Annotated in this window: 111 protein-coding genes, 4 tRNA genes, 3 pseudogenes, 1 riboswitch and 1 other annotated feature (1 of these 120 running past the window's edge); of the genes and pseudogenes, 23 read left to right on the forward strand and 95 right to left on the reverse strand. The window is 49.0% G+C overall.

Annotation, left to right across the window (positions count from 1 at the left end):
* Positions 1-255: 255 nt before the first annotated feature.
* Both ASF12_RS27295 and ASF12_RS27300 read right to left on the reverse strand, forming a co-directional pair.
* Positions 256-720, reverse strand: a pseudogene (locus ASF12_RS27295) (response regulator transcription factor); the annotation flags it as partial.
* Positions 721-795: 75 nt separating this feature from the next.
* A complete protein-coding gene (locus ASF12_RS27300) occupies positions 796-1,146 on the reverse strand; it encodes a response regulator (RefSeq protein WP_056041514.1) in 351 nt (116 codons plus the stop codon).
* Between the two features lie 246 nt (positions 1,147-1,392).
* Between ASF12_RS27300 and ASF12_RS27305 the strand changes: the two genes are divergently transcribed.
* A complete protein-coding gene (locus ASF12_RS27305) occupies positions 1,393-2,562 on the forward strand; it encodes a pectin acetylesterase-family hydrolase (protein ID WP_081419088.1) in 1,170 nt (389 codons plus the stop codon).
* Between the two features lie 283 nt (positions 2,563-2,845).
* Entirely contained in the window at positions 2,846-3,970 is a 1,125-nt protein-coding gene (locus ASF12_RS27310) for an alpha/beta hydrolase (RefSeq protein ID WP_056041516.1), read from the forward strand.
* 52 nt (positions 3,971-4,022) lie between these two features.
* On the opposite strand, the gene ASF12_RS27315 is transcribed toward ASF12_RS27310, so the two are convergent.
* On the reverse strand, positions 4,023-4,370 hold the full coding sequence (locus ASF12_RS27315) for a TetR-like C-terminal domain-containing protein (protein ID WP_155973496.1): 348 nt from the start codon (positions 4,368-4,370) through the stop codon (positions 4,023-4,025).
* A 144-nt stretch (positions 4,371-4,514) separates the two neighbouring features.
* Between ASF12_RS27315 and ASF12_RS27320 the strand changes: the two are divergent.
* The 3 genes and pseudogenes from ASF12_RS27320 (at position 4,515) to ASF12_RS35960 (ending at position 7,095) form a co-directional block, all read left to right on the forward strand.
* Positions 4,515-5,811: pseudogene (locus ASF12_RS27320) on the forward strand (IS110 family transposase).
* A 396-nt stretch (positions 5,812-6,207) separates the two neighbouring features.
* Positions 6,208-6,420, forward strand: a pseudogene (locus ASF12_RS36235) (phage integrase SAM-like domain-containing protein); the annotation flags it as partial.
* Positions 6,421-6,534: 114 nt separating this feature from the next.
* Positions 6,535-7,095: a site-specific integrase gene (locus tag ASF12_RS35960; RefSeq protein WP_268795472.1), complete on the forward strand. Its 561-nt coding sequence runs from the start codon at positions 6,535-6,537 to the stop codon at positions 7,093-7,095.
* Between the two features lie 1,083 nt (positions 7,096-8,178).
* Here ASF12_RS35960 and ASF12_RS27335 read toward each other — a convergent pair.
* The 15 genes from ASF12_RS27335 to ASF12_RS27405 all read right to left on the reverse strand — a co-directional run bounded on the left by ASF12_RS27335 (position 8,179) and on the right by ASF12_RS27405 (position 17,219).
* Positions 8,179-8,475, reverse strand: coding sequence for a helix-turn-helix domain-containing protein (locus ASF12_RS27335; RefSeq protein ID WP_162241940.1), 297 nt, complete (start codon positions 8,473-8,475; stop codon positions 8,179-8,181).
* Positions 8,476-8,549: 74 nt separating this feature from the next.
* Positions 8,550-10,409, reverse strand: coding sequence for a phage tail tape measure protein (locus ASF12_RS27340; RefSeq protein ID WP_056041526.1), 1,860 nt, complete (start codon positions 10,407-10,409; stop codon positions 8,550-8,552).
* A 1-nt stretch (position 10,410) separates the two neighbouring features.
* Entirely contained in the window at positions 10,411-10,797 is a 387-nt protein-coding gene (locus ASF12_RS27345; RefSeq protein WP_056041528.1) for a hypothetical protein, read from the reverse strand.
* On the reverse strand, positions 10,794-11,291 hold the full coding sequence (locus tag ASF12_RS27350) for a hypothetical protein (protein ID WP_056041531.1): 498 nt from the start codon (positions 11,289-11,291) through the stop codon (positions 10,794-10,796). The genes ASF12_RS27345 and ASF12_RS27350 overlap by 4 nt, the downstream gene beginning before the upstream one ends.
* Complete coding sequence (locus ASF12_RS27355; RefSeq protein ID WP_056041533.1) at positions 11,291-11,887, reverse strand: hypothetical protein; 597 nt, start codon at positions 11,885-11,887, stop codon at positions 11,291-11,293. The genes ASF12_RS27350 and ASF12_RS27355 overlap by 1 nt, the downstream gene beginning before the upstream one ends.
* A gap of 3 nt (positions 11,888-11,890) precedes the next feature.
* Positions 11,891-12,520, reverse strand: a complete 630-nt coding sequence (locus ASF12_RS27360; protein ID WP_056041535.1) for a hypothetical protein — start codon at positions 12,518-12,520, stop codon at positions 11,891-11,893.
* Entirely contained in the window at positions 12,513-12,935 is a 423-nt protein-coding gene (locus ASF12_RS27365; RefSeq protein ID WP_056041537.1) for a hypothetical protein, read from the reverse strand. The genes ASF12_RS27360 and ASF12_RS27365 overlap by 8 nt, the downstream gene beginning before the upstream one ends.
* The gene (locus ASF12_RS27370) at positions 12,935-13,342 is read right to left on the reverse strand and encodes a cold-shock protein (protein WP_056041539.1); all 408 of its coding nucleotides are present in this window, start codon (positions 13,340-13,342) and stop codon (positions 12,935-12,937) included. Before ASF12_RS27370 ends, ASF12_RS27365 begins: the two co-directional genes overlap by 1 nt.
* Before the next feature lie 186 nt (positions 13,343-13,528).
* Positions 13,529-13,696 (reverse strand): hypothetical protein, encoded by a 168-nt coding sequence (locus tag ASF12_RS27375; RefSeq protein ID WP_155973498.1) that lies wholly within the window; start codon positions 13,694-13,696, stop codon positions 13,529-13,531.
* A gap of 137 nt (positions 13,697-13,833) precedes the next feature.
* Entirely contained in the window at positions 13,834-14,052 is a 219-nt protein-coding gene (locus tag ASF12_RS27380) for a hypothetical protein (RefSeq protein ID WP_056041543.1), read from the reverse strand.
* Positions 14,039-14,434 (reverse strand): hypothetical protein, encoded by a 396-nt coding sequence (locus ASF12_RS27385; RefSeq protein WP_056041545.1) that lies wholly within the window; start codon positions 14,432-14,434, stop codon positions 14,039-14,041. Before ASF12_RS27385 ends, ASF12_RS27380 begins: the two co-directional genes overlap by 14 nt.
* 99 nt (positions 14,435-14,533) lie before the next feature.
* Positions 14,534-14,755 (reverse strand): helix-turn-helix transcriptional regulator, encoded by a 222-nt coding sequence (locus ASF12_RS27390; protein WP_056041547.1) that lies wholly within the window; start codon positions 14,753-14,755, stop codon positions 14,534-14,536.
* Positions 14,756-14,855: 100 nt separating this feature from the next.
* Entirely contained in the window at positions 14,856-15,338 is a 483-nt protein-coding gene (locus ASF12_RS27395) for a hypothetical protein (protein ID WP_056041549.1), read from the reverse strand.
* 98 nt (positions 15,339-15,436) lie between these two features.
* A complete protein-coding gene (locus tag ASF12_RS27400) occupies positions 15,437-16,855 on the reverse strand; it encodes a TOTE conflict system archaeo-eukaryotic primase domain-containing protein (RefSeq protein WP_056041551.1) in 1,419 nt (472 codons plus the stop codon).
* A 67-nt stretch (positions 16,856-16,922) separates the two neighbouring features.
* The gene (locus ASF12_RS27405; protein ID WP_056041553.1) at positions 16,923-17,219 is read right to left on the reverse strand and encodes a hypothetical protein; all 297 of its coding nucleotides are present in this window, start codon (positions 17,217-17,219) and stop codon (positions 16,923-16,925) included.
* A 248-nt stretch (positions 17,220-17,467) separates the two neighbouring features.
* Between ASF12_RS27405 and ASF12_RS34765 the strand changes: the two genes are divergently transcribed.
* The gene (locus tag ASF12_RS34765; protein ID WP_155973500.1) at positions 17,468-17,770 is read left to right on the forward strand and encodes a hypothetical protein; all 303 of its coding nucleotides are present in this window, start codon (positions 17,468-17,470) and stop codon (positions 17,768-17,770) included.
* A 6-nt stretch (positions 17,771-17,776) separates the two neighbouring features.
* On the opposite strand, the gene ASF12_RS27410 is transcribed toward ASF12_RS34765, so the two are convergent.
* Both ASF12_RS27410 and ASF12_RS27420 read right to left on the reverse strand, forming a co-directional pair.
* Positions 17,777-18,133 carry a hypothetical protein gene (locus tag ASF12_RS27410; RefSeq protein ID WP_056041555.1) on the reverse strand — a complete coding sequence of 119 codons (357 nt, stop codon included), beginning with the start codon at positions 18,131-18,133 and terminating at the stop codon, positions 17,777-17,779.
* A 578-nt stretch (positions 18,134-18,711) separates the two neighbouring features.
* Complete coding sequence (locus ASF12_RS27420; RefSeq protein WP_056041559.1) at positions 18,712-18,945, reverse strand: hypothetical protein; 234 nt, start codon at positions 18,943-18,945, stop codon at positions 18,712-18,714.
* A 142-nt stretch (positions 18,946-19,087) separates the two neighbouring features.
* On the opposite strand from ASF12_RS27420, the gene ASF12_RS27425 reads away from it, so the two are divergent.
* The 4 genes from ASF12_RS27425 to ASF12_RS27440 all read left to right on the forward strand — a co-directional run bounded on the left by ASF12_RS27425 (position 19,088) and on the right by ASF12_RS27440 (position 22,114).
* A complete protein-coding gene (locus ASF12_RS27425; protein WP_056041561.1) occupies positions 19,088-19,324 on the forward strand; it encodes a helix-turn-helix domain-containing protein in 237 nt (78 codons plus the stop codon).
* 44 nt (positions 19,325-19,368) lie between these two features.
* On the forward strand, positions 19,369-19,992 hold the full coding sequence (locus tag ASF12_RS27430) for a hypothetical protein (protein WP_056041563.1): 624 nt from the start codon (positions 19,369-19,371) through the stop codon (positions 19,990-19,992).
* A gap of 214 nt (positions 19,993-20,206) precedes the next feature.
* Entirely contained in the window at positions 20,207-21,130 is a 924-nt protein-coding gene (locus ASF12_RS27435) for a tyrosine-type recombinase/integrase (RefSeq protein ID WP_056041565.1), read from the forward strand.
* The gene (locus ASF12_RS27440) at positions 21,131-22,114 is read left to right on the forward strand and encodes a tyrosine-type recombinase/integrase (RefSeq protein WP_056041567.1); all 984 of its coding nucleotides are present in this window, start codon (positions 21,131-21,133) and stop codon (positions 22,112-22,114) included.
* Positions 22,115-22,321: 207 nt separating this feature from the next.
* Here ASF12_RS27440 and ASF12_RS27445 read toward each other — a convergent pair whose 3' ends face one another.
* The 17 genes from ASF12_RS27445 to pyrR form a co-directional block, all read right to left on the reverse strand.
* Positions 22,322-22,933 carry a hypothetical protein gene (locus ASF12_RS27445; protein ID WP_056041569.1) on the reverse strand — a complete coding sequence of 204 codons (612 nt, stop codon included), beginning with the start codon at positions 22,931-22,933 and terminating at the stop codon, positions 22,322-22,324.
* Positions 22,934-23,062: 129 nt separating this feature from the next.
* Positions 23,063-24,064, reverse strand: coding sequence for a tyrosine-type recombinase/integrase (locus tag ASF12_RS27450; protein WP_063892674.1), 1,002 nt, complete (start codon positions 24,062-24,064; stop codon positions 23,063-23,065).
* Between the two features lie 144 nt (positions 24,065-24,208).
* Positions 24,209-24,294: transfer RNA gene (locus ASF12_RS27455), tRNA-Leu, on the reverse strand.
* Positions 24,295-24,315: 21 nt separating this feature from the next.
* Positions 24,316-24,392: transfer RNA gene (locus ASF12_RS27460), tRNA-Ile, on the reverse strand.
* 149 nt (positions 24,393-24,541) lie between these two features.
* Positions 24,542-24,706 (reverse strand): hypothetical protein, encoded by a 165-nt coding sequence (locus ASF12_RS35325; RefSeq protein ID WP_172455662.1) that lies wholly within the window; start codon positions 24,704-24,706, stop codon positions 24,542-24,544.
* 127 nt (positions 24,707-24,833) lie between these two features.
* Entirely contained in the window at positions 24,834-26,408 is a 1,575-nt protein-coding gene (locus tag ASF12_RS27465) for an ABC transporter substrate-binding protein (protein ID WP_235533303.1), read from the reverse strand.
* 6 nt (positions 26,409-26,414) lie between these two features.
* A complete protein-coding gene (locus tag ASF12_RS27470) occupies positions 26,415-27,299 on the reverse strand; it encodes an ABC transporter ATP-binding protein (RefSeq protein WP_056041571.1) in 885 nt (294 codons plus the stop codon).
* Between the two features lie 5 nt (positions 27,300-27,304).
* Positions 27,305-30,238, reverse strand: a complete 2,934-nt coding sequence (locus tag ASF12_RS27475; protein ID WP_056041573.1) for an ABC transporter permease — start codon at positions 30,236-30,238, stop codon at positions 27,305-27,307.
* A 3-nt stretch (positions 30,239-30,241) separates the two neighbouring features.
* Entirely contained in the window at positions 30,242-31,324 is a 1,083-nt protein-coding gene (locus ASF12_RS27480) for an efflux RND transporter periplasmic adaptor subunit (protein ID WP_056041575.1), read from the reverse strand.
* Positions 31,290-32,060, reverse strand: a complete 771-nt coding sequence (locus ASF12_RS27485) for an ABC transporter ATP-binding protein (RefSeq protein WP_081419090.1) — start codon at positions 32,058-32,060, stop codon at positions 31,290-31,292. Before ASF12_RS27485 ends, ASF12_RS27480 begins: the two co-directional genes overlap by 35 nt.
* A gap of 219 nt (positions 32,061-32,279) precedes the next feature.
* Positions 32,280-32,927, reverse strand: a complete 648-nt coding sequence (pyrE, locus tag ASF12_RS27490) for an orotate phosphoribosyltransferase (protein ID WP_056041577.1) — start codon at positions 32,925-32,927, stop codon at positions 32,280-32,282.
* A gap of 1 nt (position 32,928) precedes the next feature.
* The gene (gene pyrF / locus ASF12_RS27495) at positions 32,929-33,660 is read right to left on the reverse strand and encodes an orotidine-5'-phosphate decarboxylase (RefSeq protein ID WP_056041578.1); all 732 of its coding nucleotides are present in this window, start codon (positions 33,658-33,660) and stop codon (positions 32,929-32,931) included.
* Between the two features lie 134 nt (positions 33,661-33,794).
* On the reverse strand, positions 33,795-37,016 hold the full coding sequence (gene carB / locus ASF12_RS27500) for a carbamoyl-phosphate synthase large subunit (RefSeq protein ID WP_056041580.1): 3,222 nt from the start codon (positions 37,014-37,016) through the stop codon (positions 33,795-33,797).
* Entirely contained in the window at positions 37,003-38,154 is a 1,152-nt protein-coding gene (locus ASF12_RS27505) for a carbamoyl phosphate synthase small subunit (protein ID WP_056041582.1), read from the reverse strand. Before ASF12_RS27505 ends, carB begins: the two co-directional genes overlap by 14 nt.
* A 62-nt stretch (positions 38,155-38,216) precedes the next feature.
* Positions 38,217-39,506 (reverse strand): dihydroorotase, encoded by a 1,290-nt coding sequence (locus tag ASF12_RS27510; protein WP_056041584.1) that lies wholly within the window; start codon positions 39,504-39,506, stop codon positions 38,217-38,219.
* Between the two features lie 32 nt (positions 39,507-39,538).
* Positions 39,539-40,438, reverse strand: coding sequence for an aspartate carbamoyltransferase catalytic subunit (locus ASF12_RS27515; RefSeq protein WP_056041586.1), 900 nt, complete (start codon positions 40,436-40,438; stop codon positions 39,539-39,541).
* Complete coding sequence (gene pyrR / locus ASF12_RS27520) at positions 40,439-40,984, reverse strand: bifunctional pyr operon transcriptional regulator/uracil phosphoribosyltransferase PyrR (protein WP_442952562.1); 546 nt, start codon at positions 40,982-40,984, stop codon at positions 40,439-40,441.
* A 524-nt stretch (positions 40,985-41,508) separates the two neighbouring features.
* Here pyrR and ASF12_RS27525 point away from each other — a divergent pair.
* Genes ASF12_RS27525 through ASF12_RS27540 form a run of 4 tightly spaced genes read left to right on the forward strand, consistent with a single transcriptional unit; the run spans position 41,509 to position 45,627 of the window.
* Positions 41,509-43,029, forward strand: coding sequence for a spore germination protein (locus ASF12_RS27525; protein WP_056041592.1), 1,521 nt, complete (start codon positions 41,509-41,511; stop codon positions 43,027-43,029).
* Positions 43,030-43,044: 15 nt separating this feature from the next.
* Entirely contained in the window at positions 43,045-44,250 is a 1,206-nt protein-coding gene (locus ASF12_RS27530; RefSeq protein ID WP_056041594.1) for a Ger(x)C family spore germination protein, read from the forward strand.
* 4 nt (positions 44,251-44,254) lie between these two features.
* Positions 44,255-44,494 carry a hypothetical protein gene (locus ASF12_RS27535; RefSeq protein WP_056041597.1) on the forward strand — a complete coding sequence of 80 codons (240 nt, stop codon included), beginning with the start codon at positions 44,255-44,257 and terminating at the stop codon, positions 44,492-44,494.
* 23 nt (positions 44,495-44,517) lie between these two features.
* Positions 44,518-45,627, forward strand: a complete 1,110-nt coding sequence (locus ASF12_RS27540) for a GerAB/ArcD/ProY family transporter (RefSeq protein WP_056041599.1) — start codon at positions 44,518-44,520, stop codon at positions 45,625-45,627.
* A gap of 58 nt (positions 45,628-45,685) precedes the next feature.
* Here ASF12_RS27540 and ASF12_RS27545 read toward each other — a convergent pair whose 3' ends face one another.
* From ASF12_RS27545 to lspA, 3 genes are all read right to left on the reverse strand, one after another.
* Complete coding sequence (locus ASF12_RS27545; protein WP_056041601.1) at positions 45,686-46,921, reverse strand: LL-diaminopimelate aminotransferase; 1,236 nt, start codon at positions 46,919-46,921, stop codon at positions 45,686-45,688.
* Positions 46,922-47,047: 126 nt separating this feature from the next.
* The gene (locus tag ASF12_RS27550; protein WP_056041603.1) at positions 47,048-48,025 is read right to left on the reverse strand and encodes an RluA family pseudouridine synthase; all 978 of its coding nucleotides are present in this window, start codon (positions 48,023-48,025) and stop codon (positions 47,048-47,050) included.
* On the reverse strand, positions 48,006-48,530 hold the full coding sequence (gene lspA, locus ASF12_RS27555) for a signal peptidase II (protein ID WP_056041605.1): 525 nt from the start codon (positions 48,528-48,530) through the stop codon (positions 48,006-48,008). The genes ASF12_RS27550 and lspA overlap by 20 nt, the downstream gene beginning before the upstream one ends.
* 146 nt (positions 48,531-48,676) lie before the next feature.
* Between lspA and ASF12_RS27560 the strand changes: the two genes are divergently transcribed.
* Positions 48,677-49,393: a TraR/DksA C4-type zinc finger protein gene (locus tag ASF12_RS27560; protein ID WP_056041607.1), complete on the forward strand. Its 717-nt coding sequence runs from the start codon at positions 48,677-48,679 to the stop codon at positions 49,391-49,393.
* A gap of 124 nt (positions 49,394-49,517) precedes the next feature.
* Here ASF12_RS27560 and ASF12_RS27565 read toward each other — a convergent pair whose 3' ends face one another.
* The 33 genes from ASF12_RS27565 to ASF12_RS27725 all read right to left on the reverse strand — a co-directional run bounded on the left by ASF12_RS27565 (position 49,518) and on the right by ASF12_RS27725 (position 86,757).
* Positions 49,518-49,865 (reverse strand): DUF5665 domain-containing protein, encoded by a 348-nt coding sequence (locus ASF12_RS27565; RefSeq protein WP_099520895.1) that lies wholly within the window; start codon positions 49,863-49,865, stop codon positions 49,518-49,520.
* A gap of 144 nt (positions 49,866-50,009) precedes the next feature.
* A complete protein-coding gene (gene ileS / locus ASF12_RS27570; RefSeq protein WP_056041609.1) occupies positions 50,010-53,099 on the reverse strand; it encodes an isoleucine--tRNA ligase in 3,090 nt (1,029 codons plus the stop codon).
* A gap of 90 nt (positions 53,100-53,189) precedes the next feature.
* Positions 53,190-53,486 (reverse strand) — a binding site (T-box leader).
* Between the two features lie 68 nt (positions 53,487-53,554).
* Positions 53,555-54,052: a DivIVA domain-containing protein gene (locus tag ASF12_RS27575; RefSeq protein WP_046230429.1), complete on the reverse strand. Its 498-nt coding sequence runs from the start codon at positions 54,050-54,052 to the stop codon at positions 53,555-53,557.
* A gap of 87 nt (positions 54,053-54,139) precedes the next feature.
* Positions 54,140-54,928 carry a YlmH family RNA-binding protein gene (locus ASF12_RS27580; RefSeq protein ID WP_056041611.1) on the reverse strand — a complete coding sequence of 263 codons (789 nt, stop codon included), beginning with the start codon at positions 54,926-54,928 and terminating at the stop codon, positions 54,140-54,142.
* A gap of 27 nt (positions 54,929-54,955) precedes the next feature.
* On the reverse strand, positions 54,956-55,204 hold the full coding sequence (locus ASF12_RS27585) for a YggT family protein (protein ID WP_056042062.1): 249 nt from the start codon (positions 55,202-55,204) through the stop codon (positions 54,956-54,958).
* A 34-nt stretch (positions 55,205-55,238) separates the two neighbouring features.
* Positions 55,239-55,694 carry a cell division protein SepF gene (locus ASF12_RS27590; protein ID WP_046230426.1) on the reverse strand — a complete coding sequence of 152 codons (456 nt, stop codon included), beginning with the start codon at positions 55,692-55,694 and terminating at the stop codon, positions 55,239-55,241.
* A gap of 3 nt (positions 55,695-55,697) precedes the next feature.
* Positions 55,698-56,414 carry a YggS family pyridoxal phosphate-dependent enzyme gene (locus ASF12_RS27595; RefSeq protein WP_056041613.1) on the reverse strand — a complete coding sequence of 239 codons (717 nt, stop codon included), beginning with the start codon at positions 56,412-56,414 and terminating at the stop codon, positions 55,698-55,700.
* A gap of 5 nt (positions 56,415-56,419) precedes the next feature.
* Positions 56,420-57,274: a peptidoglycan editing factor PgeF gene (gene pgeF, locus ASF12_RS27600; RefSeq protein WP_056041615.1), complete on the reverse strand. Its 855-nt coding sequence runs from the start codon at positions 57,272-57,274 to the stop codon at positions 56,420-56,422.
* Positions 57,275-57,307: 33 nt separating this feature from the next.
* The gene (locus ASF12_RS27605) at positions 57,308-57,586 is read right to left on the reverse strand and encodes a YlmC/YmxH family sporulation protein (RefSeq protein ID WP_046230423.1); all 279 of its coding nucleotides are present in this window, start codon (positions 57,584-57,586) and stop codon (positions 57,308-57,310) included.
* A gap of 273 nt (positions 57,587-57,859) precedes the next feature.
* On the reverse strand, positions 57,860-58,642 hold the full coding sequence (gene sigG, locus ASF12_RS27610) for an RNA polymerase sporulation sigma factor SigG (RefSeq protein WP_056041617.1): 783 nt from the start codon (positions 58,640-58,642) through the stop codon (positions 57,860-57,862).
* A gap of 102 nt (positions 58,643-58,744) precedes the next feature.
* The gene (sigE, locus tag ASF12_RS27615; RefSeq protein ID WP_046230421.1) at positions 58,745-59,467 is read right to left on the reverse strand and encodes an RNA polymerase sporulation sigma factor SigE; all 723 of its coding nucleotides are present in this window, start codon (positions 59,465-59,467) and stop codon (positions 58,745-58,747) included.
* Positions 59,468-59,472: 5 nt separating this feature from the next.
* On the reverse strand, positions 59,473-60,477 hold the full coding sequence (spoIIGA, locus tag ASF12_RS27620) for a sigma-E processing peptidase SpoIIGA (RefSeq protein ID WP_235533304.1): 1,005 nt from the start codon (positions 60,475-60,477) through the stop codon (positions 59,473-59,475).
* Between the two features lie 356 nt (positions 60,478-60,833).
* The gene (ftsZ, locus tag ASF12_RS27625) at positions 60,834-61,967 is read right to left on the reverse strand and encodes a cell division protein FtsZ (protein ID WP_056041621.1); all 1,134 of its coding nucleotides are present in this window, start codon (positions 61,965-61,967) and stop codon (positions 60,834-60,836) included.
* A gap of 16 nt (positions 61,968-61,983) precedes the next feature.
* Positions 61,984-63,231, reverse strand: coding sequence for a cell division protein FtsA (gene ftsA / locus ASF12_RS27630; RefSeq protein ID WP_056041624.1), 1,248 nt, complete (start codon positions 63,229-63,231; stop codon positions 61,984-61,986).
* A 454-nt stretch (positions 63,232-63,685) separates the two neighbouring features.
* The gene (locus ASF12_RS27635; protein ID WP_056041626.1) at positions 63,686-64,435 is read right to left on the reverse strand and encodes a cell division protein FtsQ/DivIB; all 750 of its coding nucleotides are present in this window, start codon (positions 64,433-64,435) and stop codon (positions 63,686-63,688) included.
* Between the two features lie 84 nt (positions 64,436-64,519).
* On the reverse strand, positions 64,520-65,797 hold the full coding sequence (gene murA / locus ASF12_RS27640) for a UDP-N-acetylglucosamine 1-carboxyvinyltransferase (RefSeq protein WP_056041628.1): 1,278 nt from the start codon (positions 65,795-65,797) through the stop codon (positions 64,520-64,522).
* 15 nt (positions 65,798-65,812) lie between these two features.
* On the reverse strand, positions 65,813-66,718 hold the full coding sequence (murB, locus tag ASF12_RS27645) for a UDP-N-acetylmuramate dehydrogenase (RefSeq protein WP_056041630.1): 906 nt from the start codon (positions 66,716-66,718) through the stop codon (positions 65,813-65,815).
* Between the two features lie 170 nt (positions 66,719-66,888).
* Positions 66,889-67,986, reverse strand: a complete 1,098-nt coding sequence (gene spoVE, locus ASF12_RS27650) for a stage V sporulation protein E (protein WP_056041632.1) — start codon at positions 67,984-67,986, stop codon at positions 66,889-66,891.
* Between the two features lie 44 nt (positions 67,987-68,030).
* Positions 68,031-69,476 (reverse strand): UDP-N-acetylmuramoyl-L-alanine--D-glutamate ligase, encoded by a 1,446-nt coding sequence (gene murD, locus ASF12_RS27655; protein WP_056041633.1) that lies wholly within the window; start codon positions 69,474-69,476, stop codon positions 68,031-68,033.
* Between the two features lie 317 nt (positions 69,477-69,793).
* On the reverse strand, positions 69,794-70,756 hold the full coding sequence (gene mraY, locus ASF12_RS27660) for a phospho-N-acetylmuramoyl-pentapeptide-transferase (protein ID WP_056041635.1): 963 nt from the start codon (positions 70,754-70,756) through the stop codon (positions 69,794-69,796).
* A gap of 4 nt (positions 70,757-70,760) precedes the next feature.
* The gene (locus ASF12_RS27665) at positions 70,761-72,200 is read right to left on the reverse strand and encodes a UDP-N-acetylmuramoyl-tripeptide--D-alanyl-D-alanine ligase (RefSeq protein WP_056041638.1); all 1,440 of its coding nucleotides are present in this window, start codon (positions 72,198-72,200) and stop codon (positions 70,761-70,763) included.
* Positions 72,197-73,687, reverse strand: coding sequence for a UDP-N-acetylmuramoyl-L-alanyl-D-glutamate--2,6-diaminopimelate ligase (locus tag ASF12_RS27670; protein WP_056041640.1), 1,491 nt, complete (start codon positions 73,685-73,687; stop codon positions 72,197-72,199). Before ASF12_RS27670 ends, ASF12_RS27665 begins: the two co-directional genes overlap by 4 nt.
* A 99-nt stretch (positions 73,688-73,786) precedes the next feature.
* On the reverse strand, positions 73,787-75,730 hold the full coding sequence (locus ASF12_RS27675; RefSeq protein WP_056041642.1) for a stage V sporulation protein D: 1,944 nt from the start codon (positions 75,728-75,730) through the stop codon (positions 73,787-73,789).
* Between the two features lie 158 nt (positions 75,731-75,888).
* Positions 75,889-78,060 carry a penicillin-binding transpeptidase domain-containing protein gene (locus ASF12_RS27680; protein ID WP_235533305.1) on the reverse strand — a complete coding sequence of 724 codons (2,172 nt, stop codon included), beginning with the start codon at positions 78,058-78,060 and terminating at the stop codon, positions 75,889-75,891.
* A gap of 129 nt (positions 78,061-78,189) precedes the next feature.
* Positions 78,190-78,591: a cell division protein FtsL gene (gene ftsL2 / locus ASF12_RS27685; RefSeq protein ID WP_056041647.1), complete on the reverse strand. Its 402-nt coding sequence runs from the start codon at positions 78,589-78,591 to the stop codon at positions 78,190-78,192.
* A gap of 19 nt (positions 78,592-78,610) precedes the next feature.
* The gene (gene rsmH, locus ASF12_RS27690) at positions 78,611-79,561 is read right to left on the reverse strand and encodes a 16S rRNA (cytosine(1402)-N(4))-methyltransferase RsmH (RefSeq protein ID WP_056041648.1); all 951 of its coding nucleotides are present in this window, start codon (positions 79,559-79,561) and stop codon (positions 78,611-78,613) included.
* 76 nt (positions 79,562-79,637) lie between these two features.
* Positions 79,638-80,075 carry a division/cell wall cluster transcriptional repressor MraZ gene (mraZ, locus tag ASF12_RS27695; RefSeq protein WP_046230405.1) on the reverse strand — a complete coding sequence of 146 codons (438 nt, stop codon included), beginning with the start codon at positions 80,073-80,075 and terminating at the stop codon, positions 79,638-79,640.
* 189 nt (positions 80,076-80,264) lie between these two features.
* Positions 80,265-81,329 (reverse strand): DUF4349 domain-containing protein, encoded by a 1,065-nt coding sequence (locus tag ASF12_RS27700; RefSeq protein WP_056041651.1) that lies wholly within the window; start codon positions 81,327-81,329, stop codon positions 80,265-80,267.
* A 156-nt stretch (positions 81,330-81,485) separates the two neighbouring features.
* Positions 81,486-82,745, reverse strand: a complete 1,260-nt coding sequence (locus ASF12_RS27705) for an adenosylhomocysteinase (protein WP_046230404.1) — start codon at positions 82,743-82,745, stop codon at positions 81,486-81,488.
* 27 nt (positions 82,746-82,772) lie between these two features.
* Positions 82,773-84,413, reverse strand: coding sequence for a bacillithiol biosynthesis cysteine-adding enzyme BshC (gene bshC, locus ASF12_RS27710; protein ID WP_056041653.1), 1,641 nt, complete (start codon positions 84,411-84,413; stop codon positions 82,773-82,775).
* Between the two features lie 174 nt (positions 84,414-84,587).
* A complete protein-coding gene (locus tag ASF12_RS27715; protein ID WP_056041655.1) occupies positions 84,588-84,983 on the reverse strand; it encodes a DUF3397 domain-containing protein in 396 nt (131 codons plus the stop codon).
* A 13-nt stretch (positions 84,984-84,996) separates the two neighbouring features.
* Entirely contained in the window at positions 84,997-86,004 is a 1,008-nt protein-coding gene (locus ASF12_RS27720; protein ID WP_056041657.1) for a ketopantoate reductase family protein, read from the reverse strand.
* Between the two features lie 99 nt (positions 86,005-86,103).
* Entirely contained in the window at positions 86,104-86,757 is a 654-nt protein-coding gene (locus ASF12_RS27725) for an RsfA family transcriptional regulator (protein ID WP_056041660.1), read from the reverse strand.
* Positions 86,758-87,034: 277 nt separating this feature from the next.
* On the opposite strand from ASF12_RS27725, the gene ASF12_RS27730 reads away from it, so the two are divergent.
* Both ASF12_RS27730 and ASF12_RS27735 read left to right on the forward strand, forming a co-directional pair.
* Entirely contained in the window at positions 87,035-87,271 is a 237-nt protein-coding gene (locus ASF12_RS27730) for a DUF2626 domain-containing protein (protein ID WP_056041661.1), read from the forward strand.
* A 288-nt stretch (positions 87,272-87,559) separates the two neighbouring features.
* On the forward strand, positions 87,560-88,657 hold the full coding sequence (locus ASF12_RS27735) for a hypothetical protein (RefSeq protein ID WP_056041663.1): 1,098 nt from the start codon (positions 87,560-87,562) through the stop codon (positions 88,655-88,657).
* Here ASF12_RS27735 and ASF12_RS27740 read toward each other — a convergent pair.
* Positions 88,652-89,926 (reverse strand): extracellular solute-binding protein, encoded by a 1,275-nt coding sequence (locus ASF12_RS27740; protein ID WP_081419091.1) that lies wholly within the window; start codon positions 89,924-89,926, stop codon positions 88,652-88,654. The two genes, ASF12_RS27735 and ASF12_RS27740, sit on opposite strands and share 6 nt — an antisense overlap.
* Between ASF12_RS27740 and ASF12_RS27745 the strand changes: the two genes are divergently transcribed.
* On the forward strand, positions 89,901-90,308 hold the full coding sequence (locus ASF12_RS27745) for a hypothetical protein (protein WP_056041666.1): 408 nt from the start codon (positions 89,901-89,903) through the stop codon (positions 90,306-90,308). The genes ASF12_RS27740 and ASF12_RS27745 overlap by 26 nt on opposite strands.
* 48 nt (positions 90,309-90,356) lie before the next feature.
* On the opposite strand, the gene ASF12_RS27750 is transcribed toward ASF12_RS27745, so the two are convergent.
* Positions 90,357-91,688: a PhoH family protein gene (locus ASF12_RS27750; protein ID WP_056041668.1), complete on the reverse strand. Its 1,332-nt coding sequence runs from the start codon at positions 91,686-91,688 to the stop codon at positions 90,357-90,359.
* Positions 91,689-91,803: 115 nt separating this feature from the next.
* Between ASF12_RS27750 and ASF12_RS27755 the strand changes: the two genes are divergently transcribed.
* The gene (locus tag ASF12_RS27755; protein ID WP_081419092.1) at positions 91,804-92,427 is read left to right on the forward strand and encodes a YhcN/YlaJ family sporulation lipoprotein; all 624 of its coding nucleotides are present in this window, start codon (positions 91,804-91,806) and stop codon (positions 92,425-92,427) included.
* Positions 92,428-92,430: 3 nt separating this feature from the next.
* Here ASF12_RS27755 and ASF12_RS27760 read toward each other — a convergent pair whose 3' ends face one another.
* The 13 genes from ASF12_RS27760 to ASF12_RS27820 form a co-directional block, all read right to left on the reverse strand.
* Complete coding sequence (locus ASF12_RS27760) at positions 92,431-92,640, reverse strand: hypothetical protein (RefSeq protein WP_056041670.1); 210 nt, start codon at positions 92,638-92,640, stop codon at positions 92,431-92,433.
* Between the two features lie 81 nt (positions 92,641-92,721).
* Positions 92,722-93,780, reverse strand: a complete 1,059-nt coding sequence (locus ASF12_RS27765; protein ID WP_056041672.1) for an LCP family protein — start codon at positions 93,778-93,780, stop codon at positions 92,722-92,724.
* 130 nt (positions 93,781-93,910) lie between these two features.
* A complete protein-coding gene (locus ASF12_RS27770) occupies positions 93,911-94,234 on the reverse strand; it encodes a YlaH-like family protein (RefSeq protein WP_056041674.1) in 324 nt (107 codons plus the stop codon).
* Positions 94,235-94,266: 32 nt separating this feature from the next.
* Complete coding sequence (gene typA / locus ASF12_RS27775) at positions 94,267-96,108, reverse strand: translational GTPase TypA (RefSeq protein ID WP_056041676.1); 1,842 nt, start codon at positions 96,106-96,108, stop codon at positions 94,267-94,269.
* A 58-nt stretch (positions 96,109-96,166) separates the two neighbouring features.
* Positions 96,167-96,649, reverse strand: coding sequence for a hypothetical protein (locus ASF12_RS27780; RefSeq protein ID WP_046230390.1), 483 nt, complete (start codon positions 96,647-96,649; stop codon positions 96,167-96,169).
* A gap of 202 nt (positions 96,650-96,851) precedes the next feature.
* Positions 96,852-97,529 (reverse strand): TerC family protein, encoded by a 678-nt coding sequence (locus tag ASF12_RS27785; protein WP_056041678.1) that lies wholly within the window; start codon positions 97,527-97,529, stop codon positions 96,852-96,854.
* Positions 97,530-97,707: 178 nt separating this feature from the next.
* Positions 97,708-98,937: a tRNA uracil 4-sulfurtransferase ThiI gene (gene thiI / locus ASF12_RS27790; RefSeq protein ID WP_056041680.1), complete on the reverse strand. Its 1,230-nt coding sequence runs from the start codon at positions 98,935-98,937 to the stop codon at positions 97,708-97,710.
* Between the two features lies 1 nt (position 98,938).
* The gene (locus ASF12_RS27795) at positions 98,939-100,093 is read right to left on the reverse strand and encodes a cysteine desulfurase family protein (protein ID WP_056041682.1); all 1,155 of its coding nucleotides are present in this window, start codon (positions 100,091-100,093) and stop codon (positions 98,939-98,941) included.
* A gap of 163 nt (positions 100,094-100,256) precedes the next feature.
* On the reverse strand, positions 100,257-100,931 hold the full coding sequence (locus ASF12_RS27800) for a lytic transglycosylase domain-containing protein (RefSeq protein WP_056041684.1): 675 nt from the start codon (positions 100,929-100,931) through the stop codon (positions 100,257-100,259).
* Positions 100,932-101,166: 235 nt separating this feature from the next.
* Positions 101,167-101,766, reverse strand: coding sequence for a nitroreductase family protein (locus tag ASF12_RS27805; RefSeq protein WP_046230385.1), 600 nt, complete (start codon positions 101,764-101,766; stop codon positions 101,167-101,169).
* A 197-nt stretch (positions 101,767-101,963) separates the two neighbouring features.
* On the reverse strand, positions 101,964-103,589 hold the full coding sequence (locus ASF12_RS27810; protein ID WP_056041686.1) for a DUF2339 domain-containing protein: 1,626 nt from the start codon (positions 103,587-103,589) through the stop codon (positions 101,964-101,966).
* Positions 103,590-103,674: 85 nt separating this feature from the next.
* On the reverse strand, positions 103,675-104,367 hold the full coding sequence (locus ASF12_RS27815) for a response regulator transcription factor (RefSeq protein WP_056041688.1): 693 nt from the start codon (positions 104,365-104,367) through the stop codon (positions 103,675-103,677).
* Positions 104,368-104,463: 96 nt separating this feature from the next.
* On the reverse strand, positions 104,464-105,873 hold the full coding sequence (locus tag ASF12_RS27820; protein WP_056041690.1) for a sensor histidine kinase: 1,410 nt from the start codon (positions 105,871-105,873) through the stop codon (positions 104,464-104,466).
* A 290-nt stretch (positions 105,874-106,163) separates the two neighbouring features.
* Between ASF12_RS27820 and ASF12_RS27825 the strand changes: the two genes are divergently transcribed.
* The gene (locus ASF12_RS27825; protein ID WP_056041691.1) at positions 106,164-106,532 is read left to right on the forward strand and encodes a DUF6713 family protein; all 369 of its coding nucleotides are present in this window, start codon (positions 106,164-106,166) and stop codon (positions 106,530-106,532) included.
* A 1,343-nt stretch (positions 106,533-107,875) separates the two neighbouring features.
* Here ASF12_RS27825 and ASF12_RS27830 read toward each other — a convergent pair.
* The 5 genes from ASF12_RS27830 to ASF12_RS27850 form a co-directional block, all read right to left on the reverse strand.
* Entirely contained in the window at positions 107,876-109,045 is a 1,170-nt protein-coding gene (locus ASF12_RS27830; protein ID WP_155973504.1) for a sn-glycerol-1-phosphate dehydrogenase, read from the reverse strand.
* Positions 109,046-109,147: 102 nt separating this feature from the next.
* On the reverse strand, positions 109,148-109,891 hold the full coding sequence (locus ASF12_RS27835) for a hypothetical protein (RefSeq protein ID WP_056041694.1): 744 nt from the start codon (positions 109,889-109,891) through the stop codon (positions 109,148-109,150).
* Entirely contained in the window at positions 109,888-110,586 is a 699-nt protein-coding gene (locus tag ASF12_RS27840; protein ID WP_056041697.1) for an ABC transporter ATP-binding protein, read from the reverse strand. The genes ASF12_RS27835 and ASF12_RS27840 overlap by 4 nt, the downstream gene beginning before the upstream one ends.
* A 19-nt stretch (positions 110,587-110,605) precedes the next feature.
* Positions 110,606-110,980, reverse strand: a complete 375-nt coding sequence (locus ASF12_RS27845; protein WP_056041699.1) for a GntR family transcriptional regulator — start codon at positions 110,978-110,980, stop codon at positions 110,606-110,608.
* A gap of 167 nt (positions 110,981-111,147) precedes the next feature.
* Positions 111,148-112,854: a methyl-accepting chemotaxis protein gene (locus tag ASF12_RS27850; RefSeq protein ID WP_162241941.1), complete on the reverse strand. Its 1,707-nt coding sequence runs from the start codon at positions 112,852-112,854 to the stop codon at positions 111,148-111,150.
* A gap of 153 nt (positions 112,855-113,007) precedes the next feature.
* A riboswitch (cyclic di-GMP riboswitch) is annotated at positions 113,008-113,091 on the reverse strand.
* A 164-nt stretch (positions 113,092-113,255) separates the two neighbouring features.
* Between ASF12_RS27850 and ASF12_RS27855 the strand changes: the two genes are divergently transcribed.
* From ASF12_RS27855 to ASF12_RS27865, 3 genes are all read left to right on the forward strand, one after another.
* Complete coding sequence (locus ASF12_RS27855; RefSeq protein ID WP_056041703.1) at positions 113,256-113,465, forward strand: YrzA family protein; 210 nt, start codon at positions 113,256-113,258, stop codon at positions 113,463-113,465.
* 114 nt (positions 113,466-113,579) lie between these two features.
* Positions 113,580-113,655: transfer RNA gene (locus ASF12_RS27860), tRNA-Thr, on the forward strand.
* 9 nt (positions 113,656-113,664) lie between these two features.
* Positions 113,665-113,738: transfer RNA gene (locus ASF12_RS27865), tRNA-Pro, on the forward strand.
* Between the two features lie 136 nt (positions 113,739-113,874).
* Here ASF12_RS27865 and ASF12_RS27870 read toward each other — a convergent pair.
* Both ASF12_RS27870 and ASF12_RS27875 read right to left on the reverse strand, forming a co-directional pair.
* Positions 113,875-114,900: a phytoene desaturase family protein gene (locus ASF12_RS27870; RefSeq protein ID WP_056041705.1), complete on the reverse strand. Its 1,026-nt coding sequence runs from the start codon at positions 114,898-114,900 to the stop codon at positions 113,875-113,877.
* A gap of 49 nt (positions 114,901-114,949) precedes the next feature.
* A protein-coding gene (locus tag ASF12_RS27875; protein WP_056041707.1) for a hypothetical protein crosses the window boundary here: on the reverse strand, positions 114,950-115,343 show its 3' portion. It continues 212 nt past the right edge of the window; 394 of the gene's 606 nt are visible here — the last part of the coding sequence; the start codon falls outside the window, past its right edge — the gene reads right to left on this strand; it ends in the stop codon at positions 114,950-114,952.

The raw sequence follows: 115,343 nt of genomic DNA on the forward strand, positions 1-115,343 counted from the left end.
ATTAAAACACATAAGCCAAAGAGAAACAAAATCGAGAGCAGACGTTCACCATTAAAACACATAAGCCAAAGAGAAACAAAATCGAGAGCAGACGTTCACCGAATCCTTGACTCGGGGAAGGCGTAAGTGAAATAACACCGATATACTGTAGCAGAATAGTACAGCCGAACAGCAGGAGAAATGTCGCCACCAGCACACCGAAAACAAACAATACCAAAGTTATCGCCAGACTTATTCTCTTATGAAAAAATTCTTTCATTTGGTATGCAGCACCGCCTTATAGCCAAGTCCTCTAATCACAATAATCTCAAACTCTGGCCACTCTCGAAAACGGTTGCGTAAACGGTTGATATGAACAGTAAGTGTGTGATCATCCGTTTCGGAATCCATCCCCCAGATTTCATCCATAAGCTGCAAACGGGTAAAGATCAGGTTCGGATAAGATAGTAACTTAAACAACAAATAAAATTCCTTGGTGGGAAGAAGGTTAATTTCTTCTTCGCGTGTTGCCGTCAGCGCATCATAATCCAGTACAACTTTCCCGATGGTCAGCTTGTGTTCATTGGCAATCCTCGCTCTGCGCAGAAGAGCTCTAATCCGGAGTATCAGCTCCTCTTCGTCTACGGGTTTTGTCATATAGTCATCCGTACCAGCAAGAAATCCCTGTCTTTTATCTTTCGGCTCCTGTTTGGCTGTAACCATCAGAATCGGCAAATGCTCCGCAGCGCCTGAGCCCAATATCAAATTTGTATTTCAGCCTGCCGAAGAAGGGCTTGCTGGAGCGAANTGGTTTTGTCATATAGTCATCCGTACCAGCAAGAAATCCCTGTCTTTTATCGGTTTTGTCATATAGTCATCCGTACCAGCAAGAAATCCCTGTCTTTTATCTTTCGGCTCCTGTTTGGCTGTAACCATCAGAATCGGCAAATGCTCCGACAATACCCGAAGCTGCCGTGTCAATTCATAGCCGTCCATATTGGGCATCATTAAATCAAGTACAACTAAATCAATGTGCTGTTTTTCTATAATCTCAAGCGCTGTTATCCCGTCTTCTGCCCAGCATGTTTTAAAGCCTCTCGTTTGTAAGACCACACACATCAATTTCCTGGTACTTTCGTCATCTTCAACCACTAATATATTTAACATATAAAGAATCTCCTTCTATCATCAATAAGATGTCTCATTTTACCGTTGAAAAGTAAATTGAAAATAAACATATGCAGTTGAGTTTCAGTTTATATTGTACAGCTACACTAGAGCTGTTGCCACATATAGCGACCGATGAAAAGTTTAAGGAGGAAAGCTATTTATTGAAAAAGATAAAGATACGGCTATAGCTATATAAGAAGCAAATCAATTTCAAAAATAAACTTACAGAAAAGGAAGATTAAAATGAGTAATAAAATCAAAAAGAAAAAAATGAAAAAGAGATGGAAAATATCAGCATTAGTTTTAGTAATTATAGCAATTATTGGTGTTGTCGGTTATGTAGGATTACAAAATTTTCTAAAATGGAAAGCACCAGAATTAAGTGGTGAACCAAAAGTAGGAGAATGGTATCGTATAACTCCAGAAGGAACTAAGTCTGCAAACGGAAAGGATTGGCATAGTTTAATAAAAGTAGGAAAAGAAAACAAAGTAATAGTGTATTTCTTTGGTGGTGGATTAGCAGTAGATGAATACACAGCTGCAAGACCTTTAAATGATGACGGCGGTTTTTATGCAGATTATGCTGACGTTGACTTTGGTGTTAAATTTGGAATAGCAAGTAATAATAAAGAAAATCCTTTCAAAGATTGGACAATATTAGCAATACCTTATTCAACAGGAGATCTTCATGCAGGAAGTGGCGAATATGAATATACAGACTTAAATGGTAATAAACAAATTCTTTATCATAATGGATATATTAACTACACTTCTTTTATGAAAGAAGCGATGAAATATATACCTAATCCAGATACACTACTTATCGCAGGTTTTAGTGCAGGAGGATTTGGTACCTCATTACTTGCAGATGATATTATTACACAGTATTTTCCTCAAGTAAATAATGTAACAGTAGCTGTAGATAGTTCATTACTTTTAACGGACACTTGGCATGATGTCGCTGAAAATATGTGGCAAACGCCAAAAGAGATTTCAGATAGATTAGTAAGTGATAATATTACCTTAGACAGTTTAACCAGCCTATCAAAAAAATATGGTAATAAAATAAAAATTCTATTTGGTAGTTCTTTAAGAGATGAAGCATTAAGCACATACCAATCTTATTTTAGAAATGGAATTTTATCCACAACAAATGAAAATGGCGATATCTATGAAAAAGACCTTGCAAAAATGGTAGCTGATTTACAAGAGAACATTCCTAATGTCGGAATTTATATTTGGAATGAGATAGAGAAAAATAAAGATGGAAAAAATTTAACTCCGCATACCATCTTACCTTCTCCTAATTTTTATGGTAAGAAATATTCAGAAGATAAAAGTATAGCTGACTGGATTGTTAATGCAGTAAATGGAAATATTAATAGTTATGGACTAGATTTATTGGATAAATAGTTCAATGTTGTAAACGGGAATTTGGAGTCACTTATTCACTTCGCGGTATCTCCAAAATGATGCAATGACAGCATTATTCCAATCTGATGAAAGAAGCGATGAATATAACAATGATATTCCAGATCATAAGATGGACTCTAAATACAGCAATATAGATAGAGGCATTATGAATGTGCCAAACAAAGAACTGTTGGGTCAGATTAATGAAAATTATGAGAGTGTCTTAAAGGATTAGCATTCCCTGCGATAAAAAAACGATTAATGAACACCAGGAGGAGTCAAAATGGACAAGTCGAATGATAACGTACAACTCGAGAACAAGGGAACGATCTCTGAAATGAGGAATAAAAAACCTAAAAAAAGGAACAAAGTTCTAAAGATTATAGGCATCGCTCTATTATCATTAGCTTTAATATTTAGCGGCATGTTTTTATATGTACGTTCGCATCCAGGAATTATTATTGGCTTTATTCAAGATGCATTATACAAAGGAAATCCGATCAATTCCTTTGAACCTTTTAATCCGCAAGGGAAAATTGTTAAGAGTAATGGCATACTCTATGTGAATGACATCAAGTATGCTGATGAATATCCTAATAGTTATTTGGATATATCATATCCTAATACGGATACCACAATTAAAAGACCGACGATCGTTTACTTTCATGGTGGAGGATATTTCGGAGGAGACAAGGCAATGGGAGATCCTATGGCAGTAAATGATGACGCCAATATGCTATTCAATAGGCTCGTGGAAAATGGATACAACCTGGTTAACGTCAATTATGCTTTAGTGCCGGATTATAAATTCCCGGTTCCTGTTATCCAAATGAATCAAGCGATTAACTTTTTGGTAGATAACAGCGAAAAGTATAACTTGGATATGGAAAATGTTGTTGTTATGGGTAGTTCTGCAGGAGCCATACTTACCAGTCAGTATGGCGCAATCATTACAAACAAAGATTATGCGGACAGTTTCAACATCCATCCCTTACTCACTACTAAAGAAGTAAAAGCCTTAGTTATAGATGATGGGCCTATAAAGACTGACGAACTTAATTTTGCTACAAGAGTAATAGTCGGTCATTACCTAGGTATAGGTACAAATGAATTCAAAAGCAGCAAAGTTGCAGATCAATATAACACGATATTACATGTTACTGGCGATTATCCACCATCTTTTATAACTGCCGCCAATGGAGATGGGTTTCCTAAAGATATGAAGGCCTTATCCGATAAGCTTACGTCATATCAGATAGATAATGACTATTTCTACCTTGATAAGGCACATGGTAAAATCGCCCATGGTTATTTAGCAAATATAAGAACAGACAAGAACGCACAGGAAGGTTTCGGGAGATTAGTGAAATTTATTGATAAGTATACAAAAGGCAGTAGCGCAGAATAGAATCAGGCGGGAAGGGGCCGCAGTTCCCCCTTCCTCTCATTCCCATATCAAATTAAGACATTGCTTTAGAACGACGATCCACTTCCTCCAGCAGCCTTGCCATTTCTTCCGGTTCCTGCTTCATTCCCCGTGTAATCCATTCATCAATCCAACCAAACAAAGCTCCGGCAAACCAGTCACTGAAATAAGCAGGTAAATCCTCCTGATCAGGCTTCGGGCCGCATACTGCCTTAATGTTATCTAATACCAAATAGGATAACCCAGAGCGGTAAAGCATTAAATAAGAATCTTTATGCTTTTTGTAATGTCCGAACAAACTTGCAACAATGTTAGGGCTCTCGCTATTTTCATATTCCGTTCCCCATTCCTTAATCAAACGGAGAAGATATTGTTTTAACACCTCTTCTTTGCCATTGAAGTTTCGATAAAAGGAGCCATTCCTGTATTGAATTAATTTGAGGTTTGAACAAAAAAAGCGCCTCCTGTATGCTGGGTCATGGAATGATGGTCATTCACTGCCCGAATAAAAAGGAGGACGCTCACTATGAAGTATAAACAATCGAAGAAACAGAATCAACGGATTACACGCATTTCCGAAAAAACGTTGGTGGTTGGCGCAGATATTGCGAAAGAAACTCACGTGGACCGCGCCATCGACTTTCGGGGGATTGAACTGGGAAGGGACTGCGTGTTTTCCAATACCCGCACCGGACTGGAGCAACTGGTTCAGTGGATGAAGGAGCTTCAGCGGGAGCATGTCAAGAGTGACGTCCTCTTCGGCATTGAGCCTACCGGACACTACTGGTTTAACCTAGCCGAGTATTTGGGACAGCAAGGTATTCCTTTGGTCATTGTCAATCCGCATCATGTACACAAGAGCAAAGAACTGGAAGACAACTCACCGACGAAAAACGACTACAAAGATGCAAAAGTCATTGCTGACTTGGTACGAAACGGGAAGTACAGCCAGCCGAAATTGCCGACGCGTGTCTATGCCGATCTGCGGATTCTCATGAATCTTCTCGAGAAGATCATGGTGAATCTCGGACAGGTACAGAAACGAATACAGAACTGGCAAGATCGCTTTTTCCCCGAATATACAGAGGTATTTAAAGACTGGGAGGGTAAAGCCTCGCTTCCTTACGCTAGGCGAGTTTCCGACGCCGAGTGAGATCGTAGCACTTGGTACAGAAGCCATTGTGAAGCGATGGAAGAAAGACGTGAAACGAGCCGTAGGGACGAAACGAGCCAAGCTGCTGGTTGAAACCGCGAGAAGCTCCATCGGGCTTACCGAAGGGCTGCCCGCAGCAAAAATAGAGATTAAAGCGCTTCTGGAGCAGTACGACCTGTTCGCTAGACAGCTCGAAGAGATTCTAGTCGAGGTCGAACGTCTACTTGGACAAATCCCAGGAACGAAGGAAATGCTCACCGTGCCGGGTGTGGCAGTGGTCACCTTGGCAGGATTCTTGGCGGAAGTTGGAGATCTGAGCGGTTACGAGCATGGCCAGCAGATTATTCGGCTGGCTGGGCTAAATCTCAAAGAAAATAGCTCAGGAAAGAAAAAAGGAAGATCCAGTATTACCAAACGTGGACGTGCAAGATTAAGGGCCCTGCTGTTTCGAGCGGTCATGCCCATGGTAGCAAAGAATGCGGAGTTTAAGGCCTTGCACCAGTACTTCACCATGCGAACACAGAACCCACTGAAGAAAAAAAAATCCCTTGTGGCGTTGTGCGGGAAACTCATACGTGTCCTGCATACGCTCGGCACCAAGCAAATGCCATATGACGCAAACGACGTGCTAGGGCAGGTGCGTCAAGCCCAGTTACAGATGGTGGCTTAAGAAAAACCGAATTCACGTTTCTCACCAAACGGGAAAGACTAAAGACAAAAGAAGCACGGAGCAGCCGTAGGATCGAATTCCATAAGGGCAACGCCCCCGCAAAGGAGCAAGAAACGGCGTCCACCTTTTGAGAGGCAGAACGAAGGAATGTAAGGGCACAGACCCCGAGTGACATGGGAGGGTAAGCCGTCAAAAGAAGGTGTGGATATCCAAGGTGCGATCATCGGAAAAATCCATGAGCTGGGGACAAATGCCCCAATCTCTATTCCCGCCACCGGCTCCTCCAGAAAATATTGTCATTCTTACATGACTTCTCCAACTCTTAATAAGTCAATGGTTGAAAATCTAAGAATGAGTGAGTAAACAAGAGAATTTATTAATTTATAGTGGGAGGGAATTTACTCTTCTTTTAAATGCTATCATATCGTTCCTTACTTCGAAGAAAAGGGGTTATTTCTCAAAGAATTATTACCAAGTCACATACAAGATTACTATCAATATGAGCTTGAAGAAAATGGAGTAACAACCAACACGGTTCTCCATTATCACGCTAATATTCGCAAAGCTCTAAAGCATGCTCTCAAAAATGATTTAATTAACACTAATCCGGCAGATAAGATTGAAAGACCAAAGAAAAATGATTTTGTAGGCAGTTTTTACAACAAGCAGGAGACTAATATTCTGTTTGAAAAAGTTAAAGGCGAACTGATAGAGCTAGCAGTCATTCTTGCCGCTTTTTATGGATTGCGGCGAAGTGAAGTAGTTGGGTTGAAATGGACAGCTATAAATTTTGAAAACAAAACGATTAGTATTAGGCATACTGTAACTCCGGTTTATTTTGAAGGTCAGGAACACATCATTGAAAAGGACCGGGATAAAAACAAACCAAGTCGCCGCACCTTAACTCTTGTACCAGCCTTTGAGGAATTACTGCTGCGTATTCGTGAGCTTCAAGCTCTCAATAAAGCCATATGTGGTAAATCCTACTGCACTGATTACGAGGAGTATATCTATCTGGATAAGTTGGGACAACGAATTAAACCCGGCTATATCACACAGAACTTCACTAGAACGCTTAAAAAAAATGGTCTTCGTCATATTCGTTATCACGACCTGCGTCATAGTTGTGCAAGCCTTCTACTCGCTAATGGAGTCAGTATGAAAGAAATTCAGGAATGGCTGGGACACAGCAACTATTCTACAACGGCCAACATTTATTCTCACTTGGAATACAGTTCCAAAGTATCTTCAGCATCAACAATGAGTGGTATTTTGGTCTTTTAATAAAAAAGATCGCACTGCCCTCAATGTTTCATGAGAGTCATGCGATCTTCTCTTCGTTCTCTCCTTCGGAAAAAGGAGAGAACTGCAGGAGAGAACTCGTTAAAAAGTTCTCTCCCAAGTTGTTTTAAAAACCAAGGTTTTCCGGAAAAAACCCTTATAAATCAAGGATGCCGAGGACCGGGATCGAACCGGTACGGTAGTCACCTACCGCAGGATTTTAAGTCCTGTGCGTCTGCCAATTCGCAATTTTCGTATACATACCGCTGTTTCCCAGCGTTTTGCTCTTCGTAATATTCATCACAACGCACAGGATACGGACAGACAATCGGAAAGCACTCGGATATGCGAGCGCGTTTTTGTCGTGTGCCTACGAGTTAACGTTAACGAGACGAAGTATACCACGAACGAGTTACGCTTGTCATTCACTCTTATCTTCCCATACCTCCTAAGATATAAAAACTGCGCGGAAACTAGATACACCTGATTTAGCACCTTTTGACCACCGCCTTGGGGGTCTGCGTAACTTCACCGCATTAACGCGATGTACATATGAATAAAACTCATATTATGGACACAAGTCTAACCGCCGCAAACCCGCGCCGTTACTGGATTCTCGCGTTTTCGTCCGTCTGCCGAATCGCTCAGAAACGTTTTATGCACCGTTTATACACGTTTTATGCATCGTTATGCAGACGCCAGAGCCACCGTGACCCCGTGAGATTTCGGAGCCTCATCCGGAGAGAGGCGCTTGCAAGTGCGGAAGCCTACGGAACCCCGTGAGGTTGCGCAAATGTAACCCTGCGTAACATAAAATCCGCGAAAAATAACGCCCGAAAAACGCCGATATCCGTTGATATACAAGGGATTTCAGCTTCATACGCAATTATTAGCGGCAGCTTTACATGACTACCCATCGAAAAGTTTCGGAAGGGCACGCGCCGCGATACGTTTGCAGAAAAATTCCGCTAAAAGTAAAGATTTCGGACACCTTAACAACGCATAAAAACCATTGAACAAACGCGTAAAAGCCCGATTTCATGCGGGTTACAGCGTTTCTTTACAAATAAATCGTTTGGTGCGACTCTATTTCGTATATGCGAAGTAATCCATACATACTGTTACAATATAAGCCCGATCTTTCAACATCCCGGCAAACGTCGGTTTAATGCGCAAACTAGTTATATAACGCTTTACCGCTACTTTGAGCGCTGCTTCAAAATCCTTTCTTTGCCTCCAACGGTAAAGCGTGCGGACACTAATGCCGAGTTCCTTCGCAATATCTTCGTAATTAGCTCCCCGAGTTATCGCGAGCAGTTCGATAGCGCATAGTTGTATTTCCGTTAGCGGCCGCTTCTTCCGTTTTCTTCTTCGTTTTTGCACGTATTCAACTCCGTAAATAGAAATAAACGGAGCGCCAGCGTACATATACCGCCGATGCTCCGTTGTATTGCGTATTAGTTTTGTATCGGCCCTCCTGGCGCAGCTCCACGGCTGCTGCTTCCTGATTTACCGGTGGCGTTAAACGCTGCGAATAGCCTCCTTTGCAACTCATCCGTAATTTTGTTTACATCCGCTTCTTCCTTGACAGTGACGCCGCCCATATTTAGCGTAATCGCGACTGGCGTGTTGTTCGTGATGTTCTGTTGCATCGGTGCTTGCGTGGAGAAGCGGTTAGCGAATGACTCCGCGTTGCCGGTATTCTTTGGCGTAATACCCTTTGACTCATAAAACCAGTTCTCAAAGATCTTCTTGTCTTCTTCTCGCTGTTGTTTCGGAGTACCCTTCGTCCCAACGTCCAAGTCTGCATATTTGTACAATAGTTCTTGAGCTATCTCAGGAGTACCTATGTCTATCCCTTTGAAAATCCAACTTGTCGATTTCGATTTACGCATACCATCCGCGATTCCCTCGGCCAAGCCTCCGCCGATCTTCAAACCGATACTAGCAATTTGGCTGGAAGAGTTCTCCAACGAAGCAAGTAACGTACTCGTAATCTTCTCCGAATATCCCTTAAATACCGCCTCTCCCGACTCTGCCCACCACTTATCGAACGAAGTTTTAACGGTATCGAATACGAACTCTACTTTACTTTCAAATTTCGTTAACTTTTGAAACTCCGGATTGTTCGTAAAATTGTCCGCAACGTATTTCTTACCGTTATCGACCGCTTTCTGTACGGCTGCTGTTATCGTAGGTGAGTATTTTTCGATCATGTCCGAGGCTGATAAAGCGAAATCACGTATGATCGGCATCGTCGGTGCTAGGGCAGATATCTGCAACGTCTCAAGCGCGCCATTAAACTGCTCTACCGCGCCGCCCGCACCTTCCATTTTCGTTTTGGCGACGTCTAGTGCGGTCGTTTTCGATAGTTCTCGTTGAAACTCCTTAATCCCCTTGGACCCCGCTTTAAACATAGAGGACGCAGCCTTGACGCCATCTGTACCGAACATCTCTAGCATTAAGTCGGTTCTCTCTTGCTCGGAAAACCCTTTAAACGCTTTTTGTAGTACGTCGGCAATTCCGCCGATATCTTTGATTTTTCCGTCTTCAAAGAACTTGTTGGCTTCGCCTACGCCAATACCTAGCTTTTTAAATAGCTGCGTGGCTTTCTTCGTCTGCGGCTGCAAGTACATAAGCATCGACTTGAAGCTCGTACCCGCGTCCGATCCGCCTTTAAGTCCGTCATTGGACATAATCCCGATCGCGGTATTCAGATCAAGGAGGGAAAGTCCGAACATATCCGCTACTCCACCAGCCGAGGCGAGCGCGTAACTGATTTCATGGACTGACGTTGCGCCTGCGTTAGCTGTTCCCGCGAGTATATCCGATGCTTGGGCGGCACTCAAACCGTCTTTCTTGAACGCGTTAAGTGACGTTGCCATCGTCTCGGCGGCTTCTTGCAATCCGAGTCCGCCCGCAGTTGCGAGATTTAACGCTGCTTCTAGGCCGCCTGCTTCGACCGTCGCCGATTCCATACCGGCCTTCAGCAACTCTTCTATCGCCTGTCCGGCTTCCATGGCGCTATATTTCGTACTTGCGCCCATCTTCAACGCTAGTGACTGCATATCCGCCATTTCCTCGTTAGTGCCGCCCATTACAGCCTTTACTGAAAGCATTTGCGACTCGAAGTCCATCGACTTTTTAAATGAGTCCGTCAAGACCGACATACCCGCGAACGCTCCGGATACGCCGATAGCCGCCGCTGACAATGCGCCAAACCTACCCGCCACACCCGCTAGTGAAGACGTGATGCTACGCATTGGCTTAGAGACGTTATCTATTAATCGAAGACTAGCCGTAAGGTCAAAACTCATTCTATATCGCCCCCTTCATGCGATCGCGGAATGCAAAGCCGGTGTATTCCCTAGATGAAGCCAGTGCCCGATCAAAGTGTACGTCAGCCAGTTCCCAATTCGTACTTGCTGCGGCTGCTAATCCGTTCCTATACGCCTGTAATCCACTCAGAAGCTTCGAAAGTGCCGACCGCTGTTTCATCTTCGGAAAACGCAGGCCGCGGAGCTGCTTAATGACATCCGCAAATACAGCGTCAGCAACACGCATTTTATCGGCGAATTGTTCGAGTGACATCTCTCCGTTAAACAACGCCTCTCCACACAGGCGGAAATACGTTCCGTCGTAAGGATTCAGAACGGAAGTAATACGTGATACCTCCGCGTATAATTGTTCCTCCGTCTTCTTCATCGTATAATCGCCTCCACCGCTGCTTTAAATTTAAGGTAACGCGCTGCATCCGTTGCGGACTTAGACAACGCTGCCGCATGATACAGTTTCGCAAGCTCGTCCATGTTGACGCGAATGCCCGCGATTGAAACAGTATTAAGGTCAACGTCCTGGCCGCGATAAATGACGTCTTCGTCGCCAGTAACCGCAACTTGTCCATTATCTAGGATGGAGAACTGCGCTGCCGATTGATCCAGCGAGGATGGAGCGACGTTCGATACATCAAAACGCCAAGCATCGTAAGGACTTCCAGTCATTATAGATACCGGATTGTTATTGTCCGGACTAAAATAAATGAACTCCGCTCCTCTAGGTAAAAAATGTACGTAATGCTCATTGCCCCCACGAGCATAACCTATTGCCTCTACTTTTCCCGTTAATCTTACATACGGCCATCCCGCAATCGGAGCGTACCCGACTCCCATCCCGCTAAACGACTTTCTTTCGATTTTCATTACGCTTCCCCCTGTTCGGATATTTGCCGTTTCAAATCGGCATATTTAACGCGGTCCTCAATACGGCCGCTGACCGTTGCTTTTGCTCGCGCTTCTTGGACGTCAGTTTCCGTAACTGGCATCGGCTTATCGTCTTCAACCGGAGCTGCGCCCGCTAGTTGTTCCTGACGCTTCCGTTTCATTGCCGAGAATAGAACGCAATTGTCGATCGATGAATGAGCCGCAGCTAAAACACCGGCCTCCTTAACGTGTTGTGCTGTAATTTCCGCTCCGCTTTCGATAAGCTGGCGCAGTTCTTGGACAGTTGCGCGGTACTGCTTCGGATTACCGTCAAATAGCTCGCGTTGATCTTTCATTAACTCGTAACGGGCAGCGTCTTCTTCAGCCCCCGTCTCCTTGGCGCGTTCCTCCAACTTGCGGAGGTATTCGTCTGAAGGACGGCTGGCGTACGGATTATCTTCGTCAAAAAGCGCCTTAGTCAGCGCCTCAAAATCGTGCTTGGCCGTTGAATACTTCGCCATCTTGTGCGGAGAGCTTCCGGACGATTTCGCTTCGAGGCGCAGGCGCTCCAATTTACTCGCGGTCATTATTATCATATACTACACACCCTTTCCGTTTTGTTTATTTCCTTCCGGCAACTTTCGATTAGTCGAAATGTCCATAAGTTCTTCATCCCGAATTAGCGGAAGGCTACTCATGTCAATAATCTCATGAACGTAAATATGGTCACCCGGACGGCTTTTATCATCCAAACGAACCTTTTCTTTAATCTCTTCCTGTGCGTGTGCGTAGGAATCTTTTAGTTTATAGACGTCGAGTACAGCGCTGTAATATTCCAAACGAGCGGCTGCCATTCGATCAATGATAGGCTGAAGCTCTTTTTGCTGTACTTCGGTTCGGTAAGGACCGTTCCAGTCAAGCGTCAGGTCTCGAACACTAATCCGATTGCTCTCTTTTGCTTGACGAAAAAAGTCGTATGCCGCCCGCAATTCAGACTCAGCATCCGATTTGGCTGCGTTAGATGCAGCGATTTTGGTTCTTAATTCGGCTTTCTTAGAGCCCATATCTTCGCCCGTCTCAAACTCACGACGCATTAGTTTGTCCATTTCTGCTAAATTGGAGGTTAAAATGCCTGCTGCCTCACTCACCCTTTGTTGGTAACCGGCTACAACCTCATTATGCCTAGCATCTTGTTCAAGAAATGCATCCAGTAGTTTCCACTTAATCATTGTTAAACACTCCTTTTATTTTTGTTTTGAATCGTTCCCAACGCGTTGGCTTCTTAATTAGAAGAGGAGATGGCGTTTCCGGTGTTATCCATAATTCACGAATGACCTCATACTCCTCGGTGCCTGGCCGAAACACGCGATACAGAGAGGCCAACTCTTCTTTATGCGTAAAAGCAACGTTAATCCCTAAAACGGGTAAGAATGCTTTAAACACTACTTCGCTATCCGTCCGTAAATCAATCGACTCAATGCTGTGCGCACCTATAAATTCAATGACTGCGTATTTAATGTTGCGTTCATTTTCGACCGGCTTCACAATACGATCCACCTGGCGCCCATGCTCGTTATACAGGATAGCGGACATGAAGCGGAGTCCGCAGATATCCGCTACGATAATCTCGACGAGCGGCCGCATCAGCGTGATACCTCTACGAGTTGTACGTCTACGGCGCACGGTCGGCCGCGTCGATCTACGCTTTCCTCGTACGCTACCGTTACGCCTTCGCGAATGAATGACGCGTTCCCGTCTACAACCGCGCTGACATGAAAGAAGAGTCCGGCTTCTCCGATCTTGCCGAATCCTTTTTCCGCGTTGTAATAACGTACCTTATCGGTATGCTTGGACGAGCTGACCGGTTGATAATCCGGCTCTCTTCGTTCAATCGCTGGCTTTCGCGGTGACTTGCCGAGCGACGGTCCGATAAACTTGATCGCAGCTCCGGTAAGTTCGTTATTCTCCGGCCACATAACTGGCTCAAACTGGCGTTGGGCAAAACTCTTTAATGGCGCTACTGGTTTCGTATTTGTATGTGTTCTATTCATTTTCTCCTTGCTCCCCTTCGTTTTTTAATCAATGACGGAGCTAAACGCCGGATATGCGCATCACTCACGGAATCCCCGTAAATTAACGTTCCCGCGATGCATCCCGTTTCCGTGCTTACCACGGTGACTAACCGTTGAAATCCGTTTGGCGGTAACTTCTCAATACTGGAAACGAATAACATGCGCTTACCTCCTCCGCTTGGCTATTGTGCTGAGATATCGACACGCAATCGAATCCTCGCCGCGCCATAGCTTGCAGCACGTATCCGCCTTTGCCATTTCGGTTAGCAATGAGCAGCTTTTCGCCGCGTTTAAGTAGCCGCAATAAATCGTATCTTCGCGTTGCTGCTTCACATTGAACCCCCTTCGAAATAGCTGCGTATTTGGTACGCTTTTCGCTGATTCTGCCGCATTTTAGACGCGCTAAAGAAGCCCCGAAGGTATTTACACCTCCCGTGCTTGCGACGTCTAATATACGGTTAAAACGGCGTTTAGCGATCTACGTTAACGCCGAGTAGATTTCGCGCCGAACGCTTCCTTTTCGATGGGACTCGGTACTGAATCGCGATTAAACTACCCTCGCGATAATAACGGGCCATTTCGGTAAAGTCCGGATAGCTGCGTCTTATCTTCGTGATTACTTCGCGGTCCTCTACATAAGCGGCCAGGCTATCGCTGTCCATACGCCACAACCGGTTAGCGACTTGCATTATAATCACCGCCTAGCCGGACAAGCGTCGTGTTTGTCATCGTAAATTTATCCGAGTAGTGGCCTGCTTCAATTCCGGCGTATAGTACGAACAAAATAGCCGCGCGAATCTCCGGCTTCGTAATACCAGCGTTGCGCGTCGGAGCATAAGCTTTGCAGAATACCGTCGCCAGGCGCTCGGCAAGCGCGAAGAACTTCGACTCTTCCATTTGGATAACGTGTGAAGGTGCATTTGCTTCCGCCTGTACGAACCGGACGATCTCCGAGAAATAGCCGTCGTAAACCTCGTCATTAATGTGGTAGGTTACAATCTTCAGCGGCCGCTTGCCTTCCGCGTAGTTAATAAGCGTATATCCTTCTTCGTTAGCAGATACGGTAACCATTCCGATCTTCCTCGCTGCGGAGCGCTGCGGTCTGCCTCCTTATCGTATTGGAGCCCGCGTTTTCCCAACCGTTTAGAGTCCGGCTGTACGACCTTTAAATTACGAAAGCCGATCGGAGTAGCGCGCCCGATCAATTGCTTCGCACATTTCGTCGCTAACGCCTGCAAACTGCGCTATTTTGAATTGTAACTTTAGACTGACCGCACGTAGATTAGCTTCAACGCTTGCCACATGCGAGCGGCTAACGCCAATCTTCGCGGCAAATTGAGACTGAGTGTACCCTAGCTTTATTCGAATTGCCCTTACCGCCGTCGAATCCATATACACTTGCTCCCTTCTGTATTAGAATGTCACTTATAAAAACAAAGTAAATTTTGTAGGGCTTGTTATTTCCCTACACCTATACCTTTTTGTCGCCACTTTAAGCGTCGTCCTCTTCCTGAGTTCTTTTTTTACGATTGCCTTCGCCGTAAATTAGCCGCTGACCATGTATGAAGTCAATTTTCTCTATATCGAGTGGACATTCATATTTCCACGATAGCTGAAGCATCGCATACTCACTTGACCAAAAGGGATATTCTAACCCCGAGGCGTAGTTATCAGCGAGTTTGGCTTTCTTTTTCTTCGGTACAATGCCCGCGAGTAGTAGCTTGTCTGCCCGTTGCTGTCTGCGTTGCATCGTTTTAACTCCGGTTTTACATTGCTGGCAGCACGTCTGCTTTCTGTTGCGAAGGCTATCGTCACGAAACGGATATTGGCAATAGCCGCAGCTTTTAACGCGTTTATCGTCCGGCAGGCTGGCGAGTAGCTTCTTTAGTACTAACGCTGCTTTCTCGCGGGGCATACCGGTTACAAGTTCCGTTGCAAATTCGACTGCTCCTGCGCCTGGCTCTACATTGTTCATAAGTACCCCCTGTTTAAGTTGACCTTTGTCTCATGTAATGCTATATTTGACGAATAAAGATAATGCGATTAGTGTGTACGTTTTGTCCTATAATAGGTTTATTTATTAACTAAGGATGCTCTATACTCTGTAAGTAGTGCTACTCCCTGTCTCCTCGGCAGTAATCTTCTTATCTCCTGCTCGGTATAGAAATGCCTAATACACGCGTTAAAATCACCGCTACCAGCTTCGAAACTACGCTTGTCCAAACTTTCGCCGCCTAAATTCATCCGGTAAAGGTTCGGCTTCTTCTTGAACGTTCCTTTCTGCGCTTGATTCCGACTTATAATGGCGATAACTCCGATCTTTTCGAGTTCGTTTATCTTCCGCCGCGCCGTCCTTGCATCTATGCCCGCAGCCTCTCCCATTTGCGCTGATGTCATATAAAAAACTCCGGACTCATTCGCCCATCGCTTTGAATGAATTAACATCGCGTAAGTCAGCGCCTTTTGCGCCTTCCCTGAACAGCTCCTAATTATCGTGTCAATTTCGTTAAATGAGACGGTCAAATCGCGATTTTGCTCCGTTAGCAACGTCTTATCATTATCGTATACGTAGTCTACGCATTCCCGTAAGTCTCGCATACAATACGTCCAATCTGACGTATAGAGCCGCGCGTCCTGCCATGCGAACCATTCCGTTATTGCACTTAACGCGTCTGGCCGCTCAACTCCGTTATGGTTCATTAGGCGCGCTAGCAGTAGAAACGAGTTATGGCGCTGGCCCGGTCCCTTCATTCCTTCGTTAAAGCGATTGGCTGCGTGAGCCAACGTGTAGCTCTCGGACTGGTCGTATGTAGCGAGTGGTTTATGTCGGCCAACTGCGTCCTCCATATCGGCGGCTTCACGGTTTTCGTACGCCCGATCTTCCGCAATCAGAGCCAACACGTCCGCATGAGCCGTTTTCTTCAGCGTAAGAAAATACGCTATAGATTCGTCGCGCTCCATCACACGCAAGCCGTCACCAATCTCACAGAAACCGCAGAATGCCGCTGTTTTCTGATGAATACTGAGCGGCAACTTCACTCCTTGCATAGATGACGGACGGAACTCGACCTCACCGCCCTCGACTCCAACCAACTCCGCTCTCGATATAATAAGGCTAAATACTTGGCGCGAAGATTCGAGGCTAATCGCCTTGTCGAAAAACAATTCAACATGGTAACCCTTTCCGCCGCTGTACGATATTGCATAGTTATGAAGACCAGCCTCACTCAACGTATGAGCTAACTTGTACGTCACCCACTTTGCGACGGCTGGATCGCGGTAATCCACGTCAAAACAGATAAACTTCGTGAGGTAAGCGCCCGCGAACGTGCCTATCGGACGTTTTCCGTTGAGGTGACCTAGTAAGTGATGGAGGCGCAGCGGCCTGCGGGTATCGTTTCGCGTTATGTAGCTGCCATCAGTCATTTGGATGAGATAATGATGGTTTTGAATTAGGTATAAATCGAATAGCCTGTCTATAACGCGTTGCATTGTCTAATCACGCTCCCCCGCTTTCCCTCGAATACCCTCATATAAAATGATAGTATCCCTTTTATCCTCATCTAACCCGCCCAAAGAGACTGATTACATTCCCTTCGTAAACAGAAGCACTATCCGCAAACTTCCAAGCAACGTGTTCCGCTAATTCTTTGCGCTGCCACTCTTCGACGATTTTTAGCGCTTCAACAAATAGTCGAGGATCGCGCGACGTAACTCGTAGGCCCATTTGCGATAGCGGCCGGACGTCCAGTTCGATTCCTTTACTCAGGAACCGTTCTACGATTGCGCGCCCTGCGTCGTTATTCCGAGGAATGTATACTGCATAGCCAGCCTTTATTGTCTTCATTTTTAGCATTGTCAATCGTCTCCTTATTGGTTGGTTTTAATATGAAGCGGAAGAATCCGCAGCCTATACCTTAGTAACGATCGCCGAACTGGTCTCGCACACTTTTATGCGAATTAATTACGACGTACACTTACATAGTCGTTTGCCGATTCGATTTCGCACACTTTTCACAAAAAAAAATTCAAATTCCCCGAAACCAAACATACGTTCCCTCGTATTATATAGAAAAGACGCCCATTCAACGGTTGCCTCCATTAATGAGCGCCTTATCATACGAACCGAAGCCGCAACGTTTGCCGCCGTTAAAGCTTCGTGAACAATCGATCGGCCGCCGAGTAGCCGAAATAGTTGGACGCTACTCCGTACATACTACGGCGACGGTAAAACGAAGCCCGCATGACGATCCGGTTAGAGCCGGTACGGACTTTAAAGCAGCGGATACGTTGCCGCGTATCCTTATCCGAGCAGTTAGCGCTACTTGGACGATAAAACGACCTGGACGGGCGGTTAAATTTACGGAATCATCAGAAACGACGATCCGCGACCATCGCGCCGCTTAATTGGCGCTAGGTTTCGGCTCCTGTCGTCGGAGCCTCGTCAGGCGGTAACGGTATCCGGTCGAGATCGATACCGATTTCTAATAGAACGCTGGTTACGAACTCGAACGCGTCCATGCTGCGTAGTGCGGCGTACACAGTCGCAATAAGCGATTCAGCATCACCGCTTGCTTCCTCCGTCAAAATAATGCCCGCGTCGCTGACGTAAGTTTCAAACAAACGGCCTGGAACGGGGATAACGCGATCGAGCCAGAGGTTACCGTCAGAAACGTACATTGCAATCGAAGGTGAAACGAGGTAGGCGCGCTCTATTTTGACGGAACCGCCCTCGCTGTAAGGTCCGTTAATTACGGTGATGGGCTTCATAGACCGGCCCTCTCTTTCATCGCAGCTTTATACGCCAGTAAGCGTTTATAGCGGGAAGCTGGCGGCTGAAGCGTCGAGTAACCGCGTAAGGCTGCGTTTCTTTGCGTCCCGTATGCGTTGACTTTGTGCAGATAATACGCCAGTCTTCGTGTAAATGACGGACGGAACTCACGGATGATGCGACCGTTATTAATTAGATCGTACAACGCGCCACATTCAACGCAGCGAGCGTAAACGGAATCAGCATCGTGTTTTACATAACGGAAATGGACGGCGGCGCGGCATTCGTTGCAGTAATCCGGACGCGTTCTCATCGGAATACCTTCAGGTAACGGCGATCGCCTTCGTGCATAACGAATAGGCCGGTATCGTCTATAAGGCGTCGCTTTCCCCGCAGCCAATACGCAGGACCGTGATAGATAGCGCGAATACTATAGCGGTTTGTCATTATGGAAAGCACCTCCGAATTAGAGCGAAAGTAAATTCTGCGGCAAGTTCGGCAATAATACGGATTACAAGGCGCGTTTTTCTGCGTCGAACTGGCGTCGGGATTTCGTTGATATTCGGATAAGCAAGAATCATATTGCGACGCCTCCTTTCTGCGGAATAAAGCCGAGCAGTCGGAGTTGAGCCTCGGTTACGCGGACAGTGCCGATCGTTTTGAGCGGTGATATGCCGGTGATACGGCGAAAATAGGCAGGCTGAGACAGGAATGATACCGGAGATGGGCGATCGAGAATAGAAACGAAGATAAGTCCGCCAGTGTGAAGTACGAAGCGTAGACGGTGCGTAGCGTTCAGTTGTTTAGACATACGGATGAAACCTCCTAATTTTAACGTTAATTGTTTATCGTCTATTGATTAACGAAAGTATATAACGCCTAATGATAAACGTCAACAAGTATTTTTCAAACGATTAACAATACGGTATAATCAATAGCATGAGGTGGTCATATTGGCGATAAAAATTAAGTTAGAAGAAACACTCAATATACATAACATTACAAAAAATGCTCTAGCCCGCGAGGCTAAAGTTCGCCCAAATTTCATTTATGAGATGTGCGAAGGAAAAACGAAAAGAATCGACCTAGATACTTTAAGTAAAATTATTGAAACACTAACACAAATGACAGGTACCGAACACACACTTCAAGACGTGCTGGAGTACTACAACAAAACCGCTAACCCATAGAATACGGGAGCGGTTTATTTATTTATTTGGGGAGGAATTGATAAATGGAGTACAATAAAGCGATTTTAGATTTTTATACAGACTTCTACAAAGACGCTGACAAAGCGAGAGATTTAATGGATAGATGTTATATATTCACTGTCGATTACACGATTGACACGGATGAAAATCTAACAGAATTAGCACCTAGAAGAGTAGTAAATAATATCTCTAGGTTGATGTCATATTCCGATAAACTTCTCTCAACAGGCAGTCATAATGTTCACGTTTTCTTTTGGATAACTTGTATAGAGTCCGTCTGTTATATTCCTAGTGAAAGTAGCGGGGATAAAAAGCACAGGATTATTAAAAGGTTCTTTAAAGAAAACATACTAGCAGACGACCAAAAGTTTCTCATAGAGAACATTAAACCCACCCTTGAAATAAAGAATTTCAATATGGAGGATATTGCTTCGGTATTCTACTCTTTGAGAAATAGCTTTACCCATGAAGGAGACATCTATTTCTACTTTCCACTTGAGTCCTCGGACAGTTTTACTATCCAGAACATTTCCAAAGGTAACTCCATCATGATCCGCGCTACATATACTGAGATTAGATCTATTTTTATGCGAGCCTACTTGAACTACTTAGAGAGGCTAATTTGTTTAGCAGAGAATGCTACCTAAATATGTTCATAATGATTGTAAAATATATTAATACCGCAGCCGCTCACTAAAATGGGCGGTTTTTTGCTGTTTTTAAACTGCGTCAATTTGCGCCAGGGTCGCGTTGAAGCTTCGTTATAAATACGCGCATTCCTCGTTAACACAGTAACGCGTTAAAGTATTGCGATGATTTGCCGATATATACAGAGAGGACAGTATATGAGGAGGCGGTTAAATGGGAGAGTTATCGTTTGAAGACGCTGTTCGATTGTTCCTACGTGATAGAAAGTACGCCAATTTAAGCAAGCATACGTTGGAGTTCTATTATCGTGAGTTTCTGAAGCTGCGCAATACTTTAGAGATACAACAATTATCGACCGATCCAGCCGCGATAACGTACCGTGTTCTGAAGGAGAACGTTATCTTTTACCTCATGGAAGAAGAAGAGTTAAAGCCGACAACAATTAACTGCCTACTACGTGCCGCCCGTGCTTTGTTTAACTATCTCGTAAAGGAAGAGCTTTTGCCGGAAAGCCCATTCAAAAAAATATCGCTGGTTAAGGTTAAGCGAACCGTCGTTAACACTTTTACGAACCAACAACTCTTCGCCCTTCTCGGCCAGCCAAAGCTAAATACGTTCAGCGGCGTACGTGATTACACTATGATTTTACTTCTCCTAGAAACGGGCATACGCGTACGTGAACTATGTGAAATTACACTCGATGATATCGATTGGAGCGCCATGTCCATAAAAATTAACGGTAAAGGTGCGCGCGAGCGCTTCGTCTACTTCCAGGATAAAATGCGCCAGCAGTTAATCACGTACATTCATCGTCGCGGCGCCGTTCCTCATCGTACCCTTTTCGTTAAACGCGGGAATCAGATGCCTATCGATCGGCGCGCGGTCCACGAACAAATACAAACACACGGCAAAACGGCCGGGATTACAAACGTCCGCTGCTCGCCTCACACAATGCGGCATACGTTCGCACGACTCAGCGTTCAAAACAAAGCGAATTTGTTTGCGCTGCAATCTATTCTCGGTCACAGTACGATGGACCAAGTATTGACGTACGTTAATCTGTTCAGTAGCGAAGTGCGTGACGCGCATAAGGCATTTTCACCGGTGGAGAATATTAAAATAGGCGAGGTATTTTAGATGACTACTAGCAGGGATATCTCGGAACTTACAGCTTATAGCTTAGAGGATGCGTTCATCGTTTTTTATAACGCAAAACAAGCGGAGGCGTTACGCGGTCAGACGTTAAGGAATTACCGGAGCCACTGGGCGTACTTTCGCGAATGGCTACACAGCGAACATGCCGACATACAATACATTAACGAAATAACTTCCGTTTTACTGCGCCAGTACATCAACTATATGCACAATAAGACTAAGTTTAGCGACATACCGCATAGAATCGTAAAAGGAAGTAAAATTTCTACGCACACCGTTATTACGCGGATACAAACGATGAAAACGATGTTTTTATTTTGGTCGAATGAGGGCATGATTACAGTTAATCCGGTGAAAACGATCAAAAAACCGCGCGTCGATATAGACGAACGGCAGACCTATACGGACGAGGATGTTCGGAAACTTCTCGCGGCTCCGGACATTACAACTCATGCAGGCTTTCGCGATCGTACTGTAATGATGCTTCTAGTGGATGGCGGCTTCCGTATAAATGAGGCTTTGCGATTAAATACCGATTTGATCGACCATGAGAGGTGCTCCATATACTTACCGGCATCTATGAATAAGAATCGTAAGAGCCGCCGCGTCCCTATATCTACGGAAACACTAGCCGAAATTGACAAGCTTATCGAGTTAAATCGCGAACACTATGAGTCCGATTATCTTTTTATAGCAAAGAACGGCCTTCCCCTTAAGATCGATCATTTTCGCAAAAGACTACGTGAGCATACCGCCAAGGCAGGCGTTGATCCTAAGCTATCGCGTCCGCACCAATTCCGCATTTACTTTTGTACGATGTATCTACTTAACGGCGGAGACATAATGACGCTTCAGCGTATAGTCGCACATGCGGACATAGAGACAACCCGAAGTTATTCGCGAGCCGACGAAGAGCATATACGCAAGCAACACGCGAAGTTCTCGCCGCTTACGCGACTCAGATAAACGAAAAAGGCGCTTACGTAAACCCTACGGATTCTTCCCGTTTGGTCATACGTAAGCGCCTCATTTCATTTCGTCCTTACTGCGTCTTCTGTCCGCTAGCCACGCGCAACACATTCGCCAGCCTATTCGCTTCTTTCTTGCGCGCTATACGCAAACTAAAAGGCGGCCACTCCCCGTAAGGAATGACCGCTGTTTGGCGTGTTATATCTATGGACGGTTGCCTAATGCCTGAACGGACGAAAACACTCCGTCTTTATCCGCTTTAAGTATCACTAGAAACGTACCAGGCTCGGAATCGCCGAAACTATCCGCATCGAACTGCGCGGCAAGCATCTCGCTCTTATAGACCACGTATGTGTACGTAGTTCCGTCATCCGTCTTATCACTCCGAGACACTTCTACCGCATCCTCTGGCGACATAGTTAACGTTTCCGCCAACGCTTCTTCTAACGGTATTCTATCGAATGCAATCGAAAGATTTACGCAAGTAAAATCGTAGCCTAGGCAGAATATCCGGCCATCATCATAAGTCCACATCGTACTATCATTATCATCGTTGTCGCGTTCGCCGAACTCCTTATCGAAGCTTACCGCGTTAGCTCCTAATACCGCCGGTCCGATTTCTGGCGAAGGGCTAGGCGAAGGTGATGGCGTAGGTTCTACGCTTGGTTCCAATGACGGACTAGTTGACGAAAACATGACCGACTGATTTTCGGGACTCGGCAACGATTCTTCTACGATTTCATTTTTTGCACAGCCGAAAAGTGCAAAGGTAATAATCAATAATAATACGGATAATGAAATGTAATTCCTACTCAAAACATGACCTCCTACGTTTTCCTTTATATGTAATACTCACATTATCGCAAGAAGTGTCGGATTTTACAATGAAAATCAACGCAAAGAAGCCGCAATCGCCCGAAGGAAATTGCGGTAACAATCCGTATCTTATAGATTCTCTAGCGGCGAATGCCGATCGTGCTTCTCGGAGATGTCCGTACCAAAAAGATTAACGTACATTCGCACGATATCTAGCGATGTATGCCCGAGTATTTTCTGTAAACTAAACGCATCCCCGCCGTTCATAATGTACATTTTCGCAAAAGTGTGCCGAAACGTATGCGGCGAAACCCGTACGCCTTTAATACGCGCATCCTGGCCGTACAGCTTAATCGCTTGTTGAATGCCGCGAACTTTAAACGTGTTGTTATCGATATTTACGAATAACGAGTCGCAGTCCAATACGCCGCGAACCTCGGTGTAATTACGAAGCGCTTTTTCTAGCGCGCGTGATATCGGAACGAGCCGTTCTTTACGCCCCTTTCCGTAAACCTTGACCGTACGATCACTCCAATTAACGTGATGAAGGCTGATACCTTCAAGCTCCGAAATGCGTATACCCGTATCTAGCAGCGTCAACATGATCGTATAGTCGCGAAGACCTGTAAACGTAGAACGATTAGGCGCGTTCAGTAACGACTTCATTTGCGCGTTTGAGAACGTTTCTATGATGCTGCGTTCAGATTTCGCCTTGCCTAATCCTACGAAGGGATTAATTTCGACGAAGCTTTCGGAATGCATCCAATTAAAGAAGGCGCGCCAACTTCGAGTAAGCTTATCCATCGTTGCATCGGCGGGCGTCTCCGCCTTACCGCGCTTAATAGGCGTACTTCGCTTCGTTTCCAACGCGACCATGATCGTATCCTTTACGATATCTATCGGCCTCTCAACGTTTTGCTTTTGGAGCTGCCGCGTTAATTCTAGTAAAGTATCGCGGTAAAAATTGAGCGTATCTTGCGTAAGGTTTCTGATGCGGCAGTAGCGGATAAATGACGTAATAGCTGCGTCTAAATCGAGGGATTCCGCAGGATATTGAACCGGAGATTTACCGCCGCCAGCCGACGCTAGATTAACGCGACGACCACGGCCTTTCTTACTATTTTCGGACATATAAAAAACGCCTCCACTTCGCAAAATTCGTTAATGAAACGAATATTACGAAGAGCAGGCGCACAGGTCTACGTGAATGTAGCATCGCAGTATTCGTGCAGGATGCGTACAGACACCGTAAAGCCACCGTGATTTAAAGCGGTATGCCGAGGACCGGGATCGAACCGGTACGGTAGTCACCTACCGCAGGATTTTAAGTCCTGTGCGTCTGCCAATTCCGCCACCCCGGCATAATAGATTGAGGTGTACAATGGTGGGCCCTGAGGGACTCGAACCCCCGACCAATCGGTTATGAGCCGACCGCTCTAACCAACTGAGCTAAGGGCCCTCATAAAACGTCTAGCAAGACGATTTAATAGAAAGCGGCTATATATTCCATTCGTACAGCGCATCAATTTGAAATGGCGACATGAATTAATATACAATATATGAGATAGTGAAGTCAAGCATTTTTCTTCATTTTTTTAATCTTTTGAATTAAATCAAAAATCTCACCCCATAACGCCCCCGCTTGGAGCGAAAAACCTCGACCTCCTGCGGACACTCGTAGCCATAGATCCACCAGTCATTTTCCATTCTTCGCACAAGGCAGCCTGCCTGAAATTTTGTCTCGTATAATCGAACCCAATAGATCCACCTCATTGGTATCCCTCCTCACTCATTAGAATACCCAAAAAAGGCTAAATACAGTAATCCATCGACTTTTTATACCTTCAAAAACAAACGTCCCGTACAAAGCCATTTCAGGCTTTATACGGGACGTTCTTTTTTATCCTGCTGGTACTTCTGTTGTTTCTACCTCTACAGGCATGGTGCTGGCACCATCTGTGCCGCCCTCAGCTGCCTTCGATGAATCTGTCTTGGCCGGCTCTTTTTTCAGCTTCTCCAGTACAGCATTACCTTTCGTTTCCCACTCGGCTAATGCTTCCTTAGCTGTTATATCGCCCTTAATAACTTTCTGGAACAGATCGTAAGAAGCATTTTGCGCTTCCCAAATGCCCGGCTTTTCGCGGTACAGCTTCTCTGTATCGACGCTTTGCGGCGGAATAGGTTTAAGGGCAGTAAAGGCATTAATGTTGTAATTCATGCCGTTTTTAGGCTTCAGGTACTCCTTGCGCGCTACAAGCTCATACGTGCTGCGGGATTTCATTTCCGCCCATTCCTTGCTGTTGGTAAATTGAATGAATTTCCAAGCATCCTCGGAGTTTTGAGCGTTGTTGTTAATCCCCATCAGCTGGCTGAAGTAAATGGCACCGCCGATGCCTGGTGCCTCCTCATGCGTCGGATAGGTCACAACATCCCAATCAAATGCCTCAAAGTCTTTAATTTTGGAAGCATTGTTCATCGTATTGCTCAGCTCATTCACATAATTATAATCTGAGATCGTCATGGCTACTTTGCCACCCGCAAACAAATCGCCTTGTGTAGGGTTGTAAACGTAGTTGCCATCTGCGGATTCCTTGTTTAGCTCTTCATTGATTTTATTAATATCCTCTTGATCCGGCACAACATCGTCTCTGTACAAGCTAGAGACCGTATTCCATACATTTTCCCATTGCGGCGTGTTGACCAGCATTTTCTCGCCTTTATCGTCCCACATTTTCAGTTGAAGCGCCGAGCTGTAGGTTTGAATATCAGAGTTGAAATCGCCGCCGTTCCAACGGCTGAAGGTCATGCCATATTTACGGTCAACGCCCTCTCCCTTGCTCACAAGACGAGCTTTGTCCATAATGTCCTTCCAGGTCATATTGTCTGTAGGAGGCTCTACGCCAGCTTCTTCAAACAGCTTTTTATTGTAATAAAGAGCCGATGAGCTGAACGTTGGCGTCAGGGCGTAGATGTTGTTGTCGCCAGCGGATTTAATGCCATCAATGACAGTCGGCACATAATCAGTCAAATCGAATTTGCTTTGGCTGATCAATGGGTCGAGCTGCTTCAGCAGATTATCCTGCACGAGACGGCGCAGCATGTTGTAATCCAGCACCACGACATCGACAGGATTATCGCCAGTCAGCATATCTTTCATTTTCGCATACGGATCTGGTTGATCGATATTGCCGTTCTCATCCGGAGTCTGGTAGCGCATATCCGAGTAGTCAATTGCGCTTACGATTTCAAAATCGATCTCCGGGTTCATCATTTCATACGTATCGGTATATTGCGAACGGAAATACGGCTCATTATCTGCTCCCCCATACAATACACCTATACGCAGAACATGCTTCTCTGCTGTACTTTGCGCACCGCCGCTGCAAGCCGCCAAAATCGACGTTGCCACCATAAGTGTCGCAGGGACAACAACCCACTTTTTAATCATTTTTCTATTAGACAACCGTTTCTCCATCCTATTTTACCCCCCTAATGATTTAGGCGGCGAAATGACGATTCGCTCACCATCAAACTCCATTGTCGCTTTATCTGTTATGCCTAATGCAGTTAAATATTCCTTCGGCACTTGGAGTCTTCCCACCCGGTCTACGACGACATAAGCTTCATGCACAGCCTGAAGCCCTTTGCCTGTTTGCTCTTCCTCACCCCCAACCGTATTCATATTGGGATTGCGCTTAATGAACTCGGTACTCGTCAAGCCGTCGCGAATCGCAACGACACGGTCCACTTTTCCGGCGAGGGAAAGATCATGAGTAACAATGACAATCGTAATGCCAATTTCACGGTTCAGCTTGCGAAAAATATTCATAATCAGATCCGACGTTGCCGTATCCACCGATCCCGTCGGCTCATCCGCCAGCAGCAGCTGCGGACGATTGCATAAGGAAATGGCAATCGCGACCCGCTGCTGCTCCCCGCCGGATAATTGATGGAGCTTGTTGTTCATGCGCTCCTTGAGCCCTACCCATTCCAGCAGCTGCTTGGCATAGGCGCGGTCGACCTTGCCCGAAAGCATCATCGGCATTTCAACATTTTCCAGCGCCGTTAAATACGGCAGCAGGTTGCGGGCATTATTTTGCCATATAAAACCGACCGTTTCCCGCTTGTATTTCACGAGATCGTCCGGGGTGATTTTCAGCAAATCCCACGGCCCGACTCTAACTTGGCCAGCAGACGGGTGGTCGAGGCCGCCCAAAATATTGAGCAGCGTCGACTTCCCGCTTCCGCTGTTCCCGATAATCGCCATCAGCTCGCCGGGGTTTACTTTAAGGTTAAGACCTTGCAGCGCGACAACCTCGAGATCATCCGTTTTGTAAATTTTGACTAAGCCTTCGCAATCGATCATAGCTGTTAGCGCTCCTCTCCCATTTTAACTGCCTGATGCACCCGCAGCCTGCGAATATGCAGGAAGAGCAGCAGCGCTCCAGTAATCATCATGAAAGCGACGACGATAAACAGCTGGTTCGTATCCTTCGCTTCGAAGACGACGCGGAACGGCGGTACCGTTTCTGTCGCATTTTCGGCGGTCTGCAGAAATGGCAGGAACAATAGACTCGTCAGCTTGCCAATCATGACGCCAAGCCCGATGGAAAGTCCCGCTGTAAACAGCTGCTCCAGCATGAGCATGCCCGTAAGCTGCCTGCGTGAAAGTCCCATCGCCCGCAAAACCCCGAATTGCACGACCCGCCCTGAAAGATTAAAGAACCAATACAGCACGTATCCGGTTAAAGTGACGATGACCGATACTAGGAAGCCGAGACTGAGAATCCCGAATACGCCGCCTCGGGTCGGAAGCTTGGACTGGATAATCAGTTCATTGCGCACATCCTTGACGGTAGCGACTTCAATGCCCTGTTTTTGCAGCTCTTCCAAGATCGGCGCAACCTTCGCACCATCTTTCATTTTGAGCCAAACCTCATAAGGCATAATCGGAAGTTGGTCATAAATGTAATCCAGATTCGTAATGACGAACGGCGATTGATCTGGATATTGCGTCGGCCAATACGGCAGAATGCCAACGACTACAAAATCCAGCTTGCCTTCGGTAAAGCCAACCGACATCGTATCTCCCGGCTTGAGCTGGTACTTCTCCGCTACTCCGGTTGGAATAAGCGCCGCATGCTCATACATGCCCAAATAGTTCAAATACGTAAACGGATGTGTTGGAAACAGGTCATTGCGGAACCAAGCTACTTTTGAGAAATCGACATTGTCGATCCCCATTACCGTACCCTGACCAATGGAGCGTCCTGAAACGACGATGTTCCCTTTCGTTTGCAGCACGCGTGCTGCCGCTTCAACGCCTTCCATTTTGCGGAACAGCTCAAAAGGCGGTTCACTGTACAAAATGCGCGTAGGCACAGGCTGTTGCGCTCCGCCTCCACCGCCGCCGGAGCCTCCGCCCGTTCCACCACCAGAGCCGCCTGACGAACCGCCTCCGTTGCCGCCGGAGCCATTTCCACCGCTGCCGCCATTGCCGCCGCCGTTTCCATTGCTGCCTCCGGTATATTTGACTTCTGGCGTTCCGTCCCAATTCGTTTTAATGACGACATCCGTGCCAAATTTATACAGCGTGCGTTCCGTCGAGTTCAAATCAATCGTACGGGCAGCAGATGCATTATATACACCGAGCCCGAGTGTCAAGACTAGCAAAATCATCAAAGGGTAATAACCTTTGGAAGAACGCGACAGCTGCGTAAGAGTTAAATAAAGCGGAACGGGCAAAAACTTCCGGCCCAGCCAGTTAAACACCTTCAGCAGCCACGGGAACAACCGCAGGAAAAACAATCCCATTGCAAAAATCGATAAAGCCGGTACGAAAAATAGAAATGGCTGCACATTAAGCTGATCCGTCGTAAGTCCCGTCTGGAAGGTCAGCATTTGGCGCTGATTGAACATATACCAGCCATATCCGGCTGCGCCAAGCAGCAAAACATCAATGAACCAGCGCTGCCAAAACGGACTGCGGTCCGAACGCGCCAAATCCCTCTTGTAGCTTACAATCGATGATCTGGCATAAATAATCGCCGGAATAATCGTCGAGAGCAGTGCCAGCACGACGGCTGCTACGCCTGCAATTATCGCCTCAGTCGAGAAGCCGACCGGAATCGACGTCCGGTTGACGAAGGACAGGAAGCCATTGGCCGAGCCGATGCTTTTCGCCATAAACCAGCCGAGGAACGGGCCTATTACTAGAGCAATTGCCCCAAGCAGCAAGCCCTCGAGCAAATAAATCCATATAATTTGCCTTGTGCCTGCGCCGCGGCTGCGAAGTACCGCGATGTCGCTGCGCTGCTTATCGAGAGACTGCCGGGCATTCATCGCGATAAAATAAAATACCATCGCCAGCATCGGAGCTGCCAGCGTGAACAGCAGCGTCTGAAGCTGCAAGCTCTGCCGCTTGAACTCAATGAGCGTATCAGCAAATGAAATTTCCACCTTCGTGTCGGTCAAGCGCTGATACAGCTCAATATTCAAGCGATCCAGCGTTCTTCCCAGCGGCGAAAGCTGACTCGTCTGCACTTGCGACAAATCGAAAGCATAATACCAGCTAGCATTGTTAAGCGGAATTTTTTGCTGCTCCAGCAGCGTCTTCAAAAATACGTTCTCGTGAATCTGGAGCGTATTCATCAGTCCTTCAAGCCCTTGATACCAATAAGGATCGGTGTCATTCAGCGGCTTGACAGCTCCGACGATTTTGATGCGCAGCGTCAAATTCAGCCCGCTGTAGATCGGGTATTCGAATACATCCCCAATATGAACATCATTGCGGTACATCGCTTCTTCAAGCATGACCGCTTCCATCATGCCGTCCTTATCGACCTTGTCGGTAAACCAGCGTCCTTGCATAATTTCGGTTTTGCCTTCCAGCTCCGTCATGGACATCAGTGTCATCTGACGGGTACGGCTCGCATCTACCTTAGTCGGGTCTTCTGGCACGACATCGGCGCCGCGGAGCGACAAGCTGCGAACAAAGTTCTGATAAGCAAACCCGATTTCATTCGGTACATCCTCTTTAATATATCGGTCAACTTCAGTCAAAGCTGAAAGATCGGTTGTCTGGCCGCCTGGCGACTGATACCGCATCAGCAGCGAGCCTGCCGGCAAGCCGGTGCTCTTCTCTTTGAGCGAAGCCGCGACTACGCGCTTGAGTGCCCCATCCGCATACATCGGGATGCTGGTTGCAAAAGCAACCGCAATCGTCAGACCCGCCAAGGCGCTAAACGTCAGCCAACGGGTGTTCCACATTTTGCGGAACAAAAATCGCAGTAGAGGTATTCCCATCGGCTATCGACCTACAACTTTCTGTCCCGGCTCCAAGCCTTTCAAAATCTCGATTTGTGTCGCCGTTTGCTGTCCAACCTCAACGTCCACTTCACGTTTGCCGTCTGCATCAATGACTTGCACGTAGGTACGCGATCCAATAGAACGCAGTGTAGATGGCGGGATTACGATGACATTTTCCTTGCGCTTCGTAATAATGCTGATCGAAAGCGGGGTACCGCGAGTCAAGTTTTTAGGCAAATTTTTAATTTCCACCTGCATAAAATCTTCCGGCCGCTCTTTATCCGTATTATTTCCTGTGCCGCCGTTGCCTCCGTTATTGCTGCCATTAGAGGAATCCGTATTGGTCATCGGCATCATCTTCACCGTGCCTTTGAATTTGCCGCTATTGCTGATTTCCGCTACAATCGGCATGCCGACGACGATTTTGGCTATTTCATCCTTGGTCAGCTTCGCTGCCGGAATAAGCGTCGTCGTATCGGCTATGACCGCAATTGTGCTGTACGCTTTAATCGCAGCACCCTTCTCGACATTCAGCGAAACAACCGTTCCGCTAATCGGCGCTGTCAGCGTAGCCTTCGCAATGTCAGCCTCCTGATCGATCAGTGCCTGCTTCTTCTCTTCAAACAAAATCGATCTTTCTTCAAATTCTACCGGGTCCATCTCATCGCGCGTTCTCAGCGCTTCCTTCATCGCTGTCTCTTCCTTGCGGAAAGCCAGCTTATCCATGCGCAGCGTCTTCGTGAGGCTATCGACATCAAGCTGGCCAATGACTTGGCCTGCGGACACTTTATCGCCTACCTTAATGTTCAGCTCTTTCAGATTTTTACCATCCAGAGTGAAAAAGACAGGCTCCTCGCGGGATGAAATCAATTTGCCGATTACGTTAACCTTCGTCTCCAGCGTATCTGTTGTTACCTCATACTCTGGCTTCTTGGAAATTTGGGGCGGTGCAATGGAAGGCAGTACTTCCTCTTCTTCTTCAGCAGGCAGCAAGGAGCAGCCGCTAGTTATTAACATGATTGCAGCAAGACTTATTATTGCGGGACGTTTAAATAAATTTCCCGTCAACCATTTCATAGACATGGTCGGCAACCTCCATAATAGTAGGATCATGTGTCGTCATACAAATCGTAACTTGTTCCGTGCGAATAATCGTTTTAAAAACACTCATAATTTGAGCTGCCATGTTTGAATCCAGCTCTGCGGTCGGCTCATCCGCCAGCAGCAATATCGGCTTGTGCGCAATCGCCTTCGCAATAGCTACACGCTGCTGCTCGCCGCCGGACAGCTCGAAGGGACGATGGTTCATCCTTTTCTCCAGGCCAACCAGCTCCAGGCAGTGATCCACCCGTTCCTTCCACGTCCCACGCGGAACGCCAGCCATCCTTAGCGACAGCTCGACATTTTCCTTCGCAGACAGCAGCGGCATCAAAGCGAACGCCTGAAAAATAAAACCCATTTCCTTGCGCCTGACAAGTGTGCGCTTATCGTCGCTCAGCTTATGAAAGGGCCTGCCGTTAAACCAAATTTCGCCTTCAGTTGGTGTATCCAGTCCGCCCAGGCAGTTCAGCAGCGTCGTCTTCCCCGAGCCGGAACGGCCGCGAAGCATAACGAGCTGATTTTGCCGAAGCTCCATATTAATGCCTTTGAGCACGCGCAGCGGCGCGCCGCCAGCCTGAAATACCCGTTCAACATTCACAACGGAAAGCAGTTTTTCATTATGTACTTCTTTCTCTAGCTTCGGATCCTGCTTTTCTTCCTTCACTAGATCAGGCTCTTGCACCGGTTGCTCATCCTTTTTTTTCTTGCTAAATATCATAGCTGATTTCTATACCTCCTTTTAAGCAGAGCGCCCTAGGATGACAATCAGGCTGCTCAATTAAAAAACCTTCATAATTCTCATCTTAACGTGTTAGACGAACGATTACAGCAAAAAGTTACAACAAAATCCGACGAATTCAAAATTTTTACTGAATCTCAAAATAAACATAAAAAAACTCCAGCCTTCCGGATCGGAAAGACTGGAGCGCTGCTTATGCTAATTGCCAAACGCTTGCGGATTTTCGCGCCATGCTTTCAATTTCAGCATATCATCGCTCTGCACCTTGCCAAGCTCTACAGCTGCTTCGATAAGCTCGGAATAGTTCGACAGCGTTTCAAGCGGCATGTTCGCCTCGGCGAATGCCGAAGCTGCCTGCTCGAATTGGTAGGTGAAAATCGCCAGTACCGCCAGTACCTCGGCCCCTGCCTCGCGAACAGCAAGTCCCGCTTTCAGCGAGCTGCCTCCAGTTGAAATCAAATCTTCAATGACGACAACCTTTTGCCCTGGCTCAATGCGGCCTTCAATTTGGTTCTGCTTGCCATGGCCCTTCGCTTTATCGCGAATATAAGCCATCGGCAGTCCAAGCTTATGCGCGACCCAAGCCGCATGGGGAATACCCGCAGTCGAGGTGCCCGCAATGACTTCCACATCTGGATAACGCTCGCGAATGACAGCAGCAAAGCCATCAGCAACAAGCTCGCGAATAGCCGGGTAAGACATCGTTAGACGATTGTCGCAATAAATCGGCGACTTAAGACCTGAAGTCCACGTAAATGGCTCATTTGGGCTAAGGGCTACTGCTCCGATTTCGAGCAGGCTGGCAGCAATCGTTTTAGGCAATTCTGAAAGTTTAACTTGGCTCATCTTAAATCAGCTCCTCAATAATCGCTTCTAATACTGCTCTTGAATTTGCGGCAGCCGTGATCGGCCGACCAATAACCATATAATCTGTACCTTGCTTTAACGCTTCTGCTGGTGTCATAATGCGCGATTGGTCGCCCACATCGGCACCTTTCGGGCGAATGCCCGGCGTTACCGTCTGGAAGGAAGCGCCGCATGCCTGCTTGATGGCCTGCACTTCAGCAGGGGATGCCACTACGCCATTCAGACCCGCAGCGCGGGCAAGCTCTGCATACCTAAGAACAGCCTGCTCCACCGTTCCAGCAATGCCAATTTGCTCGTTGAGCATCGCTTGGTTGGTGCTGGTCAGCTGGGTCACTGCAATGATGCTTGGCTTATTTTGTCCAACAGCAAGCGCTGCTTCCATGCCTTCGACCGCTGCCGCAAGCATTGCGCTTCCGCCAGCAGCATGGACATTGAACATGTCGACGCCGAGCCGGGTCACACTGCCTGAGCCGCCTTTGACCGTGTTCGGAATATCATGCATCTTCACATCAAGGAATACAAGGTAGCCCCGCTCCTTAAGTCCCGTTATGAACGCAGGACCCGCAGCATAAAACAGCTGCATGCCCACCTTCATATAACAGGGGATACCTTCCAGCTCATTCAATAAGCGCTCGGCAGAAGCCGCGTCCGCATAATCGAGCGCAACCATAATTTTTCCGGCTGCCTGTTCCCGTTCCCGTGTCAAACCCATCGTTAACCGTCCCCTTTGCCGTGTTTTTGCGAAATATGCGCATTAAAAAGGCCATCCGCCGGGCCACGCGCACCCGCAAAAGCAAAGCCATTTGCGGGCCGCAGGCAATCGGCGCTGGCCGTGCTTGCTAAAACTTATTTGTGCAGCAGTGTTGGCATCGAACGCGAGGAGAAGTTGATGGTCTCCATCATCCGCAGCAAGGCGCGAACCGTATCAAGCGACGTCATACATACAACGCCGTTCTCAACCGCTTCACGACGAATACGGAAGCCGTCGCGCTCAGGCGTTTTGCCTTTTGTCAGCGTATTGAAGACGAACTGTGCTTTGCCTTCACGGATCAGATCAAGAATGTTCGGCGATCCTTCGCTAAGCTTGTTCACTGTCGTTACCGTCATGCCCGCTTCTTCAAGCATAGCTGCCGTACCGCCAGTTGCAATGATTTTGTAGCCAATGCTGTAGAAGCCACGAAGCAATTCGAGCGCTTCTTCTTTATCTTTATCCGCAACGGTCGCAATGATCGAGCCCGTTGTCGGGATTTTCATGCCTGCGCCTAGCAATCCTTTGTACAAGGCTTTCGCATATTGCACATCGCGTCCCATAACCTCACCCGTCGATTTCATCTCCGGTGTCAAGGTAGGGTCAACACGGCGCAGCTTCGCGAACGAGAAGACCGGAACTTTAACCGATACATACTCGTCTTCAGGCCACAGTCCGTCTTTATGGCCCAGGTCAGCCAGCTTCGTGCCAAGAATCGCTTGTGTCGCAAGGTTCGCCATTTGCAAGTTTGTTACTTTGCTCAGGAATGGAACCGTACGCGACGAACGCGGATTTACTTCAATGACATACACGATCTCGTTATGAATTACGAACTGGATGTTAACCAAGCCGATTACGTTCAGCGCCTTGGATACTTTGATCGTAATGTCGACGATTTGCTCCTTCACGCTGTCAGACAACGATTGCGGCGGATACACAGCAATCGAGTCGCCGGAGTGAACGCCTGCGCGCTCAATATGCTCCATGATGCCCGGGATCAATACGGTGTCGCCATCACAGATCGCGTCCACTTCCGCTTCCATGCCAAGCATATAACGGTCGATGAGGACAGGATGCTCTGGATTGATTTTTACCGCTACTTCCATGTAGCTCAGCAAATCTTCATCCGAATATACGATTTCCATTGCGCGGCCGCCCAAAACGTACGATGGACGAACGAGTACAGGGTAACCGAGCTTTTGTGCCGTTGCTACTGCTTCGCCAACCGAGGTTACAGTGCTGCCTTCTGGCTGAGCCACGTTCAAGCCGCGAAGCAAAGCTTCGAACTTTTTGCGATCCTCTGCCATGTCGATGCTTTCCAGGCTGGAGCCGAGAATTTTCACGCCAGCTTTGGAAAGCGGAGCTGCGAGGTTAATTGCCGTTTGGCCACCGAACTGCACGATTACGCCGATTGGCTTCTCTTGCTCAATAACGTTCATGACATCTTCAAGGAATAAAGGCTCAAAGTACAGGCGGTCCGATGTGCTGAAATCGGTCGATACCGTCTCTGGGTTGTTGTTGATAATAACCGCTTCATAGCCAGCCTTCTGAATTGCCCACACCGCATGAACCGTCGAATAGTCAAACTCAATGCCTTGTCCGATCCGAATTGGGCCAGAGCCGAGTACAAGCACTTTCTCTTTCGTCGAAGGCGCTACTTCGTTCTCTACCTCGTAAGTTGAATAGTAGTAAGGCGTGCTCGCTTCAAACTCAGCGGCGCAAGTATCAACCATTTTGTATACAGGTACGATATCAAGCTCTTTACGATAAGTACGAATATCATGCTCATTCGTGTGGCTGCCATTCGGATTGCCTTCTTTGCGAAGCTCAGCGATCGAACGGTCGGAGAAGCCTTTGCGCTTCGCCTGGTACAGCGTTTCACGGGAAAGCGTCGCTTCCTGGCGGATTTTATCCTCGAATGCTACGATGCCTTCGATTTTGTCCAGGAACCACCAGTCAATGTTCGTCAGATCTTGAATTTCCTGCAAAGCATAACCACGACGGAACGCTTCGCCTACCAGGAACATGCGCTCATCATCCGGTTTTTGAAGGCGTGCGCGCAGCACATCATCGCTGAGGTCTACTGCTTCCTTCAAGTGGATGCGATGCGTGCCGATTTCTAGCGAACGAACCGCTTTATGAATCGACTCCTCGAAAGTACGGCCAATCGCCATAACTTCGCCTGTCGCTTTCATTTGCGTGCCGAGCTTGCGGTTCGCATTCACGAACTTGTCAAACGGCCAGCGCGGAATTTTCGATACGATGTAATCCAGCGTAGGCTCAAAGCAAGCATACGTTTGGCCGGTTACTGGGTTCACAATTTCATCAAGCGTGTAGCCAATTGCGATTTTAGCAGCCATTTTAGCAATCGGGTAGCCTGTCGCTTTGGAAGCCAGCGCCGAAGAGCGGCTGACGCGCGGGTTAACTTCGATTACATAATATTGGAAGCTTTGTGGATCAAGCGCGAACTGTACGTTACAGCCGCCTTCGATGTTCAAAGCGCGAATGATTTTAAGCGAAGCGGAACGAAGCATTTGATACTCGCGGTCCGACAGCGTTTGGCTAGGCGCTACTACGATACTGTCGCCAGTATGTACGCCAACCGGGTCAAAGTTTTCCATGTTGCAGACAACGATACAGTTGTCATTCGCATCACGCATAACTTCGTACTCAACTTCCTTCAAGCCAGCAATCGATTTTTCGATCAAGCATTGGCCGATTGGGCTGTAACGGATACCGGAGGCAACCGTTTCTAGCAATTCTTCTTCGTTTGCGCAAATACCGCCGCCTGTACCGCCAAGCGTGTAGGCAGGACGAACGATAATCGGGTAGCCGATTTCATTGGCAAAAGCAACTGCTGCTTCAACTGTCGTTACGATGTCGCTTTCTGGTACCGGCTGCTCCAGCTCGCGCATCAGCTCGCGGAACAAATCGCGGTCTTCGGCTTTCTCGATAGCTGTCAGCTGTGTGCCAAGAAGCTGCACATTTTCTGCTTCCAATACGCCAGCGCGCGCCAGCTCTACCGCCATATTGAGGCCTGTTTGGCCGCCAAGCGTCGGCAGCAAACCATCTGGACGCTCCTGACGAATGATTTGCGATACAAACTCAAGCGTAATTGGCTCAATGTAAACTTTATCAGCCATGTTTGTGTCTGTCATAATGGTAGCCGGGTTGCTGTTAATCAATACAACCTCATAGCCTTCTTCCATAAGCGCCTGGCAAGCTTGCGTGCCGGCATAGTCGAATTCAGCGGCTTGGCCGATTACAATCGGGCCGGAGCCGATGACGAGAATTTTTTTGAGTTTATTATTTTTGGGCATACTGAAGCTCCCCTTTCACTTTCAACGTTTCCGCGAGTACGACTTGGCGACGCTTTTGCGGGTTATTTAATTTATGTGTGCGAATCATACTCAGGAATTCGTCAAACAGATAGCTGGAATCATACGGTCCTGGAGCAGCTTCCGGGTGGTATTGCACCGAAAATGCAGGATGCGTATTATGCTTCAGCCCTTCAATTGTGCGGTCATTGTTGTTAATATGCGTTACAATCAGACCGGAGTTCGCAATCGAATCTTCCATTACAGTGTAGCCATGGTTCTGGGAAGTAATGTAGCAGCGGTTCGTTGCCAGTTCCTTCACCGGATGGTTTCCGCCGCGGTGGCCGAATTTAAGCTTCGTTGTATCAGCGCCGCAAGCAAGTGCAAACAGCTGGTGTCCAAGGCAAATACCGAAGATCGGGAACTCGCCGAGCAGCTCGGAAATCATTTTAACCGCATGTGGAACGTCTTTCGGGTCCCCAGGGCCATTGGACAGCTGAATGCCATCCGGTGCCAGGCGGCGAATTTCTTCAGCCGTCGTGTCATGAGGCACAACGACGACGTCGCAGCCGCGTTTAGTCAGCTCGCGCAAAATGCCGCTTTTTGCACCAAAGTCTACGAGCACAATGCGCTCGCCATTGCCTGGGCTGGAAAATACATGCTTCGTCGATGTACGAGCTACTTGATCCGTCATTAGTGCGGACAAGCCAAGGCGCTCTTGCAGCTCCTCAATGCGCTCGTTGCCAGTTGTAAGCAGGCCTCTCATCGTGCCGTGGTGACGCAAAATCCGCGTCAGCATGCGCGTGTCGATTTCGCTGATGCCCGGAATGCCATATTCCTTAAGCAGCTGCTCAAGCGAATATTGGGCGCGCCAGTTGCTCGGCACCGGCTCATTGCGGCGCACGACAAAACCGTGGATATACGGGCGAATCGACTCAAAGTCATCGCGAGAAATGCCATAGTTGCCGATAAGTGGATAAGTCATCGTCACGATTTGTCCACAATAGGATGGATCCGACAATACTTCCTGATAGCCAGTAATACCTGTATTAAAAACAACCTCACCCATCGTTTGCACTTCTGCGCCGAAGGATAGTCCTGTAAACAATGTTCCATCTTCCAATAATAATCTCGCTTGCATCCGTCTCACTCCTCAGGTCTACGTATTCCTATATGTCAATTAGCATATCCAAGTTAACGTTCTTATGCTTGCTCCGACCACACAACCGCACCATTTACAATCGTCGCTACCGGCCAGCCTTGCAGCTTCCAGCCGCCGAAAGGCGTGTTGTTGCTGCGCGAGGCAAAGGTTGCCGGATCAACTGCACGTTCGCTGTCGAGATCCACAATCGTCAGATCAGCTGGCGCACCTGCTGCCAGGCGGCCTGTCTCCAGCTTGAACACCCGTGCCGGGTCAGCTGTCATACGGTCCAGCAGGAAGCCGAGCGTCCATTTGCCGGTTTTAACAAACTGCGTGTACAGCAGCGGGAAAGCTGTCTCAAAGCCGACGATTCCGAACGGCGCAAGCTGCATGCCGCGCGCTTTCTCTTCCGCGCTATGCGGCGCATGATCCGTTACGATCATGTCGATCGTGCCGTCTTCCAGCGCTTCGATGACCGCAGCCACATCGCGCGGCGTGCGCAGCGGAGGGTTCATTTTCCAATTGGCGTCAAAGCCTGGAATATCCTCGTCCGACAGTACCAGATGATGCGGGCAAACCTCAGCGGTTACGTTGACGCCGATTTGCTTGCCAAGGCGGATCAGCCTTACCGATTGCTCCGTGCTGACGTGGCAGACATGATAATGAACGCCTGTCGCTTCAGCGAGCAAAATGTCGCGGCCGACATGAATCGCTTCCGATTCATTCGGAATGCCTTTCAGTCCGTTCTCGCGGGAGAACTTGCCTTCCGAGACGAACAGTCCCTCAACCAGCGTATTGTCCTCACAGTGTGCAATGACCGGCATGTCTAGCGACTTTGCCAGCGCCATCGCATCCTTCATCATTTGCGCGCTTTGTACGCCGACACCATCGTCGGTAAAGCCGATTGTGCCAGCCGCTTTCAGCGCTGCGAAATCCGTCAGCTCGCGACCGAGCTGATTTTTAGAAATTGCGGCGTAAGGGAGGACGCGAACGACGCCTTCCTTCGCATTTTTGTCCAAAATATAGTTGATCGTTTCAGGTGTATCTGTCACTGGACGAGTGTTCGGCATGCAGGCGATTGTTGTAAAACCGCCTTTCGCTGCTGAACGCGTCCCTGTTGCGATATCTTCTTTATATTCGAAGCCAGGATCGCGCAAATGCACGTGCATATCGATGAAGCCGGCTGATACGAGCTTGCCCTTTGCGTCAATTACTTCTGCTGATCCTGTGTCCGGCACTGTTTCGCCGCTTGCAAGCTCGGCGATTTTGCCATCCTCAATTCGAATATGCTGCTTCACTAGGCCGCTTGCAGCTGTATCCCATACGCTGCCGTTAATAATCCATAATGACATTATCCGTTCACCCTCCCGATTTCATCTAAAAGTTAGTTCAAAGCCCGTTCTATGACGGCCATTCTGACCGGAACCCCGTGCTCCATCTGCTTAAAAATCCGGGACTTGGCATGCTCGACAAGCTCATCGTCAATTTCAACATTGCGGTTGATCGGCGCCGGGTGCATAATAATCGCGTGATCCGCCATTGCCTCGCTGCGCTCCACCGTCAATCCAAACTGCTCGCGGTAGCTTTCAGCCGAGCTAAGCATGCCGCTTTCGTGACGCTCCAGCTGTACCCGCAGCATCATCACGACATCGGATTTCAGCGCTTCCTCCATCGTTACATAACGGGCATCAAGCTCAGCGGCCTGCAAGTTCGCAGGAGCGCAAAACTTCACCGTAGCCCCCAGCTTTTGCAGAGCGTATAAGTTCGAACGCGCTACGCGGCTGTGCAAGATGTCTCCGATAATCGAGACGGTCAATCCTTTAATTGCGCCAAATTGCTTGCGCATCGTATATAAATCAAGCAGCGCCTGCGTCGGATGCTCGTTGTTGCCATCGCCCGCGTTAATCAGCGGCACTTTAATTTTCGTAGCCAGTTCGGCTAGCAAGCCAATCGGCTTGAGCCGGATAATGCCGACGTCTATGCCCATCGACTCCAAGGTGCGAACGGTATCATATACCGACTCGCCCTTCTGCACACTCGATACGGCTGCTGAGAAGTTCAGCACCTCCGCTCCAAGCCGCTTCTCCGCTACCTCGAAGGAGAAGCGTGTGCGCGTGCTGTTCTCGAAAAACATATTCGCTGCGAACTTGCCCTGCAGCACATTCTGCACTTTCGTCTCCTGCTGCTCCCAATGAGCGGCACGATCCAGTATGGCGATAATTTCCTCTGCGTCAAGCTCCTTCAAACCAAGCAAACTGCGCTGTTTGAGCTGTAAAAGTGTCATTTATGCTTGCCCCCTCTGATGAATAATTTTCACCTGGTCTAAGGAATCAATCTCGGTTAACGTAACGGAGATTTGCTCTTGTTTGGAGGATGGCACATTTTTGCCTACAAAATCCGGCCTTATCGGCAATTCCCGATGACCACGGTCAACCAGCACAGCAAGCTGAATGCTTTGCGGCCTGCCGCAATCCATTACCGCATCCATCGCGGCGCGAATCGTCCGGCCGGTATACAGCACATCGTCGAACAAAATAATGTTGCGGTCCTGTACGACCGACAGTTCGACATCAATTTCGCCGATTATGCCTGCTTCCATCTCGGTGCGGCTGCCTGGCGCCTTGCCGTCATCGCGATAGCGGGTAATATCCAGTTCCTTCACTAAAACAGGCTTGCCTTCAATTTCCTGTATGCGCTCTGCGATTCTTCGGGCTAAATAAACGCCTCTTGTCCGAATGCCGACCAGCGTACAGTTGTCAATTCCTTTGTTCTTCTCCACGATCTCGTGGGCGATGCGGGTCAGTGCCCGGCGTATGGCTGCATCATCCATAATGACCAAGTGCTCTTCTTCCACCGTTACGTTACCTCCCATCCTAGCGCAGGTTGAACTGCCAACTCTCATCAAGGCGCTTCACAAGCGTAAACGGCTTAGGCTTAAGCCGTCTTCTGGCGGCAAAGCTACCGTTTCGCGATGAAATATAAGCCCGTTATAAGTGTGTAACTTATAAATGCTTATATTTGAAAAAAGACTCCTTGCGTATTCGCAAGGAGCCCATGATTAACCGCTAAGGATTCCATCCATCCCCGCCAACCTTATGAGTTGCGGAAGATGAGGAGTTTCTTGTCCCCAGCTTAATTAATCAACTATTCACGCTACCTTGCCAGCCTCACAGGACTGAGTTAAAGGTACAACTTTATACCAAAGGAATTATCCCACGTTCGACATAAGATGTCAAGTGGCAGCAGCCTTAAACACGATCTGCCCACCTTGTGCTGGATGTTTATCATATTTATGGCAATCTGTTGGCATACTAACCAGCAACTACGGACATTTTGCAAGCAGGAGGGAACAAGATGCAGTCGCACGTATCACGGCCACATGAAAAAGTCAGCCTGCCCGCTTCACTCGATGCGTGCATCCAGCATATTCAAACTGAAATCGGCGGCAGCTCGGATCTCGTCGTCAAACGGTTCTCCTGCCTGCATCTGTGGCCTGGCGCTCTCGTTTATATTGAAGGCATGATTGATATTCAAATGCTTCATCAGTCGGTATTGGGCTCACTTATGGGCTATGCGAATGAGCACACGCCAAAGTTTGACGATCCGAATGATCGCTTAACTCATGTGAAAGAGGATGTATTAATCGCCGGAAACACCGATTATATCGATGAGATGGAGCTTCTGTTCCATCGCCTGCTGTCCGGCGCCATTGTATTGCTCCTGGATAACAGCATGCAAGCCATTAGCATTAGCGCGGCTGGTTGGGAAGACCGCAGTATAACCGAACCACAATCGCAATCAGTCGTTCGCGGGCCTATGGAAGCTTTTACAGAAAATCTGCGTACGAACACCACTTTAATCCGCAGAAGAATTAAAGATTCTCAGCTCTGGTTGGAAACGCGGCAAATCGGAAAACTAACAAAAACATCCGTTGCTCTTATGTACATGAAACATCTGGTTGATAAAGGTGTAATCGAAGAGGTGCGGCGCCGGCTGGATGATATTGATATCGACAGCATTTTGGAAAGCGGCTATATTGAGGAACTGATTCAGGACGTTACACTGACACCTTTTCCCACGATCTACAACAGCGAGCGCCCTGATACGGTCGCTGCCGGACTGCTGGAAGGTCGGGTTGCCATTATCGTCGATGGCACTCCGTTCGTCATGCTTGTCCCTTCACTGTTCGTCCATTTCTTCCAATCGCCCGAGGACTATTACCAGCGCGCAGATATCAGCTCCCTGTTACGGCTCATTCGCTATTTATCGTTTTTTATCGCCATGCTTGCGCCCTCCTTCTATATCGCCATTACGACTTTTCATCAGGAAATGCTGCCGACCAGCCTGCTCATTAATCTCGCAGCACAGCGCGAGGGCGTACCGTTCCCTGCGTTCATCGAAGCCGTCCTTATGGAGCTTACCTATGAAATTCTGCGCGAAGCGGGCGTACGCATACCTAAGACGGTAGGCCAGGCAGTATCCATCGTTGGCACGCTCGTTATCGGACAGGCAGCTGTAGACGCTGGCGTCGTATCGGCAGCGATGGTCATTATCGTCTCGATTACCGCCATATCGAGCTACGTCATTCCCGAAAACGGCATGTCGATCGCCGTACGGATTTTGCGTTTTTTGCTCATGATTCTAGCGGCAACGTTCGGATTTTTCGGCATTTTGCTCGGAATGCTGGCCATTTTGCTTCATTTGACGAATTTGCGTTCGTTTGGTGCAGCATACATGAGCCCATTCGGCCCATTCGTAGCTTCAGATATAAAAGATTCACTGTTTCGTATGCCATGGACGCATATGATGAATCGACCATACTCCAATGGCAATGGACAGAAAAAAAGGCAAAAGAAACGTACGAAACGCTTATAAGGAAGGGGACGCCGCATGAAAAGAACAGGTATTTCCTTGTTGGCTGCCGCTTTAATTTTGCTGTTGATAACCGGCTGCTGGGACCGTCAGGAAATGAACGAACTTGGCATCGTTCTTGCTATGGCGATCGATAAGGGAAAGAACAATATGCTGGAAGTATCCTGCCAGATCGTCGTCCCATCGGAAGTAGCATCCAATTCCGGAAAAAGCACGACAACGCCCGTAACGCTGTACCAAGCGAGCGCGCCCACCGTCCTCGAAGCGATTAATAAAATGAGCTTGATTAACCCACGGATTAGCTATATGTCCCATATTCGCGTACTTATTTTCAGCGAAGCGGTCGCTAGAATGGGCATTGCCGATGAGTTGGAAACTTTTTTGCGGCATCCGGAAATCCGGCCAGACTATTATGTGATGATTGCACGCCATTCGAAAGCTTCGGAAATTTTGAATATTTTAACCCCGCTGGAAACCATTCCAGCCAATAACCTGTTCCTTTCCCTGCAAAATTCCGCAAAAACATGGGCACCTACTATTACTACCGCCTCTGACGATTTATTGGAGAAAATGATTAGCGACGGAGTGGAGCCTGTACTGACTGGCGTCCAAATTATAGGTGATAAGCAGCACGGTGGAAATAAGGATAATTTGACGACAATTAAGCCCGCAGCGAATTTGACGTATACTGGCATGGCAGTGCTCAAGAAGGACAGGCTGCTTGGCTGGATGAACGAGCAGGAAAGCAAAGGCTATAACTATATTACAAACAATATAAAAAGTACGACGGGAAACTTACCTTGCCCGGACCATAAAGACAAGCTAAACATCAAGGTACTGCGCAGCCAGACCGATGTTACCTCCAAAATTGTAGACGGAAAGCCGGTTATCCACATTAAAGTCAACAATATGTCCAGCATCATGGGAGATGCTTGTACCGTGCCAATCTCTAGTCAGGATGACCTCAAAATCATTGAGAAGGAGGGCAGCGAAAAAATCGAAATGTTTATGAAAGAATCTGTAAAAACTGTTCAAAAGCGTTTTAAATCCGACATTTTTGGATTTGGTCTGAATATTAGCCGAAATAATCCCAAGCAGTGGGCGCAATTACGCGATCATTGGGATGAGGAGTTCCCAAGACTGAAGATAGAATACGAAGTTCATGTTCAACTGCGAGGGGTCGGCATGCTCGACGATTCTATTTTACAGGATATAAAGGAGTAAACCAATGTCACTGCCAACGCTCATTGTATTATGTGTCGCTATTTCCTTCGGGATGATTCAAATGCCCGCTTTAATCAAAAAAAAGCTGAAACGAGAGGCTTTTGCTTATTTTCTGCTGCTCAGTGCCGGAACCACCTTCAGCATTTACGCAGCAAATGTGCAGCCTGTGCCAAGCCCGCTTAATGCGTTAATTACGATTTATGAGCCCGTCAATCAATTTTTCGATCGAATGTTCCGACCTTAAACTATGAAGGGAGCCACTATGCCATGCTGGAAAAAGGAAGAATTAGCGCAAGACAGCTGGCCGTGCTTGTTTTTTTAGCCGCTGTTGGCGATATGATCTTGATCATACCTGCTATTATTGCGGGCTACGCGCAGCAGGATGGGTGGATCGCCGCCCTGTTCGGCATACCTATCGGGTTGCTTATTCTTTGGCTGATTCTCCATTTGAGCAGCTTTTACCCAAAGCTCAATCTAGTTCAAATCAATGACCGTATTCTCGGAAAATGGCTGGGGGCGCTGCTCAGCTGCGCCTATTTGCTCTTTTTCCTGCTGGCTGGCTCAACCTTCATCCGTGAGGTTGGAGACTTTTTGACAACTCAGCTGTTCCTGAGTACACCTATTCGCTACATCCATCTCTTGTTCGTGCTGATCCTCATGTGGGGCGTATGGAATGGCATTGAGTCGATTGCCCGAAGCGCCGAAATCTTGCTGCCACTGTTTATTTTTATTTGTTTAGCTTTAATTGTCTGTCTGATCCCGCAAATGGATTTAGAACGGTTAAAGCCCTATTTTGGCTCGGAAGGGCCGTCATTCGCTCATGCTACGATGATGTTCAGCGTTTATCCGTTCGGGGAATTATGCTCCTTTCTCATGATTTTCCCCTATGCCTCCAAACCAGCTCATCGAAACAAGGATGTGCTTATCTCGGCCTTATGCGCTTCACTGCTGCTTTTCCTGCTCGTGTTTATTTCCTTGACGGTTCTCGGCGCTTATTTTACCGAGCATAATATTTATTCGACTTATGTGCTGACGCAAAAAATCAATATCGGGGCTTTTCTTCAGCGTATTGAAGCTTTAATAGCTACTGCCTGGGTCATTTCAACCTTCTTCAAAACCGTGCTTTATTTTTACGCCTTCTCGATCGGAACGGCGCAGCTGCTGAGGCTCTCTACCTTCAAACCGCTCATCGTTCCAACCTCCTTCCTCATGTTTGGTCTGGCCATGATGATTGCACCCAATCTTTTGTATTATGTCAAAACGATTGTTCCCTACTGGATCGACTGGGATTTCACCCATGGCTTTATACTTCCGGCACTGCTCGTTTCCATCTATTATATGAAGAAAAAATTCAAGAAAAAAAGCTCCGCAACCTGAGGTTGCGAAGCTTTTTTGTCTTATGGCATATGTTATGCAAGCCATTTATCCGTTTGGCTTACAGCGACATTTTGCGAATACGTTCAACCGCTTTTTCCGTATTTTCACGGCTGCCAAATGCAGTCAGGCGGAAGTAGCCTTGGCCGCTTTGTCCGAAGCCGACGCCCGGCGTACCCACAATGTTCGCTTCCGAAAGCAACTTGTCGAAGAAGGCCCATGAATCGAGGCCGTTTGGTGTTTTCAGCCAAATGTACGGCGCGTTAACGCCGCCAAATACTTCAAGACCAATCGAAGCAAGACCGTCACGAATGATTTTCGCATTCGTCATGTAGTAGTCCACCAGTGCTTTAATCTGCTCTTTGCCTTCTGGCGAGTAGATTGCTGCTGCGCCGCGCTGAGTGACGTAAGACACACCGTTGAATTTCGTCGTGTGACGACGGTTCCACAGATCATTGATCAATACTTCCTTGCCGTTGTCATCGAAACCTTTCAGCTCGCGAGGAACGACGGTGTAAGCACAACGAACGCCTGTGAAGCCTGCTGTTTTGGAGAAGCTGCGGAATTCGATTGCAACTTCCTTCGCGCCTTCAATTTCATAAATGCTATGCGGCACATCCGATTCTTGAATGAAAGCTTCATAAGCCGAATCATACAAAATGATGCAATTGTTGCTTTTTGCGTAGTCAACCCATTTTTGCAATTCCTCACGGGAAAGCGTCATGCCCGTCGGATTGTTCGGGTAGCACAGGTAAATCAGATCCACCTTGCGGTCTGGCAGGCTTGGCGTAAAGTTGTTTTCCGCTGTGCACTCCAGGTAAACGATATTTTCATAACGCTTCGAATCTGTATTGTATTTGCCAGAGCGTCCAGCCATAACATTCGTGTCCACATAAACCGGGTACACCGGATCTTGAACCGCTACGATGCTGTTTTGGCTAAAAATCTCCTGAATGTTGCCGACGTCGCATTTTGAGCCATCGCTCAAAAACACTTCGTTCGTTTGAATATCGACGCCGCGTGCTTTGTAATCATTCTCGATAATGGCGTTAATCAAGAAGTCATATCCTTGCTCCGGGCCGTATCCGCGGAATGAGCCTGGTACAGCCAGCTCGTCCACAGCTTCGTGCATCGCTTTAACAACCGCTTCCGGCAACCCCCGCGTAACGTCGCCAATCCCTAAGCTAATAATTTCGGCATTCGGGTTTTCTTTAATAAACTGGGTGCGACGCTTTGCGATCTCGGAAAATAAATAGCTGCCTTGCAGCTCCTGGTAATTATGATTAATGTTCGTCATTATTTATCACCAATCCTTTAACTACTAGAATAGCTTACTTTTCCCCGAGACTTAATAAAGGATTTGCCCAAAAGTTTGTATTTTCGCGATACTGCTCCGCCAAGTGCAAGGACGCTCCAGCCCGGCTTATCGGCCGCGCAGTACGCTCAATACATGGTTCATATCGCCGGGAATCGGCGCTTCGAAATGCATGAGCTCGCCTGTGCGCGGATGCTTGAAGCCAAGCACTGCCGCATGCAGCGCTTGTCCTTTAAGCGCTACTGTCTTGTTGCGACCATACATCGGATCGCCTGCCAGCGGATAGCCAATATACTTTAAGTGGACGCGAATTTGATGCGTGCGCCCTGTCTCGAGCTGCAGCTCCACTAGCGAATAGTCTTCCCCAATACGCTCGATAACCATGAAATGCGTTACCGCATGCTTACTGTTGCGCTCCGTGACTGTAAACATTTTACGGTCATTCGTATCTCTGCCGATTGGCGCATCAATCGTGCCATGGTCATGCGGCAAATTGCCATGCACCAAACCGATATATTTGCGCGTTATCGAATGGTCCTTCAGCTGCGCAGCGAGCGAAGCGTGAGCCAAATCATTTTTCGCGATCATCAGCAGTCCTGAGGTGTCCTTGTCAATGCGATGGACGATGCCGGGACGAAGTACGCCGTTAATGCCCGACAGGTCTTTACAATGATACATGAGCGCGTTGACAACGGTGCCCGATGAATGGCCCGGTGCGGGGTGAACGACTAGTCCGCGCGGTTTGTTAATGACGATGACATCGCTATCCTCATAGACGATATCAAGCGGTATATTTTCAGGATCAATGACAGCCTCTTCCGGCTCGGGAATCGTAACGACGATAACGTCGCCCGCGGCAACTTTATAATTTCTTTTGCCTGTTTGGCCGTTTACCGTTACAGCTTGGACCTTAAGCCATTCCTGCACTTGCGTGCGCGATATAGACGGATCATCCATCGCTTCGGTTACGACTTTGTCCAGACGTTCGCCAGCTTGATCCTCGTCAATGACAAAACCAACTTGCTCCTGCTCTTCCAGTTCAAACTCTTGCTCTATTTCTTGCTCATCAAACGGTTTGCTGCTCATTCGGGTTAGACTCCTTATCCTCTTCACTTCTCATTTGATCCTGCTTCTCCTGCTTCGAGGTCAGCAAGGCATCAATTAATATCAATGCGACACCTACGCAAATCGCCGAATCAGCGACGTTAAAAATCGGGAACGAATAGCTGCCGAAATTAAACAGCAGGAAATCGACAACTTCGCCGTACATCGCCCGGTCCAGAAAATTGCCGAACGCTCCGCCAAGCACAAGTCCAAGACCTGTTAACAACCATACTTTGCCGAGCTTCCGAGTCGTTTGTATGTACCAGATAATCGCGGCTAAAATAACAATCGTAATGACGATAAAAAATAAACGCTGCTCCTGCAAAATACCAAAGGCAGCCCCTTTGTTGCGGTGCGATGTAATGTAAAAGAAATTGCCAATTACACTAATCAAATCACCCAGGTTCAGCTGTGTCGCAATTATTTTCTTCGTTATAAAATCTACAACAAATACGAATAAAGCGATCCAGTAGTAGTAATAACGCATCTACTTTCTCCTTTCGTTGTGCATGCAAGGCCTTTCCGTCTGCATAACATTCCGTCATATGTCCCAAGCTATTGTAGCATAGTCAATATGGAATGAGCCAGCCTCTGCAGTGCGGAGGACTAAATGCGCAAAGGACGGTGCCTGACATGAGGCTGCCTACAATGGAACAGCTAAGCGAGCTGCATGCTCGGTTAATATCGGACAAGCAAGACATTGAACAACGACTTGAGCATAACGGCCACTATGGCCTTGCTACGGGATGGAAATCGAATAACAGCGATCTTTCAACAATCGACAATCACCCAGCGGATTCCGGAACTGATATGTTCGAGCGCAGCAAAGACATTGCCCTGCTGGAGCAGGAGGAGCTGCATTTGTACAGAATTGATGCGGCGCTGGAAGCTTTTCAAAACGGGACCTACGGTTCCTGCATTGTGTGCAAGGAGCCTATTCCTTATGAACGGCTGGAAGCCATTCCAGATTGCTTATATTGCCTGGACCATGCTCCGCGGCAAGATCTGGACGCGCAGCGTCCAATTGAGGAAGAGACGATTCAAATGCCTTACGGCTATTCCAGTGAAAAAGCCTACACGGGCTGGGCCGGCTTCGACGGCGAAGATGCGTGGCAAATTGTCGAGCAATGGGGCAACTCCGACTCCCCGGCCATGTCTGACAACCGCGAAGCAACCGATTATGAGCATATTGGCTCGGCCTCCGAGGAAAATGAAGGTTTTGTAGAGCAGCTTGAAAGCTTCGTTGCCACCGATATTACCGGGCGCCATGTGTCCATTATTCATAATTCACAATATAAGCGTTATATGGAAAGCAATGAAGGCGACCACCATTTGGAGCAGGACCGTTAAATACGTTTCGCTCATAGACAGCAGCTTCCGTTATTTGTTCATAAAAAGGCCCCTGCTCTTATAAGGCCAGCATTATGAATAAATAACGGAGCGTTTGTCTTTGTCAATGTATGTAACCTACTGCCTAATAGTTTTTCCCTTCCAGCTGAATCTGAACGATGCGCACGATATCCGCAATATAGTCGCCGATAATCGGCAAATTGAGCGCCCCTAAAATTTGCAATACATACAAAATCGTCGCTGCAAAAAAAGTAAAGCCAATCGCGATACCGACGCCTCTCGCCAAGCCAGCAAGCACATTGCGCCATATGAGGCTGATTGGCCGATTAAGCAAATCCACATATTCGGCTATTTGCGTACGTTCCATTTCCGCCGCTATCTTGCTCAGCCTGCTATCCAGCTTGCTTAGCGTATGTTCGAGCGACTGCTCTTCCTTCACGGAACGAATCGGCTTACGCTCCAGCTCTTTCATCAGCATCCCTCCCAGGCATAAAATAAGGAAAAAACGAGCATAAGCTATGCTCGTTTTTTATTTGCTCCTTATACTATATCCTTAAACGCCTTTTTCTTATGCTGAATAAAACAAGCTTGGCACAATTTTCTTCGCGCCCTGGCTTTAGCCTTTGATCAAAATGCCAATTTCCTTCTCGCCCAATTGGACCCGCTCGCTGCCTTCCTGCTCTTCATAGGAAACGCTGCTCAGCAGTACATTTTCCTCCAGCACATGGCTGAACGCTTCAAGCGCTGTGCGCAATCCTTCATCGACGCTCAGCACAAGGTCAATGCGCTTCTCGATTGGCAGATCCAGCTTTTTGCGCGTATCTTGAACCGCACGAATCACTTCGCGCACCCAGCCCTCTTGCTCCAGCTCAGGCGTAATATCCGTATTCAAGGCTACGGTAATGCCGCCGCCAGAAGCGGACGCAAAACCGGATTTCGCTTGCTTCTCAACGAGCAGCTCCTCGACAGGAATGAACAGCTCTTCCGCATCCACAGCCATAGCGAGCGCGCCATGCGCTATAACGGCACGCGTTTCGTCGGCCGTTAGCGATTTCAGGTGAGCCTGAATCGGACCAACGTTTTTGCCGTATTTTTTACCAGCCACTTTGAGGTTCAGCTTAAGCGTGAAATCCACAAATCCACTGTCGCTGTTTTGCACGACGATTGATTTGACATTGATTTCATCCTTCACGATTTCCTCATAGCCTGCCACGTCAAACTCACGGTCAAGGGACACGATCAGCTCAGACAGCGGCTGACGCGTCTTGATGCCCGTCTCGTTGCGAACGTTGCGGGCAAGCTCGACGATTTGCTTCGCGCTCTCCATATCCTGCTCTAGCGTTAGGTCAATAGCGGACTCGTCTGCTGTAGGATAGTTTGCGAGATGGACGCTTTCTCCGCCGCCAAGGTTGCCATAGAGGTCTTCCGCAAGAAGCGGGGCATATGGCGCAATGACGCGTGCCAGTGTCAGCAGCACATGACGCAGCGTTTGATAGGCATTGATTTTGTCCTCGGTCAGGCCGCTGCCCCAGAAACGGTCACGGGAACGACGGATGTACCAGTTGCTTAGCTCGTCAACGAAAATTTCAATCGCCTTCGCCGGATTCAGGAAGTCATTTCCGTCAAGGCCTTTCACAGTCGTCTTGATCAGGCTGTTCAGACGCGATACGATCCAGCGATCCAGCTTATTCGCGGAATGACGCTCTTCGTGTGTTTTGTGATCGAAGCCATCGATGGTTGCATACAGCGCATAGAAGGCATGCGTATTGACAATCGTGTCAATGACCTTCGATTTTGCTTCGCCCACGATCGAACGCGAGAAACGTTTGCTGTTCCAAGGTGCGCTATCCGCAAGCAGCGCCCAACGGAAAGCATCCGTGCCGTACTCGTTGATGATTTCCCAAGGATCAATAACATTGCCTTTGGATTTGGACATTTTCTGACCATTTTCATCCAAAATATGGCCGGTCGAAATAACCGCTTTATACGGCGCCTTGCCGTTGTATAACGTCGATACCGCAAGCAGGCTGTAGAACCAGCCGCGCGTCTGATCGATGCCTTCGCAAATCATATCTGCCGGATACTGTTCGGCAAAACGATCGTTATTTTCAAAAGGAACATGATGCTGCGCAAACGGCATGGAGCCGCTGTCGAACCATACATCGATCACTTCTGGCGTACGCGTCATAATTGCGCCTTCGGCAAACGGCGATTTCAGCTTGATTTCATCGACGTAAGGCTTATGCAGCTCAATGTCCTCCGGCACGTCGCCAACCGCACGCTCGCGCAGATCGGCAATGCTGCCAGGCGAATATTGCTTGCCCGTCGCTTCGCAAATCCATACGTTCAGCGGCGTTCCCCAATAGCGGTTGCGGCTGATGTTCCAGTCCACCAAATCCTCAAGGAATTTGCCGAAGCGTCCCTCGCGGATATGGCCTGGGTACCAGTCTACTCCATTGTTGTTAGCGATCAGCTGATCTTTAACGGCCGTCGTCTCAATGAACCAGCTTTCTGTCGCATAATACAAGAGCGGCGATTTACAACGCCAGCAGAACGGATAGCTATGCTCGTAACGCTCCTTCGAGAACAGCAGGCCGCGCTCGCTAAGCATTTTCACAATGTCGACATCGCAATCTTTGACGAAGCGTCCAGCGAGGTCGGTCACTTCATCGACATAACGGCCGGCATTGTTCACGACGTTCAGCATGCTGATGCCGTTTTGGCGTGCCACTCTATAGTCATCCTCACCATGCGCCGGCGCAATGTGTACAATACCTGTACCGCTCGTATCGCTTACGAAATCGCCAGCGATGACTTTATGCGCATTGGAAACGGCAACGTAACGGAATGGCGGCTCGTAGCTTTGGCCAACCAGTTCGGAGCCCTTAAGCGAGGACAGCACTTCGTGCTCCTCTTTAAATACGCTCTCTACCAGGTTTTTAGCGACGATAAACACTTCGCCATTGCTTGCTACACGAACGTATTCGAGCTCCGGATGAACAGCAAGCGCTACGTTTGCCGGCAGCGTCCAAGGCGTAGTCGTCCACGCCAGCACGGATTCGCCAGTGTCCGCAAGCTTAAACTTGACCGTTGCGCTCAAATCTTTAACGTCCTCATACCCTTGAGCAACCTCATGGGAGCTCAGCGTCGTTTGGCAGCACGGGCAATATGGGCTTACGCGGTGACCGCGATACAGCAAGCCCTTGCTATGAATCGTCGAGAGAATATGCCATACACTTTCGATATATTCGTTTTTAAGCGTAATGTACGGGTTGTCAAGATCTGTCCAATAAGCGATGCCCTCGGTCAGCTCGCGCCACTGCTTCTCATATTCAAAGACGCTGTCCTTGCATTTTTTGATAAAAGCTTCTACGCCGTAATTTTCGATCTCCTGCTTGCCGGAAATGCCGAGCTGCTTCTCAACACCAAGCTCTACAGGAAGGCCATGCGTATCCCAGCCCGCTTTGCGAACGACGCGGTAGCCGGACATCGTTTTGTAGCGGCAAATAAAATCTTTAATGACGCGGCCCAGCACGTGGCCGATATGCGGCGCGCCGTTAGCGGTCGGAGGACCTTCATAAAACACGAAATTCGGTTTGCCTTCACGGTTTTCAATCGACTTTTTGAACGTATCGTTATCCGCCCACTGCTTTAATACGCGAAGCTCGCGCGTTCTTGCTTTTTCCTTCACATCTACACGTTGCATCTTCAAATTCCTCCCGACAATTAGAAGCCCTTTATAAGAATGAAACTTATGCAGGCTTATATTTTCAAAAAAATAAAGCCCCGCCCCTGTAGAAGGGACGAGGCTTGCTCGCGTTACCACCCTTGTTCCGTCAATGTCGCTGCATAAGCAGCCTAAAAGACGGCACCTTTGGCGTGAATGCCTTAGCATCCACGGTCCTTGTAACGGAGGACGGACCGTCGGCCCTTACTCCTTCTGCCGTACAGCTACAATAGCTGGTTAGGAAAAGTTTCGGCGCCGCTTCTCGGAGATGATATTCTGTAACTGCTTGAACGTCGTCTTGCAGCAAAGCAACGACTCTCTGGGGATCAAGCCACGATACATACTCGTTCTCGTCAACGAAGTTTCACATCTGAACAATCATTAATCCTATTTATAGCGTATCGTCGCCCCGTTGTCAATTCGTGTTGTGCGGATTAACCTCGGGAAAGCTGCTCCAGCTCAGGATGCTGGCCTGGATCAAGCGTTCTCCAATCGTCCTGGCTCAGCAGTTCCAGCTGCGCTTCCACAAGCGTACGGAACCGTGCACGGAAGATCGATGCCTGCTTCTTCAGCTCCTCAACCTCAACCGATACTTTGCGCGACTTGCTCAGCGAGTCATTAATAATGCGATCCGCATTTTTCTCCGCTTCCTTGATGATCAGCTGCGCTTCCTTCTTCGCATTGTTTCGAACCTCGTCAGCCGCCTCTTGTGCGACGATAATCGTCTTGCTCAGCGTCTCTTCGATGTTCGAGAAGTGGTTCAGCTTCTCCTGCATATTAAGGATCTGGTTCTGCAGCTCCTTATTTTCGCGGATTATCGTTTCATAATCTTTAATGACCTGGTCAAGAAATTCATTGACCTCATCCTCGTCATAGCCGCGCAACCGGCGACCAAATTCCTTATTATGTATGTCCAATGGCGTTAACGGCATCGGCGCACCTCCTCGACTTATTTCCATACCGGAAAACATTTGCTGTGGAAAGGATTCGACAACCGCCAGCAAAATCCTGCAATTGGGCTAAATAAATTTGCCCACCTTCAGCCGAATTCTGCCTTTCTTCGTCACGCCATCCGCCTCCATAACTTTAAATCGGCCCAACCCTTTTATAGATACGACATCGCCTTCGCGCAGCTGCTCGGACGGGTCCTCCACCGTTTTCCAGTTCACCCGGCATCTGCCGGCGCGAATGGGATCTACAATTTTTGTACGGCTGATCCGGTGCACATCGCTTGCAATACCGTCTACCCGCATCGAAGCCACTGTAAAGCTCATTTCCTGCAGCTCTGGCACGACTGGCGACAAGGAAGACAGTGGAATGATTTCGGTCAATACGCTTGCACGGTGCACCTGCCTTAAGTGAACGTTCAAATAATCCGCAATATCTTCCGTCATCATAATGTGAGCGAAAGTTTCATGGACATGAATGTCCCCTACCCGGTCACGCTTGATGCCCAGGCCCAGCAGGGCGCCAAGGTAATCGCCATGATCGAGCTGCTGGCTTGTCCCGCCCGGACCGCTGACCTGTACCTCCAGCACAGCAATTGCGGCAAGCTCCTGATCCAAATCGCGGTAATCCGGCCCAATAATCGCCCGGCAGCGCTCTGCCTCAGGGTAGCCGCCATCAAGCCGCAGCTCCACATCCGGATGGCGATTGACGAGGCTTTGAACGATCTGAGCCTGTCTCGGGTCCAAAAAATCGGTCCGCTTCAGCTCATGCTGCTGTGCGGACCGCTCCACCCATTCCCACGCCCGGTCAACGAATGGCTTCTCGTCCGGGTGGAAATGGTCATATATAGGTAATTTCATTGAAATTCCCTTCCTAACTTTTGAAATCTAGCCCGGCAGTATAAAGCCTACTACCGCAATGAGCCCCATTGCCACAAAACGAAGCGCAAAAATCGCTACGATTGGGGAAATATCAATCATGCCGCCAATCGGTGGAATGAAACGGCGGAAAATGCCTAAGTACGGCTCAACCAGCTTGCCTAAAAATACGCCAATAAAGCTTTCGCGCGCATTGGGCAACCACGACATTAACACATAACCAATAATCATAAAGCTGTAAATACTTTGAAGGTTCATAATGAGCCCTGATACACTACTAAACAATCGGTGGTCACCTCATTTTGGAGTATTCATTGTCCTCTGCCATCATTTCCGTAATCGACCCTTGAATTTCAACCGAATCCGGCGTACATAGGAAAATGTTCGGGCCGAGCTTCGAAATATTGCCACCCAAAGCGTACACTGTACCGCTGAGGAAATCAACAATGCGAAGCGCCAAGTCGGTACGCACACGCTGCAGGTTCACAATGACGGCACGGCGCGAACGCAGATGATCGGCAATATCCTGCGCCTCATCATAGGAGCGCGGCTCGCTTAAGATAACTCGTACATTTTTCTGCGAATGTATGCTTACGATGTTGTTGCCCTTTGTATTTTTACGTGCTTCGAACGGAGAGGTTTCAATTTCATGGTCTGGCTCCTCCGGCTGCGCGCTTCTTTCCCGTTCAATGATCTCTTCTTCCTCCTGCAAACCAAGAAAATTCATAAACTTATTCATAACGCCCATTCGTCATCCCTCTTTTCCAACTAGTATCGTTCCTAATCTAATCCACGTTGCGCCTTCTTCAATCGCGACCTCAAAGTCATTCGACATGCCCATGGAAAGTTCCGTCAGCGGAGCGTTCAAAGCCACTGCCCTATTCATCTTATCCCTCAGCTCCCGCAAAGCGCGGAACACAGGCCGGGTCTGCTCAGCTTCAGCCTCATAAGGCGCCATCGTCATTAAGCCTACCGGCTGTACATACTGAAAGCCTTTAATCGCTTCCAGAAGCTCCGGGAGCTGCTCCGGTTCAAGGCCATGCTTGGAGTCTTCGCCCGATACATTAACCTGAATCATACAGGGCACCTGCACGCCAAGCTGCGCTGCTCGCTTCTCGATTGCCTGTGCAAGCGACAAGCGGTCCAGCGAGTGAATGTATGTAAACTTCCCTATGACATCTTTAACCTTATTCGTCTGCAGCGAACCGATGAAATGCCAGATGGCTTGTCCATCGCCTCCTTCGGCTGTTTCGCCGCTAATCGCTTCCCACTTGGGCAGCGCGTCCTGAAAGCGGTTTTCGCCTAAATGGCGAAGTCCCTCGTCAAACGCCTGAACAGCTGTAGCGAGCGATACATATTTAGTCACCGCAATAACGTTCACATCCTCCGGCTTACGACCGCTTCTCTCGCATGCTGCATCGATCCGGCGCTGTACATTTGCTATCCGCTCTGTTAATGAGCTCTCCAATTTCGTCACCTCTTTGCAATCCCAATCCAGCTGGCCATTCGTCCTGTTTTGCCGCCCTCCATCCGGTGGGAGAAAAACAGATCCTGACGACAGCCAGTACACCACTGTGTTAATTCGATATGGATCGGCATAATTCCTGCTTTTATCATAATCTGACGGTTAATTTCTTTCAAGTCGACCATCGCCTTGCCATTTGGCAGCAGCTTTATCAGCGAATTACGCGCTTCTTCGCCGCTCAGCTCGAAGGATTCGAGCAAAGGAAGCACCTTGCTAATGACCGTTTGGTCGACCTCATAACAGCAGCCGCCAATCGACGGGCCGATAGCGGCACGCACATTGTCCGCTCTAGTGCCATATTGCGCGGCCATCGCCTCAAGCGTCACTTTGGCAATATGCGCAACGGTCCCTTTCCAGCCCGCATGGGCAAGCGCTACCGCCTGATGCTCCGGATCATAAAAATAAAGCGGCACGCAATCGGCATAAAAGGAAGCGAGCAAAATGCCCGGCACATCCGTCATCAGGGCATCGGTATCCGCAATCGCATCGCTGCGGGACTCCCTGCCCCGCCCAGCGTCCTGCTCGGTTACTTTATATACATCAGCGCCATGCACCTGCTCCGCGCAGGTCCACGCCTCGAAGGGAAAGCCGACCGCATCAGCAACCTGCTGGCGGTTGTGAATAACGTCGCGATCTGCATCGCCGACATGGAGCCCCATATTCAGCGTCGCCCAAGGCGCGGCGCTTACACCGCCATCGCGGCCGGTAAACCCGGCTGTCAGCTGATTATTTTCATCCATCCAATTAGACAACAAAAAAAGCGAAGGATTCTTCGCTGAATGATTCCACTTAAAAGCTTCCATTCGGGTCATCACCTCTTTATGCAGTTTACCCTGTTATCCTCTTGCGTGCAAATCCTCTTCCTCCAGGCGCTGCTTCGTTTCATCCATGCGTACGAGCACTACATCCGCCCCAATTTTCACAATGTTGCGCCAAGGAATGACGACCTCGCCGCCTGGCCCGCCAAACAGCCCCATAAAGCGGCTATACTGCGGAATCACGATGGAATCGATGCGTCCCTGCCTCAAATCCAGCTCCAAATCGGTAATATGCCCAAGCTTCTTGCCGTCCACAATATTAATGACATCCTTCGTCTGAAAATCAGATATCTTCATCGTTTGCTCACCACTTTTCCAGCGGGATGAATAACCATTTTTATGACCGGGCATGCTGTACTGCCCTGCTCCGCCTAGCTGTGCACTCTTTTATATCAGTATATGTAAGACGCGCCCAAAATGTCCTCTTTCGCAAAATAACTACTTTTAGCAGCATCCGGCGGGCATAAAGACATTAAAAAGACCGGACATCAATGTCCGGCCTGCTTCCCATAAGGCGAGCTGCGTGAAAGCCAAACCTTCCACGCAGCTCGTCATCTTTGTCTCGAGCGTCTACGTCTTGACATACTTCTGCATTTGCTGGATCGCCGACTTTTCTAGGCGTGATACTTGAGCCTGCGAGATGCCGATTTCATCGGCGACCTCCATTTGCGTCTTGCCTTCGAAAAACCGCATCGACAAAATCATTTTTTCCCGATTATTCAGTTTATGCATCGCTTCGCGGAGCGCGATTTCCTCGATCCACGACACATCTTTGTTTTTGTCATCGCTAATTTGATCCATGACATAAATCGGATCGCCGCCATCATGGTAAATCGGCTCAAACAACGATACCGGGTCCTGAATCGCATCAAGCGCGAACACAACATCTTCCTTTGGAACATTCAGCATTTCGGAAATTTCAAAAATCGTCGGCTCGCGCGAATTTTGATTCGTTAAGCTGTCTCTGGCTTGCAGCGCTTTATAAGCGATATCGCGCAAGCTACGAGATACTCTAATCGGGTTATTGTCGCGCAAATAACGGCGGATTTCCCCGATAATCATCGGGACAGCATAGGTGGAAAATTTGACGTTCTGGCCAAGATCAAAATTATCTATCGCCTTCATAAGTCCAATGCAGCCGACCTGGAATAAGTCGTCTACAAACTCTCCCCTATTGTTAAACCGTTGAATGACACTGAGCACAAGCCTCAAGTTGCCATTAACCAATTTCTCTCTGGCTGCCCACTCATTGCGGGTTTGCAAAGCGGTGAACAGCTCCCGCATTTCAACATTTGTCAGGACAGGCAGTTTTGCGGTATCCACTCCACAGATCTCGACTTTATTTCGTGCCAACGTGATTACCTCCCAAGGAGAAACATTAATGTTCATTATCTCCTCGGACGCCCGAAATATTCCTGCTTCACCCTCCGCTTTGCAAGTCTATGGATTGCCCTTTTATACCATTTTGTTGAACTCCTTGCGCAGCCGCTTAATTATGCGTTTTTCCAAACGCGAAATATAAGATTGAGAGATACCGAGCAGATCGGCAACGTCCTTCTGTGTTTTCTCTTCCCCGTCCGCCAGCCCGAATCGCAGCTCCATAATGATGCGTTCACGCTCCGTCAGCTTGTCGAGCGCCTTATGCAGCAGCTTGCGATCGACCTGCTCCTCAATGTTGCGGTAAATCGTATCGTTTTCCGTTCCGAGCACATCCGACAGCAGCAGCTCATTGCCATCCCAATCAATATTCAGCGGCTCGTCAAAAGAGACCTCGGTGCGCGTTTTATTGTTGCGGCGCAAATACATGAGAATTTCATTTTCGATACAGCGCGATGCATAGGTGGCCAGCTTGATTTTTTTCTCAGGATCAAAGGTGTTGACCGCTTTAATTAAGCCAATGGCGCCAATCGACACCAAATCCTCAATGTGAATGCCTGTATTTTCGAATTTGCGGGCAATGTATACGACAAGCCGCAGGTTGCGCTCAATGAGCATCGCCCGGATAGCCGTATCGCCAGAAGGCAGCTTGCCCAGCAAATATTCTTCTTCTTCCCGAGTCAAGGGAGGCGGCAGCGCCTCGCTTCCACCAATATAATAAATCTCTTCGCTTTTTAGTCCGAATAAAAATAAAGTCCGATAATAATATAACTGCAGAACCAATTTCCACTTGACGAGCATCCGGCCTATCCCTCCCCGATAATCGTAGTTTTTTCAGTCTCCTGTTTCACATCCGCTTGCGGGGTCTGCACAAGTGCCGGATGAATGATCGCCTGATACGAGCTGTCTGCTGTCAGCTTGCCGCCATCGAGCCCAATCAACACTTTTTTCGCTACATAGCTGCAGCCATCCCGCTCAATTCGGACAAAATCCGGCTTTAGCGCCAGCATAAATTGCGAGCCGCGGTTGACGCCGCGGTAAGGAATGAGGCGCAATCGATGCTGCCAAATAAACACTTCTTCGCCCATGCCTGCTACCAGACGATCCACCTCGGCCTCGCGAATGCTTTGCAGCCATGAAGGTGGCAATTCATTTTGCCAAAGAGCGGCTTCAACGACCATTACCGGAGTTCGTGACAGCGGATCATAGAGCTGATTGCCCGTATCAATCAATCCGATGCAGCGAAATTCCTGATTTTCAATATGAATAATTACATCGGCAAGATGAGTTTGCACCAACTCCCTTTCACGACGCTGCGTCAACACGGTGCGGTATATATACAGCCCGATACAAAACGCTGCAAATAAATAAATAAGGCTCATTTTCAGTTCAACATGCATGCTTCCATCGACAAAGGCAATCGTTCTCCATACTTCTCCCGAGCCCTGCATCAGCAAATAATAAATGCCGATGATCGCTCCTGCCGCCACAAAATTAACGGCATAAAAGGCTGCCGTCGTGCGAAGAAAATGCTGAATCGACCCATAACCAAAAGCAATCCACAGCATCAGCATCGAGATGCCCAGCTTGACTACTAAGGTAAACAGGACGGATAGCATCGGAAACAGCATAAGCACGACGTAGCTGGCTCCTACACTTGCAGCGGCGAGCACCCGCCATGGCTTGGCACGAATGTTCCTCGCCCATGCTGTCGTCAGCAGCAGCCCACCGTCGACCAGCAGCTCCCGCACAAACATGACATCGACATATACAGCCACAATCGTCACCTTCCCGCGAATTCCGTCCGCCAAGCTTGCTTCATAGCGCCGGTGAGAACGATTGAGACTAGTATATTAAAATCCTATTTCAAAGTCTGTCTAATCATGACGGGGTGAGCCATCTTTTTTTGTCGAGCGAGCAAATAAAAAACGGCAGGACAAGCGGTCGTTTGACAGCGGCAAAAGTGTTTTTGCCTAGCTCCTGCTAGGGCATAAGGTGAAACGGCTGTCGCCGTCCTCTGGCGGCACGGCGCGTTTCAGTCCGAGAAATATAGGAAAGGCTGGAAAATCATATCCTTTCCTATATTTTAGGAAACGCAAAAAAAGCCCGCTCTCCCCCAAAAAAATATGGGGAAAAGCGGACTTTCTTGTAGGCGATAAACCGCCTGCTAGCGATCGCTGCGTGGACGGTTGCGCAAAAAGGCTGGAATCTCAAGCTGATCGCTCGAGGTGCTTGCGCCAAAAGGCTTGACAGACGATGTCGAAGCAGGCGTGGAGGTCGGACTTGCCGGCTGGCGAGTCTCTGATTCTCCTTGCTGCTGCGGCGAGCGTCTAGCAGCCGGAGCACCCTTGTGCTCAAATCCAGTCGCAATGACGGTAACTTTGATTTCATCCTTCAAATTATCGTCAATGATGGCACCAAATATCATATTCACTTCCGGATCGGAGGCGGAAATAACAATTTCAGCTGCTTCATTAACTTCATACAAGCTCAAGTTGCTGCCGCCTGTAATGTTCATAATAACGCCGCGCGCGCCATCAATGGACGTTTCCAGCAGCGGGCTCATAATCGCTTTTTTCGCTGCTTCTGCTGCACGGTTCTCACCGCTGGCTTCGCCGATTCCCATCAGTGCAGAGCCGCGCTCTGTCATAATCGTCTTAACGTCTGCGAAGTCAAGGTTGATAAGACCAGGTACTTGGATCAAATCGGAAATACCTTGCACCGCTTGACGAAGCACGTTATCCGCTTCACGGAACGCTTCCAGCATAGGCGTCTTCTTGTCGACAATCTCGAGTAGACGGTCATTTGGGATAACGATCAGCGTATCTACTTTCTCTTTAAGCGCTTCTATGCCCATTTCCGCTTGTGCGGCACGCTTGCGGCCTTCGAAGGTGAATGGACGGGTTACAACGCCTACTGTCAGCGCTCCGCATTCTCTTGCAATTTCGGCAATAACAGGCGCAGCGCCTGTTCCTGTGCCGCCGCCCATACCAGCGGTAACGAATACCATGTCCGAGCCTTTCAACTGGTTGAGTGCGAGATCACGGGATTCCTCAGCCGCTTTCTTCCCCACTTCCGGGTTAGCGCCCGCGCCAAGTCCGCGTGTCAGCTTATCGCCGATTTGCAGCTTGTGCTCGGATTTCGCCAAATGCAGCGCCTGAGCATCTGTATTGACTGTAATAAAGTCAACACCTTTTACCCCATTTTCAATCATTCGGTTAACCGCATTGCTGCCGCCGCCGCCGACGCCGATTACTTTTATTTGAGCGAGCTGCTCCAATTCCATGTCGAATTCCAACATCATCAATTTCCCCCGATCAAATAAATTCGTTAAACATATTTTTTATCCGTTCGAACATACCGGGTTTGGATGAAGCGGTGGAACCCGTTTTGCGGCTGCTTGCGGCTTTTTTCACTGTGCTGGTTGTTCCGCGCACTCCCATATATTTCGATACGTATTGAATCATTCCCACACCGCTGCTGTAAGCGGGGTCGCGCACGCCGATATAATCCGGAAGTGCCACGCGCACGGTGGATTCAAGCTCTGCTTGAGCAAGCGCCAATGTGCCCGGCATTGTCACTGCTCCTCCAGTCAGCACATAGCTGCTGACCTTGTCATGATAACCAAGACGACGAACCTCTTGCTTGATCAGGCTGAAAATCTCCTGCATCCGAGGCTCGATAATGCTCGCCAAATCGACTTGAGAAAATTCCTTCTCAACATTGCTTCCCATACGGAGAACTTTGAACTTCACATCTTCCGCAGCATCGCCAATGTAGGAACAGCCGTATTTCAGCTTGATTTTCTCCGCTTGATCACTTTGGGTACGCAAGCCGTAAGCGATATCGTTCGTTACGTACTCTCCGCCGATAGGAAGCGTAGAAGTCGCCGCAAGTCCGCCCTGCTCGAAAATCGTAATCGTGCAGGAGCCTGCTCCGATATCCGCTAGTACAGTACCCATCGTTTTCTCGTCTTTCGTCAGCGATATGACGCCGGATGCCAATGACATCAAGATGACGCCGGAAATGCGGAGTCCTGCTTTCTCCACACAGCGCATCAAATTATGTATCGCTGTCTTAGCACCTGTTACAATGGTGGCTTCCACTTCCAGACGCACGCCGATCATCCCCCGAGGATCGGATATGCCTTCCAGTCCGTCTACCAAATATTGCTTCGGCACTAAATTAATAATCTCGCGTTCAGGCGGCAAAGCTACTACTTTCGCAGCTTGCACAACTCTTTCAATATCTTCCTCGCCAATTTCACGGTCCTCATTGGATACGGCAACGACGCCATGATTGGTTTGCAAAGCAATATGGTTGCCTTGAATCCCTACATAGACGTCTGATATTTGAATACCTACCATTCGTTCCGCATGCTCAATTGCATTACGAATCGACTGAACGGTCTGGTCGATATCTACAATAGCTCCTTTGCGAATACCCTCTGAGTCGGCAGATCCAACTCCAATAATATTAATGGCTCCGTTATTCACTTCGCCAATAATAGCACGAACTTTGGATGTACCGATGTCTAAACTGACGATGATGTCGTTGCTGCTCAACCCGCGGCACCTCCGTTTCAACTTATAAATTATACAGCTTGTATCAGTTTAATCACAAAACGCCTTTTTACATATTCAACGCAGTTAATAGTATCCCTCTTTTTAAGGGCACTATTTTTCTAACTCTATATGAATTTTAATTTCATCAAGGTGAAACGGCTGTCGCCATCCTTTGGCGGCGCGGCGCGTTTTCATTCCGAGAAATATAGAGAAAGGATGACGAAATCACATACTTTCCTATATTTCAAGGTGAAACGGCTTTCGCCATCCTTTGGCGGCGCGGCGCGTTTCATTCCGGGAAATATAGAGAAAGGATGGGAAGATCATATCCTTTCCTATATTTTAAAAAATACTCATATGGTGTTTAAGCGCCATGCACGTCGTTTTGCTTTCTTTTTTAAAAGTCCACCTATAAAATTTTATCACTGTTTTCTTAAATTGAGTAGTCTGTTTTTCAACTGCCCTCTTCATTTTCTGGATCTGTCTTAATAAAGGAATCATACGTATCGGCAAGCAGCAGGGTTATTTTTCCAGGCTCCTGCGTTTCAATGACCGCATTCATCGTTTCGATTTTCTCGCTCAGCAATGAAATAGCCGTTACTACCTCGAATTTCGTGCGCGTGTAAATTTTGATGCGGTCAGGATACGCCTTCGATGGATATGGCATAATTTCGGATAAATCAGACAGCTGCTTCGCCGGAATTTTGCCAAGCTGCTCCGCTAGCTCTACGCGATAATCATCCCCCTGCTTCCAGCCAGACAATACAGGCTTATTGACCAATAGCTCCTCATTAGCAGCTGGAAGCTCTGATCCGTTCGCAAGCAATGCTGTCAAATTGCCATCGCTTAACAGCTCAAAGGCGACTACCGGATATTCCTCTACCGTAATCGTTACCTTCCCAGGGAAAGCTTTGTCCACGGTAACGTTGTTAATAGTCGGAATCGCTTTAACCGCTTGCTCAATCGTTGCTGACGTTGTGCCGAAAAAAGCGTCACCCACCGATATGGCAGCAGCCTGTCCAATTTCTGCAGTCGTCGTATAGGCTGTGCCCTCAATACGAATCTCCGAAATTTTGCTAATAGAAGAATTAAAAAATAGCACGGACAGCACAATGACAAACAGCAGCACAAGCACGCTAAGCAGCTTGCGATTGCCTTTTCGTTTGCCAACCGGTTTTTTTAGCACTGGCATCGGCGCGCTCATAACTTGTCCCTTCTTTCCCCAAAAACATCCGGTTCCCAAATAGCAGGAGCCGGGAGTTTCTATTCAGGCGCTTGTTCGCATACACTAGTTATTAGGAACATGAGGAACAGGAGAATTGCGAGAAATCCTTGCTCCCAGTTTGCTTAACATCGTTTCAATGCGATCATAGCCCCGATCAATATGATGAATTTGCTCCACTACCGTCTTTCCTTGCGCAGCGAGGCCAGCGATTACAAGCGCTGCTCCTGCCCGCAAATCCGTTGCTTCCACCGTCGCTCCATAAAGACGCGGAACGCCCCGGATAAAAGCCGCATTCATATCAACCCGTATATCCGCACCCATTCGCGATAGTTCGTCAACATGCCTCAGCCTGCCTTCGAAAATCGTCTCCTTCATAATGCTCGTTCCGTCTGCAAGCGCCAGCAGCACCATCACTTGAGATTGCAGGTCGGTTGGAAAAGCAGGGTATGGAGAAGTAACAATTCGTTCAATGGCTTTGGGGCGGGATGCACAGCTGACTTTTATTATATCATCGTGGATAGTGATTTGAATACCTGACCTGCGAAGCACGTGTATTAAGGAAGACAAGTGGGAGGGGCATGTATTCAGAAGAGTAATTTGACCGCGCGTCGCAGCCGCGGCAACCATTAAGGTGCCGGTTACAATTCGATCAGGAATGACCTTGTACGTACAAGGAGAAAGCGACTTCACGCCATTGATCGTAATCGTATCCGTACCCGCCCCGATCATCTCGGCGCCCATCGCATTGAGAAACCGCTGCAAATCTTGAATTTCCGGCTCGCGAGCAGCATTCGTAATCATCGTTCGCCCTTCAGCAAGCACAGCAGCCATCATAATATTTTCCGTCGCTCCGACACTAGGGAAGCTTAGATGGATATCTGCTCCTTTGAGACGGTCTGCCCGGCAAATAATGCGATTGCCCACTTCTTCAATTTCGGCCCCGAGCACCCGAAGTCCCTCCAGATGCAAATCAATTTTGCGCTGCCCAATAGCGCAGCCGCCAGGCTGATACACCTGCACTTCACCAAATCTCGCAAGAAGCGGCCCCATTAGAAAGATGGACGAGCGCATCTGCCCCATTAACTTTTCCGGCACATGGGCTAGGTGCATGCTTTCCGTATTCAGCTGTACCGTATCGCCCTCATGCTCCGCATGGCATCCGAGTTCCCGCAGTATGCTGAGCATGACGTCGATATCCAGCAGCTTCGGCACATGTTCCAGCGTCGTTTCGCCTTCGGTCAACAAGCTGGCTGCCAATATTGGCAAAGCGGCATTTTTCGCTCCTTGGATAACAATGGTTCCTGAGAGTGGTTTCCCGCCTTCAATCACCAATTTGTCCAATGTCTCACCTCCGAATTACCGCTCACCCACCACCAGCACTTCCGGCACCAAGCTGATCCCAAATCGATCTACAATGACGCCTTGAATATGAGCCATGAGGGTAAGCACATCTTCAGCTGTCGCTTGCCCGGTGTTGACGATAAAATTGGCATGCAGCACGGATACTTCAGCCGCACCTACACGGAAGCCTTTAAGCCCCGCCTCCTCGATCAATCTGGCAGCATAATCGCCTGGCGGATTGCGGAAGACGCTGCCCGCACATGCCAGCTGCAGCGGTTGCGTGCGCAGCCGCCTTTCCTTGTAAGAGGCCAGCGTTGCAGCAATTTCCTGACGATCTCCAGGCGTAAGCTCGAAGGTCGCTGAAAGCACGAGCCCTTTGCGCTCATGGAGCACGGAGTGTCGGTAAGAAAATTGCATATCCTCGGGTCCATAGGTTACCAATTCACCATTTTCCAGCACAATTTCAGCTGATTTGAAAATACGCGACACATCCGATCCATGCGCACCGGCATTCATATAGACGGCCCCGCCTACCGTTCCCGGAATGCCCCCGGCAAATTCCAAGCCCGTCAGTCCTTCCTTGCTGGACATCACAGACAGTTTAATGAAGGAATAAGCCGCTCCGGCATGAACGGTGTTCCCGTCGAAGCGCACATAATCCAGTCCACCTCGAGGCTTAATGACAACGCCGCGAATGCCTTTGTCGCTCACCAGCATATTGGAGCCGCGTCCCAAATGGGTCCAAGGTATGCCGTTTTCATGAAGCAGCCGGACAGCTGACATTATTTGCTCCTGTCCATCCGGTATAATAAGAATATCGGCAGGACCGCCTATTTTCCAAGTAGTATGATTTTCCAGCCGTTCATTAATGAATACTTTACCAATTTTTGCATTCTCCAACAGCTCAGCTACATGTTCCATGCTGTCTAACCTCCTTCTGCTTCAAGGTGAAGAACAGGCTCACTCGGCGATGGTCACGATTTATAAGAGTATCCTATGCCTCATGCCCGGGTAGTGTTACAAATGCCTATAGCGCCAACTGCAAAGCCCGCTTATTGTGCGAAGCAAGCTTCGCTAGCCTAGTTGTTCCTTCACCTTGAATAACGTGAAATATTAAGTAAAATGCCCAGCGATGTGAGCAGAAGCGTAAGCGATGAACCGCCATAGCTGACAAGCGGCAGCGTAATGCCCGTTACAGGCATCATGCCGATAACGACACCGATGTTGATAAGCACCTGAACGCCGATAATGCTCGTGATGCCAACTGCGAGCAAGCTGCCGAACGTATCAGGCGCGTAAATCGCCGTTCGAATGCCGCGCCAAACCACAATCATAAACAGCACAATAAGTGCCGACCCTCCGATGAAGCCAAGCTCCTCTGCAACGATGGAGAAAATAAAGTCCGTTTGCGGCTCCGGCAAATAGCTGAACTTCTGCCTGCTCATGCCTAGACCAAGCCCGACTAGCCCTCCTGGTCCAATCGCATATAGCGATTGAATAATTTGATAGCCTGAGCCAAGCGGATCAGCCCACGGATCAAGGAAGCCCGAGATGCGCTGCAGCCGGTAGGGAGCGGCCAGTATAAGGCCGACAAGCCCTGCCATGCCTGCTAGCGCGAGCAAGCTCAAATGCTTGAGCTGGGCGCCCGCGGTAAAGATCAACAGCAGCGATGCCGCGACCATGACCGCACCGGAGCCCAGATCAGGCTGCAGCATAATAAGGCCGAAGGCGAGCAGCGCCATCCCGAGCGGAGGCAGCAGCCCCTTGACGAACAGAGTAATCGTCTGCTGCTTCTCGGAAAGCCATTTTGCCAAAAATAAAATCATGGCCAGCTTCATGAATTCGGAAGGCTGAATGCCGAACGAGCTAATGCCGATCCAGCTTCGCGCACCGCCGCGCACGACGCCCACGCCTGGGATCAGTACGATGATAAGCAGAACAAAGCAGATGATCAAGGCGATTTTTGCCCATTTGCGCCATACGAGATAATTCATATTCATCGTGAAGATGAGCGCACAGACGCCGAGACCGGCAAACAGCAGCTGGCGCTTGACGTAATAATAGCGGTCTCCGAATTCATGAAAAGCGAGCACTGCGCTCGCGCTGTATACCATAATGATTCCGATAGCCAGAATGAGCGCAATAGAGACGATCATCCATACGTCCGGGGCAGACCTGGCTTTGGCCATAGCGTACACCTCTTTGCATGTAAAAGTAGGGACAAGCCCCCTACTTACAAGGTATGCGCCGAATCTTTAAAAATGCGCCCGCGCTGCTCATAGGATGTAAACATATCCCAGCTGGCGCAGGCAGGCGACAGCAATACGATGTCGCCCGGCGCTGCCAGCGCGGCTGCCTGCCGCACGGCTTCGCGCAAAGTCGCTTCGGCGCTGTCTTCAGGTTCGACCAAACGAACGCCTGCTAAACCTGCCAGCTCCGCAACATGCCCAAGCTTGCCGCGCGTCTCGCCTAGCGCCACAAGCCCTTTGAGCCGATCGCGGAACAGCGGCAGCAGCTCCATGTAATCCGAGCCGCGATCAAGGCCCCCTGCAATAAGTACGATTGGCGCAGTCAACGATCCCACGGACATCGTAGTCGCCGTCGGATTTGTTGCCTTGGAATCGTTGTAGTATTTGACCCCTTTCACTTCGCCTGCATACTCCAGCCTGTGCTCTACACCTTTAAAGCTCCGCAGCGTCTCGGTAAGCTGCTCCGGCAATGCTCCGGCCGCTAGGCATGCTGCAATGGCCGCAAGCGCGTTTGCCGCATTGTGGCGCCCTGGGAGGCCCAGCTCGCCCACTTCAAGCAGCTTCGTTTCCGTCCCATCCTGCGTGCGCCATACGATATGGCGTACGTCAGCAGCTTCATTTTTAGCGGGAGAAGCGTTTGCAGCGCTCTTAACATATGGAGGCTCAATCGCTATCCCATAGCTTAGCTTCTCATAAAGCGAGAAGGGCAAGATGGTCGCATTCACCTGATCAGCGAGCTGCCGGCAAACCGGATCATCCCAATTCAGCACAGCCGTATCGTCCGCCGTCTGATTGGCAAACAGCTTTGCCTTCGAAAGTATGTAATCTTCCATGCCGCCATGATAATCCAGATGCGTCTCTACTAGATTGAGCAGCAGGGCGACGCGGGGACGGAAACCGTTTGTCCCTTTAAGCTGAAAGCTGCTCAGCTCGGCAACAAGCCAGTTGTCTTCTGTCGCTTCTACCGCTGCTTCGCATAACGGGCGGCCAATATTGCCAGCCACGATGGGATTTTTACCTGCCGCCTCCAGCAGCTCGCCGATCCAGGTTGTCGTTGTCGTTTTGCCATTCGAGCCTGTAATGCCGATAATCGGTGCCGGCGAAAGCCAATAGGCCACTTCCACCTCGGTCACAATTTCAACGCCTGCTGCTTCGGCTTGCACAATGGGCGGAGTAGAATAAGGGATGCCCGGATTTTTCACGAGCAGCGCTGTATCAGCCGAAATGAGGTCGTCTGGATGTGAACCGCAAAGCACAGAAATGCCCAAAGCGATTAGCTCATCCGCTTCGGGACATTGGTCTTGCTCTTTTTTATCGTTTACTATTACCTCCGCCCCATAGGAATGAAACACCTTTGCGACGCTAACCCCGCTTCTTGCCAGGCCAAGCACCACAACGCGGCGGCCCCGGTATGATGCCGGATGATCCATAAATGACAGCTCCTTGTAAAGGCCAGCAGCATGAGCCTCGCAATGCCACGATCCGCATTGGATCGGGGCGTTGCTTGAAGCGCCAGCTGCTATCCTGATAATTTTGAAAAATATAGGAAAGGATATGATTTTTCCATCCTTTCTCTATATTTCTACGCGAAACGGTTGCTTTGCCGCCAAAGGACGGCGAAAGCCGTTTCACCTTGAATTCTAAGAATTTATAAGTTTCATCCTTATATCCGCTTAGAATTCTAAGGCAAAGCTCTTCGCTCGTCCTAGAAGGACGACGAAGTCGTTTTTGCTTGTGTGCAGCAATTTTAAAATACGCGTATCAGCAGCAGCGACAGCAGCGCAAACACGAGGCCAACCGCCCAAAACGTGGATACGACGCGCCACTCGGACCAGCCGGACAATTCAAAATGATGATGAATCGGACTCATTTTGAAAATCCGCTTGCCGCGCAGCTTGAAGGAACCGACCTGCAAAATGACCGACAGCATTTCGAGTACGAAAATACCGCCAATCAAAATGAGCAGCAGCTCCATTTTCGTCAAAATCGCTACGGCCGCAATACCCCCGCCGATGCCAAGCGAGCCGGTATCCCCCATAAATACTTTGGCTGGATAGGCGTTGTAGATCAGGAAGCCGAGTACGGCTCCAATCATCGCGGCCGAGAAAATAGCAGAGCCATAAGCCGATACTTGCAGCGCTACAATGGTAAAGGCGCCAAAGGCAATCGCGCTTGTACCAGCGAGCAGTCCGTCCAGCCCATCGGTGAAATTAACCGAATTGCTGGCAGCGAACAAAATAATGACGACAAAAGGGTAATAAAACCATCCCATATCGAAGCTCCAGGACGTGCCGGGAACGATGATTTCTGTGCTATGGTGCATCTGGTACAGCAAAGCGCAGACGATAACCGAGAACAGCAGCTGTCCGAACAGCTTCTGGCGCGCGGTCAGTCCGAGCGAGCGCTTGAAGACGATTTTGATGTAATCGTCGAGAAACCCTACGAGGCCGAAGCCTAGCGAGGCGGTAAGCAGCACCCAGAAATCCGCCGTCTTATCGGCAAAATTCAAAAAGGCTATGAGCAGCGCCAGCATAATAATGATGCCGCCCATCGTTGGCGTGCCGCTTTTTTTCAAATGGCTTTGCGGTCCGTCCGTCCGTATTTGCTGGCCAAACTTCATCCGTTTCAGCAAGGGAATACAAATCGGCCCAAGCAGAGCCGCGAGCAAAAAAGAAACGCCTAGTGTGAATAAAATAATCATCATGTCCATGCTCTCACCCCACCTCTAAAGCTTGGACAATCTGTTCCATACGCATACCGCGCGAGCCTTTGACCAGCACAATATCCGCAGGCTGCAGCTGCTGTTTGAGCCACTCCGCCAGCTTTTCCTTCTCTTCAAAATGAATAATGTCCGCAGCATCAGCCGCAGCGCCGAAGCTGCTCTTCACGCCAAGCGACGTGTGACGCGACAGCTGTCCGCAAGTTAGCACGGCACCCGCTTTCGCCGGCGTAATGAAAGCGCCTGTATCATAGTGAAGCTGCTCCTCATCGGGTCCTAGCTCAAGCATGTCGCCAAGCACGATCCATTTTTTGCGGAAGCCGCTTACGCTCTCCAGCAAATCGATGGCCGCCCTTACCGCAGTCGGATTCGCGTTGTACGCATCATTCAAAATCATGGCGCCATTAAAAGCTTTTACCGGCTGAATCCGCATGCCTGTCAGCTGCAGGCTGGACAATCCCTGGCGAATCCGCTCCCCAGTGATGCCAAAATGATAGCCAATTGCAATAGCTGCCAGCGAATTGCTGACATTATGCTTGCCCGGCACGGGAATGGAATAGATTTCCGCTTCGGGCACTGCTGCATTAGCTTGTGCGCCAGCGCTTCCGTCTTTCAGTTCGAAGGCTGCTGATACCGCGTCTATATCCATATTCGCAGCCGTCCACCGATTTCCGTCCATCAGGCCAAAAGCTTCCAATCTAGCACCAGCAGGAAGAGCCGTATGGCCAAGACCGGAGGCGAGCAGCGGCTCATCTCCGTTATACAGCAGCAGCCCGCCGGGCTGCAAGCCGGACACGATTTCCAGCTTTGCTTTCGCGATGCCTTCGCGCGAGCCTAATTGCAGCATATGCGCATCGCCAATATTCGTAATGATGGCAACATCCGGCTTAGCAATTTGCGTCAGCAGCTCAATTTCGCCAAAGCCGCTCATACCCATCTCCAGTACCGCTACCTCCGTCTGCTCATCCAGCTCCAGCACCATCAGCGGCAGCCCGATATGATTGTTCAGGTTGCCTGCCGTTTTGTGCACGCGAAGCGAGGTGCCGAGTACTGAGGCAACCATATCCTTCGTTGTCGTTTTACCGTTGCTGCCCGTAATGCCCACAACGCGCAGCCCTGAAAGCTCGGTGCGATAAGCACTCGCAAGCGCTTGAAGCGCTGCAAGCGTATCATCGACCTGAAGCAGAGGAGCGTCTGCAAGCTCCGGCGGAACAGCATGGCCGCGCTGCCACAATGCAGCCGCAGCTCCATCCTTAAGCGCTTGGGCCACGTAGTCATGCCCGTCGAATTTATCTCCCACCAGCGGCACGAACAGCTGCCCCGCTGTAATTTTACGAGAATCGGTTCCTGCACCAGTGATGGCAACAGCGGATGCAGCCGGATTCCACTCCGCCTTGCACATGCCGCCTATTTGTTCCAGCGTACGTCTAATCAATATAATAATCCCCTTATCGCTTCTTTCGCAACTAGTCGGTCATCAAACGGATGCGTAACGCCTCCGATAATTTGATAGGTTTCATGACCTTTCCCCGCAATCAATACTACATCGCCAGGGCTTGCCATTTCAACCGCTTTTTCAATAGCGGCATGACGATCAACGAGCAGCTCATAGCGGCTCTTGTCCACACCATCCTTCAAAAGCCCCGCCTCTACATCCCGCAAAATGAGCTCAGGGTCCTCCGTACGAGGATTATCCGAGGTAATAATTGTATAATCGCTGTATTTGGCAGCAATGGCTCCCATAATCGGACGCTTCGTCCGGTCGCGGTCGCCGCCGCAGCCAAATACGCAAATGATGCGAGGCGGCGCAAGCTCCTTAACCGCGCTCAGCACGTTGTCAAGCCCATCCGGCGTATGGGCATAGTCAACGATAACGGCAAAGTTTTGCCCAACGCTAACCGATTCCACGCGCCCCGGCACACCGGCCATTTTTTCCAGGCTTGCCTTGATTTGCTCAAGCGCTATTCCTTCAATTAAAGCCGCACTCATGGCCGCAAGCGCATTATACACATTAAACTTGCCGACCATCTTGAGCGTAATATTTGCGCTGCCCGCGAAGGTGTCGACATGGAAAGACGTGCCTTGCGCCGTAATTTGAATATTAGAGGCGCGGACATCCGCGGCATGATCAATTCCATACAAAATCGTATCCGCAGCTGTCATTTTTGCAAACATCTCCGAAGCTGGATCATCCGCATTGAGCACCGCATAGGAGCGCTCCGCCTCATCACTTGCATATACATTGCCAAGCCGAGAGAAGAACAGCCCCTTCGCTTCAGCATAACGCTCCATCGTGCCATGATAATCCAGATGATCCTGCGTCAGGTTCGTGAAAATCGCCGTGCGGAAGCGGCAGCCCTTCACCCGGCCCTGCTCCAGCGCATGGGAGGAAACTTCCAGCGCGCAATATTGCGTGCCAGCATCACGCATTTCCGCCAAATAACGCTGAAGCTGCAGCGCTTCTGGCGTCGTGCCCGACATCGGCTCGGTTATTCCCGCATAACGCCGCTCCACTGTACCGATAACGCCTGCCGGCTTATGCTGATCATTCAAAATTTGCTCAATTAAATATGTCGTCGTCGTCTTTCCATTCGTGCCGGTAACCCCAATCAAATGCAAGGAGCTGCTCGGCTGCTTGTAAAAATAGTCCGCAAGCACCGCCATCGCATGGCGGCTGCTGCCTACTACGAGCTGCGGCGCCGCAATATGCGGCAGCTCGCGCTCGACTACAAAGGCAGACGCCCCGCGCTCCGCCGCTTGCGGAGCAAAATCATGCCCATCCACCGTATGGCCAGGCAAACAAATAAACAAGCTGCCCGCCTGTGCTGCGCGGGAATCCGTCTCAATAGCTGTAATCTCTATATCACCGCTGCCAATTAGCTTGGAAGTGATTAATCGGCTTGCCAATTCGCTTAATTTCATATGCTTATCTTCTCCTTCCATTACTCGGCAAACATGAAGCCTTGCTGCCAAACCGAGCATGATGTCCTTCATTATTATTTATTATGTCTACCAGTATAGTCAATGCGTATGAGATATATCATCCTCGTCGCCTAAATAGATACGTATCGTAGAACCGCGATCCACCCGCGTACCGGCAGCAGGCGCCTGGCGAATAACCGTCTGCCCCGTCCCTGCCGAGCTGAGGTTGAAGTTCATGTTCAAATCCTCATAAATATCGGACACCGACTTGCCGATCAGATTAGGGACAGCAACAATTGGCGTCTCGCCGTATTTATACACTTTGCCAATCTGCTTCTCCCTTTGCGGCACCTGCAGCACCGTCAAGGCGTCCTCCATCATATTGCGCACGATCGGCGCCGCAACGAGGCCCCCGAACTGTATCCCTTGCGGGTTGTCGACCGCTACGTAAATGACGATTTCCGGATCATCCGCTGGGGCAAAGCCGATAAAGGAAACGATATGCTCGTTTGGCGAATATTTGCCACCCACGACCTTTTGCGCCGTACCGGTCTTGCCGCCTACGCGGTAGCCATCAATAAACGCATTTCGCCCAGTTCCTTTCGCTACGACACTTTCCAGCGCCTCCCGGACCGCCTTCGACGTCTCCTCAGAAATAACCGTTCGCACCGCCTCCGGCTCTACGGTTTCCACCGTCTCCCCGGTGTCCGGATTTATCCAGCCCTTCACCACATGCGGCTTGTACAGCGTACCGCCATTAATAGCAGCTGAGACAGCGGTAATTTGCTGAATGGGCGTAACCGAAACCCCCTGGCCGAAAGCGGTCGTCGCCAGCTCCACCGGCCCGACACGGCTCAGCTTAAACATAATGCCGTTTTCCTCGCCGCCGATATCAATGCCTGTTTTTGTGCCAAAGCCAAAATTTTTAATATATTCGAAGAGCTTATCTTTGCCCAGCCGCTGCCCAAGCGTCACAAAACCCGGGTTGCAGGAGTTCTCAACAACTTCCAGAAAAGTTTGGCTGCCATGGCCGCCCTTCTTCCAGCAGCGAAGCCTTGCGCCTCCAACTTCAATTGCACCCGGATCATAGAAACGCTCATTGTTCAGGTTGACCTTCTTTTCTTCAATAGCTGCGGCGAGCGTAATAATTTTAAACGTCGAACCCGGCTCATAGGTCATCCAAATCGGCAAATTCCGATTATACACCTCGGACGCGACTTCCTTGTACTTATCCGGCTCATAGGTCGGGCGGCTCGCCATCCCTAATATTTCACCATTTTTTGGATTCATCGCAATCGCCATAATCTGGTCGGGCTGGTGCTGCGCCATCGCTTGGTCCAGCTCTCGCTCCATGATGGCTTGAATCTGCTTGTCGATCGTCAGCTGCATCGTCAGCCCTTCCTTCGGCTCCACATACGTATCCGAGGAATTCGGCATCTGCCTGCCGCGCGCATCCGACAGAAAAGAGACATTCCCTTGAATGCCGCTAAGCTCGTCATTATACCTCGCTTCCACACCCGTAAGCCCTTGGTTGTCTATGCCTGTAAAGCCTAGCACATGCGCCGCCAAGCTGCCAAAGGGATAAAAGCGTTTATTGTCTTCGGCAGCTACAATGCCAGCAAGCGAGAGCTCCCGCACCTGCTGCGCCTTCTCCGGCGTCATTTTGCGGCCGCCGGGACGAAGCTGGACGAGCATTGATTTTTTCGTATTGATTTTGCCATACAGCTCATCTGCCGTCATATCCAGCAGCGGCGCGAGCGCATCAGCCGTCGCCCGCTTGTCTTTAATTTGCGCAGGAATCGCCCAAATGGTAGGCGAGGTTACGTTGTAAGCCAGCTTGACGCCATTGCGGTCCCAAATTTCTCCCCGCTTCGCCATATAGGGAATATCCCTGCGCCATGAATTTTCCGCCTTGGCCGCCAGCTCGCTGCCCTTCCAAAGCTGAACATACCCTAGGCGCGCACCTAAAGCGGCAAATGCAATTACCCCAAAAATAAGCACCATAAACAATCGACGGCGCACCGTCACATTTGATACTTTCATCGCTTGCTCCTCCTCCGCCCTTTGCTTAAGGCAGAGCGTACACTGACGCTCATTCCCAGCCTATTCATGGGGCGGAGGAGATAGAACAAGCCTCTGGCGTGTCCTTTATACTACCCTTGCTAGTCCGTGCCAGTCCATACAAAACCTTGCTAGTCATGCTATTGCTCCTGAATTTCTCCTGTATCCTCTACATCATCCTGCATAGAGCTGCCTGAGGCGGCCTCTTCTTCCGTGCCAGCCTCTGCTTCCGCTCCAGCCTCGTTCTGTGCATTTGCCAATGCTTCCTCTGCCGTGACAGCACCCTCTGCGCCAGTTGGCGGCGAAAGCTGTACGCGCAAAATCCGCTTGTCCCCCTGCTTCTCTTCCTTCTGGGAAATGATAAAGCCTTCCCCTTCTGCCAGCAGCTGCACATTCATCAGTGAAGCAACCTCCAGCGCATCACGCAGCGACAATCCTGTCATGTCGGGAATCGTCAGCTTGTCCTGCTGTTCGGTAACGAGATAAACACGCTGGGTTTGAGCGATATTTTCCCCTGCTGCCGGAACCTGCTTGACTACTGTCGTCCCGGTGCCCACGACCTCAAACATCACATTGCGCGCTTTAAGCTCCTCTTGCGCTTGAGACAAGTTCATTTCGGTGACATCCGGCAGTTGAACGGTTGGCGTCTTTTTATCGGTCGTCGATTCTACTGTCGCGTTATCGGGCATGACCCCCATATGGCGCAATGTTTTGTAGACGATTTCCTTGAAGGCTGGTGCTGCAACCTTACCCCCGCCCGCGAGCGGATCATTAGGCTCATCGACGACAATATAGACGACGACCTTCGGATTTTCAACTGGCGCGTAGCCGATAAACGAAACGACATATTTATTTTTGGAATATTTCCCATTAATAATTTTTTGTGCCGTACCGGTCTTGCCTGCTACACGGTACCCCTCAATGTAGGCGTTTTTCCCAGTTCCGTTTACTTGGTCGGATACAACCTGCTCCAAATATTCGCCGACCTTTTTCGACGTATCCTCGGAAATTACCTTGCGCACAACCTTCGGCTCAAACTTCTCGGTCGTATTCGTGTTCGGATTGTAAATTTGCTTAATAATTTGCGGCTGCATCAAATTGCCGCCGTTTGCTACTGCAGCGACTGCAGCGATTTGTTGAATCGGCGTTACGGATACGGGACCTTGTCCAAACGATGCCCGCGCAATATCACTGGGAATGCTCAAATTAATATTGAGAACACCCTTTGATTCATTGCCCAGTTGAATGCCTGTCGGCTGCCCAAAGCCGAAGCGATTAATGTAATCTACCAGCTTCTCGCCGCCGAGCATTTGCCAGCCTAATTTAACGAATGCGACGTTACTGGAATGCTTCAGGCCATCCAAATAAGAGATTTTCCCCCAGCCTATCCGGTTGGAATCCCGCACGGGACTACCTGGCACATTAATGCTGCCGGATTGAAAGGTCGCATTCGGTTCGAACAGCCCTTCTTCGACCGCTGCCGCCAACGTTACAATTTTGAACGTTGAGCCCGGCTCGTACAAGGACTTGATGGCGTGGTTGTATGCATTTTCAAAGTTCGTATCCCAATACGTATTCGGATTAAAGGTCGGATAATTCGCCATGGCGAGAATTTCCATCGTATTGGGGTCAGCCGCAATAGCCGTTATGCTTTTGGGCTGATATTTATTCGCCACTTCCTTGATAGCTTCCTCTACATAATGCTGAATCTCGTTATCGAGAGTCAGCGTAATATCCTGCCCATCAACGACTGGCTCGTAGACAACGTCGCCTTCCGCGAGTTGAACACGCTTGCCATCCTTCTCATACTTGATTTCACCATTCGTGCCCTCGAGCTTATCATTGAAAAAGGATTCAATGCCTGCGAGCGCCTTACCATCCTTGTCCACGTAGCCTATCAGTTGGGATGCCATAGTATTGCGAGGATAATAGCGTTTTTGATCATCATATAAATAAATGCCAACGTCATTTACTTTGTTTTCTTTCTTTAGCTCATCCCGCAGCTCCTTGATTTTATCAGCCACCGATTTGTCGATATTCCAGCCGCCGTCGCGAATTTCGCGCTGCCCGTAATATTCGCCTTTATCGTTCTGTGCGGTAACAATTTTGCGCAGCTCATCCTGCGGCTTGTTCAAAATCGCATTCAGCCCTTCTACGACCTCATCTGCAATGCCCAAACTATCAATCTGCTTCGGACTGACTGCCACATTATAAGCAAGTGCATCCATCGCCAGCACATTGCCATTGCGATCCGTAATGGTCCCCCTGTTCGCGACTAAAGTTTCGGTATCCGCCCAACGTTGTTTTGCCATGTTATACCAAGTGTCTCTATCAACTACCTGCACCCAGAAAATTCTACCAATTAGAATAAGAAAAAGGAGGGTAATTACCCCTCCAAAAAACAATGTGCGCATCCTGATTCGTTTTACCATATGTCCTCCCTACTCACCCATTGCAGTAGCCGATTCCTCTTTACCTGTATTTACGGTTATGCCTGGCTGATAATTGTTGACCATCCCCTGGCTTTCCGCCATTTTCCGAATAAACTCCGGGTCGCTCAGCATTTCAACCTGCTTCTTCAGCTCTTTCAGCTCCACGTTCACCGCTTCATATTCACTAGTGACGTGTTTTATTTCTACGCTCATTTTATAAATTTCGGCATACCTGAAAATAATAACGCCTGCAACAAGCACGCATGCGATTACTGTAAACAAATACAATAGCTTTTCCTGCATCGTTATCGTTTTTCTTTTTACGACCACCCGTTTGTTTTGCTTAATTGCTGGCTTCTGCTCCGGTTTTTTCTTAGGCTGCAGAGCCAAATTTCCATTCGTATAGGCCACTCCAGAACCTCCTCAGGTCTCACAATTTTTCTGCGATTCGCAGCTTGGCCGAACGAGCGCGTGGATTAGTCTCCAGCTCCTGCTCACTCGGAACAATGGGCTTGCGGTTCACTAACCGAAGCTTTCCTGTACCGCCGCACACACATTTAGGGAAATCCGGCGGACAAGTGCACTTTTCTAAAAGGCTCGCAAATAGTTGCTTGCAGATTCGATCCTCCAGGGAATGAAACGTAATGACGGCCGCCCGGCCGCCCGGATTCAGGCAGCGAATTGCCTGCTCCAAAGCTTCTTCCTCCGCGCGCAGCTCATCATTAACGGCAATCCGCAGCGCCTGGAACGTACGCTTTGCAGGATGTCCGCCTGTGCGCCTTGCCGCTGCAGGAATGGACAGCTTAATTAGCTCGACAAGCTCTCCCGTCGTTTCAATCGTCTTGCTTTCCCTTGTCTTGATAATCGTCCTGGCGATGGATCTGGCAAACTTCTCCTCGCCATAATGGGACAGAATGCGCGAAATTTCACGTTCATCCCATGTGTTGACAATTTCATGAGCGGTCATTGCCCCGCCTTGATCCATCCGCATATCAAGCGGCGCGTCATGATTATAGCTAAAGCCACGCTCTGCCTCATCAAGCTGAGGGCTCGATACACCAAGGTCAAACAGGATGCCATCTACCTGAGGTACGCCGTCCACAACTGGCACATCGCAAGTGAGCAGCATTTGTTCCAAATAACGGAAATTGCTTTTTACAAGTGTTACTTTATCCAAATACGGTGCAAGCCTGATCTTTGCGTGGTTCAGCGCAATATCATCCTGATCAAAAGCGATTAACCGTCCTCCCTCGCCCAAACTCGACGCAATGCGTTCACTGTGTCCCGCCCCGCCGAGCGTGCAATCGACGTAAATGCCGTCCGGCTTAATGGCCAGGCCGTCAACCGCTTCCTCCATAAGTACTGTTACATGCTGAAACACGCAATTGCCCTCCCGTTCTTGTTGTCTAGTCTTGGTCGTATTGTTCCATCATTAGCAAGTTTTCGAAATCGCCCGTTTAAAAGTTGAAGTCAAAGTCGACCAGCTTCTCGGCAATTTCATTGAAGGTTTGCTCGGACTCTGCATAATAGCCGTCCCAAACTGCCTTGCTCCATATTTCTACCCTGCTTGAAACCCCCAGAACCATACAATCCTTGTCAATTTTCGCATATTCTCTAAGATGTCCCGGCAAGTTTACCCTTCCCTGTTTATCCAGCTCGCATTCGGTTGCCCCGGAAAAAAAGAACCGGGTGAACGCCCTTGCATCTGCCTTCATGAGCGGAAGCGATTTGAGCTTCTGCTCAAGCACTGTCCATTCGCTCATGGGATAAACAAACAAGCAGTTGTCGAGACCGCGGGTGGCAATAAAGGAAGCGCCTAGTGAATCACGGAATTTGGCTGGTACGATAAGCCGACCTTTGTCATCAACGCTGTGTTGATATTCGCCCATGAACATAAGATCGCCTCCACCCTCTCTCCCTTATTCCCCACTTTGCTCCACTTTCCCCCACATAACATAGTGTAATTCGCCATACAATAATAAAATCCTGCTCATAGGAGCAGGATTTTATTAAAATGTTTGGCCTTATGAATAAATTTTCATCTTACCTTTCGCTTCTAGCACGGAAAGCGAGCTAAATGTGCGCTATTGCTGCTCAGGCTCTGGCTTTGCAGGCGGTGTTTTGGCGCGGGAGCGACGTACAAACCACCATATGATAAGCCCGATGATTACAGGAATAACGAGTGCGGGAAGCGCTCCTGCGAGGAAGACGAGCAGCCCTTGAAGAACGTTCCATGTTCCTTCGTAGCTTGCTTTGAAGGACGACAGCATTTTGCCGCCTAGCGATTTCTCTTCCTTGTCCGTCTTCACTGACACATCAATCGGCTGATACAGCCTCAGCTCAATCGTTGAGAAAGCTACATTTTTGTCCAAATAGCGCGTGCGTCCTTTGATCTGTTCAATTTCCTCCTGAACCTTTGCAAGCTGCTGCGAAAATTTGACCAAATCATCCGCTTTTTCCGCCTTATCCATGAAAGCAAGCAGCCTTTGCTCCACCACCTGCTTCGCCTTCAGCCTCGCTTCCAGATCAACGTATTCCTCCGTCACATCGGTTCCTTTCAGCTCGCGCTCCAGATGCTTGTTCTCGATCCCCTCCAGCCGCTCCACAAATGGCATAAATCCTTGAGCCGGCACCTTGATCGTATAGCTCGCACCCTTCTCATTGCCATACTGCCCATCCTGAAAAGCAAGAATGTACCCGCCCGCCTGATGGAGGACATTACGCAGCTGCTGGGCCGCCGCCTCATAGTCGGCAACCTCCATCGTCATTGTCGCCGTATAGATCAGCTTTTGGTTAAACGCTTCTCCTCCTATCGCCATGCTGTCGATGGGGCTGTCTGCGGGTGCGCTCGTCAACGCTTTATTGTCTAAAGCACCGCTCTCTTCTTTAGAACCAGCTGCACCATCACTCTTGCTTGAACTGCTGCTCTGCTCCTCAAGCTTATCGCTAGAAGTCTGTGCTGCACTCATATCCCCCTCGGATGCATAATCGCTGTTTGCAGACGAGCAGGCCGAAAGCAGCAGCATAATAGCCAACAAGAATGACGTCGGCAGCAAAATGAGCTTTTTATTTAAGCTTCTTTCTTTGGCTATTTCTTTGGCTATTTCTTTGGCTGTTTCTTTCATTTTTGTTTTCTCTATTTTTGTCATAAAAATGGCCCCCTTTGCCCTAGTTACCGTCCTAGACGTAAATTTTGACAAAAGGTTGCTCTTTTTGGAAACAAAAACAGCCGCTCCCACCGCATTTAAGCGGTAGAAGCGGCTGTTTCTCTGTTTATCTATTGCTATACAACAAAGGGGGTAGGATTAAACGTTCCAGCTGTCCTGATAAGCAATTTGCTCTGCAGTCAGCGTATCGATGCTGATGCCCAGCGATTCCAGCTTGATGCGCGCTACGCTTTCATCCAGCTCATACGGCAAATTAACCACTTTTTTGCCCAGTGCTTTATACTGCTCATTTACATAGCGGAGCGACAGTGCTTGAAGCGCAAACGTCGTATCCATAATTTCTGCCGGGTGGCCATCGCCTGCTGCCAAGTTGACAAGGCGTCCTTTGGCAATGACATAGATGCTTCTGCCATCTTCCAACTGGTATTCCTCAATATTGTTGCGAACGGTGCGCACATTGGTAGAAAGCGCCTTAAGCTCAGGAATGTTGAACTCCACATCGAAGTGTCCAGCGTTCGCCAAAATCGCGCCGCCTTTCATCACCTTATAATGCTCGCCGCGAATGTTGTCGCGGTTGCCTGTTACCGTAATGAATACATCGCCCAGCTTGACCGCTTCCATCATCGGCAGCACGGTGAAGCCGTCCATATGCGCTTCCACGGCACGAATCGCGTCCACTTCAGTGACGACTACTTTGGCGCCAAGGCCTTTGGCGCGCATCGCTACGCCTTTGCCGCACCAGCCGTAGCCTACGACTACGACGGTTTTGCCGGCAATAACGAGGTTCGTCGTTTTGTTCAGCGAATCAAATACAGATTGGCCTGTACCATAACGGTTGTCGAACAAATATTTGCAGTAGGCATCATTAACCGCAACCATCGGAAGCTGCAGCGTGCCATCCTTCTCCATCGCTTTCAGACGAATGATGCCCGTCGTCGTTTCTTCCGCGCCGCCACGAAGATTTTCACGCAAATCCGGGCGGTCTTTATGCAGCAGCGTAATCAGCTCGCCGCCGTCGTCAATAATAAGGTCCGGCTTCGATTCGATCGCTTTAATAATGAGCTCATTGTACTCTTCAGGGCTAGGATTATGCTTTGCAAACACGGTAATGCCGTCTTCTACGAGCGCCGCACAAATGTCATCCTGCGTGGACAGCGGGTTGCTGCCCGCAATTGTAACTTCCGCTCCGCCAGCCTTTACCACTTTAGCCAAATAAGCCGTTTTCGCTTCCAAATGCAGCGCAATCGATACTTTCAAGCCTTTAAAAGGCTGTTCCTTCTCAAATTGCTCGCGAATGCTGGAAAGCACAGGCATATGGGCGCTAACCCAATCAATTTTCAAATGTCCTTCCGGAGCAAGCTTAATGTCGCGAATAATGCTTTTGTCAATTGTGCTCATAGGTATATTCATCCTCCAAATTTAAGTTTATAAATAAATGATTTGATGACCGCCCAGCGGGGAAAAAGGAGCTTCCAGCAGCTTGTCGAGCCACGAGGTTCCATAACGGTTCCAATAAGCGATCATATTCAGCACCCGCTCCTGCGGTTTGCCGCTTGGCCACAAGGACAGCGCAATGCGGTCCAACTGGCGAATAGCCGCTTCGTATTGCTTCTCATGGGCATCCTTTGTGCGCGTCTCAAGAAACGTAATTTGCTCGATAATTTTCTGACGATTCGTATCGCCAAGCTTGGCAAGGCCCGGTTGTACCGAAGCAGCCAGGTCAAGCAGCGGCGCATACAAATCCTCAAACGCCTGCTTCGCTGCGGCAAACTTCTCGTCAATGGACAGCTGGTCCTGCTCCGCCAGCCACTGCTGCTTGCGCTCCTCGAAGCGCACCGCCACATCCTCCAGCGTCAGTTCATATTTGCTCATATGCTTGGCCACTGTACCTTCAACAAGCGTATAGGATATACGCGGCAATACAAGTGGCATTTCCATATCCAGCTTGCGGAAAGCTTCTCCAGTAATCGCCCAATAAGCAATTTCCGCACCGCCCAGCACCGTTCCAAGCACCGGGAACAAATAATCCTGCATCAGCGGGCGTGTTAGCACATTGTTGCTGAGCTGCTCCGGCTGCTGCCGCGCCATGTCCAGCAATTGTTCCTTCGTTAGCGAATAATCGCCCTTGCGGCTTTGGAAGCTTCCTGCCTGCTTATAAAGCAGCGTCCGCTCCTGCCCTTTATCTGTTTGGAAAACAAACAGATTGGCACTGCCAGGTGTTACATCAACCTGCAGCGGATAGCCAATCTCCTTCACCTGGTTGGCCACATCTGTATACGCCTGCTCCAGCTCATCGTTGTGCGTAATCAGCTTCTCGAACATCGGCGCCTCTAGCTTGCGCAGCTGCGGATCATCGGCGTCCATAATAACTAGGCCTTGCTTGCTCAGCAAGCAGCTGATTACACCGGCAAACATTTCCGATAACGATTGCGCCTGCTCCGTAATTTGCCCCAGCTGCTGAAGAATTTCCGGCTTAAAATCAGAATGAGGCAGCGCCTGTTCTAGCTCAGCCAGCAGCTCAGCCCACGTATTAGCATCAATAGCCGTCCGGCTAACTGATGTTCTTGCCCCTTCCGGACGGGCAGCCGCCAGCTTGCGCAGCCCTTGGTCAGCGGTCAGCACATAGGCATGGTTCGCTTCGTCCCAGTCATGATCCTCTCCAGCAATCCAAAATACGGCAGCGACCTTTCTCCCAAGCAGCTGCTCGGCATGGCGGGCTGCGCCGATAATCGATACGGCTTTATGTATAACGAGAAGAGGTCCAGACCATAGTCCAGCCTGCTGGCCGCCAACGATAACCGGCGCACCTTCCGCAATCGCATCAATGGCAGCCAGCGCCTCGGGCGCAGCGTTCCATTTGCTATTGTAATCACGCAGCACAGCAGCGACTGACGCCGCTTCCGCCCTTGCGCCCGCCGATTCTGCAAGCCGCTTGGCACGCAGCTCCCAATCGCCCTTGCGACCCGGATGATAGCCAAACAAGGACTCAACCCTTGAGTCCGTCAGGTTCACATAGGCATCCGTGAGCGGCTGGGTGCTTGGTAATGAATAAGTTTCGGTAGACATAAGCCACCCCTACCTCCTAATTGAAACCATATATTTAAGCTTAAATGCTTATGATTCTGCCTGTAACAGACAAATTGATTGTACACAAGATGTAGGGCGCGCGTCAAAAAGAAAAACAGACCCTTTGCAAAAAGGCCTGCTTTGCAGCAGTTTGCAGTCTGTTACAATCCGCCATTATATCGAAAATATAGATTGCCCGATGGCAATAAACATAAGCAGCAGATAAAGCATGCTCATCGTGAAAAATCCAAGCCGCCATACGGCGCGGAATATTCTTTTCACATTGACGCTGCCGCGTTTGCGGAACTGGGCGTTGCCCAGCAAGCCGCCGCCAATCAGCATAAACAATAAAATGCCATATAAACCAAAAGAATTATTAAACAAGGAATCAAGCAGTACAGCCACGCATCCGATCAGCAGCGCAGTCGTCACATCCATTGCCAGACGAAAAGCTTTTTTGCGGTCTTGTATAATTGCGCCGTAGCCTAAATAAATCAGGAGAAAAGGTATTACCGGAATAACCGCCATATAGGCATAAAAATGCTTGATGCTCTCCCATATTATTCCCATCTGTATCGCCTCCCTATCGCCGATCATCCTGCAAATGCCGTACCATTTCGCTCATGGCATCGTTCAGCGGCGATTCCATGCCAACACGTCTCGCAAGGCTGGAAACGCCGCCATTAATCCATTGCACTTCAGTTGGACGGCCCGCCCGTACATCGCTAAGCATCGATGAAACATTGGCTGAAGTAGCCGCGCAGACAGCAAGCACTCTCTCCCAAGCGCCCTCTTCAAGCTCCGCACCGCCTGCCACTCGTAATATCTTATTTGTTTCCTCATATAAAGCGCGCATGAGCCGCAGCCTTGCCGAATGCTGTGGCAGCTCACCGTTCGTCACATCAAATATAGCTGTAAGCGGATTAATGATTGCATTAATGAGGAGCTTCTCATAAACTCGATTGTTCATTGTCTTCGACAGCAACACCGTAAATCCTGCCAATTGCAAGGTATTTTGCAACATTAATTGTTGATTTTCATCCTTTTTGCCCGCTGCTTGTCTAGTTAAAGACACTGGGCCGAGCGATAGCTGCCCGCGACCGGTATGCCGGACCGTTCTTTCATCTTGGCGCAGCGCTCCTTCGGTCGTAACTCCAATAAATAAAGGAAACCCCGGAAGCTCCTGCGCCGCCAGCTCCAGATGTCCGATGCCATTTTGCAAAAAAAGAATAGCAGTAGCTGGGGCCGCGAGCTTCCTTATGGCGCGAAGCAGCTCCCTCGTCAAATCCGCCTGCTTGACGGTGACGAGAATCCAATCTGGCGCTTGCTGCTGCCCCGCGCAGCCAGTCTCTGCTTCTTTTGCTGCCGCACTTAAGCTTCTGCTATGCACCCTTGCTATCTTTGCAGGCTGCCGTGATGCTTCCCCAGCTGCGCCCGCTGCGTCAAGCTCCAGCAAGCGAATGCCTTCTTCCGCCAGTAGAACGGACTGCTGCTCTGTGCGCGTCCATACGGTAACCTTGGCTTGCGTAGAGGCCAGCTTCGCTGCATGAAGCAGTCCCAGCGCTCCTCCGCCTACTATGGCGATATGCATTCCCTCTACCTCCTGCTTTCATACGCTTTCTTCCATTATACGCCTATCCTATAAAGACGCCAACAGCCCGCCGAATCATCCGGCGGGCTGTTATCGATTCTATTCAATTCGTTCCAGGTTGCCATTGGCATCCATCTTGAAGCGCGGCTTCGCTTCCTCATCATTCGTCAGCACGGCAAGCCGTCTGGCGCGGTCCATAATTTGAATCAACGTTTTGTAATCATCATTAACGGTGTGGTAATCGCTTTGAGCGTTGTTCACCTCACGAGACAATCTTTCATTTTCGCTACGCAAACGGCCAAGCTCCTCTTCCTTCTCTCTCAGCTCTTTCTCGAACGACTTGAGCTGACGTCCTACATCGTGGTACGTTGTCTTGATTTGACGCAGGAAGCGAATGACCGAATCAATGGAAAGCAATTCCTCCGTTGATTGCGCTTCCGCCTTGAAACCTCTCTCGTCTGTCGCCTCATAAGCAGACAGCGAAGATACTTGCGGGGTTGCCGCTATCGCTTGTTTTTTCAAATAATTGCGTTTCTGCCGCTGTTGCTTGGCAATTTGGATTGCCTCTTCATAACGCTTGCGGACGCAGCTGTTCCAGCGGAATCCACATGCTGCGGACGTGCGGCCAATCCGCTCCCCCACCTCTTCGAAAGCTCCAAGCTGGGTACTGCCTTCTCTAATATGGCGCAGGGTCACTTCGGCGAGAATTAAATCATCGTCTGGACTCCACGCATCTTGTCTGACTGCTGTCATGCAACCAAAACCTCCTAACGTAAAGACGCTTACCTTATATCTATGCCCTTGGTAGAGTTCATAGAATCTATTGGATACTAAATTGTATAACCATTTTTTCAAGCGCTCATACATATTCGGCCTGTTTCTGGTGCAAACTTATGCAGAAAGCAGGCTTTCTTCGCAAAAAATGTTGTCCTTAGCTTATATTTTGAAATAGCAGGTTTACACCTATTTGTACAAACGTTATAATAATCTGTAGAAAATCGTGTCTAAAGCGAAAGGGGGATATACAGATATGGCACGTATGTATCGGGTTTTGGGTTTCTGGACCCTTGTCATTGGCCTTATGGCGTTTGCTGGACATATGACAGAATTTGCATTATTGTTTTTCGCCCAAGCAGTAGCTTTCGTATTTTTAGGCTATTTGAACTTTACAGAAAAAACGTACATCGTTATGTTCTGGGGCTACATGATTATCGCATTTGGAGGCTTTACATATTGGACCGTGTTCCAAATGGGCAATCCTTTTTAAAAATATAAGCATTATAAGTTTCATACTTATTATTAGGCTTATATTTCTCGGAATGAAACGCGCCGCGCTGTCAAAGGACAGCGACAGCCGTTTCACCTTGTGTCCGCTTGAATATCGGAAAAAACGGCGTGATCCTCATGGGTCCGCCGTTTTTTAATGTGCAAAATGGCCCGCATACGCGTAAAATGCCGCGATAATTGCCCTATAGTCCTGTTCATGCTTTTCCAAATGTAAGATATAATAGAATAATTCGCCGCATATAATGACCAAGAAGAGAGGAGGCCGAGAGTGGCATTTCAAAGCTTTCCTACACGGTTCGCGCTGCTTGCGCTGATGGCCAGCATGCTGTCCCTGTGGTGCGTAATGCCTGCATTTGCCGAGCCCGCGACCTCTAATAGCGAGGAAACTCGGCTGCTGCTGGAAAAAAGCCTGTCCGTCGTCGAAATTGATAATGAAATCAAGCGCGTTCAAGTGCAGCAGGTCGACTTGACCAAAGAGACAGCAAGCGCCAAGCAAGCGCTGGAAGAACAGGAGCAACAAATCGCTCACAAGCGCGAGCAAGCCGGTAAAGTACTGCGTGCTTATTATATGGGGGATCGGGATATATGGCTGACTGCGCTGTTATCGTCACGATCATTGTCGGATTTTTTGATGGTTATGGAATATGCCGATTTGATTTTCGCACATGACCGCGATGTGATGAAGCTGTACAAGGAGGAATATGCCCAGCTCGCGAAAGGAATCGAGCAGCTTGGCAAGAAGCAGCAAGAGCTCGCCTCAATCGAGCAGCGGCTGAAAGAACAGCGTGCCCGAGTGCTAACGCTGCAGGAGCAAATAGAAGGCGGACTTGCCGGGCGTTCGGATGCCGACAAGCTGCGGCTTATGATGGAGGAATTGACCAAGTACTGGGAGTCGGTTGGCCTTTATGAAGTTAAGCAGCACTTTAGCGCCTTAGCGAAAGCGATGCAGAAGCTGCCGGAGTGGCTGCAAAACAATAAGCAATATTTGGAAACGAGTGGCCTAACGTATACGATTCGCATTCCCGAGGATGCCCTGAATGCCTTTCTGCGGGAACAAGATGAGCGCTTTAAGCAATTTTCCTTCTCCTTTGAAGATGGCTCCTTGACCGCCTATGGCAAGCGGGATGCGCTGGAGTTAAGCGTGACCGGCCATTATACGGTTGAACAAGAGCCGCGCAATGGCATTATTTTTCATGTAGACGAGCTTCTATTCAATGGTCTATCGTTGCCTGACACGACTAAGCAGGAGCTGGAGAAGCAGTTTGACCTTGGCTTCTATCCCTCCTTGATTATTTCCTTCCTGCAAGCAACTGAAGTGGAAATTAAAGACGATGAGCTTATCGTCACGTTACAAGTCAAGCTATAGGGATGTCCCTATAGCTTGTACGAATGCTTTCATTGTGATTTCGCCTTCTGCATATTGCCGCCATAGCTGCTGCGCATGCATCCAGCGCTCGTGCCAATCGGGATCAGTCGGCTGAGCGGAAGGCTCGCCGTTCAGCACCTTAAGCCACCACTGCGGCGGACTGCCGGCCCCCGCTGTACCGCTCTCCTGAATATTATCGGACCCTGTATACAAGGAATTTTTGGCTGGCAGCTTCCCCGTTGTCGCATAGCTTTGCTGCTGCCCGGCAATTTCCACCATTTCTTTAATCCACGTAAAAGCTTCTTCCTTCACTTTACTCGTTCCGGCCACGACATAGCTCCTGCTTCCAAGCCATACGTCATGAATCGCACCTTTATCCAGCAGCAGCTTGCTTTGCTCCTTCGCAGATAGCTTGCTGTAAACGGACCATGGAATGCTGGCAGCGGCAATATGCTGCTCCACCATTTGTGTGCCTGTAGACAAGCTATAGTCTGCCAGAGCTGTTGCTGTAATTCGCCCCGATATCGACTCCAGACGTTTTAGCTGTTCCTGCACAGCCTTGCTGTCAAAATGCAAATATGCCGCTCCAGCTTCTTCTCCCTCTGCTGTCCATTCATCCAGCCACACAAGCAAGGATGCGACATTATGAGGCTCTGCATAAATCGCCTGCCACTCTTGGCCGCCACTTTCCAGCTTATGAAGCAGATTGCCAAAAGCATCCCAATCCGCTGGTGGCTTCGACAAGCCCGCTTCAGCGAGCAAAGCCTTGTTCCATACCGTCACGTAAGGGTCTGCATCAACAGGGATGCCCCACAAATAGCTGTTCCACCTCAGCGGGTCAAGCAGCCTTGCAGGACGCTCAGCCATTGTATCAGAGGTGCTGGGCACATCGACGGGATTGAGCAAGCCGCGCACCGCAAACTCGCGCACCCATTCGCTGTCCATGAGCATAACATCCGGTGCTGCTCCAAGCTCCAGCGCTTTTTTCCACTGGGCATAGCCGTCGCCTTCATCCACTATATTCGTCAGCTTGACCATTGTATTCGCATGCTTCATTTGATAGCTATTTGTCGCTTCCTTAAGCTTAGAAAATTCATTCTCATCCATGGAAACGGTTACATTTAGTATCTGCGATTGATCTGCCTGCTCTTCTCCGCCCGCTGGCTCGGCATTCGTATCTCTATTTAAATTTTCAGCCCGGTTAAGGGTCCTGTCGCTAAAGTTTAATAGAAGAAAAATAATAATGAATAAAGCCAAAACCGCTGTCATTGTAGCATATTTCCTGATCGACACAGCAACCCTTCCCCTCTACTTTCATCTGGGCACATTTTATATCATAGCAATTAATGCAAGTATTGTCCAAATTAGTAGAGAGCGGAGTATTGGTGAAAAAGGAGCTGCGCTGCATGAAAGGTTTGGCTTTCGATCGCTATTGCCGATGGATTCCATGGAATTTACGCTAAAGCATAGAAATCCATCGGCAAATGCGAACGCTCCGCTTCTACAGCTCAAACCTTTCATTCCGCTTTGCCATTTTCACCAAATGGGAAAGCGCAGAGAAAAGGACTGCGCTCATTTCGTCGCAGTCCACTTATATAAACCAATGATTTCATTTTCGCCTTATTTGCAGCGGCTCAATGAAAGAAATTAAAGCATACCTCAGCTTAGAAAGCTGATAGCTAAGAACAAGAGCCAGCGCTTAAAGCAAATCCGCTGCCAGCTGAGCCAGCTTGGAGCGTTCGCCCTTCTCCAGCGTCATATGGCCGCTAATGCCTTCGTTTTTGAAATGCTCTACAATATGCGTTAAGCCATTGCTGGTCGCATCCAAATACGGATGGTCAATTTGCTCTGGGTCGCCCATAAGGACGATTTTACTGCCTTCGCCTACACGCGATACAATTGTCTTCACCTCATGCTTGGTCAAGTTCTGAGCCTCATCAATGATAATGAATTGGCCCGGAATGGAGCGCCCACGAATGTAGGTCAGCGCTTCTACTTGAATGCTGCCAAGACCCATCAATATTTTCTCAATATCCCCGGATTTTTTCGTATCGAATAAATATTCCAGATTGTCGTAGATCGGCTGCATCCAAGGCCGCAGCTTCTCCTCCTTCTCCCCTGGCAAATACCCGATATCTTTGCCCATTGGAACGACCGGACGGGCAATTAACAGTTTTTTGTATTTATGCTCATCTTCTACCTTGAGCAGGCCCGAAGCCAGAGCAAGCAGTGTTTTGCCTGTGCCAGCTTTACCCGTTAAGGTGACAAGCGGAATTTCATCGTTAAGCAGCAACTCCAGCGCCATGCGCTGCTGCGCGTTGCGGGCCGTAATGCCCCACACCGGATCATTGCTGAGGAACAGCGGCTCCAGCTTAATCCCATCCTGCGACACTTTGAGCAGCGCGGACTTGGAGGTGCCCATTTCATCTCGCAAAATGACAAATTCATTCGGATTCAGCCTGCTGCCAAGCTGCAAATTTTTCACCGTCAAAAACCGGTACGAATAAAACTCGTCGATAATCGAAGGATGAACGAACAACGTCACATATCCGGCGTATACGTCAGAAGGGGCTACAATGCGGTCAGACATGTAATCTTCTGCCATCAGGCCGAGCACATCCGCTTTAATGCGGACAAGCACGTCCTTGCTCACCAGCACGACAGAGCTTATTTCCTGACGATCCAATTGCTCTAAGTGATAGTTCAGAGCAACCGCCAATATTCGGTTGTCATTAGACATCTCGCCAAACATTTCCTGAACCCGCACGAAGCTGCGGTGATTTAATTCTACCTTGAGAACGCCGCCGCCAGGCAGCGGAATACCTTCGTGAAGCCGTCCTTGCTCACGCATTTTATCGAGCGTACGTGAGATAGAGCGGGCGTTGCGGCCAAGCTCGTCTGCCAATCTTTTCTTGGAGTCAATCTCTTCCAATACCACCGCGGGAATGATTACTTCATTATCGCCAAAGGCGAAGATCGCTTGCGGATCATGAAGCAGCACATTTGTATCGAGCACGAATATTTTTTTCATGAAAAACCCTCCCGGCGTGGACATTCAATTGAAAGGCCTATACATAGCCATACTATACTGCGGGTACACTAGGTTCTGAATAACGATCTGCAACAAGAAAGACGAGGTGGCTCACGTGTATAAACGGTTATTGGTTTTGATCGCAATCGCTGTTATTGCGGCTGGTTGCAGCACCGTCAAGCGAAACGAAATGGCATCACCCTCTCCACAGGAAAATCATGCGAATGGCGCTGTAAGGGCGCAGCAGCTTGCGGAAGATTCCGTTAAACCATTGAAAACGAATAAGGAAGTCGCTGATCATCTTGAAAAGCTTGCAAAAGGCGTTCGCGGCGTAAGCAACGCGCATTGCGTCGTGCTTGGTAAAACAGCCGTTGTCGGCATCGATGTCGACAGTAAGCTGGATCGTGCTCGAATTGGTACGATTAAATATTCCGTTGCCGAAGCTTTCCATAAAGATCCTTATGGTATGGATGCTGTCGTAACAGCCGATATGGACGTCTCACAGCGGCTGAAGGAAATGGGAGCCGATATTCGGCGCGGAAAGCCGATTAAGGGCTTCGCTGAAGAAATGGCCGATATTATCAGCCGCATCGTGCCGCAAATCCCACGCAATGTGACGCCTCATCAGCCGGAGCAGCCACAGACGCAATCGCACACCCAGTCTCGCATGCAGGAGCAGGAGCATCAGCTCCATGAGAAGCAAATCCAAAAGCACGCAACGCATGTGGACAAGCATTAACCGCTAGCGCAAACGCACAGAAAGCCTGACGACCCTATGATCGTCAGGCTTTCTTATAGGCGTACATACTTGTTCACGAGAAGTACAGATAACCGAAATGACGATTGGACAAGCTTCTGCCGTCATAGCCACACCAGCAAAACCACGTTCAAAACGAGGCATGCAATCAGCTTCGATGAGTTGCTCGAAATTGGCGGCTAAGAATACGGTCATCAGCATGACCTCCTTCTAACAGGAATAGCATTCGGTATCCTTAGCTTCTATTATAGCCATTATTGAATCCAGCGTCTATGGTTATTCAGCCATTTTTGCCTGAAGTACCGCGCGCGCCTCCTCAAGCGATGTGGAATCGACATATACATATGGGCTCTTCCACGTTCCGTTTAACGCTTGGAACGTAATATCGGAGCTGCCCATACCCAAATATGTACTGAGCATATTTTTAATTTCAGACGGAGGCATATCGAGCGTCAAATTACTGCCGACTGCGCCGATGACCTTATCGTATTTCGTAACGCCCTCAAACGATTTCATTTTATCAAAAATCGCTCCAATGACTTCCATTTCCCGACGATTGCGGTCGAAGTCGCTCGATTCGGCTGTTCCCTGATTCGATTTGCGATAGCGCACATAATCGAGGGCATTTTTCCCATCAAGCACCTGCTGGCCCTTGCTTAAATTAATGTTAGTGCCATCGGCTGTATCCCGGTAACGCATGTCCATCTCCACATTCACCTCAACGCCATCAAGCGCATCAACAACATCGGTGAAGCCTTTAAAGTTAATAATACCGGTATACTTCAAATCAACGCCAAAATATTTGGACAGCATTTCGCGAATTTCCTTTTTTGCTTCCTTCTCTGCCGCTTCTTTGTCCATATTTTTCTCAGAACGGGCATTGTTGAAAAAAGTGCTGTAATTCGCATTCGCCTTCCGCTCGCGATAACCATCTACTTGCAGCACTGAATCCCGTGGAATCGAGATGACGGACGCTGATTTTGAATTTGGATTAAAAATAGCTACCAGCATCACGTCGGTATTTAAACCGCCGCCTTTTTCACGTGAGTCAATACCGAGCAGCACCATGCCTGTAGGCTTTTTCTTAACAGACTCTTCTTCCGGCACGACAATATTGTTCGCCGTTCCAATCGTATCAACCGCATTGGTAGCCACGTAAGCAAGATAACCGACATATAACATAATTAAAATAAGAACGGAAAGCACAGCAAACATAATTTTAATCCAAACGCTGCCTTTTTTCTTTTTCTTCTTTGGCTTCGGAGCTGTTTTCTTGGCCCCGCCCGGCCTGCTTGCAGCCGTTCTAGGGGGTAATCCTTTAGAGCCTTCGCTCATAGCAACCACCTTCAAATCCTTTGGATTTCGTTTCTGTCCTCATTTACGCAAAGAAGCAGCGATACCCACGAATTCTCGCGGATATCGCTGCTGCAGAAGGCAGATCCGATCTTAAGAACACGCTAACGTCTCATATGCCGTTACTTCCGGAGTCTGATTCCTTTACAGCGTGCTTGCCTGCCCGTTTACTTTGCAGCTTGTCATACAGCTGGCGACCGCGAAGCATAAGCATCATTAATACAGCAATTCCCATACATTGAATAATCGGCAGCGAATCCACCTGTAAAATCCAAAGTACGAAAGAACCGAATACGATCAAAATGTAAACCAGTACTTCCTTTAGAATTGGCAGCTTCGCATTATTCGCCCGAAACACGGTATTGAAAATATAGATCGTGAATCCTAATATAAGCAAATAAGAAACGACCCAATGATCACTAAACCATTGCTGCATGCCGTTAAACCTCCAATCAGGCGGCTAGCGCCTTAAACGCCAGCTTGTGATGTTTTGCGTTGTTTTTCTGCACGCTCGCGCTCGCTTTTGTTCAAGATTTTTTTGCGAAGACGAATCGACTTCGGCGTAATTTCGCAATATTCGTCATCGTTCAAATACTCAAGCGCGCTCTCCAGGGAGAACAGACGAGGCGTTTTGAGTTTAACGGTATCGTCTTTACCAGCGGAACGAATATTCGTCAATTGCTTTTCTTTACAAATGTTAACGACGATATCATTGTCACGCGTGTGCTCGCCAACGATCATGCCTTCGTAAATTTCTGTACCTGGCTCCAGGAACTGAATACCACGATCCTCTACGCCCATCATGCCGTAGAAAGTCGTTACGCCGTTCTCAGTAGCGACAAGAACGCCTTGGTGACGTCCACCAACGCCAGAACCAGCAAGCGGACCGTAGCTGTCAAATGCATGGTTCATAATGCCGTAGCCGCGTGTAAGCGTAAGGAAAGAGGTACGGTAGCCGATCAAGCCGCGAGCTGGGATAATGAACTCCAAGCGAACTTGGCCTGTGCCGTTGTTCACCATGTTGACCATTTCAGCTTTACGGGAGCCAAGGCTCTCCATAACAGCGCCCATGCTTTCTTCCGGCACGTCAATGATCAGACCCTCGTAAGGCTCTTGCTTCACGCCGTCAATTTCCTTAACGATTACTTCCGGTTTCGATACTTGCAGCTCAAAGCCTTCACGACGCATGTTCTCAATCAGAATCGTCAAGTGAAGCTCGCCGCGTCCCGATACGATAAAAGCATCCGGGCTATCTGTTTCATCTACGCGCAAAGCAACATCCGTCTCAAGCTCTTTGAACAGACGCTCACGCAGTTTACGGGAAGTAACCCATTTGCCTTCGCGACCAGCAAAAGGACTGTTGTTGACAAGAAACGTCATTTGCAGCGTCGGCTCGTCAATTTTCAGAACCGGCAAAGCTTCCGGATTCGCTGGATCAGCAATCGTTTCACCGATGTTAATATCTTTAATACCTGCAATGGCTACGATATCACCAGCGCCTGCTTCTTCGATTTCAATCCGTTTCAGACCTTGGAAGCCGAACAGCTTCTCGATTCTAGCCTGCTTCTTGCCGCCATCACGCGTCATAACGGCAACGGTCTGACCTTGACGAACGATACCACGGTTTACACGGCCAACCGCAATACGACCCAAGTATTCATTATAGTCAAGCAGCGTCACCAAATATTGCAGCGGCTCCTCTACATTCTCTGTTGGCGAAGGAATATGGTTGATGATCGTTTCATACATCGCTTCCATGTTCTCATCTTGTTTGTCAGGGTCAAGACTCGAAGTGCCCATCAATGCGGAAGCATAAACGACATTAAACTCCAGTTGCTCATCACTTGCACCTAGCTCGATGAACAGGTCAAGCACCTCATCCACAACTTCTGATGGACGAGCATTAGGACGGTCAATTTTGTTCAATACTACGATAGGCTTCAGGTTCGATTCCAATGCTTTGCGCAATACGAATTTCGTTTGCGGCATGCACCCTTCGAAAGCATCAACGACGAGCAATACGCCGTCAACCATTTTCATAATACGTTCAACTTCGCCGCCAAAGTCAGCATGTCCTGGTGTATCAACGATGTTGATCAAATAATCTTTGTACGTAATCGCAGTATTTTTCGCCAAAATGGTAATGCCGCGCTCACGCTCTAGATCGTTGGAATCCATCGCACGCTCCTGAACCGCTTCGTTCTCACGGAAAGTTCCTGATTGCTGAAGCAGTTTGTCAACCAACGTTGTTTTGCCGTGGTCAACGTGCGCGATAATCGCGATGTTCCGAATGTTCTCTCTTGCTTGCATAACTAATAATCCACTCCATTTGTCTAATTTTGTATAATCCTAACCGATTGCTTGCCGTCTACCAGCGGGATCGTTTCCCCATCATCATCCATGCTCCGGCCGCAATCAGGATAATAGCAATCGCATATATCCCCCAGCTCCAAACGAGCGCCAAAATCAGCAGTACAGCCGATGTAACAGCGAGAATGGCGGAGGCGTTAAAAAAAACGCGTTCGCGGGATGCGCCGAACAAGTGGTACTCGTACAGCCCAACCGCTACACCCGTTATAAACAGCGGCCAAACATATTTGAGCGTATCCCATCCGAACATGATACAAAGCATGAACAAAATCGAATAAACGATCAGCATGCCTCCTGGAATAAGCACAACTGCCGGAAACAACCTGCCGAAATACAGCACATGCAGCAGAATTCCCGGAATAAGAACGAGAAGCGGCCAAAAATTGGATCCCAAAAAGCTGAACACACCCAGTTTGCCAAGCAATATTACGATACCAGCCAGCAGCACAATAATTCCAGCGGAATATTTGTTGTTAGGCATCCGCGCTTCCGCTCCTTACAACGCCTTACGCATATCCTGACGAAAGACGACAGTTTTTATCTTTACTAGTTTAAAGGAAGTGAAGTAAAAATACCAGTGCAACAAGGGCAACATGAAAAAAAAATTAGCAAACCGCTTCTTATAGCCGCACGATGCCTGATTCTAGCACGCTTCCTTGCTGCATATCGACAGGGATGAAAGCTTAGGCCAGCGCCGATCGGCGCATCAGGATGCCGATAATAATGACGAACGGGATGCTGAGCAGCGGAATCGCTTCAATTGCCGTTGCTGAACTGCTGAACAGCAGGCGATGCATGCCCGGGTCATGGACAAGCATGCCGCCCGCCGCAAAGCCGAGCAAGCCCGCTCCAATATATATAAGTGAAGGAAATTTCTGCAGCAGCTTCGTCAGCAATTGGCTGCCCCAAATAATCATTGGAATGCTCAGTGCAATGCCGAGCAGCAGCAGCAGCGTCTGCCCTTTCGCCACAGCCGCGATCGCCAGCACATTATCCAGGCTCATTACAAAATCAGCCGTCACAATCGTCCATATCGCAGCAGGCAGCGATGTTGCCCGCTTCACCTTATGAGAGGCCACGCCTCCTCCGCCGGACTCCCCCGCATCGGCCAGCAATTTGACTGCAATATAAAACAGCAGCACGGCGCCAATGGCCTGCAAGAACGGCGTCTGAAGCAAGGAAATCGCCGCCAGCGTCAGCACGCAGCGCAGGACAACAGCAGCCGTTGTCCCCCACCAGATCGCCCGCTTGCGCTGATGCTCCGGCAGATGCTTGCTCGCCATTGCGATTACAATAGCATTATCGCCGCTTAGCAGAAGATTAATCAGAATGATTTGTATAAATATGAAAAAGCTGTCCATAGTACTCGCCCCCTATACTACCACCTGTATGTCCAAGCTGGAGCGAATATGCCGGAAAGCCTAATGCGGGGTACTGCCCTTTCTTCTCTCTTACAAAAAAAAAGGCCGCCCACCATTTCACATGGCAAGTCGGCCTATGTCTTAAAGCGGCTTACAGCAAGCCGTTAATCGTTGATTTTTAGAACCAGCGGTCTTCACCGGCACTTGCTTCCGGCTCAGGATCTTCCGGCGTCAGCAGCAGCACTTCTGTTTGCTGCACAGCCTCATCCAGCAGCTGCTCCAGATTTTTTTGCTGATTCAGGTAGCCTTCCACCTTTTCTACAAACCGCAAATTCGGCTTAATGCTTGGAGATTTCGGCAAAAATAGCGTACAGCAATCCTCATATGGCAAAATCGACGTCGCAAACGTGCCCAAACGCTCCGCCTCATTAATAATTTCCTGTTTATCCATCATAACAAGCGGCTTCAGCAGCGGCAGCACAGTCGCACGCCCAATGACATCCATGCTGACGAGCGTTTGGCTCGCTACCTGGCCCAAGCTTTCGCCCGTCACGATTCCATGAGCTCCGTTCTTCTCGGCAAGGCTCTCCGTAATGCGAAGCATCGCCCGGCGCATTAGCGTAATAATAAGCGGGTCCTGTCCCGACTGGGCAAGCGTCGTCTGAACTTCCGTAAAAGGCACCAGATGCAGCCTCAGCGGAGCGCCGCTGTAATAGGATAACCTTCTCGCAAGCTCGATCACTTTCTCCTTCGCCTTCTCGCTCGTAAACGGGTAGCTGTGGAAATGGACCGCTTCCAGCTCCAGCCCTTTGCGCATCGCCATCCATCCCGCTACTGGACTGTCAATGCCGCCAGATAATAGCAGCATCGCCTTGCCGTTCGTACCGAACGGGAAGCCGCCTGGGCCATCAACGACCTCGTTGAAAATATAAGCCGCTTCCTCCTGAATATCGACCTTCAGCTCCACCTCGGGCCTCCGCACATCAACCTTTAAGTTGTCCATCGCACGCAGTACGTGGGCCCCAACCAAATGATTCATCTCCTGCGACGTATGCGGGAACTTCTTCCATGCGCGCTTTGCACTCACTTTAAAGGTAGCGGGCTCCTGTGGGATAGCCTTCATCAGCGCAAGCGCTGCTGCCCGAATTTCCTCCAGCTCCGGTTGAACGCTTACGACTGGACTAAAGGTCGAAATACCGAAAACGTCCTTGACCTTCTCAGCGATAAGCGAGTAATTTTCCCCGTTTAAATTAATATAAAGCCGCCCGAACATTTTTGAATACGTCAGCGCGGCAAAATCCTTCAATCGCAACTGAAGCTGCTGGAGCATCCGCTTCTCAAACATTCCGCGGTTGCGTCCCTTCATTGCCAGATCGCCGTAGCGAATGATTATTTTATCATACATCACTTTACCTTGCGCTCCTTTCAAGCGGCTTAAGCTTGCTTATTGTAAGGCGCAGCATTTCGCACAGCTGCAAAATATGCTGCTCTGTATGCTCGTCGCCCAGACTAATTCTCACGCCGCTGGCTGCCCGTTCCTGCCCCAGTCCCATTGCAAGCAGCACCCGGCTCGGCTTATTGTCGCGCGAGGAGCAAGCCGACTTCGTAGAAGCGATAATGCCATGCTGCTCCAGCATATGAACGACAACCTCCGGCTTCATGCCCGGATAGGAAAAATGGACAATATGCGGCGCCATGCTCTCCGGCGCCCCGCCATTCAATACCAGCTCCGGCGCAGCCTCAACGAACTCCGTCAATTGCTGGCGCAGACGGTACATCCGCTCGCGCCGCTCCTGCGCCGACTGCATCGCCATGCGCAGCGCCTTGGCCGATGCCACGATGCCGGGCACATTTTGCGTCCCGGCGCGCATGCCCTGCTCCTGCGAGCCGCCTGAAAGCAGCGGCGTTAGGGTTACGCCCTCGCGGACGTACAAATAGCCGATCCCTTTGGGACCGCGCAGCTTATGTGCAGAGCCGCTGAGCAGATCAATACCCCAGCCTCGCACATCAATCGGCAGCTTGCCGATGCTTTGCACCGCGTCCACATGCAATAGCGTGCGCGGATACCCTTGCAGCAGCTTGCCAATATCTGCGAGCGGCTGCACGCTGCCAACTTCATTATTCACATGCATAATGCTGACGAGAATCGTGTCGTCCCGCAAAGCCAATCGCAGCGCTTCCAGCACTACCTGCCCCTTATCGTCAACGGGCAAATAAGTAACCTCGTAGCCTTCCTGCTCGAGCTGCTTAAACGTATCGTAGACGGAGGCATGCTCCATTTGGGTCGTAATTAGATGCTTTCCCCGGCTCTGGTACTGCTTTGCCGCTCCTTTAATCGCGAGATTGTTGCTCTCCGTGCCGCCAGAAGTGAACAGCCATTCCTCAGCCTTCACGGCGAACAGCTCGCCAAGCAGCGAACGCGAGCGGGAAATGAGCTTATCTGCATCTGCACCGGCATGGTGAATCGATGATGGATTCGCATAATGCGCCTTCATCACCTCAGCCAGCGTATCAATAACCTCCTCGTAAGGCGGCGAAGATGCGCAATGATCGAAATATAACATGAGCCAAACGTTCCTTTCCTACTAGAAAAAATAAAAAGATCAGCGACGGCAAGCTAGCTGCCATTCGTGATCTAAAAGAAGTGCTTTTACAGCCTAGAGACTGCGACGAAATAAAGTACCGCTAATTTATTGACAAAAGCGGTTCTTATTTCCTCGCAGCTCCTTAATAACGCGCTGCCTGTACTTTCACAATATAGCGCTGCGTTTCCTCAGGAAGCTTGTCCAAATTCGCCATCAGCTCGCTGTCTGTCGTAATACCGAGGCGGTCGATACGGCCCGGACCGGCATTGTACGCGGCTAGAGCTACTTGCTCATTGCCATTGTACTTGCGAAGCAGAAAGGATAAATAACGGGTGCCGCCATCGATATTTTGCTGCGGATTTAACGAATCTGTCACGCCAAGGCCGCGTGCCGTGCCGTCCATCAGCTGCATGAGCCCTTTGGCTCCTGCGCCAGATACGACATCTGGCTGGAAACCGGACTCTGTGCGAATGACGCCGCGAATCAAGGCGGGATCTACGCCATATTGGGCTGCAGCCTGGGCAATCATCGCATCATAGTCGGTGGAGCCAGCTGCAAACGTCTCGCCCTCAGCCTGATAAGCGTTATTCAAGCTGGCAAGCTGCGCCAGCGCTTCGGACGCTTGAGCAGATACATCCGTGCCTTCACTTGAGCCGTTCGAAGCTTCATGCATATATTGGGACAGCAGCATGTCGAACAACGAAGTCACACTTTTGTCCTTATTCGTGCCTAGCGGGTTCGCTACTGTCTTAAAGTCAAGATTAGGAGCAAGCTGCGTCTTGATCATTTGCTTCATAATGCGCGGATCGATACTCATAATTTCCTCCTTGAACCAAATCGCTTGGCTCTGCTGGTCTAAAAAAGCTCTATAATGATGTATCGGTTTTTATTGTACATGTTTTTACCCCTATTCGCCAGCAAATCGTAAAATACACAAGTTTATTCGGTTCGAGGAGTAAAAAGCAACATGCAAAAACAACCTCCGAAGCAAGCTTCGGAGGTTGTTCGGTTCTATTTAAACGATTTAAAGCTTATCCGTACTATATTAAAGCTTATTTGAATACTTTAACGCGATCTTCAAGCGGCTGGAATGTTTTTTCGCCTGGCTCTGCTGTCGGCTTGCCGAAAGGCATTTGCGCAATCAGACCCCATGATTCTGGCAGGCCAAATGTCGCTTTTACTTTTTCGTCGATAAGCGGGTTGTAATGCTGCAGGGAAGCGCCGAAGCCTACCTCTTCCAGCAGATTCCATACTACAAATTGCAGCATGCCCGAGGATTGGTGCGACCAAAGCGGGAAGTTGTCGGCATACGAAGGGAATTGCTGCTGCAAGCCTGCAACCACATTGTGATCCTCGAAGAACAAAATCGTGCCGTAGCCATTATTAAAAGAAGCAATTCTGCCTTCTGTCGAAGCGAATTGATCAGCAGGAACGATTGCGCGAAGTGCTTCCAGCACAATGCTCCACAATTTATCATGATTTTCGCCAAGCAGGACAACTGCTCTAGCACTTTGAGAGTTAAAGGATGAAGGTGAATGCTTAACGGCTTCGTTAACCAATTCTACGATTTTCTCATCAGAAACAACGGATTCTTTGCTAATTCCGTAGTAAGTACGTCTGGCTTGCACAGATTCCAAAAAGCTTTGTGACATAATCAAATACCTCCAGTTAAATGGTTTAGTTCAATGCTTGATTAGATGCACACCAAAGTAATATTAATTACTTTACGTAAGTAACAATAATATATTACCCCTCATTTTGTCAAGCTTTTCCGCTGGCTTTTTATCAAAACAAGCCTTTCGCACCGCTTTATTCATTCCCCAATTGTTCCTCTTTCATTAGCCGAAATTTACACCTTATCTTTCTTCATATCCGTTTCTGCACCATGCTGCTCCCAAGACTGCTCGCCAAGCTCTCTCACTTTATTCCATTTGCCATTGATCCAAGCGATGAGGAAGGAGATTCCTCCGAGCAATAGCAGCACCAGCACCTTGTACAAGCTTTCCTGCCCGTTCAGGTCGAAGAAAATCGCTTTAATCGCCGTCAGTCCTAGAACCGAAAATCCGAACCAGCGGAACACCGATTGCCCGCGATTAACGCCCCACAATACGAGCAGCAGCGCATATACGCCCCATGAAGCCGACAGACTGAGCTGCACATAGAAGCTTGGAAGATCGTAAAGATGCTCCTGAAACAACCGAATCATTTGGACGGTCAACAATCCGCCGATGATTAGATGCGAGCACAACGCATACATATTCCCCATCACGCGATTGCCCGAATCGCCAAGTGACGCAAATTTCTGCCTCGTCGAATAATAGAAGCCCAATGCCGCAAGCGCAAGCCATGCCATCGCGCCAGAGTTCAGAAACGGAATGAAGACGCCGAACCATTCGCCGCGCGGTGTAAACCATGTGATGACGTACCAATAGCATACCGTTGTAAACCATATAATGAGCGATGCCAGATTCAAAGCTTGCCAGCGGAACCTTTTGCCCACCCAGACAAGCAGCGCGGCCACCGCCGACCATAGAAATACATTGAAGATCGGTTTGACCGCTAGACCGCTGCCGACCTGATTAAGCGCAAGCAGCATCAGCAGCACACCAGCAGAACCATACGTAGCCGAAGTCGGCTCCATGCGCTTCACATGATAGTGGATAAACCAGCTGGCAAGCAGCAGCACAAAGCCGATAAACGCCAGCGGATAAGCATAATGCACTTCACCATGAATGAGCAGCAGCGACCAGAAGCCAAAAATAACGCCATTGGACAGCCCCGCATACATGTTCATCCCGTCAAAGCTTTGTTTATTGGTCCGCGAAGCAAGCAGAAAGCCGATCTGATAAAACAGGAATGCAGCAAGCGCGTAGCGCAGCGGCAAATTCCATACCCCTTCCACCACGGGATCGAAGGTAAAAAAGTAGACGATATACATGATCCAGCTTCCGATAAACGATGTCAGTCTGAGCTCATTCCAGCTCTTCACCGTGCTGAGCCAGAAAAAAGCGGAATTGAGCACGAGCATATACAAAAATAAAGTAAATACTTGATCCGTTTCCGGACGCATCAGCAGCGGCGACAGCAGGCCGCCCGTCAGAGCAATGTTTATGAGCAGACGTGATTCAAAGCGGTAAGCATAAACCGTAAGCGCCGCAGTAACAGCCGTCATGCCCAGCAGCACCGTCATGGAGTCCCACATTTCATAATAGACACCGGCAAAAGCGGCCGTCGTATACAGCAGGCAGGCGCCTAGTCCGATTAATAGCTCACCGACGAGCGGCCATTTTTCCCGCTTAATCAGCGAAAACCCTGCTGCGGCAAAACCTGCACCGCTCAGCAGTCCCAGCCCGATTTTCATCGCATTCGTTACCCAGCCCTGCTCCACCGTATATTTGAACAAAGTGATGAACGCTGATAGGACGAATAACACGCCGAGCAGCAAAGTCCATTGTTTGCGAATCCATACATTCATTGGTTGTACCTCCGTTTAGCTGCATTTTTATGACTTGGTCTTAGTTCTATTTTAGAAAAATAGGGCAAAAAAAATAGTACCAACTTTACGTGGTACCATTTCCATCCTTATTTTCTTTTTCTAATAGACCAAGTGCTTTCACCTGCTGCGCAGCCTCTTTCGAGCCGCCCAGCTGCAGCTTCTTGAGTATATGGTTAATATGGTTTTTAACCGTTCGAATGGAGACGAACAGCTTATCCGCCATCTGTGACTGCGAATAGCCCTGATCGACCAGCTCCAGCAATTGCAGCTCCGCAGGCGTAATCAGATCGCGCACCTTCTTCACTTCAAAATCTCGCTCCAGCTGCTTCAGCCTGCGGAATTCCTCGCGCATCTGCTCCGCCGCCGCCGCGCTGATCGGGGACTGGCGCTTCGCCGCCGCCGCAATCGCCGCAGGCAGCGCTTCAAAGTCGGATTTGATCTGGTAATCGATCGCTCCCACCTGAAAAGCTTGCAAAATCAGCTCCTTCTCCTCCATCGACGTCAGCATAATGACCCTCGCTCCCGTCGACATCGCCGTTGCCTCCGCCAGCTCAATGCCCGCCGGCTCGTCACCGAGCATAATATCCATGAGTACGACATCTGGCGCCTGGCGCCCTCCAGCAAGCGCTTCCCGCACTTCCTGCGGATTATCCGAGGTGAATACGACTTCAATGTTCGGCTGGGCTGCCAAAAAAGCCTTCAGCCCGCGCAGCCAATCCTTGTCGTCCTCCACGATCCACACTTGTATGTTATCCATCGGCATGTTCCCCTTCTCTCAGCCTTATCTCTATTTATATCTCTGTCTATTTCTCTGTCTCTTTCTATTTCTGTATCTATTTCTTTTTATTTCTCTTTATCTCTCTGCCGCTTTGTGCTCGTAATTCGGGCTTGCTCCCGCAGTATACTGCGCCTGAATCGCCTTTTTCTTGAATATCATCGATACGAGCGTGCCTGCTCCCAGCTTGCTCTGAATATGCAAAGAGCCGCCATGCTTGCGCATCACATGATACGCATACGGCAGGCCAAGCCCGAAGTTTGTACTGCCCCCGCGTTTGGTCGTATAAAAGGGCTCGAACGCCTTGGCTGTCTGCGTACGATCCATACCCGGCCCCGTATCGCGCACCTCGATCATTATATCCCGTTTCGTCTCTTTCATTATAAGGCTCAGCGTGCCTTTGCCGTCCATTGCTTCAATGGCGTTCGAAATCAAGTTGCCGAGAGCCTCGGTAACCTGCGCGCGGTCAATCATACAGCTCCAGCCCTCAGGCAGGTTGCTGGTGAAATGAACGCCTTCGGCAAGCAGCTTATACGGCTCAAGCGTCATGAGCAGCAGCTCGCCAAGGTCTTCCCGCGTAGGCTTTAGCGCCAAATCCTCGGTGCCGTGATGGACACGGCCAATCATTTCCTGGATGTGCCGCGTCGTCCGCAGCACGGTCTCTGCATCGGCAAGCAGCTCCTCCTGGTTCGTGGATGCCGCGTATGCGCGCATCTTCTCGCCGAAGAGCCGCATTTTGCCGACGTCATTTTTGATCGCATGATTGAGTATAGCCGTACCTGATGTAACTGCTCGCAGCGTCGAATCCAGACGGCGACGGTCGATAAAAACACGTACCCCCAGAAATCCGTAGGTAAACAGACCTATAACAAATACCAGCGCCCCAATGCCCACAAACCAGGTATTGTACACCCACATCCGCAGGAAACCAAGGCTTGGCAGCACATAATTCATCGTTGCGCTAAACAGTACCGGAGTCAGCACCGACGTGCATACGATCCAGTGGCGTCTCGCTTGAGCCAAATAACCCGGATTTTTCAGTAATACATTCACCGCTCCGACGGCTATATAAGGCACAGCCCACCAGACAACAACTGTAAATGTAATCGGATACGTTTCCGTGTAGCCCGGTGTAAACAGCAGGCAGGCCGCAATCGGAATAAACAGCAGCAGCGGCAACACTCGCTCATAAGGCTGCAATCGGTCGATAGGGCGATAAGCCAGCGCAAACAATAGGAAGGTGTATGGCAAACCGTAGTAGGACAGCAGCGAGCAAAATGCTTGCAGCATATACAGCAGCTGATCTGCCGTTTCGTTCATATAATGTTGGCTCACATAAGGAATAATCCGCTCATCCAGCACGACCGACATCGCCCCGGCTCCGCCCGTAAAAGGTACCCCGCTGAGCCGCCTGCTCACAACCGAGCGTGGGTCGGACAGCATCAAAATAGAAGCAATTCCCCATAAGGCAATTAGGACAAATAGCACGCCGCAGCCCTCTTCTCTCTATATACTCTCTTTTATGCTCTGCTCTAACCATATAGCGGAGCGCGGAAAGCGTCAACCCTCTGAGAGAATATGTGCGGCGAATGGCATAGGACTGCCCGCCTATTCATGAGATTAGGAGTTCAGCTAATGATTGTACATACCTCAAAATGGTTATTTTGCAACGTTGTCCTCATTTATACGTATATGGAAGGCGGCTTATTTATTTTTTTCTAATATAAAGCTGTAATACATAAAGTACCTTGCTGTTATAAAAAGATAGGGAGCTGCCTATGCCGGATTTTTTGCTTGTGCTATTTTTGTTCAATTTATCTTTATTTCTGTTGCACGAAATGGATGCGATACGCCATTCTGAATGGAGATTGTTTATCTTTCTTAAGGATATGGAGGATTCGAAAGCCTATAAGGTGTTCACCTTTATTCATCTTCCGATGTACACGATTATACTCGCTCTGCTTTTCAGCGATTATCAGACGGTTACGTTTTGGGTGCTGGATATATTTTTTATCATCCATGCCATTTTACATCTCTTTTTTGAAAAGCATCCCCGCAATGGCTTCAAAAATACGTTCTCGCGAGCCTTTATTTATCCAATGGGGATTATCGCGGCGATTCATTTGTTGTTGATGTTTATGAAGTGAGTGTCGAATACGTCCGGCTATGTCCGGATCTGGAAATCTTGGATATGTACGATATGCAGAATATGCAAGATATGAAGGTGTTCAGCGAGGGTTGAAGTTATTATATTCCGCTTAGGGGAGACCCTGCGAATCGTTTAAGAAAGACCTGACCCCCTATTACTTTTGGCGGTCTGTTTTTTGTTCAATTGATGTTCGTTAATCACTACTATAACAGGAATATGGACTAAGGATTTGTGATCAGGCCCCAATCGCTCTGTTCCTCATGGCATTAAGCTGTTAATCGAGGCATACCTATTCTAATTTTGTTAGGCTGGGACAGAAGGAGACGATTATGTCTCAGACGGCGAAAATGGTAACTGTTTCCATTTCCTAAGGACTGAGGTTCCGCTATTGTAGCCTTTTATACGATTTCAGCCCGTAAGCGGACAGGAGATCCGCTATTGCCCTCATAATCGCGTCAAAATGGCAATTGGCAAAGCATTAGCGGCTCCTGTGTCCGCCTAATTCTCGATTGACCGTCATCCGGTTAAATAGCTGATTCTGTGTCCGCCAAGTTTCTGACACTCCATTATCGTTTGCATACTCTCCCTAGTATAACAAACCGTGTATTAGCTCCACCGACCCAACAAAGTGCCATCATTCAAAACCAGTGTGGCTTATCGCCCGAAAGTAAACCCTCCAGCTAGCTTCTATTTTAAAAAGAAAGTGTCACCTATTTGAGAAGTAAAATATGTTATCTAGTCGTGTTATAAAAACAGAAAAAAGCCTTATATTCCAAGGCTTCTTGCGTTCTTAAATATAGAACTGTAATTAGTTCGTAGATGCCCTACTCTTCAAGATAGTGCTCTTTTAAAATGCGATCTCGGTCTGCTGCATCAACTTCTGCCTTCCCCTTGTTTCAGTCCACACACACTCATACAGAGTACGACTATATGTACAGTTAGCGGAGGATACATGATGACGTTTCAATCTACACACTCACATAGAGTTCGACAGCAATATCAAATGAAGGACTTTATCAAAGATTGGTTTCAATCCACGCACTCATATAGAGTGCGACGCCTCTGCATTGGGATACCCTTGCTCCATACAACTGTTTCAATCCACGCACTCACACAGAGTGCGACAGCGAAAAATAGATAAATGGGTGCCACAATGGCATTCATTTATCTAAATCAAACGAAAATAATACTATAACGTTCGCAGACAATTCTTGATTTTTAAAGAATTTACTCATTTTATGTATGATTCGACAAATTTCGAGGTGCGAATCTCCCCTAGGCTTCTTATGGGAGCTTCACATTCGCACCACGACCCAACTCTATTCTCTATCTACAAGAATATTACTTCCCCGCCCCTTCGTTATACGCTCTCAGCAGCGTATAACGATTAGGCCGCACCAAATGCGCCTCACTCAAGCTGCGGGCAAGCAGTTCGTCGCTCACACCTAGCTCAGCCGTTGTGGATGGCCCACCCACTTGCTTCAGCCAGCCGCGAATGGTCTCCTCATTCGGAATTTCCGCGATCAGCTGGCTGATGCGTTCCGCATGCTCCGTCCCGCTAATCGCTGGCGCCTGCTCATCCGCCAAGCGATGATACAGCCCCGAAATTTCCGCACATGCGACGCCAACCTTCGCTCCATGCAGCAGCTGGCGGTTGCCAAGGCGAATATATTCCATCTCCCAGTAGTGGGACAAATGATGCTCTGCGCCCGAGGCCGAATGGGATTGCCCGAACAGCAGCATCGCAAGGCCCGATTCGATCAAAGCGCTGATCAGCGCGCGAATGCCCTCTTCGCTGCGTGAGGCAATCAGCTCTACATTTTCCACACACTGCATTAAAGCATCACGCGTAATCGTCGCTACGATATCCGAATAAGCTTCCTCGCCCGCAAGCGAGCCGTAGGACCAATCGAACAGGGACGTATATTTGCCAAGCATATCGCCAAAGCCAGCGGCTACCATAGCGACAGGAGCCTGTGTCAGCACATCGAGATCGGCAAAAATCGCGTCCGGGCCAATCGCGGCGATCGTAATCTTTTCACCCCGAATAATAATCGGTGCTCCCTTGGAATTGAAGCCGTCTACGGACGGAGCGGTCGGCACGGATACAAACGGTATGCCCGCCGTAAAAGCAGCATAACGCGTAATATCATGAAGCGTGCCGGAACCAGCCGCAATGACCACTTCCGCAGCGTAATGCTGAATATCAAGCAGCAGCTGCACAATGGATACTTCGTCCGCAATGACATCTCCCTGTTGGTTAGGCTTAATCAGCGTTGCCTTAACCGCAATATCTTTCGCAGCAATTGCCGCTTCCAATTGTTTTCCAGCTATTTCATATGTGATGTTGTCGGACACGATTAAAACTTTGCGATAGCCCTTCTTTACCAAATAAGGTGCGACCTGCTGAGTGGCTCCACGTTCAATAAGCAGCGGTTCAATTACGATGGACTGGACGGAGGAGGCGTCATAGCCTGCGGCAGCCAGCTTGAATTTTTCCATTAGCGTCATGAGTTCGTTGTCCCTTCTATCTTCAAAGTTGTATACGAACATTGTCACGCGCTAATGGCAGGTTTGTCAACCTTTGGCTTGCAGGCTTCGCCGCGCCTTCCTCTAAGCATCCAGCTTTTTGTTCAGCAAGTACAGCATGATGCTCACAAGGATAGCACCGATCACGATTTCAAGCGACATAACGCCCCAGTTTCCAATCGAAATATCGCCTGTTGGAGACACTAAGATAGACAAGCCTTCAGCGGTAGGCTCTGAGACCATCGTGCCGAATAAATTATCGTTAAACAACAATTCCTCCACATAGCTAATGACAAATTGCAGCAGGACGAAGACTGCTATTGCTACCCATGGAAAAAGCTTTTTATTAAAGAGATGCCCTACTGTAATCGAAAAATAGACTGTCAGCATCAAAAATAGGAGCGTCCAAAATATTAAAATAAAAAACAGGACTCCCGTCTCGAAATTAGGCGGACCCAATACATCCAGCAAGGCGCTTGGGGACAGCCATTTAAACAGCCAGACATGAAGCAGCACGATCCCACTCAGCGCAGCCGATAATACGAATTGCAGCAGAAGCGGCGAAGCGATTGTTTTCCACGTGGCCAGCGGCAATAAGCGGCGACCGTACGATTTAAGGTTATGGGAGTACGTCTTTGAGGAAAATATGATCAACATGAAGGCAACGAATAAATAGCCCATGAACATTAATGTAAGCGACAATGCAGGCTGCCAATTACGAGTTGCACTAAAAAAGGAAAGTGCTCCCTGCAAAATAATAAGCGCAGCAGCCGAGCCCATAATTAAATTCGCATTGCGTTTCCAGTCATATTTCAATAAGTTTATCATTCTGAAAATACCTCCCTGAATAGTTCATCTACACTTTTACCATGCTTGGAGCGTATGCTCTCCACATCCTGACGCAGTGAAACTTCACCGTTTTGAATAAAAATGACTTCATCGAAAACCCGTTCAATGTCGGTAATTAAATGCGTCGAGATAAGCACACAGCTGTCTTCATTATAAAATTTAACGATGGCGTCCAAAATTTTGCCCCGCGCGACGGGATCAACACCGCCTATCGGCTCATCGAGCAAATAAAGCTTAGCCTGACGCGACATCGCCAGCGTGAGCTGCAGCCGCTCATTCATCCCTTTGGATAAGGAGCTAATGCGATCATTGCGATCCAGCTTCAAAAAATCGAGCATGCTTCCCGCTTTCTCCTGATCGAAGTCCTTATAAAAGTCACTGAAAAAACGAAGGGCATCCTTCACCCGCATCCACGACTCGGTTACCGGCTGATCCGGCATAAAGGACGTAACCGCCTTCGTCCCGATGCCAATCGGCTCCCCGCAAATTCGAACGCTTCCTGAGGTTGGCTGAATGAGTCCTGCCGCCAGCTTCATGAGTGTACTCTTGCCGCTGCCATTGCTGCCAAGCAGACCAATAATTTTGCCAGCTTCCAGGTTTAAATTAATATTATGCAGCGCTTTTCTCGATCCGTAAGTTTTCGTTACGGCTTGCAGTTCAACTATCTTCTTCATTCGTTTATTCTCCCCCCGCCTATTTCTGATCTTCCTTGCTAACCGCTTCCGTAACAATCGCTACAATGTCATCCTTCTTAAAGCCCAAATCACGCATCCCCTGAATGAAACGTCCGAGCAAATCAGCCGCCATTTCTTTCTTAATGCTCACAATCGCCGCCTCCTCGCTCGTTACATATCTTCCAAGTCCCCGTCTTGTTTCGACGATGCCTTCACGCTCCAGCTCCTGAAAAGTACGCTGGATCGTATTCGGATTGATTTGCAGCTCCACTGCAAGCTCGCGCACCGAATCGATTTTATCGCCGGGATTAAGCTTCCCGCTAATAATTTGCTGTTTAATGTAGTTCATGATCTGGATGTAGATCGGCTGGTTGTTGTCAAATTCAATCGGCATAAGTCACCTCCGTGTTAATGTGTTAGTGTTATATCTAAATAGTACACTAATATTCTGTTGTTGTAAAGAGTTGGATAAAAAAAAGGCTGCCTCCAATCGCCCACGGGCGCTGAAAGCAGCTATTTCATTGATGCTATTCCATTTTCCAAACCGCTCTAAAGGCTAGCTTACACCTTGAATACAGCCGCTTTTTCGCGCAAATTAGTGGAAGAGCCCTGCAGTTTCTCAGCCAGCTCTTGAAGCTGAATCGATACCTCGAATTGATCTTCGGACATACCGCTCATCTGCTCCATTTTGCCATTTACCTCGGAGGAGGTTTGCAGCAGCTTGTCTACTGAGCCAACAATATCGGTAATGCCTTTTGTAATTTCATCAATGCCGACCGAAATTTCGCCCATTTGCTCGGACAATACACTGCTTTGATTTTCCAGACCATTAAACATTTCGCTAGCCGTCACCGATGCCTGCTTCGTCGTTTCTATCACTTCCGAGAAGCTGCTCAAGCTTTGGCTGCTGTCGGCAAAATCGTTCTGAATAAGCTTAAGCTCCTTCGTAATATCTTTGGAAATGATATCGGTCTGGCTCGACAGCTTGCGAATTTCCTCCGCTACTACAGCAAAGCCTCTGCCATGCTCGCCTGCACGCGCCGATTCAATCGAAGCATTCAGCGACAATAAATTCGTCTGTGTGTTCAAATCCTGAATGCCGCCCAAAAACTTCGTTACATTATTGTAGCGCTCATTGATTTGGTCGAAGGACTCGGTAACTCGGGCAAATTGCTGCACCGTCTGATTCACCATCTGCACAACGCCCTTCATATCGGTGGAGCCTATACGCGATGACTCTCTCATTTCTTTCATGTCGCGATTAATATATTCGGTTGAAGCCGCAATTTGCTGCGAGCTTGCCGATATTTGCTCCGTTACGGCCGAGATCGAAGTTGCATCATCATACTGGGTCATCAAAATCGTTTTGCCGTTGCCAATCTCTTCCTTCACCTGCTCGGAAGCGTTCTGATTGCGAACAATCATATCGCCCATATTGCGCGAGGCTTGCAGAACAACCGTGCTTACATCCATAGTCGAACGAAGGGTGTCACGAAGCTCACTTCCCATTTGCGCCAGCGAGCGGTCAATTTGACCAAATTCATCTTGGCGATCCAGCTTCTCATCATAGGTGAAATCGTTATTTTGATAAGCGGTAATACGCTTCATTAAACCAACGATGCCTTTTTTTACATTCCGGCTTAACGAATACGACATGAGGAACGGCAGTACTGCCAGCAAAACAATATTGATGATAATAATCGTATTGGCAGCTGCAATACTTTTATTTAATGTCTCCTGTGTAGCGACCGTATCCACTTCGAGCCAATTTTCTACCGTTTCATTCGCAAAGCTGAGAACAATCGTATATGTACTGACAAGCTGTTTGACCTTGGCGGAGCGGTCTTCAATGGTTAGCAGGCTGTGATTGCCGTTTTCTTTATTAAGCTGCTCCAGTGCAAGGCCAAACACATTGCCTTGGTTCGAATAGGCGGTGCCGTTATCCCCGTGAGGATATTTTTCATCCAGGTACGCTAGTGTAACCTTCAATTTTTCTACCCGCTCGGGCATCGACTTAAGTGCCAAGTTGATTCCATCGTCGCCGGTGCTGCCGTTTTCTACGGCATCAATCATCGAAAGCAGCGTGCGCAGCATCGAATCCGATATCCCTTGATATTCTTTTTTGGCCTCCTGAAGCTCATTTGAAGCTTTCACTGCACTTCTAACCGAAGCATTTTGCATAAAAATCCACCCGCCAGCGACGACGTTGAACAAGGTGATTAATGAAGTGATAAACAACAGCTTCGTTGTAACCTTTTGTTTCTTCAAGAAATCAGAAATCCTTGATGTCCATTTTAACCATTTTGCCTCTCTCAATCGGTTAATCATCATTTTCTCTCCATCTCTCCTATTACACTGAAAAAACAAAAGCTATCCAATCACCGCGACGAATTGAACAGCTGAATCAGCCTATAGTCCTGTACCGGTGGTTTGGCTGCCATAGTTCAATACCTTAGGCCCATAACTTTGCGCCCCTATCTTTCAATAAGTTTGCCTTTTTCAGTATGTAATTTTCTATTTATTTCGACACTTTTAAAGTATAATTTAGGAAAACCTTTTTGTAAATTATAAAAAGCGAGATTATCTGACATGATACTTTGAAACTAGTGCCTAACAACGTTATAATATTAGCGAATGCTAGCTATTAATGAGATTTTAGGGGGGACAAGATGGATTTTCGACTAGATTTAATTGAGGATAAAATCGAATTTTTTGAGGCTTTTGACTTACGTACGCTCGAAAAGCACATTGACCAGCAAATTGAAGCGAATAAAGCACTGCTATTACAAGTTCATGCGATTAGTCATCATGCGGTGTTTCATCCCGATCGCGGGAAAATGCTGTACAGCGCAGTCGTTCATTTTAAAGTTAAAAAATAGGCCAATTCGGGCATTTGAACGCTGCCCGAATTTTTTTCAAAAAAATTTAAAAAAGGTATTGCATCCTCCTAAAGTTCTGTGGCATAATACATCTTGTGTCCGATACATAACCGCGCCGTTGTAGCTCAATTGGTAGAGCAACTGACTTGTAATCAGTAGGTTGGGGGTTCAAGTCCTCTCGACGGCACCATTTTTTTCCCGGGACGTAGCTCAGCTTGGTAGAGCACCTGGTTTGGGACCAGGGGGTCGCATGTTCAAATCGTGTCGTCCCGATATTTTATAAGTTGTTTCAAGCAGGCCCTCTAACTTAGAAGGGTTTTTTATTTTTTTCATTAAAAATAAACCGCGCTTAGCTGGAAGTTTTGCTGCCCCCGCTAAGCGCGGCTTTTCTTTTGCCCCAATAGATTCATTAATGATGCTGCCGAATCATCGCCTCTGCGGTGAGCAGCCCTGACATGGCAACCATCGGCGTTCCCCCGCCGGGATGGGTCGTTCCGCCCGCAAACCATAGTCCGCGCAAATCCGCACGATTGGACGGCCGCAAAAACGTCTGCTTTGCTGAATTCGAGGAAATGCCATAGATGGCGCCGCGAAATGCCGACGTATCCCGCTCCAAATCCTCCGGTGTATACAAAGCAAGCTGCTCTGCTTCCCGATCCAGTCCCTCCAAGCCATAGGCAGCCAGCTGCTTCAACAGACGGCCCTGATAGCGCTCCGCCTCCCGCTCCCAGCTCCAAGCGTCCGACGTATACGGGGCATTCGCCAAAATAAACAGGTTGCTGCCTCCTTCCGGCGCCAGTTCCTGTTCCATATAGGCGGAACAGCATACATAAATCGCAGGATCGGCAGGAGCCTCGCGGCGCGCGAAAATCGCCGAAAATTCCTCCCCATACCTTTCCGGATAAAATACAGTATGATGCAGCAGCTTATCGTAACGTCTGCGTATGCCTGCAAGAGTGACAAAGCCGGACAGAGAAGGCTCGTAAGTTGAAATATGGCGATTCGTCATGGCAGGCCGCAGCTGCTCGCCGAGCAAATCGCGGCATACGGACAGCACATCTCCGTTCGCGAGCACCAGATCGGCTGGCACAAAACCGCATTCCGTCTCTACTCCGCTTACGCCGCCGCCTTTTGCAGCAATGCGCTGCACACGCACCGAGGTGCGTATTTCCGCCCCCATTTCCTCCGCAAGCTGGCGCAGACCTTCAACGATGCTGTAGGTGCCGCCTCGAACACCAAAAACGCCAAGCTCTGTCTCGACATGCGGCAGCATCGCGAAGATTGCTGGCGCCCGATCAGGAGCTGATCCGACATAGGTCGCATAACGTCCAAACAAGGCCAGTGTGTTGGGATGGCGAAAATAGCGGCGCAGCAGCATAGCGGCAGCAAGTCCTCCCGGTCCGGCGCCTACAACAGCAACATGCCTGGTCTTCATTTATAGTCTCTTCCTTCCCATGCTAGAATCAGCTTTCTATAAATGCCCGTCATAGACGGCTCGATCCGCAAATTCGCCTGAGCCGCAGCCGGTTATATCGCAAAATCGCTATAAACGGCAAATTGGCCGCCAGCGCGTAGCCTACCATTAAATAGCCATACAAAGGCTCGTTCCAGATGAAAAATAACGGCGCGGGCACGATGGACAGCCAGTGCGTCCATTCGCCTCTGAGCGTTTCCCCCATGTACTCCTGGTAATAGGCTTGGCCGCGCTTAGCAAGCCTTTTCTTCTGGAATCCCCTGCGGAACAAAAAGCTGCCATCCGGCACGCTGTCCTTCCAGGAGCGGATGAACAGCACCTGCTCGTAGAAACGCTCCTCGCCGCTTTTATCAGGCTGCTTCGGCTCTGCTCCTCTGCCGAAGTGCCGCTTCTCCTTGCTGCGC

This window comes from Paenibacillus sp. Leaf72, from assembly GCF_001422685.1.
Taxonomy (GTDB): domain Bacteria; phylum Bacillota; class Bacilli; order Paenibacillales; family Paenibacillaceae; genus Pristimantibacillus.

Bases quoted from the DNA above. Each gene is read 5' to 3' on its own strand.
- ASF12_RS27550 (WP_056041603.1), bottom strand. From the start codon at position 48,025: ATGAGCAGCAAACCGTTTGATGAGCAAGAAATAGAGCAAGAGTTTGAA.
- mraZ (WP_046230405.1), bottom strand. From the start codon at position 80,075: ATGTTCATGGGCGAATATCAACACAGCGTTGATGACAAAGGTCGGCTT.
- ASF12_RS27345 (WP_056041528.1), bottom strand. From the start codon at position 10,797: ATGAAGAAGACGGAGGAACAATTATACGCGGAGGTATCACGTATTACT.
- ASF12_RS27350 (WP_056041531.1), bottom strand. From the start codon at position 11,291: ATGAAAATCGAAAGAAAGTCGTTTAGCGGGATGGGAGTCGGGTACGCT.
- ASF12_RS27680 (WP_235533305.1), bottom strand. From the start codon at position 78,060: ATGGCAAAACAACGTTGGGCGGATACCGAAACTTTAGTCGCGAACAGG.
- ASF12_RS27355 (WP_056041533.1), bottom strand. From the start codon at position 11,887: ATGATAATAATGACCGCGAGTAAATTGGAGCGCCTGCGCCTCGAAGCG.
- murD (WP_056041633.1), bottom strand. From the start codon at position 69,476: ATGGATCATCCGGCATCATACCGGGGCCGCCGCGTTGTGGTGCTTGGC.
- ASF12_RS27560 (WP_056041607.1), top strand. From the start codon at position 48,677: ATGAGGCTGCCTACAATGGAACAGCTAAGCGAGCTGCATGCTCGGTTA.
- ASF12_RS27810 (WP_056041686.1), bottom strand. From the start codon at position 103,589: ATGAATGTATGGATTCGCAAACAATGGACTTTGCTGCTCGGCGTGTTA.
- ASF12_RS27740 (WP_081419091.1), bottom strand. From the start codon at position 89,926: ATGACAGCGGTTTTGGCTTTATTCATTATTATTTTTCTTCTATTAAAC.
- ASF12_RS27605 (WP_046230423.1), bottom strand. From the start codon at position 57,586: ATGAAGATATCTGATTTTCAGACGAAGGATGTCATTAATATTGTGGAC.
- ASF12_RS27800 (WP_056041684.1), bottom strand. From the start codon at position 100,931: ATGAGTATCGATCCGCGCATTATGAAGCAAATGATCAAGACGCAGCTT.
- ASF12_RS27835 (WP_056041694.1), bottom strand. From the start codon at position 109,891: ATGATAAACTTATTGAAATATGACTGGAAACGCAATGCGAATTTAATT.
- ASF12_RS27585 (WP_056042062.1), bottom strand. From the start codon at position 55,204: ATGAACCTTCAAAGTATTTACAGCTTTATGATTATTGGTTATGTGTTA.
- pyrF (WP_056041578.1), bottom strand. From the start codon at position 33,660: ATGGGTTTGACACGGGAACGGGAACAGGCAGCCGGAAAAATTATGGTT.
- ASF12_RS27580 (WP_056041611.1), bottom strand. From the start codon at position 54,928: ATGAAATTACCTATATATGACCATTTCCACCCGGACGAGAAGCCATTC.
- ASF12_RS27745 (WP_056041666.1), top strand. From the start codon at position 89,901: ATGAATAAAGCCAAAACCGCTGTCATTGTAGCATATTTCCTGATCGAC.
- ASF12_RS27370 (WP_056041539.1), bottom strand. From the start codon at position 13,342: ATGAATAGAACACATACAAATACGAAACCAGTAGCGCCATTAAAGAGT.
- ASF12_RS27540 (WP_056041599.1), top strand. From the start codon at position 44,518: ATGCTGGAAAAAGGAAGAATTAGCGCAAGACAGCTGGCCGTGCTTGTT.
- ASF12_RS27805 (WP_046230385.1), bottom strand. From the start codon at position 101,766: ATGTCACAAAGCTTTTTGGAATCTGTGCAAGCCAGACGTACTTACTAC.
- sigE (WP_046230421.1), bottom strand. From the start codon at position 59,467: ATGCTCGTCAAGTGGAAATTGGTTCTGCAGTTATATTATTATCGGACT.
- ASF12_RS27725 (WP_056041660.1), bottom strand. From the start codon at position 86,757: ATGACAGCAGTCAGACAAGATGCGTGGAGTCCAGACGATGATTTAATT.
- ASF12_RS27530 (WP_056041594.1), top strand. From the start codon at position 43,045: ATGAAAAGAACAGGTATTTCCTTGTTGGCTGCCGCTTTAATTTTGCTG.
- lspA (WP_056041605.1), bottom strand. From the start codon at position 48,530: ATGCGTTATTACTACTACTGGATCGCTTTATTCGTATTTGTTGTAGAT.
- ASF12_RS27400 (WP_056041551.1), bottom strand. From the start codon at position 16,855: ATGCAACGCGTTATAGACAGGCTATTCGATTTATACCTAATTCAAAAC.
- spoVE (WP_056041632.1), bottom strand. From the start codon at position 67,986: ATGGCCAAAGCCAGGTCTGCCCCGGACGTATGGATGATCGTCTCTATT.
- ASF12_RS27545 (WP_056041601.1), bottom strand. From the start codon at position 46,921: ATGACGAACATTAATCATAATTACCAGGAGCTGCAAGGCAGCTATTTA.
- ASF12_RS27535 (WP_056041597.1), top strand. From the start codon at position 44,255: ATGTCACTGCCAACGCTCATTGTATTATGTGTCGCTATTTCCTTCGGG.
- ASF12_RS27505 (WP_056041582.1), bottom strand. From the start codon at position 38,154: ATGCAAGCGAGATTATTATTGGAAGATGGAACATTGTTTACAGGACTA.
- ASF12_RS27705 (WP_046230404.1), bottom strand. From the start codon at position 82,745: ATGAGCACAATTGACAAAAGCATTATTCGCGACATTAAGCTTGCTCCG.
- ASF12_RS27475 (WP_056041573.1), bottom strand. From the start codon at position 30,238: ATGGGAATACCTCTACTGCGATTTTTGTTCCGCAAAATGTGGAACACC.
- ASF12_RS27720 (WP_056041657.1), bottom strand. From the start codon at position 86,004: ATGCATATCGCCATAGTAGGCGGAGGAGCGCTGGGACTGCTTCATGCA.
- ASF12_RS27390 (WP_056041547.1), bottom strand. From the start codon at position 14,755: ATGGATTCGACGGCGGTAAGGGCAATTCGAATAAAGCTAGGGTACACT.
- ASF12_RS27715 (WP_056041655.1), bottom strand. From the start codon at position 84,983: ATGGGAATAATATGGGAGAGCATCAAGCATTTTTATGCCTATATGGCG.
- ileS (WP_056041609.1), bottom strand. From the start codon at position 53,099: ATGCAACGTGTAGATGTGAAGGAAAAAGCAAGAACGCGCGAGCTTCGC.
- carB (WP_056041580.1), bottom strand. From the start codon at position 37,016: ATGCCCAAAAATAATAAACTCAAAAAAATTCTCGTCATCGGCTCCGGC.
- ASF12_RS27515 (WP_056041586.1), bottom strand. From the start codon at position 40,438: ATGACACTTTTACAGCTCAAACAGCGCAGTTTGCTTGGTTTGAAGGAG.
- ASF12_RS27795 (WP_056041682.1), bottom strand. From the start codon at position 100,093: ATGTTATATTTCGATCATTGCGCATCTTCGCCGCCTTACGAGGAGGTT.
- ASF12_RS27305 (WP_081419088.1), top strand. From the start codon at position 1,393: ATGAGTAATAAAATCAAAAAGAAAAAAATGAAAAAGAGATGGAAAATA.
- ASF12_RS27670 (WP_056041640.1), bottom strand. From the start codon at position 73,687: ATGAAATTAAGCGAATTGGCAAGCCGATTAATCACTTCCAAGCTAATT.
- ASF12_RS35325 (WP_172455662.1), bottom strand. From the start codon at position 24,706: ATGAGGTGGATCTATTGGGTTCGATTATACGAGACAAAATTTCAGGCA.
- ASF12_RS27365 (WP_056041537.1), bottom strand. From the start codon at position 12,935: ATGCGGCCGCTCGTCGAGATTATCGTAGCGGATATCTGCGGACTCCGC.
- ASF12_RS27485 (WP_081419090.1), bottom strand. From the start codon at position 32,060: ATGATATTTAGCAAGAAAAAAAAGGATGAGCAACCGGTGCAAGAGCCT.
- pgeF (WP_056041615.1), bottom strand. From the start codon at position 57,274: ATGGAAGCTTTTAAGTGGAATCATTCAGCGAAGAATCCTTCGCTTTTT.
- pyrE (WP_056041577.1), bottom strand. From the start codon at position 32,927: ATGAGCCAAGTTAAACTTTCAGAATTGCCTAAAACGATTGCTGCCAGC.
- ASF12_RS27525 (WP_056041592.1), top strand. From the start codon at position 41,509: ATGCAGTCGCACGTATCACGGCCACATGAAAAAGTCAGCCTGCCCGCT.
- ASF12_RS27840 (WP_056041697.1), bottom strand. From the start codon at position 110,586: ATGAAGAAGATAGTTGAACTGCAAGCCGTAACGAAAACTTACGGATCG.
- ASF12_RS27750 (WP_056041668.1), bottom strand. From the start codon at position 91,688: ATGAAAAAAATATTCGTGCTCGATACAAATGTGCTGCTTCATGATCCG.
- ASF12_RS27360 (WP_056041535.1), bottom strand. From the start codon at position 12,520: ATGATTAAGTGGAAACTACTGGATGCATTTCTTGAACAAGATGCTAGG.
- ASF12_RS27410 (WP_056041555.1), bottom strand. From the start codon at position 18,133: ATGAAGCCCATCACCGTAATTAACGGACCTTACAGCGAGGGCGGTTCC.
- ASF12_RS27310 (WP_056041516.1), top strand. From the start codon at position 2,846: ATGGACAAGTCGAATGATAACGTACAACTCGAGAACAAGGGAACGATC.
- ASF12_RS27675 (WP_056041642.1), bottom strand. From the start codon at position 75,730: ATGAAAGTATCAAATGTGACGGTGCGCCGTCGATTGTTTATGGTGCTT.
- ASF12_RS27575 (WP_046230429.1), bottom strand. From the start codon at position 54,052: ATGCCGTTAACGCCATTGGACATACATAATAAGGAATTTGGTCGCCGG.
- ASF12_RS27785 (WP_056041678.1), bottom strand. From the start codon at position 97,529: ATGGACAGCTTTTTCATATTTATACAAATCATTCTGATTAATCTTCTG.
- ASF12_RS27405 (WP_056041553.1), bottom strand. From the start codon at position 17,219: ATGCTAAAAATGAAGACAATAAAGGCTGGCTATGCAGTATACATTCCT.
- ASF12_RS34765 (WP_155973500.1), top strand. From the start codon at position 17,468: ATGAGCGCCTTATCATACGAACCGAAGCCGCAACGTTTGCCGCCGTTA.
- ASF12_RS27870 (WP_056041705.1), bottom strand. From the start codon at position 114,900: ATGAAGACCAGGCATGTTGCTGTTGTAGGCGCCGGACCGGGAGGACTT.
- ASF12_RS27565 (WP_099520895.1), bottom strand. From the start codon at position 49,865: ATGAAAGAGCTGGAGCGTAAGCCGATTCGTTCCGTGAAGGAAGAGCAG.
- pyrR (WP_442952562.1), bottom strand. From the start codon at position 40,984: ATGGATGATGCAGCCATACGCCGGGCACTGACCCGCATCGCCCACGAG.
- ASF12_RS27380 (WP_056041543.1), bottom strand. From the start codon at position 14,052: ATGCAAGTCGCTAACCGGTTGTGGCGTATGGACAGCGATAGCCTGGCC.
- ASF12_RS27385 (WP_056041545.1), bottom strand. From the start codon at position 14,434: ATGGTTACCGTATCTGCTAACGAAGAAGGATATACGCTTATTAACTAC.
- ASF12_RS27420 (WP_056041559.1), bottom strand. From the start codon at position 18,945: ATGTCTAAACAACTGAACGCTACGCACCGTCTACGCTTCGTACTTCAC.
- typA (WP_056041676.1), bottom strand. From the start codon at position 96,108: ATGCAAGCAAGAGAGAACATTCGGAACATCGCGATTATCGCGCACGTT.
- ASF12_RS27430 (WP_056041563.1), top strand. From the start codon at position 19,369: ATGGAGTACAATAAAGCGATTTTAGATTTTTATACAGACTTCTACAAA.
- ASF12_RS27700 (WP_056041651.1), bottom strand. From the start codon at position 81,329: ATGACAAAAATAGAGAAAACAAAAATGAAAGAAACAGCCAAAGAAATA.
- ASF12_RS27635 (WP_056041626.1), bottom strand. From the start codon at position 64,435: ATGAGCGCGCCGATGCCAGTGCTAAAAAAACCGGTTGGCAAACGAAAA.
- mraY (WP_056041635.1), bottom strand. From the start codon at position 70,756: ATGGACATGATGATTATTTTATTCACACTAGGCGTTTCTTTTTTGCTC.
- ASF12_RS27730 (WP_056041661.1), top strand. From the start codon at position 87,035: ATGGCACGTATGTATCGGGTTTTGGGTTTCTGGACCCTTGTCATTGGC.
- ASF12_RS27465 (WP_235533303.1), bottom strand. From the start codon at position 26,408: ATGGAGAAACGGTTGTCTAATAGAAAAATGATTAAAAAGTGGGTTGTT.
- ASF12_RS27765 (WP_056041672.1), bottom strand. From the start codon at position 93,780: ATGAGCGAAGGCTCTAAAGGATTACCCCCTAGAACGGCTGCAAGCAGG.
- ftsZ (WP_056041621.1), bottom strand. From the start codon at position 61,967: ATGTTGGAATTCGACATGGAATTGGAGCAGCTCGCTCAAATAAAAGTA.
- ASF12_RS27470 (WP_056041571.1), bottom strand. From the start codon at position 27,299: ATGATCGATTGCGAAGGCTTAGTCAAAATTTACAAAACGGATGATCTC.
- ASF12_RS27510 (WP_056041584.1), bottom strand. From the start codon at position 39,506: ATGTCATTATGGATTATTAACGGCAGCGTATGGGATACAGCTGCAAGC.
- ASF12_RS27855 (WP_056041703.1), top strand. From the start codon at position 113,256: ATGGATTTTCGACTAGATTTAATTGAGGATAAAATCGAATTTTTTGAG.
- ASF12_RS27830 (WP_155973504.1), bottom strand. From the start codon at position 109,045: ATGACGCTAATGGAAAAATTCAAGCTGGCTGCCGCAGGCTATGACGCC.
- ASF12_RS27340 (WP_056041526.1), bottom strand. From the start codon at position 10,409: ATGAGTTTTGACCTTACGGCTAGTCTTCGATTAATAGATAACGTCTCT.
- ASF12_RS27440 (WP_056041567.1), top strand. From the start codon at position 21,131: ATGACTACTAGCAGGGATATCTCGGAACTTACAGCTTATAGCTTAGAG.
- ASF12_RS27435 (WP_056041565.1), top strand. From the start codon at position 20,207: ATGGGAGAGTTATCGTTTGAAGACGCTGTTCGATTGTTCCTACGTGAT.
- ASF12_RS27760 (WP_056041670.1), bottom strand. From the start codon at position 92,640: ATGACCGTATTCTTAGCCGCCAATTTCGAGCAACTCATCGAAGCTGAT.
- ASF12_RS27780 (WP_046230390.1), bottom strand. From the start codon at position 96,649: ATGCCTAACAACAAATATTCCGCTGGAATTATTGTGCTGCTGGCTGGT.
- bshC (WP_056041653.1), bottom strand. From the start codon at position 84,413: ATGTCTACCGAAACTTATTCATTACCAAGCACCCAGCCGCTCACGGAT.
- ASF12_RS27395 (WP_056041549.1), bottom strand. From the start codon at position 15,338: ATGAACAATGTAGAGCCAGGCGCAGGAGCAGTCGAATTTGCAACGGAA.
- ASF12_RS27770 (WP_056041674.1), bottom strand. From the start codon at position 94,234: ATGCAGCAATGGTTTAGTGATCATTGGGTCGTTTCTTATTTGCTTATA.
- ASF12_RS27845 (WP_056041699.1), bottom strand. From the start codon at position 110,980: ATGCCGATTGAATTTGACAACAACCAGCCGATCTACATCCAGATCATG.
- ASF12_RS27590 (WP_046230426.1), bottom strand. From the start codon at position 55,694: ATGGGCGTTATGAATAAGTTTATGAATTTTCTTGGTTTGCAGGAGGAA.
- ASF12_RS27815 (WP_056041688.1), bottom strand. From the start codon at position 104,367: ATGGATAACATACAAGTGTGGATCGTGGAGGACGACAAGGATTGGCTG.
- murB (WP_056041630.1), bottom strand. From the start codon at position 66,718: ATGGAACATGTAGCTGAGCTGTTGGAGAATGCAAAAATTGGTAAAGTA.
- ASF12_RS27450 (WP_063892674.1), bottom strand. From the start codon at position 24,064: ATGTCCGAAAATAGTAAGAAAGGCCGTGGTCGTCGCGTTAATCTAGCG.
- ASF12_RS27300 (WP_056041514.1), bottom strand. From the start codon at position 1,146: ATGTTAAATATATTAGTGGTTGAAGATGACGAAAGTACCAGGAAATTG.
- ASF12_RS27480 (WP_056041575.1), bottom strand. From the start codon at position 31,324: ATGTCTATGAAATGGTTGACGGGAAATTTATTTAAACGTCCCGCAATA.
- ASF12_RS27825 (WP_056041691.1), top strand. From the start codon at position 106,164: ATGCCGGATTTTTTGCTTGTGCTATTTTTGTTCAATTTATCTTTATTT.